The sequence below is a fragment of the Citrobacter sp. Cf118 genome (assembly GCF_030334095.1).
Taxonomy (GTDB): domain Bacteria; phylum Pseudomonadota; class Gammaproteobacteria; order Enterobacterales; family Enterobacteriaceae; genus Citrobacter; species Citrobacter freundii.
The window spans coordinates 519,802-634,509 of record NZ_JAOWES010000087.1 but is presented as its reverse complement, the minus strand read 5'-3'; the positions used below and the strand labels follow the sequence as shown (position 1 = coordinate 634,509).

Below are 114,708 nucleotides of genomic sequence, written 5' to 3'. Positions count from 1 at the left end.
AACCGTATTGCGGGTTCCGTATTGGGTGCGGTTGCGGGTGGCGTTATTGGCCATCAGTTTGGCGGCGGACGTGGTAAAGATATTGCCACCGTGGCCGGGGCTTTAGGCGGCGGCTATGCAGGTAATCAGATTCAGGGTTCGATGCAGGAAAACGATACTTACACCACCACGCAGCAGCGTTGTAAAACGGTGTATGACAAATCTGAAAAGATGCTGGGCTACGACGTGACGTACAAAATTGGCGATCAGCAGGGGAAAATCCGTATGGATAAGGACCCCGGCGCGCAAATTCCGTTGGATAACAACGGACAGTTGGTACTGAATAACAAAGCGTAAAATAGCATTATCCTGAACATTAGCCCCCCATTCGCTCAGGCTGGGGGGCTTTTTTTATCAGAAGGTTAAGGCATAGTTCAGACCAAAGGTGCGGCCCCGGCCCTTGTACTCATACAGTGACGGACTGCCGTAGGTTGGGCTGTACAGCAGTGGCGCACGTTGTCCCCACAGCGTGGTGTACTCTTCATTCAGCAGGTTTTCCACGCTAAAGGTCAGCTTACCCAACGGGAGCTGATAGCTGCCGATAAAGTCCATGGTGTTATAGCCATCCAGCTTATTGCCGCTGGCGTCGGTCAGATCAAATGTTTGCTGGCTCTGTACGCGCAAGGTCCACGGTTCTGGTGCCCAGCCGACCCATGCGGTTGCTTTCGACGGTGAGGCCAGAGTCACATCCCATTTTTGCCATTTACCGTTCTGTTTCACTTCCGATTTAATGACATTGAAGTTGCCGCCCAGGCTCCAGTCCGTATCCGCAATGAAATAATCCACCGCGCCTTCAATGCCATAAATGCGGCGATCGTCGGGTTGAACGTTAATGGTCATATCGCTGCGGTTGATAACGATCGATTTATCCGAAGTCGAGTAGTAAGCGGCCAGTTGCGTGCGCAGACTATCGCCGGTGTAGCGCCATCCCAGTTCGTACGAGTTAACTTTAATCCCTTCCAGACGTGAATCCGCCACGTTGACGCTGCGCTGGAGCTGGTAATGATCGCCAACCAGCGAATAGGTGCCGTTACCGTAATATTTCCCTGGATCCGGAAGCTCCACGCCCTGAGAGAAATTAAACCACGTTTGCTGACGGTCAGTCAGATGGGCGAGGATACCGGCGTTGAACAGGAAATTATCGTAATCGGTTTTGCCGCCCGGAATGGTATCGGCAGAGTTCGCAAGCCCGGTCGCTATTCCCTGCTGTTGAGCATAGCCAACGAAATCATCAACCCTGTTTTCGGTCCATTGATAGCGCACGCCGCCGCTGAGGGTAAAGATGTCGTTAATGTCATAGCTGTTTTGCAGGAAAGGCGCGAAGTTGGTGATGCTGTAACCGGGGTAACGCCCGGTGGTATAAGCGGTGCGGTTATCCATGCCGCCAGAGGGCAGGGACCAGGCCAGATCGAAGAATTTCTGATTGGAATCGAAGGTCTCGTGATCGGCATCGATACCCCACGTCAGCTCCCAGTTATCCATCAACTGGCTGTTGAGGGTAATTTTGGCGCCAAACTGGTCTGTGTCCTGCTGTGATGCGGAGAAACTGGTGACCTTACCTTTGCTGAGCGTCGGGAAAGGATAGAATTTCAGCGATTCGTCGCGGTAATAGATTTGGCTGACCAGGTTCTGGCCGAAAAAATCCGCATCTGAATATTGCAGGCTGATCAGATGACGTTCGGTGCCGGGAATACGATCGGAATTCAGTCCGCTGCTGGTATAAGCTTTACCGCTTCCGGTCACGGCGGACATGTTCTCGCCGAGATCCAGCCCGTAATCATCATCCCCCTGGCTCTTGTAATACTGTGTAACCAGTTGCAACTGACGGTTGTCGTCAAGTTCAATCGTCCCGGTGCCCATCACGTCCAGACGATCGGAGTGCTGTAGCCCGGTTTGGGTGTTATCCAGCAGCAGGGCATCGTGATTACCGTCATACCAGCCGCCAAATCGTTGATACGCGACGGACATACGCCCGGAAGCGCGATCTGTTCCTCCACTCACCGCCGCGGCAACGCGTTCATCATGATCATTACTGTTGTTGAAGCCGCTTTTGCTCCCCAGTTCGAGTTCTACTTCACGCTCCGGCTGGCCTTTTTTGGTGACGATGTTGATTAATCCGCCGGTACTGCCACCGCCATAAAGTGAGGTTGCGCCTGAAATGACTTCAATGTGCGCAATGTTAAACGGGTCAATGGAGTCAAGCTGACGGCTGTCGGTTCGCGAGGAGTTCAGACGGACACCGTCAATGAGCACGACAATGGCGCGACCACGCATGTTCATGCCGTAGTTTGTACGCCCCTGGCTACTGACATCGATTCCTGGGATTAACTGAGCAAGAACATCCTTGAACTCTTTCCCCCCCTGAACCTGTTGTTCAATCTCGCTTCCTTCAATAACCCAGGTCGTTTGCGCCATTTCTGCCACGGTGCGTTGGCTACGGTTGGCGCTGACGATGAGGTTCTCTTCCTCAGCCGCAATGGCCGGGAGGGTTAAAGACAACAGGAGAGGATTGAGCACCCAGAGACGCTTATTCATTTGTATTCCTTTTAAAAAGAGTCGATCTGTTTTTGTTATGGCGGTAGAGAAACCGATGGTTACATTGTGAAACAGGCATTAAAACAAATGCGAATATTGCTGATAACAATTGTCGTTATCAATACCTTTTACAAAAAATGATCGGATAACACGATGAAAACAATGAAAAATGTAGGGACAATGGAACGGGAATCTAACCGGGGGCTTTATCAGCTCCCGGGGGGGTTAGTACAGCGGGGGAATTGCGGGAAAGGGTTAAGCTTTGACGAGTTCGGGCCACAGCCGCAGGGTGGTACGTGCGATCTGCATCAGTTTTTCAAACGTTGCACCTTCACGGGCGCTGATCGACATACCTTGTAAAATACAGTTCAGGTATTCAGCCAGTTTTTGCACGTCACAGTAGGCGGGGATTTCACCTCGTTGCTGACGCTGATGAAGAAACTGAGTAAGCGTCTGTTCCTGCATCGCATGGCGGGATTTCACCGTATGCGCAATATCGCGGGAAGAGGCTGCCAGCGTCGCAGAAGTGTTAATCATGAAACATCCCGCCGGGGTGTCCTTGCTGGTAAAGCAGGTCGCTATGGCGGTGAAATAGTCTTCCAGTGCGGACTCAAGGCTTTTTTCTTCACAAAACAGCTGGGCTTCGTGTTTCGCCGCAAAGCGGGTGATGTAGCGGTCCAGTACGGCACGGAACAACCCTTCTTTATTGGTGAACTCCGCATACAGCGTGGGCGCTTTTGCGCCGGTAGCTTCTACGAGATCGGCGAGCGAGGTCGCTTCATATCCGTGCTGCCAGAAGAGTGTCATGGCCTTATCAAGCGCGGCTTCCCTGTCGAACACTTTTGGTCGGCCACGGCTTTTTTTTGCACAACCTGTCGTTTCAGTTGTCATGGCGCCGATGTACCTTTGTTGGGTTTATTGAACAACCATTATAAAAATATTCGACTGCACACTCCAGCGGATTCACGATAAAAATAAAATATAGCTATTGGTATGAAAAATAAGACCTTTATATTTTATATAACGATCATTATAAAAAAGTATTGACGTGTGACCTGGATCACATCTATGATTTACCTATCGATCGTTAAGTTAATCTTTTCGACACCCATTCATCTGCTAAAGGTCACTATCATGAAAAACGTAAAAACCCTGTTTGTTGCTGCTGTTCTTAGCTCACTGTCATTTGCAAGCTTCGCCGCTGTTGAAGTTCAGTCCACACCTGCGGGTCAAGAGAAAGTCGGTACTATTTCTGCGAATGCGGGGACTAACTTAGGTTCACTGGAAGACCAACTGGCGCAGAAAGCCGATGAGATGGGTGCGAAGTCTTTCCGTATTACTTCCGTTACCGGCCCTAACACCCTTCATGGGACTGCTGTTATCTACAAATAAGATTTAACCCATCGCAATGCCACTGCGAGTTAAATAAAAAACCCCCGCGGAATAAAATCCAGCGGGGGTTTTTTATGTGCAGAGTTTACATCGGCTGTTGAGCAACGTCGTGATGACGGGTCACATCGACCGGCATGCCTGAGCGAATCTCCATCGCATGATCCATGACGGCGGCATCTGTTTGCGCCGCATTTTTAAATGTCTGCATGGACGCGTTCAGCACGATTGGCAACAGTTGCGGGTCGTCATTGATTTTTTCGGACAGCGGCTGATGCACTTCTACTAGCCGCACGCCGTTAGGCTCAACGGATGCTTTGATCGGCGTATTGATAATATTGACCTTAGTTCCGGGCGTTACCTGACGGAACAGGGTTTCGATATCACCGTCGCGCAGACGAATACAGCCGGAACTGACGCGCATGCCGATGCCAAAGTCAGCATTGGTGCCGTGCAGCAGATAAACGCCGCCGTATGCCGCTAAGCGAATTGCATGATGGCCCATCGGGTTATCCGGACCGGCAGGTACAACGGCAGGCAGGTCAATTCCGTTTGCTTTGTATCGCGCGCGGATATTTGCCGTCGGCGTCCAGGTGGGGTTGGCGCGTTTATCAGAAATGGTGGTTACCATCGTAGGCGTCAGCGTGTCACCACCTAACTGACCAATACCAATAGGATAAACGGTCACCGAATTGGTCCCCGGCTGGTAATAATAAAGACGCAGTTCGGCGAGGTTGATAACAATACCTTCGCGCGGGGCGTCAGGTAGCAGAGTTTGTAATGGAATAGTCAGCACGCTGCCCGGACGTGGTACGTAAGGATCAACGCCGGGGTTGGCCTGCAGCAGCGCTAAAAAGCCGACATTATATTTTTTCGCAATCGCCTCCAGAGAACCGCCATTATCTTCAACAACGTGAACGGTATTCTGGCCCACCAGACGGCTTCCCGGCGGTGGCAGCGGCCAGGTGTTTGCCTGAGCCGGAAGTGCTAACGCGAAGGTCGCTGCCAGCGTAAAAAACGCGAGCCAGCGAGAGAGTCGTTTATTGTTTAACATCACCATAAATCCATTGTTTTTACGTGGTTTTTATTATGTAAAAGTAAACGAGAATTATGGCGGTTTGCTGTGTCTGGAAGTGCAGGGAAGTGCAAAGAGTTTGTAAATTCATCAGGCCGGGTGAGTGGTGTGCTCACCCGGCCTGTTCACTATGCTACGGCGTTTTCTTCAAGCTGACGCATAAACTGGCGGACCCAGTCGATCCGCGTTTTACGCTCGCCCAGATCCTGCATAAATTTCAGTCGGGTTGGGCCGTCCAGACGGAAGTGTTGCGGTTGTTTTTGCAGTAAACCAATCAGCCAGACCGGGTTGACGTGGTTTTTCTCGGCAAATTCAATGGTACCGCCTTTGTCATGACCTTCGAGCTTTCTGATCCCCAGTTTCTGCGCCTGCTGGCGTAAACGAGCGATATCCAGCAACGTACGAGCCGGGTCGGGCAGCAGGCCAAAACGATCTATCAGCTCGACCTTAATCTCTTCCAGTTCGTTTTCGACTTTCGCGCTGGCAATGCGCTTGTAGAACGATAGTCGGGTGTTAACATCCGGTATATAGTCATCCGGCAGCAGAGACGGCATACGCAATTCAACTTCGGTTTGCTGGCTGGTGAGATCTTCCAGTGACGGCTCACGCCCTTCTTTGAGCGCATCGACCGCATTTTCCAGCAACTCCATATACAGCGAGAAGCCGATGCTTTCCATGGAACCACTTTGATCTTCACCCAGCAGTTCCCCGGCGCCGCGAATTTCAAGGTCGTGGGTCGCCAGCGCAAATCCTGCACCTAAATCTTCCAGCGAGGCGATGGCTTCCAGACGCTTTTGCGCGTCGGTGGTCATTGCTTTTGGATGCGGCGTCAGCAGCCAGGCGTACGCCTGATGGTGTGAGCGTCCCACACGACCGCGCAGCTGGTGCAATTGCGCTAAACCAAAGTGATCGGCGCGTTCGATGATAATGGTGTTGGCGGTCGGAATGTCGATCCCGGTTTCGATAATGGTGGTACACACCAGCACGTTAAAACGCTGATGGTGGAAATCGTTCATCACGCGTTCCAGCTCGCGCTCGCGCATTTGCCCGTGGCCGATGCCAATACGCGCTTCCGGCACCAGTTCCGCTAATCTGTCAGCGGTTTTCTGGATATTTTCGACGTCGTTAAACAGATAATAAACTTGTCCCCCGCGCAGAACTTCACGCAGGATCGCCTCGCGTACCACCAGGCTGTCGTATTCGCGCACGAAGGTTTTGACCGCCAGACGACGAGCGGGCGGCGTGGCGATGATCGACAGATCGCGCATGCCGCTCATCGCCATATTGAGCGTACGCGGAATAGGCGTTGCCGTCAGGGTCAGAATATCGACATCCGCGCGCATCGCCTTGATGCGTTCTTTGTGGCGAACGCCGAAACGGTGCTCTTCATCGACAATCAGCAGACCCAGATCTTTTAACTTCACATCCGCTTGCAGCAGCTTGTGCGTGCCGATGAGAATATCAATTTTCCCCTCGGCAACCTGTTCCAGAATCTGCGCTTGCTCTTTGGCGCTACGGAAACGGGACAACATCTCAATGCGTACTGGCCAGTTGGCAAAACGATCGCGGAAGTTGTCGAAGTGCTGCTGTGCGAGCAGGGTAGTCGGAACCAGCACGGCAACCTGTTTGTGGTTCTCTACGGCAAGGAAAGCGGCGCGCATCGCGACTTCGGTTTTACCAAAACCGACGTCGCCGCACACCAGGCGGTCCATGGCCAGCGGTTGACACATATCGCTGAGTACAGCGTTGATCGCCTGCGCCTGGTCAGGCGTGGTTTCAAACGGGAAGCTGTCGCAAAACAGCTGATACTGTTCACGGTCATGCTTAAAGGCAAAGCCTTCTTTCGCCGCGCGCTGGGCATAAATATCCAGCAGCTCTGCCGCGACATCGCGCACCTTCTCAGCGGCTTTCTGTCGGGCGCGTGACCAGGCATCGCCGCCCAGTTTATGCAGTGGCGCATTCTCTTCTGCACCGCCCGCATAGCGACTGATCAGATGCAGTGACGACACCGGCACGTACAGTTTGGCGTCGTTGGCATAGGTGAGCATCAGATATTCACCGGTGATACCGCCAGCTTCCAGCGTGGTCATCCCGGCATAGCGACCCACGCCGTGTTCCAGATGCACTACCGGCTGACCGGGATGCAGCTCTGCAAGGTTACGAATTAAGGTATCCGGGTTGATGGTGCGACGCGAATCCTGGCGGCGACGCGCCACGCGTTCCCCAAGCAAATCGCTTTCACAAATGAGTGCCAGATTGCGTTTGCTATCGATGAAGCCGTGCTCAGCTGCGCCAATCATCAGATAACGACCGTTATCTACGGCTTCATCGAGTCGCAATATCCGCTTCGGTGCCACTTTGATACGAGCGAGCAACTCGCCAAGCGCTTCACGTCGGCCTTCACTTTCGACCGAGAAAATCACCGGGCCGGTAAAGCCCTCAAGGAATTTACGTAACGCATCTAACGGTGATTTTTGCTGTGCCTGCACGGCGATGTCCGGCAGCTTCTGGAACCCGAGGTTGGTATTCGCAGCTTTGTTCGCCAGACTCTCGGTTTTCAGTTGAACGCGCGGCCAGCGTTTAAGTTCAGAAAACAGCTCATCAACCCTCAGCCACAGCGATTCCGGCGGCAGAAGCGGGCGCATCGGATCAACACCGCGATTTTCAAAGCGTGACAGGGTATCGGCCTGGAAGCGTTCTGCGCTGGTCTCGATATCACCGGTATTGACCAATAACGTATTGCCGGGGAAGTAGCTGAACAGCGGCGGCAGCGGCTCGCTGAAAAACAGCGGTTGCCAGTATTCAATACCCGCAGGTAACGTGCCTTTGCTGACCTGCTGATAAATATGTTCGGCGTCGCGTTTAACCTCAAAGGTATCGCGCCACTGACTACGGAATAGCTCGATGGCCGTTTTGTCAGTCGGGAATTCGTGCGCGGGGAGCAAATTAATGGCATCGACTTCTTCCAGCGTGCGCTGGGTGTCGGTATCAAACAGACGCAGGCTGTCGATTTCGTCATCAAAGAAATCCAGACGATAAGGCAACTCGCTGCCCATCGGGAACAGATCCAACAACGCGCCGCGCGTGGCGTATTCGCCGTGTTCCATGACCTGATCAACATGGCGATAGCCAGCGCTATCCAACTGTTCGCGCAGGGCGTCGCGCGAAAGCCGCTGACCTTTTTTCATGACCAGCGCATGCCCGTGCAGATAGCTGTGCGGACAGACACGCTGCATCAGGGTATTTACCGGAACGATCAGTACGCCTCGCTGCATGGCAGGCAGTTGATACAGCGTAGAGAGACGCGAAGAGATAATCTCCTGATGGGGAGAAAAACTGTCATAGGGCAGCGTTTCCCAGTCGGCCAGGTTCATCACCATCTGGTCGGTAAACTGACGAATTTCATCATGCAGGCGCAAAGCATTTTGCATGTCCGGCGCGATCAGCACCACTGGACCGGCGTGATGTTCGGCGATTTCGGCGACCAGCGTTGCGCAGGCGGCACCGGTAAGCTCACCCAACTGGCGCTGATCGCCAGCTTTCGCTGGGAGCGTGTAACGATGTTGTTCAGGCATTCGGTTGTCAGGTTCTCGTTTAGATATACATCTGATAAGCAATGTTCTTTATTATCCGTGATCGTTTCTCATAAGCAAATTGATTCGCCCCCTGATGGGGGCAAAAAGCGCGTTGGGGTTAGCGCGAAACGACCGATAAAGAAGGCGGGGAAAAGAGCAGGTCGGCCACTGTTTTTTGTGAAATTTTACGCACCAACAGGCCAAACAAGGTGCACAGCAGCAGGCAGGCGAATGGATACACCAACAGCAGGGCCAGCTCTGCATATGCAGGCCAGGCGGCATGATTAATGTTGGGGATTAGCGTTAAGCTGAACAGCTCAACCAGAATTCGGTGGGTGGTGTAGATGGCGATGGTATTGGCACCAATCACGCTTAACGGGCCGGACTCACGCATACCAAAGCGCAGCTCAAACTGATAAAACAGCTTCATGATCAGCACAATGGAAAGAAGAGAAAGTAATAGTGAGACATTTGCCAGCCACGCGACGATGGCGGCGATTGCGCTAACCAGAACAATGAGCGCATGGCGGCGCAGGGGCACCTCCTTAATCCATACCATCAGCGTTGCGCCAAACCATGCACCGAGGCTGTACCAGGGCAGATTGCGAATCACGCTGTTCATTCCCCACCACGGCGTCGGGACAAAGTTGATCGCCACGCTCAGCGCCACAAATAACGCCAACAGCGGCACCGCCCAACGGCTGAAAATTTTACACAGAACAAAATAGACAATCAGCGCGTACAGATACCACAAGCTGGTACTGGCGGTCAGCATCCCGTGGGTAAAACCTGCGATCGAACCAGCATAAGCGGCGTTGGCAGCATGGCTCAGATCGCGCTGTGGGGCCAGCCAGTTATTGAGCGTCACTAACGCCAGCCATTGCACCACACCCCAGAGTATCAGCACCCAGGCAATACTCCAGATCCGTTTATCCACGCAGGTGGTCCACGGGACGCTATCAATGTAGCGACGGATCAGATATCCCGAAATAAAGAAAAAGACCGGCATGCGAAACGGCGCCAGGTACAAATTGAGGTAAATCCAGCATTTGCTCAGCAGCTCTGAAAGCGGATGCTGAAAAGTAGTGAGGTGCGGGTAAAATGTGATTACCGAGTGGTAAATCACCACCAGGCAGATACATAACCCTTTGATTTTATTAATCCATGGTTCTTTTTTATTCATCGAGACGGCGTATCCATATTGTTGATTATAGCCTGCCATCCTGCGCAACCCGCTGTGCGCTGTAATGCGTAACTGTCTGCATTTTGATTTTTTAAGATAAAGAGCAGGGACCAGGATGGAAGGGAAGACGGACAACTTTAGCGAATTGATTTATTTATACTTTTAGGAATAGTGCTGACGAACACTTACGGTTCAGTCATTTACCCATTCCGCTTTCGCTTATATACTCGTGACTTTGCTAACAGCAACCAGACGGATTTCATGTACCAACCTGTCGCTCTATTCATCGGCCTGCGTTATATGCGTGGGCGTGCAGCAGATCGCTTCGGTCGCTTCGTTTCCTGGCTCTCCACCATTGGCATTACCCTCGGGGTGATGGCGCTGGTCACGGTGTTGTCGGTGATGAACGGTTTTGAGCGCGAGCTGCAAAACAATATTCTTGGCCTGATGCCTCAGGCCGTTCTCTCGTCTGAACAGGGTTCCCTCAACCCGCAACAACTGCCGGAAAAAGCGGTGGTGTTGAACGGCGTCAACCGAGTTGCACCCATAACTACGGGAGATGTGGTGCTGCAAAGCGCGCGTAGCGTGGCGGTCGGCGTGATGCTCGGTATCGATCCGGCGCAAAAAGATCCGTTAACGCCGTATCTGGTCAATGTGAAGCAAACAGATCTGCAGCCGGGTAAGTATAATGTCATCCTCGGCGAGCAGCTTGCCGGGCAGTTGGGCGTGAACCGTGGCGATCAAATTCGCGTGATGGTGCCTTCGGCCAGCCAGTTTACGCCGATGGGACGTTTGCCGAGCCAGCGTCTGTTTACGGTGATTGGCACCTTCGCCGCCAACAGCGAAGTAGACGGCTACCAGATGCTGACCAACATTCAGGATGCTTCCCGCCTGATGCGCTATCCGGTGGGCAATATTACCGGCTGGCGTCTGTGGCTGAACGAACCGTTAAAAGTTGATACGCTGAGCCAGCAAACGCTGCCGCAGGGCACCAAATGGCAGGACTGGCGCGAGCGCAAAGGGGAACTGTTCCAGGCCGTGCGCATGGAGAAGAACATGATGGGGCTACTGCTTAGCCTGATCGTGGCTGTGGCGGCTTTTAATATTATTACCTCGCTGGGTCTGATGGTAATGGAGAAGCAAGGGGAAGTGGCGATTCTACAAACGCAGGGGCTAACGCCGCGTCAGATAATGATGGTGTTTATGGTTCAGGGGGCCAGTGCCGGGATTATCGGCGCGCTGCTTGGCGCGGTGCTGGGCGCATTGCTCGCCAGTCAACTGAACAATTTAATACCAATTATTGGTGTGCTGCTGGATGGCGCGGCGCTGCCGGTCGCTATCGAGCCGCTGCAGGTTATCGTCATTGCGCTGGTGGCGATGGCCATCGCGCTGCTGTCTACGCTTTATCCTTCCTGGCGCGCTGCCGCCACTCAACCCGCTGAGGCTTTACGTTATGAATAAGATCCTGTTGCAATGCGACAACCTGTGCAAACGCTATCAGGAAGGCACTGTGCAGACCGATGTCCTGCACGATGTCAGTTTTAGCGTCGGCGAAGGTGAGATGATGGCGATTGTCGGCAGCTCTGGCTCCGGAAAGAGTACGCTGCTGCATCTGCTGGGCGGATTGGATACGCCGACTTCCGGCGACGTGATTTTTAGCGGTCAGCCGATGAGCAAGCTCTCGTCGGCGGCGAAAGCGGAACTGCGCAATCAGAAGCTGGGCTTTATTTACCAGTTCCACCATTTACTGCCGGACTTTACCGCGCTGGAAAACGTAGCGATGCCGCTGCTGATCGGCAAGAAAAAAACGGCTGAAATAACCGAGCGCGCACGGGATATGCTGAAAGCCGTAGGACTGGATCATCGTGCCAGTCATCGCCCGTCTGAACTGTCTGGCGGCGAACGCCAGCGTGTGGCCATCGCTCGTGCGCTGGTGAATAACCCGCGTCTGGTCCTGGCGGATGAGCCAACGGGTAACCTGGATGCGCGTAACGCGGATAGCATTTTCGAGCTTCTGGGCGAGCTGAACCGCTCTCAGGGCACGGCATTTCTGGTGGTGACGCACGATCTGCAACTGGCGAAGCGGATGAGCCGCCAGCTTGAAATGCGCGATGGTCGCCTGACGGCTGAACTGAGCCTGATGGGAGCTGAGTAATGGCTTCGCCTTTATCGTTATTGATTGGTCTGCGCTTTAGCCGTGGTCGGCGGCGCGGCGGTATGGTTTCGCTGATATCTGTGATTTCCACCGTTGGCATCGCGTTGGGTGTGGCGGTGTTGATCGTTGGTTTAAGTGCCATGAACGGATTTGAGCGTGAGCTGAACAACCGTATTCTGGCCGTAGTCCCACACGGAGAGATTGAAGCCGTAAATCAGCCGTGGAATAACTGGCAGGAAGCGCTCGACAAAGTACAAAAAGTGCCGGGTATTGTCGCCGCGGCGCCTTATATCAACTTTACCGGACTGGTAGAGAGCGGGGCGAACTTACGCGCGGTGCAGGTGAAGGGCGTTGACCCAAAACAGGAACAGCGTTTAAGCGCACTGCCATCCTTCGTGCAAAACCACGCCTGGGATAATTTTAAAGCCGGTGAACAACAAATCATCATTGGTAAGGGTATTGCCGATGCGCTGAAAGTGAAGCAGGGCGACTGGGTGTCGATTATGATCCCTAACGCCAGCGCGGATCATAAATTACAGCAGCCTAAACGCGTGCGTTTACACGTTACTGGGATCCTGCAACTGAGCGGCCAACTCGATCACAGCTTTGCCATGATCCCAATGGAAGATGCGCAGCAATATCTGGATATGGGAACCAGCGTTTCCGGGATTGCGCTGAAGGTTAACGACGTGTTTAACGCCAATAAGCTGGTGCGGGACGCGGGCGAAGTGACCAATAACTATGTTTATATTAAGAGCTGGATCGGTACTTATGGCTATATGTATCGCGATATCCAGATGATTCGCGCCATTATGTATCTGGCGATGGTGCTGGTGATTGGTGTGGCCTGCTTTAATATCGTTTCCACGTTAGTGATGGCGGTAAAAGACAAAAGCGGCGATATTGCGGTATTAAGAACCCTTGGGGCAAAAGATGGGTTGATCCGTGCCATTTTTGTTTGGTACGGCCTGCTGGCGGGTCTGTTTGGTAGCCTGATAGGCGTCGTCATTGGGGTGGTTGTCTCGTTGCAACTGACGCCGATCATCAACGGAATCGAGGCGCTTATCGGTCATCAGTTCCTGTCCGGCGATATCTATTTCATTGACTTCCTGCCATCGGAATTACACTGGCTGGATGTGATTTACGTGCTGGTGACAGCACTCGTGCTGAGTCTTTTGGCAAGTTGGTATCCGGCGCGTCGCGCCAGCAATATTGATCCTGCGAGAGTACTTAGCGGCCAATAACAACAATAATACACGACAGCATTCATGCTGCATCAAGGCGTAGCCAACGCAGAGGCATCTTGAAGGATGACGTGTATCAAGGAGCGGTGATGTATTACGGATTTGACATCGGCGGGACCAAAATTGCGCTGGGCGTGTTTGATAAGCAACGTCGTCTGCAATGGGAAACTCGCGTCCCTACACCTCGCGACAGCTACGACGCTTTCCTTGATGCGGTCTGCAATCTGGTGACGGAAGCTGACCAGCGTTTTGGTATCAAAGGTTCGGTCGGTATCGGGATTCCTGGCATGCCGGAAACGGAAGACGGCACGTTGTACGCGGCCAACGTTCCTGCCGCCAGTGGCAAACCGCTCCGCGCCGATCTTAGCGCTCGCCTTGACCGCGATGTGCGTCTGGATAACGATGCGAACTGTTTTGCTCTCTCCGAAGCCTGGGATGACGAGTTTACCCAATATCCGCTGGTGATGGGGTTGATCCTCGGTACGGGCGTTGGCGGCGGCCTGGTGCTTAACGGGAAATCCATCACCGGACGCAGCTATATCACCGGCGAGTTTGGTCATATTCGTTTGCCGGTTGATGCGCTGACGCTGATGGGCTTTGATTTCCCGCTGCGCCGCTGCGGATGCGGCCAACTGGGATGCATCGAAAGCTATCTTTCCGGCGGTGGATTTGCGTGGTTGTATCAGCATTACTACCATCAACCGCTGGATGCCCGTGAAATTATCGCGTTGTGGGAGCAGGGCGATGAACATGCGCGTGCACACGTTGAACGCTATCTGGATTTGCTGGCGGTGTGTCTTGGGAATATCCTGACTATCGTCGATCCTGATTTGGTGGTGATTGGCGGAGGCTTGTCGAATTTTACCGCTATTACGACGCAACTGACGGACCGACTGCCACGTCATCTGTTGCCAGTTGCCCGGGTACCGCGTATTGAGCAGGCACGGCACGGTGATGCCGGCGGGATGCGCGGGGCTGCTTTCCTACATCTTACCGATTAATACAAAGAGGTTGTTATGCTGTCGCGTCGGGGTCATCGGTTAAGCCGCTTTCGTAAAAATAAACGCCATTTGCGCGATCGCCTGCGTCAACGAATCTTTTTCAGAGACAGAGTGGTGCCTGAATTGATGGAAAAACCAAGAGTGCTGGTACTGACGGGAGCGGGAATCTCCGCTGAGTCAGGAATTCGAACCTTCCGCGCGGCGGATGGTCTCTGGGAAGAACATCGGGTTGAGGACGTTGCGACTCCGGAAGGATTTAGTCGAAACCCGGAACTGGTTCAGTCGTTTTATAACGCCCGTCGCCATCAATTGCAACAGCCAGAAATCCAGCCCAACGCGGCGCATATCGCACTGGCAAAACTCGAAGCCGAACTGGGCGACCGTTTTTTACTGGTGACGCAGAACATTGATAACCTGCATGAGCGTGCGGGCAGCCAGAACGTTATCCATATGCACGGCGAACTGCTCAAGGTTCGCTGCTCGCAAAGCGGGCAGATTCTGGAATGGAAGGACGATGTGACCCCGGAAGATAAATGTCACTGCTGTCAATTTCCGGCACCGCTGCGACCACACGTGGTGTGGTTTGGTGAAATGCCGCTGGGCATGGATGAAATTTACATGGCGCTGGCAATGGCGGATGTATTCATTGCGATTGGCACATCGGGACATGTTTATCCGGCTGCGGGTTTTGTGCATGAGGCGCGGCTGCATGGGGCACATACGGTAGAACTAAATCTCGAACCGAGCCAGGTTGGCAGCGAGTTTGAAGAGAAGTATTACGGTCCGGCAAGCCAGGTGGTGCCAGAGTTTGTTGAGAAGTTATTGAAAGGTCTGTGAGAACGGATGGCGTAGGCCCGATAAGCGTAGCGCCATCGGGCAGTGATGATGCGCCGGATGCGACGCTGACGCGTCTTATCCGGCCTACGAGGAGGGCAATTAGCGTCCTGCTTTCAGCTTCTGATAATACTCTTCATAGATAGCGCTGGCGGAACCGACATCGTTCTGCCATTCCCCTTTGTTGATTGTTTCTGCATCAGGGTACAGGGTTTTATCATTTGCGACTTCAGGGCTTAACAGCTTACGTGCTGCCAGGTTTGGCGTCGGATAACCAATAGTTTCCGCAACTTCTTTCGCTACGTCCGGGCGCAGCAGGAAGTTAATCAGCTTCAGCGCACCTTCTTTGTTTTTCGCGTTAGCCGGAATAGACAGGCTATCCATCCAGAAAATGCCGCCTTCTTTAGGCCATACCACTTCCAGCGGTGTACCTGCCTGACGCGCAACATATGCGGAGCCGTTCCACACCATCCCCAGATTGACTTCACCTTCCATATACGGGTTGGCCGGGTTGTCAGAGTTAAACGCCGCGACGTTAGGCATCAGTTTCTTCAGCTCGTTATAGGCAGCTTCAATCTCTTTCGGGTCGGTGGTATTGCCGGAGTATCCCAGCTTGCGCAGCGCCATCTGGAACACTTCACGCGCATCATCCGTTAACAGCAGACTGCCTTTGTACTCCGGTTTCCATAGATCGGCCCAACTGGTGACGGTTTTCGGATCGATAGCATCGCTGTTTACGCCAATGGCCGTCGCACCCCAGATATACGGGATGGAGTAGTCATTGTTCGGGTCAAACGGCTTGTTGAGCATTTCCGGATCGAGGTTGTGGAAGTTGGTCAACGTCGACTTGTCGATCTTCTGGATCATGCCTTCTTTACGCATTTTATCGACGTAATAGGTGGACGGAACCACCAGATCATATGCGCCGTCTTTATAGGTTTTGAGCTTGGCGTACATGGTTTCGTTCGACTCGTAGGTCGAATAGATAACCTTAATGCCGGTCTCTTTGGTGAACTGTTCCAGCAGCCCTGGCGGGACATACTCGGTCCAGTTATAGAAATAGAGCGTGTTGTTGTCATTCGCGTGAGCGGCGCTCATGCCCAGTGCCAGAGCACCCGCCGCGAGCAGGTGGCGTGACCATTTTTTCATCATTTAACGTCCCCTGAATTAAGGGCCTCAGCGGCCCTTGGTTTTATCACGTGCAATAAGCTGGCTGGCGATCACCATAACCAGCGACAGAACCAACAAAATGGTCGCCAGCGCGTTCACCTCTGGTGATACACCGACTTTGACCATTGAGTAGATTTTTAATGGCAGAATTTCATAACCCGGTCCGGTAACGAAGGACGAAACGACGACATCATCCATCGACAGCGTAAAGCTCAGCAACCAACCTGCAGCCACCGCAGGCATAGCCAGTGGCAGTATAATCTTGCGCAGAATAGTTACTTCGCTGGCACCCAAATCTTTAGCAGCCTCAAGCATGCGTACATCAAAACCTTTCAGGCGTGAGTAAACTGTCACCACCACAAAAGGCAGACAAAAAGTGATATGTGAGAACAACAGCGACCAGAAACCCAGTTGAATGCCGATCAGCATAAACAGCACCAGCAGAGATATTGCCATCACAATATCTGGCGACATCATCACCACGAACAGCATGCCACTGACGAACGGTTTACCGCGAAAACGGTAGCGGTACAGCGCAACCGCAGTGAGTGAGCCGATCAAGGTGGCAAACGTGGCGGATAGCACCGCCATCGTCAGCGAGTGCTGCGCCGCCTGCAACAGGCTGTCGTTATTCATCAGCAGGCCGTACCATTTGGTAGTAAAACCCTGCCAGTTGATGCCGAAGCGCGAGCTGTTAAAGGAGTTCACAATCAGAATGATGATTGGAATATACAGGTACGCGTAGATAGCGGTCATAAAACCGCCGCGGAGCAGTCGACCGATCATTCGAGTTCCACCCTCTTGTTCAGCAAGCGCGAGGCACGCCAGTAGATCAGCAGCATCAGACCCATCACGATGGTCAGCGTAATGCTGGTGGCTGCACCAAATGGCCAGTCACGGATGTTCAGGAACTGAACTTTAATCACGTTGCCAATCAGCAGGTTTTTCGCGCCGCCCATTAAGTCGGAAACGTAAAACAGCCCCATTGCGGGCAGCATGACCAGCAGGCATCCGGCGATAATCCCCGGCATCGTCAACGGAATAATGATGCGGGTGAAGGTCTGAAGTTTACTGGCACCTAAATCGCGTGCGGCTTCCAGCAGCGGTTTATCGAGTTTTTCAATGCTGGAATAGAGCGGCATCACCATAAACGGTAGCAGGATGTATACCAGCCCGATAATCACCGCGCTGGGGGTAAACATGATGCGAATGGGTGTATCGATAACCCCGAGCCATAACAGAAACTCGTTGAGATAGCCTTTGGTACTGAGGAAAATTTTGAGTCCGTAGATGCGAATAAGTGAATTGGTCCAGAACGGAACAATCAGCAGGAACAGCAACAGCGGGCGCACTTTTTCCGGCAGTTTCACCAAAAACCAGGCAAACGGGTAGCCGAGTACCAGACAGGCGAGCGTGGCAATCAGCGCCATATTGAGGGAGTGAACCAGCACCTCAAAATAGAGCGGATCGAGCAGGCGCGTATAGTTCTCCAGCGTAAAGACCATTTTGACGAAATTGGCGTCGTCGCGGGTCAAAAAGCTGGTACCGATGATCATCAGGTTGGGCAGAAAGACAAATAACACAAGCCAACCGACAATGGTGACGATCACCACACTCTGGAATTTACTTGTGTTCTTCATCAGCCAGTACGACCTCCCAGCTTTCTACCCAGTTAATCGCCATTTTCTGGTCGAGAGAGTGGTCAAAGTCAGGATCGTCTTCATTGAAGAATTCGCTGACCATCACCATCTTGCCATTTTCCAGTTCCACAACCGACTCCAGCGTCATGCCTTTGTAGTTGCGTTCGCGCACGTAGCCGATCAGGCCTTCGATATGATTATCATCGTTGATTTCATCTACACGCAAATCTTCAGGACGTAACAGGACGTGCAGCTTTTGTCCGGGAACCACCGCGAAGTTGACATAAATATTGCACTCGCGGCCTTCAACGTTAGCACGAACACGCTGTTCATCCAGACGTTCAATCACCGTGGCGTTAAACATATTGATCTCGCCGATAAACCCGGCGACGAACAGATTCTTGGGCTCTTCGTAGATTTCGCGCGGTGTACCGTCCTGCTCAATCTTACCATCGCGCATCACCACGATGCGGTCAGACATTGTCAGCGCTTCTTCCTGATCGTGTGTGACAAAGACAAAAGTGATACCAAGCTTACGCTGCAGAGCTTTCAGTTCATTCTGCATCTGCTTACGCAGTTTGTAGTCCAGCGCAGAGAGGGATTCATCTAACAAGAGTAAGCGGGGTTTGTTGACCACAGCTCGGGCAATCGCTACGCGCTGCTGCTGGCCGCCGGAAAGTTGATGCGGTTTTCGCTGGGCGAACTCTTCCAGTTGCACCATGCGCAGGGCTTCGGTAACGCGGGGAGAAATGTCGGCTGCGGGCGTTTTTTGCATGCGTAAACCAAAGGCCACATTCTCAAATACGGTCATGTGGGGGAATAACGCATAGCTTTGGAAGACGGTATTCACGTAGCGGTTTTCCGCTGGAACGTGAGTAATGTCCTCGTTGTCCAACATAATATGACCGGAATCAACCGTTTCCAGACCGGCAATCAGGCGAAGAACGGTTGTTTTACCGCAGCCAGAGGGGCCAAGCAGCGTAAGAAACTCGCCATTATTGATGGTCAAATCCAGGCTGGAAATCACCTCTTTGCCATCGAAACTTTTGCGAATTCCCGCTAATTGCACCAGTGGAGAAAGCGAACGCGGTTGTTTATTCAATTTTTTACTCTGTCCCATGTAAACGCAACGGATGGCTGACCGATGCGGGGTTTGTGGTTAACCACCTTGATGACTCTTAATGAGGGCCGTTATTCTACGGCAAACCATTGTAATCGCCAATCCTTGTTGCGAATTACTGACTTAGCCCTATAGTCAGAGGGGATGTCAGGGCGAAATATTCTCACTTGCGGGGATAAAAGTGACCTGACGCAATATTTGTCTTTTGTTGCTTATTGATAATGTTGTCACAAAAAGTGAGGGTGACTGCATGGATAAACTACTTGAGCGTTTTTTACACTACGTGTCGCTGGACACCCAATCAAAATCGGGCGTGCGGCAGGTACCCAGCACCGAAGGACAGTGGAAATTATTACAACTGCTCAAACAACAGCTCGAAGAGATGGGACTGGTTAATATTTCACTGAGCGAAAAAGGCACGCTGATGGCAACGTTACCCGCTAACGTTGCTGGCAATATTCCTGCGATCGGCTTTATTTCCCATGTGGATACCTCACCGGATTTCAGTGGTAAAAATGTCAATCCGCAAATTGTTGAAAACTATCGCGGTGGCGATATTGCGTTAGGCATTGGTGATGAAGTTTTATCGCCAGTGATGTTCCCGGTGCTGCATCAACTTCTGGGTCAGACGCTGATCACTACAGATGGTAAAACGTTGCTGGGCGCGGATGATAAAGCAGGCGTGGCGGAAATCATGACCGCACTGGCTGTGCTTATCCAAAAAGATATTCCGCATGGCGATATCCGCGTGGCCTTTACACCGGACGAAGAGGTGGGTAAAGGGGCGAAGCATTTTGACGTTGCGGCATTCGATGCGCAGTGGGCCTATACCGTTGACGGTGGTGGCGTAGGTGAGTTGGAGTTTGAAAACTTCAACGCTGCGTCGGTTAATATTAAAATTGTTGGCAACAATGTGCATCCCGGCACCGCAAAAGGGGTGATGGTGAATGCGCTGTCGCTGGCGGCGCGTATTCATGCAGAGGTTCCGGCAGATGAAAGCCCGGAAAAGACGGAAGGTTACGAAGGCTTTTATCATCTGGCGAGCATGAAAGGGACGGTCGATCGGGCGGATATGCACTACATTATTCGTGATTTTGACCGTAAGCAGTTTGAAGCGCGTAAACGCAAGATCATGGATATCGCCAAGAAGGTCGGTAAAGGGTTACACCCCGACTGCTATATCGAACTGGTGATTGAAGACAGTTACTACAATATGCGCGAAAAAGTGATTGAGCATCCGCACGTACTGGATATCGCCCAGCAGGCGATGCGCGATTGCGATATTGAGCCGGTGCTGAAACCGATCCGTGGTGGCACTGACGGCGCGCCGCTGTCGTTTATGGGATTACCGTGTCCGAATCTGTTCACCGGTGGCTACAACTATCATGGTAAACATGAGTTTGTAACCCTGGAAGGAATGGAAAAAGCGGTACAGGTGATTGTGCGTATTGCTGAACTGGCCGCGAAACAAAAATAAAGTATGTGTAGTTGCCGGATGGCGCTTCGCTTATCCGGCCTACATTATTACACTCCAGAGTGCCTGATAAGACGCGTAGCGTCGCATCAGGCACTCTTCGCATTACCCTTCGAAGAACCAGTACCCGCTGTTGACCAGCGCGGCAAGCATGGCAAGGAAAGAAGGATCTTCCAGCGCATCCTCAAAGTTCTCAGCCGTCAGCACAATATGACTGGCCAGCGCTTCCAGGGCAGGACGATGCGGCGAATCAATTTTCTCACCGTTAGCGTAGACGTCGTCGCCAATACGCAATACACGCAATCCGCCCAGACGCACTAACGCATCACCTTGCTTCAGGGCATCGTAAATTTCGTCTGGCTGATACGGTGGCTCCGGCGGGGCAATATCCAGTTCATGACGAGACTGAGAAATAAACTCGCCAAACCACTGCTGGAAATGTTCTGGTTGATTAATCAGCCCGAGCATCATTTCGCGCAGCTTATCCATCTCCTGCGGCAGAACGTCGGCCGGATGATCGCGCGGCGGCAGGTCCGGATCGCTGTAATAGGTGCTACCCAGTTCGCGTTGCAAAACGTAATCGGCGAACCCGCTGATCAGCTCGCGAGTGTTTGGCGCACGGAAACCGACCGAATAGTTCATCGCGTTTTCCAGCGCATAACCTTCGTGCGGGAATCCCGGTGGAATGTACAGGATATCGCCGGGCTCCAGCTCTTCATCGATGATAGCTTCAAACGGGTCGACCTGAAGGAGATCCGGGTGAGGGCAGTGCTGTTTCAGCTGCAGTTTTTCACCTACGCGCCAGCGACGACGACCGGTACCCTGAATGATAAATACATCGTACTGATCCAGGTGCGGGCCAACGCCGCCGCCGGGGACAGAGAAAGAAATCATCAGATCGTCGATGCGCCAGTCCGGTATTTCACGGAACGGGCGCATCAGCGCGGCAGTTGGCTCGTGCCAGTGGTTGACCGCCTGCACCAGCAAAGACCAGTTGTTCTCGCCAAGATGGTCGTAGCTTTCGAAGGGACCGTGGCTAACCTGCCATTTTCCGTCCTGGTGGCTGACGAGTCGGCTGTCGACTTCGCTTTCCATTGCCAGTCCAGCCAGTTCGTCAGGAGAGAGAGGATCAATAAAATTGTTAAACCCGCGTTTTAAGACCACCGGGCGTTTCTGCCAGTGGCGTTCAAGAAAATCGGGCCAGTTAAGTGTGAGTTGGTATTCCATAATGAGCATCCCGCAGGCTGGTATCTGCAACCGATTATAACGGATACTTAACCTCAAGCGTGAAGTCAGTACATATTTATTACATGCGACGATTACTCGTCTTTCTGGCCCGGCTGCTGGCGGCCAAAAATAACTTCCATGCGCGCGCCACCCAGCAGGCTATCACCGGCAATAATCTGCCCGTCATACTGTTCGGTGATTTCTCGCGCCACCGCCAGACCGACGCCTTGTCCTGGACGTAGCGTATCTACGCGCTGTCCACGGTCAAACACCACTTCCCGTTTGCTTTGCGGAATACCAGGACCATCATCTTCAACCAGAATATGCAGCTGATCCTCAGACAGTTGCGCTGAAATCTCGACAAACTCCAGACAATATTTACAGGCGTTATCCAGTACGTTGCCCAACACTTCGACAAAATCATTCTGTTCGCCCACAAAGCTGATTTCAGGTGAGATATCGAGATTAATGTTGACGCCTTTACGCTGATACACCTTATTCAGTGCCGAGGTCAGTTTATCCAGCAACGGCGCGATCGGGTGCAGTTCGCGGCTGAGTAGGGCACTGCTGCCACGCATGCTGGCGCGATGCAGGTAATAGCCTATCTGTTGGGAAATACGGCTGATTTGTTCCAGCATGATAGGCTCTGCGTCGCTGACGCTCATCTTTTCATTACGCATTGAGCGCAGAGTACTCTGCAATACCGCCAGTGGTGTTTTCAGACTATGGGTGAGGTCTGTTAACGTGGTGCGGTATTTGTCATAACGCTCACGTTCGCTTTTTAACAGCCGATTGAGATTACGAACCAGGCTGGTCAATTCGCGTGTGGTGGCGGGGTTTAGCATCTCACGATGATGTTCTTCAAGCTCACGGACTTCACGCGCCAGCGATTCAATCGGCCGCAGGCTCCACCACGCGGCCACCCATAACAGCGGAATGACCAGCAACAGATTGGCGACCAGGACATAAATAAACCAGCTCCAGACCATATACGAGCGCTTTAGCTCTATTGGAATGGTATCGACAACCACAATGGTCAGTTGCGGCATTCTGGCAGTAGCAGGGTAGACGTTTACCGCCACGGAGTGGGTCATTTCGGCGTCGTCGTCATCTTCTCTGACTTCTTTTAACTGTTGCTGAGCGGAGTGATCTTCGCCCAGTAAGGTGCTGGTGGCGTCTACATTGGCTTCAATTTCATGAAAACCGTTCGTTTTTAGCCAGTCCGGTTGGATACTTTGCGTCAACCAGGGAACATTGCGCTGCGCCCACAACAACTCACCGCTTTCGTTATAGATCAGCGACATTGTTGGGCTTTGCATATCGAGATTTTCAGGCAACTCGACGTTTATCTTGCCGTTTTCCCACTTTGCCAGGGTATAGAATAGATTACTTTCACCCCGCAGCAAGCGGAACGTGGTCTTATCAAAGCTGACACTGTAACCCACAAGGGCAACCATGCCGTAGGCCAGCGACAGCACCAACACCACGCCTGCAGTTGCCAGTAAAAAGCGTAACCGCAGCGATAACGGGAAAAAATGACGCAATAGTTTATTCATTAGCGCAGTTCAAAAAGATATCCCTGGCCACGCACGGTAGTGATCACCTCATGCGGATATTGCGCCTGAATTTTTTTACGTAGACGCCCCATCAGAACATCAATAGTGTGACTTTCGCGCAGCTCGGCATCCGGATAAAGCTGCAGCATGAGCGAATCTTTACTGACCACTTTGCCATTATTACGGATGAGTGTTTCCATAATGGTATATTCAAACGCTGTGAGCTTGATAACTTCATCATTGACGGATAACTCGCGTCGGGAGAGGTCCACCTGAAAAGGCGGAAGGGAGATAATTTGCGATGCCAGACCGCTGTTTCGACGCATCAGTGCCTGCATGCGTGCAGCCACTTCTTCGATGTGAAACGGTTTGGTGACATAATCATCAGCGCCTGCACTGAGGACTTCCACTTTGTCCTGCCAGCCTTCGCGCGCGGTTAATACCAGAATTGGCAGCGAAACCTCATTACTGCGCCAGCGGCGGATTAGCGACAAACCATCTTCATCGGGGAGCCCTAAATCAACGATCGCGATATCCGGCAGATGCTCATTCAGATAATAGTCCGCTTCCTTCGCATCTTCTGCATCATCCACCTGATGCCCTAAATCCTGTAACTGAACCTTGAGGTGGTGGCGTAATAAAGCATTATCCTCGACAACCAGTACGCGCATCATCGTTTCTCCCTAAAATAATGGTATGAATAGTTTAACGCTGATTATGTGGATTGAAAGCAGCGCTATGAAATTAAATAACTTTTCTCATGCTCCCCTGCCCGTGGGGGCGTCCTGGGGGCAGTGCCGTTGGCATCTGATTGTTCAGCATGTTGACCTGATCCTGGTTCATGTCGCCAATCCACTTGGAGTAAACCTCGTACACCATGCGCGCATCTTCATGTCCCATCTGACTCGCTATGAATGACGGGGTCGCTCCGGCCATCAACGTCCAGCATGCGTAGGTATGCCGTGACTGATAAGGATTCCTTTCGCGGATATTTGCAAGTTTAGTGCCTCGCTTCCAGCCATAGGCAATCGAGTTCTTGGAGAAGTAACTGCCTTTTTTTGACGAATATGCTGTCGGTGAAAAAACGAAGCGAAGAGATTGCTGCTCAGTTTTTCCGATCTCCCGATGGTGAAATCGAATTTCTTGCTTCGGATTAGCGCCGGTGACTTCGTATTGTTCCTTCAGTGCATCCAGAGCAGGTTTAAGCAACGTTATCGTCCTTATTCCGGCATCTGTCTTAGGGGGTACAAATACTCGCTTATTCGTCAAACTTCTGGATACGTGGATTTCACCTTTTACCAAATCAATATCTTCCCATGCCAGGGCGCATATCTCGCCCGGCCTCATCCCCGTATGAACGGCAACAATGATGATTAATGCCTGGCTACGGGGAAGGACGGCTATCAGTGCCTGGTACTCATGAAGTAATAGTGGGTCGGGATCATTTTTAGATAACTTGAGTCGCGACACTCCTTCATAAGGAGCATGCAATATAAACTGGCTTCGGTTTGCGAGCTTAAGCATTTCTGATAAAACTGCCATCTGTTTATTGACTGTTGAGGGCGCGCGGCCCTGCCTGGCCAGATTCGGCATTGCCGGGTTAATAATTGTCCCGGTCAATAACTCCTTTCGGTAATGCAAAATGTCGGCATGCTCAATATCTACCAGACGGGTATTTTCTCCGATTACACGCAGTAACGTATTTACGACCGAAGTCATCGATAGCAGTGTTGCACCAGATACCTCTAAGGCTTTGGTGTCTGTAAAAAAATCACTCAGTTCTTTAAACGTGGTGATTTTTTTGGTTGTGATGAACTTCTTAAGCGCTTTGGATTCCGGGAAACGTTCCGCATAGTCGAACTTACCGAGCTGTATTTCGCTTGTTATGAACGCGCGAAGATTGCCTGAATACACCCTAAAACCATACGGGATGGGTATGGGGGGACTGAAATGCCCTTATGAGCATTACCGAGTAAATCATCACGGAGAGTTCGCCAATTGAGGAAAGGTGACATGGATTTACAGATCAACAACCCCTGGCGTGATAACAACGCAGGGGTTGAATATTTTACTGAATACTTTCCAGGTCTTTTGCTATATCGCGATGGCGTCCCTGGTCGGCAATCTCACACCCCTGGCGAGCCGGTGCTTTAAGAGCCTTTTCCAGATAGCGTTTCCCTTCGCCAGTCTTTTTCTCTTTCAGCAAAAAGTCACCATAAAAATAGTTTGGGTCGATGCCATCAGGATTTATCGCCAGTGCTTTTTTCAGCATTTCTTCGGCTTTGTTTTTATCACCAAACCCAATCGGCCAGCCGGGAACCTGATAATATAGCGCCCCAAGGCTGGTCCAGGCTGATCCTTGTAAAGCATTGGGGTCGATGCTGATCGCTTTTTCCAGATCGCTACGGGCCTGTTTGACCAGACTCAATGCACCCAGCCCTCCTTTAGCCCCCGCCCAGCTACTGTCGATAATCGCCGACCAAATAAGCAATGCTGCGTCAGCATTATTTTTCGCCTGACTCGCACTATGGGCCCGTTGACTCAGTGTGGTAAAGCAGCTCTCTTTTTTTGCTTCAAGGGTCTGATACTGACAAACGGACCAGTCGTGCTGGAGGTTTTCCAGCGTGGTAGTCGCCATGGCAGAGGCGGGAAAAGCTGCTGTCAGGAGCAACGTTTTCATAATTTTCATTTGTCTTCACCTTTGAATGTGCCCTGGGTATAGGACTGGATCACGGGTAATTTTTTACCCAGCGCTTTGTCTACCATACCGGGAAACCAGGCATTGATTTTAACGAACAGACGTTCCATCGCGCCGAAGCGGTAGCGTTTCTGCTCTGTCTCAAGGAGATGTACCAGACGTACGGCGACAAATTGTGGGGAATCACTGCTGTTGCCCAGTTTGCGGTTAAGCGCGTAAACCTCGTCACTGTTGAGCGCCGTTTCGGTAGCACGCGGCGCGGCATACAGTACGCTGATACCATTCCCCTTTAATTCGCGCCCCAGCGCTTCCGATAAACGGTGCGTGGCCGCTTTGGTGGCGCTATACACGCTCCAGGCAGGGTGGCCAATCTCACCAAATATCGAACCAATGTTTAGGATGATGCCCTGAGGATTAAACTTATCCAGCATGGCACGGGTCAACAGAGTGGGGATTTCGATATTGGTTCTAATCTGTTCCCGAATATCGTCAAAAGACTGTTGTTCAAACAGTGCAAAACGACTGGTTCCGGCATTGTTGATCAGGATATCCAGTTTGTTCTCATCTTTGAATCTGCTGGCCAGCGCGACGATTTCGTCATCAGTATAACTGCTCATTAGCACAATATGATGCCGTTCCGGATAGGGAAGCATCTCTTTCAGAAGCGTCATCGCCTGTGCATTTCGTCCAACCAGGCAGAGTCTGGCTCCTTTGTGCGCCAGCCTTTGCGCCAGCTCTTGTCCGATACCACCGCTGGCGCCAGTCAGCAGAACGGTTTTATCATGCAGGTTCATACGTGGTCTGCCCCAGTTGGTTAAGCATCTCTGTGTACAGGTGATAGACGCGACGAGCGGCATAGATAATGGCTGCCTGATCGGCCTCGTCAGCCACGGTATCCATAAGTGAGGCGAAAAATTTAAGATGTCCTTGATCAAGTTCACCGTGTGAACGCAGGTAGGTTGTCGCCTGTTCTGGCAACCCCAGTGTCCGTTCCACCTGGGCTGCAATCGCGGTAGCAATAGACACGCTGGTTCCCTCCAGAACCTGTACCATGCCAAAAATACTCATAGGGTTGACCCGTTCAATGCGGTAGTAGAGCCAGGCCACCATCATTTCTATCGGTATCCCTGGGGTGCCATTGCGAACGCTTTCCGCATCACCGCCGCAAGCCTGAATATCGTTCAGGATCCATTCCTGATGCCCGTACTCTTCGTCAATATATTCAGCAATTGCGCCCCGAATGGCTTCATGTGAGGCTGGCAAACGGCTGCCAGCACTCATCAACAAGGGGACGGTATGGCTGACGTGATAGTAAGCCTGTGTCAGAAAAGCGATATACAGGTCGCGCGAGATGTCACCAGTCTGGCAGCGTGCGATGACAGGCGAGGAGAGTAAACCTCGGCGTTCGGCCTCAGTCTGTTGTTGTAATTTGTTATAAAAGCTCATGATGACTCCTCTTCACTACAGGTGAGAATGTGTTGCCAGAGGGATTGCCGGATGAGTTCCCGGCGTGGGCGGCCATTTGCAGTGAGCATGCCAGGCTCTGATATAGCTGAAGTGAATAACAGGCGATGGAACTGCGCATAATCATGCAGGCGAGCTGAAAGGGCCAGCAACTGCTCGCGGGCCTGCATCTGTTGCCCCTCGAAGACATCGACGAGTGCAACGTTATGCCTTAAGCCTTCTCCAAAAATCACTATCCGGCGTACAGCTGGACAGGTCATGGCCTCTGCCTCAGGCCATTCAGGTGAAAAATTACGACCAAAAGCGTTTATCTGGACATTCTTCAGGCGACCCTGAATACGAACAAACCCGTGTTCATCAACACTGCCAAGATCGCCGGTAGCAACTGTTGGGGAGGCTGGTGCGGATCCCAGATATCCCAAAGCGTTGGCTGGGCTGGTGACACACAATTGTTGCTGGTCATCAACATTGATCTGGATACCTGGCAATGGCCGACCGACGCTGTTCTCTTTTATAGCGTCGGGCAGATTGAGGGCAACGACAGAGCCACATTCGGAGAGACCGTATCCTTCATATACAGGTAAGCCACTCGTTATCGCCATCGTCAGCAATGAAGCCGGAACCTTGCCACCGCCTGCGGCGACAAACCGTAAAGATTGCGTACTGCCCGGTACCTGCTTGTGCAGATGCAGTAACACACGTAGCAATTCTGGTACCAGCACCAGACTTTGTGGGCACCAGGTGGCCAGCGCCTGAAGAAACTGGGCTGGATTAAAGCGGCTGGAACCTTCAAACCCAATCCGGGAGGGTGGGAGAATCACCGTCTCAGCGCCAAGTAGCAGAGGGATGTAAACGCCGCACAGATTCTCCAGCAGAATACTGAGGGGCAGTGTCACCAGGTGTTTTTCCAATTTCAGGGAGTGCAATACGGTCGCTAACGTTTGAGCCATCCATACCATACCATCCAGACTCAGACAGACGCCTTTTGGCTCTCCGGTTGTACCGGAGGTATACGTTATCTTTGCCGTTCCTGCCGGCAGAGTCACGGGGTCCTCTACTGCACGGATTTGCAGTCTTCCGAGCACAAAATCGTGTTCCTGCCAATCCGCCAGGATTTCCCCACCGATTTGTGCATCCACTGAGGCTGATGATCGTACCCAAGTTTTCTGTTGCCCGCTGAAAAAGGAGGGGACAGGGATGATCACCACTCCACTTATCAGACATGCGAGATCGATGATGGCCCATTCAGGGCTGTTATCCATTTCAAGTGCCAGCCGTTTTACCTTGAGGGCAGATAATTGTTCGGCCACTGCCTTAACGGCATCATGGTATTGCTGCCAGCTCCACGAGCGAGAATCGCCCTGCAGGGCGATGGCATTTGGTTGAAGCGCAGCCTGTTTCTCAAGCGTGTTCAGAAGCATAAGATCCTCCGGAAGGGGTTATCCAGGGAGCAGAAGGCGGATCAGCAAACATTCCCAGCAACAGGCTGTTCTGACTTAGTGTGGTTTGCCCACCATGTAACTCCCCCGCCATAATTTGCGGGTCATGTTCGTAATAGCTCCCCCATTCACGCGCAGCTTCGCCAAGCCTTGTCGAGTCAGCAGGCATCAATGTGATTGGTTGCAGATTCAGGCGGAAAAAGGTATTGCGTATTTTTTTAGTTCCGGTAAAGACAATCCACGAATAGCAGTATTGATTGAGAAGCAGGCATAGAGCCGCATACATTATTCGGGCGCTTGCCCCATCGCTCGCGGCAAAATTACCAATTTCAACAATCGAGTCGCGTGAAACGGGATGTGACAATCGTGCAAACAGCACGGCTTCAACCGGGACATCAAGATAGTGTTCGAGATATATCTTACCCATTGAGGCCGGCTGGACGCCACAGGCTGCTTTTAATTCTCCGTTAGCATCGAACATTCCAAGCAACCATGGCATGCAGCGCGGAAGAGAAGCATGATAAAACTGAGAATAACTTTCACGAATAAACTCTGAAATATCATTTTGCTCACGTTCACCTGGAAGCCAGCGCAACGTATAAGGAGATAATATTCGCATAGGAAGACCTCTTTTGGCGTCTTACCAGTATGGCGAGTCAACATTATGTTAACATTAAGTTGAGCATGAGCCTGGTAATTTAAATCCAATGTCGCGGCAAGAATGTGTAGGACTCGAAAAAACGGAATGTCTGATGTGTAAATACATTACGTAAAAAAATTAATAATTTGTGCTCTTAAATCGTTGATCATTTCTGCTTACAGGGGGGGGGGCTGTATAAAAAAACAGTATATGTATCGGAGGTAATTATGAGAGTTGAATTAGCCATTGATCGCACTAAAGAACTACCAAAAGGCGCGATACCAATTCTCCAGGATTACAGCAGGCATTCACTGAGTGCCTGCTGTAATGTTAAATATTAAAATTTGTATTTATTTCTTATCGTTACAGTCAGGGATCATTCTCAAAAGAGTGTTATCTTTCTGGACGTAGTGATGAAATAACGCTGCACCTGCATGCGCTGCAATTAAAAAGTATCCGACGTTTGCCAGTGTTTCGTGAATATCTTTAATAAGTGATTTTGTTTCCCCGTCAGGAGTAACGAAAGGTGCAATGTTAAAACTTAAGAAACTCCAGTCCTTCCCACCGTAAGCCATAATTGCAATACCTAATAATGGCAGAGTCAAAAAAGAAATGTATAGCAGGATATGCATTATTTTAGCAGCCATCATCTGCCAGGTCGGTGGGGGCGGAGTGATGGCTGGGTCATGATACTTATGTTTAATAATTAATCGTATTATCATTAAAAACCAGACAAATACCCCGGCATTGTAATGTGTTTCTTTCATGAGCAGGTAGGTGTTGCTGCCTTTAGGAAACCAGCCGCGTAGCTCCATAGCTGCATAGGTTATCGCTATTAACATCAGAGTCAGCCAGTGTAAGCGAATCTGAAGTTTTGAGAATTTCATCATTATTGTTTCCTCAAAGGGTGTGTTGCATCGACCATAAAGTATGAAGCTTAACAAATCCTTATTTTCGTTGAGAGATTAAGAAATTGTTATTCCAATGACCTTACGTGAATGTTTTGATGCTTATTATCACTTACGGGGCCTTTCCGGCAATCCGGGCTGTTTCTTGTCGCCTTCCTTTTTCCATTCGTACCAGCCATTAGCAAAGAAAATTGCACGGCCATGCTGCCAGAGTGGTTTAAACATTCTGCGGGTGGCTGCAGTTTCAGATCGTGCATAAATTAGTAGCAGCTTAGACCACCATAGATTGTTACTTATTTGGGGGCAAATGTGGTGGGGGGGAAGGGATAATGTAGCGGGCGATAAAAAGCCGGAATCGCTTACGCTTATCCGGCTTCTGTTCAGCATCTGGGGAGTTGCTGATTACTTCAGTTCATCAACCATGGCGATGGCGCGACCAATATAATTGGCAGGCGTCATTGCTTTCAGGCGAGTTTTCTCTTCTTCCGGCAGTGCCAGACCATCGATAAACTGCTTCATACCTTCGGCGTCAACGCGCTTGCCACGGGTCAGTTCTTTCAACTTCTCGTACGGCTTCTCAATACCGTAGCGACGCATCACGGTCTGAATCGGCTCTGCCAGAACTTCCCAGTTATGATCCAGTTCATCCAGCAGATGATCGCGGTTCACTTCCAGTTTGCTCACGCCCTTCAGCGTGGACTGATAGGCGATCAGCGCATAGCCAATACCTACGCCCAGGTTACGCAGAACGGTAGAATCAGTCAGGTCACGCTGCCAGCGGGAGACCGGCAGTTTGCTCGCCAGGTGCTGCAGAACCGCGTTAGACAGGCCCAGGTTACCCTCAGAGTTTTCGAAATCGATAGGGTTCACTTTGTGTGGCATGGTCGAAGAACCGATTTCGCCCGCGACAGTTTTCTGCTTGAAGTGACCCAACGCAATGTAACCCCAGACGTCGCGATCGAAATCGATCAGAATGGTATTAAAGCGGGCGATGCAATCAAACAGCTCAGCGATGTAATCGTGCGGCTCGATTTGTGTGGTGTATGGATTCCACTGGATCCCAAGCGAAGTGACGAACTCTTCGCTAAACTGATGCCAGTCAACTTCCGGGTAAGCGGCGATGTGGGCGTTATAGTTACCCACAGCACCGTTGATTTTTCCGAGGATTTCAACCTGGTTGAGTTGGCGGTACTGACGCTCCATGCGATATGCCACGTTTGCCATTTCTTTGCCCATCGTTGATGGGGTGGCCGGTTGCCCGTGAGTACGGGAGAGCAGGGGAATATCGCGATATTCAACAGAAAGTGCTGTGATGCCATCAATCAGTTGACGCCAGTACGGCAGGACTACTTCGTCGCGTGCGGTTTTCAGCATCAGCGCGTGAGACAGGTTGTTGATGTCTTCTGAGGTGCACGCAAAGTGGATAAATTCGGAAACGGAGTGCAGTTCCGGGATATCCGCTACTTTCTCTTTCAGGAAATACTCAACTGCCTTCACATCATGGTTGGTCGTACGTTCAATGGTTTTGATACGCGCAGCATCTTCTTCATTGAAGTTAGCGACGATCGCATCAAGGAAACCGATTGCGTCGGCAGCAAAAGCAGGAACTTCCTTGATCGCTGCGTGCGCGGCCAGTTTTTGCAGCCAGCGTACTTCAACCTGTACGCGGAATTTCAGCAAACCGTATTCGCTGAAAATCCCGCGCAGCGCGCTGACTTTATCGCCGTAGCGTCCATCGACAGGGGAAACGGCGGTCAGTGAGGATAATTCCATAGATCACAACTCCGGGGTTAAATGAGCAAGAATTTGTTTTGCCTGAGTCGTCAGGCGATTACGAGAAAACATGAGTTGCAGACGGCCTCCACCAACCTGATGCCAGAGCACGGCAGCACGGATGCCAGCCAGCAGCGAAGCGCGTACTTTAGCCTGAACCTGCGGGCTCTGGAGGATGGCCGGGGAACCCGTGACCTGAATACGCGGGCCGAGTGGGCTGATGACGTCAACATAAATGCCAGCCATCGCACTCATCAACGTTTCTGACTGCAAATCAAAATGATCCAGCTGGCGCTGCAAGCCGCTGATACGGTCTCCCAGCGTGTCCATAGCGCCCTTGGCCGCTGACAGCTTACGCTCCAGCACCATCAGGCTTAGCGTGTAACGAGTGAGTTCAGCGTTCAGTCCCTGGCGACTGCTGGCGTTCAGTACGCCGAGCATTGTTTCCAGCCCCAAACGCAGGTTGGCCTCGCTGCCGCCAAACACGCCCAGCGTAGAGCTGGGATTCATGTCGATGACACTGTTCAGTGAAACGTGTAATGCATCGGCATCACAATGCCCCTGGTGCGCCAGTTCCTGCACCAGGCGTGCCGACTGGCAAATGCCTGCCAGGGCGAGGGTGATGTCATAATAATTCTTTGCCACGTTCACTGCTTCCTTGTATCAAATGTGTAAGTAATTATACCGGCAGAGGCAATCGTTGTTCGATAATGCCGCCGCCGAGGCACACTTCGCCATTGTAAAAGACAGCCGACTGACCCGGCGTAACCGCCGCGACTGGCTCGTCGAAAATGACTTCAATACGCTCAGCATCCAGTGCCTTAACGGTGCACGGAATGTCGGTCTGACGATAGCGGGTTTTCACCGTACAGCGCATGGTGCCAGTGAACGGTTCGCGATCGACCCAATGCAGCTGTTGCGCCACCAGGCCAACAGACATCAGACGTGGATGTTCATGACCCTGAGCGACAACCAGAATGTTGTTCTCAACGTCTTTATCCACCACATACCATGGATCTTCTGTCCCTTCTTTCGTTCCGCCAATACCCAGACCTTTACGCTGACCCAGAGTGTGGTACATCAGCCCCTGATGCTGACCAATCTCTTCACCATCAACGGTGATGATTTTGCCTGGCTGAGCCGGCAGGTAGCGACCAAGAAATTCGCGGAACTTACGTTCACCAATGAAGCAGATGCCGGTGGAGTCTTTTTTCTTGGCCGTAATCAGACCAAGGTCTTCGGCAATTTTACGCACCTGCGGTTTTTCCAGTTCACCGACCGGAAACAGGCTTTGCGCGATTTGCTCATGGCCGAGCGTATAGAGGAAATAACTTTGGTCTTTATTACCATCGAGCCCACGCAGCAGGCGACTTTTGCCGTCGACATCTGCGCGACGCACGTAGTGACCGGTGGCGATGTAATCGGCACCTAAATCTTCGGCGGCAAACTCAAGGAAAGCTTTAAACTTAATTTCTTTATTGCACAGAATATCCGGGTTCGGCGTACGACCCGCTTTGTACTCTTCAAGGAACAGTTCAAAGACGTTGTCCCAGTATTCTGCGGCAAAGTTGACGGTATGCAGTTCAATGCCGAGTTTGTCACAGACAGCCTGTGCATCCGCAAGGTCGGCGGCCGCTGTGCAGTATTCCTCGCCATCGTCCTCTTCCCAGTTCTTCATGAACAGGCCTTCTACCTGATAGCCCTGTTGTTGTAACAGCCAGGCAGAAACGGAGGAATCGACACCGCCGGACATGCCGACGATCACTTTTTTTGGGCTTTCAGACATAGGAATACTCACAACATTGAACTTCAAGGCGGCATATTCTAGCACGCAGCCCTTTACTTGACACCCTCTGTAAATGGCCAGTTAAATTCACCGATCATGGACAGCGGGTAGTGCTGGCCGCTCTGATAACAGCGAATACTCTCTGCAACCAACGGCGAACGCAGGTTTGGCGCAGAGAAAATCTCTTCTGCGCTGACCCAACGACAGCAATCAATATCGCTGTCATGGGGCTCAGTAGCGCACATATTGGCAAGCTCGATAGCGAAAAGAAAACGCAAAAAGGGCGTTCTGTCCGGTGCAATCCATTGATGCATACGAACAAAATGCTGTGGCTGTGCTTTAATGCCCGTTTCTTCCCATAGTTCGCGTGCTGCGGCTTGCACCAGCGTTTCGTCGGCTTCCAGGTGCCCTGCGGGTTGATTCCACAAGGCCTTGCCATTGATCGTTTCTTCAACGACTAAGAATTTATCTTCTGCATGCACAATGCAGGCGACCGTGACGTGCGGTTTGAACATGTTTCCCCCTTATTCCTCAGCAAAACCTTCGGCAACATCTGGCCAGCTAATTTCACCGCTGGTCTTGTCGATACTGATATAAGCCACAGGAGGCGACGTTTGTGGGTCGGCCCCTCCGCGACACAATGCAGTTTGATGATCCTCGCGTACGATAATCTCAATGGCCTTTTTAGCATTCCAGCTTTCATAAAAAATACATTGATAGTCGTGACGTAGCCCAAGGGTGGCGACTCTCGTTGCCTTGTCTGTCGACAGCGGGTTGATGTCGTCGCGATAGCGGTCACCGCTGTTTAAAGCCTGTAACTGCGACTTTTTTAACCAGCCGCGTACGATATGGTGATCGGTGGTGTAGTAGACCGCTTCCATAAAATCATCGTTGGATTGTTCTTGTACAGAGACGAGATCGCCGGGCACTAAAAATACGGATGGGCTGCGACACTGTTCGGTTGGCATCACATAGAACCATGCGCGGGCGTCTCCCATTACCTGATAGTGGTTTGCTAAGGAGTAGGGCAAGTACCCACGCTGTGACATCTCTTTATTTGCCCATGCCTGGCAAGACGCGCTTGCTGCAAGCGGACTGGATAACAGTGTTAATCCATCAGCCGAGACCCACCCGGTGGCAAAGGTTCCTTTAGCGTCCCGATAACGTACGTAACGATAAGGCTCATCTTTGGAAAGCATGCCCGTGCTTTTGTAGCGCTGTGAACTCCTGAGCACCTCAACAGTGTCGCCATTGACCATGAACGCGGGGAGTTGACACTCTGTTGCTGGTGCAGAATAGAAATGCAGACGTGAGTCGGTTTTTACTTTGGCAGACTCATAAAGGTAGTTTGCCTCTCCTGCTGCAATTCCGGCAATCGCCTCACAGTCCAGTTTTGCTGAACAAAACGGTGACACGCCGAGCAGGATGAATGCTGCAAAAAGCTGTTTATCCATATTTTTCATTCTTCCCTGTTAACACTCACGTTAAACCGTACGGTTATGATTTCAGTTCCCGCCACTCGCCGTTAGCGAGATTTTCCAGCGTGTAATCCCCCATGGCATAGCGGATGAGGCGCAGCGTAGGAAATCCAACATGCGCGGTCATACGACGTACCTGACGGTTGCGGCCTTCATATAAGGTGACTTTCAACCAACTGGTGGGAATGTTTTTTCGTTCCCGAATCGGCGGATTTCTCGGCCACAGCCATACGGGTTCCTCTACTACCTCAATACCTGCGGGTAGCGTGGGGCCATCATTGAGCGTTACTCCGGTACGCAGGGCGTCCAGCGCTTCTGCCGTCGGCTCGCCTTCAACCTGGACGTAATAAATTTTCCCGGTACGCTTCCCGGGTTGCGTTAACCGCGCTTGCAGTGCGCCGTCATTGGTCAGCACCAAAAGCCCTTCGCTGTCCCGGTCGAGTCGGCCCGCCGCATAAATTCCCGGCAAGGGAATAAAATCTTTTAACGTGCTTCTGCCAGCCTCGTCAGTAAATTGTGGCAAAACATCGTAGGGTTTATTGAACAAAACCACGCGTTTTGGCTGGTTTTCTTTACGCTGCTTAGTGACTTGTCGTGAGCTGAATCGCTCAACCCGGTGATTTCTAAAAGAAGTTTTTTGCATGGTATTTTCAGATTATATCAATTGCCGCATTATAGCCTAAGAACGAGTGTCTTTCATGGCGACGAACATTAGGGTAGTATTGACATGCTCATTACAAAACATTAACAAAAAATTGCTCTAACGCATTCGTGCAGCAGGACGCAAACGCACATGCAGCGCGATGACAGACGAGCAGAACCAGAAGCGCTCGAAGGAGAGGTGAATGGAAAGCAAAGTAGTTGTTCCGGCGGAAGGTAAGAAGATCACCCTGCAAAACGGCAAACTCAACGTTCCTGAAAATCCGATTATCCCGTTCATTGAAGGCGACGGTATCGGCGTTGATGTAACCCCACCGATGATCAAAGTTGTCGATGCTGCTGTCGAGAAAGCCTATAAAGGCGAGCGTAAAATCTCCTGGATGGAAATCTACACCGGCGAGAAATCCACTCAGGTTTATGGCCAGGACGTCTGGCTGCCTGCTGAAACCTTAGATCTGATTCGTGAATATCGTGTTGCCATTAAAGGCCCTCTGACCACCCCTGTTGGCGGCGGTATTCGCTCTCTGAACGTAGCTCTGCGTCAGGAACTTGACCTGTATGTCTGCCTGCGTCCGGTGCGTTATTATCAGGGTACACCAAGCCCGGTTAAACACCCTGAACTGACCGATATGGTCATCTTCCGTGAAAACTCCGAAGATATCTACGCGGGTATCGAGTGGAAAGCTGACTCTGCCGATGCTGAGAAAGTGATTAAATTCCTGCGCGAAGAGATGGGTGTGAAGAAAATACGCTTCCCGGAACATTGCGGTATTGGTATCAAACCGTGTTCAGAAGAAGGGACTAAACGTCTGGTACGTGCAGCGATTGATTACGCCATCGCCAACGATCGTGATTCAGTTACCCTGGTACACAAAGGCAACATCATGAAGTTCACCGAAGGCGCGTTCAAAGACTGGGGTTACCAGTTAGCGCGTGAAGAATTTGGTGGCGAACTGATCGATGGCGGTCCATGGGTGAAAATCAAGAACCCGAAAACCGGTAAAGAGATCGTGGTTAAGGACGTCATTGCCGATGCGTTCCTGCAACAGATCCTGCTGCGCCCGGCTGAGTATGACGTGATTGCCTGTATGAACCTGAACGGTGACTACATCTCCGATGCGTTGGCCGCACAGGTTGGTGGTATTGGTATCGCGCCGGGTGCAAACATCGGTGACGAATGCGCACTGTTCGAAGCAACCCACGGTACTGCACCGAAGTATGCAGGGCAGGATAAAGTGAATCCAGGTTCTATCATTCTGTCTGCAGAAATGATGCTGCGCCACATGGGTTGGGTTGAAGCGGCTGACCTGATCGTTAAAGGTATGGAAGGCGCGATTAACGCCAAGACCGTAACTTACGATTTCGAACGTCTGATGGACGGCGCTAAGCTGCTGAAATGTTCAGAGTTTGGTGACGCGATCATCGAAAACATGTAATCCGCATTCTGGGTTGTATGAGAACGGGAGCCAGGTGGTTCCCGTTTTTTTGTGCCTGATAAATTCTTTCCCTGTCTTTTATCCGCCCAATACCAGGGGGTATCAGGGCTTGTTGTGGTCTATTTATGTTTGGTTTAGCTAAAAAAAGGCAAAACGAGACTAAAGCCTCCGACATAAAGCGCTGACCAGGTCGCCGCAGAGATCAGACTGACTGCATACACTTTCACTGGATGAAGATGCAACATTCCAGCAACTAATGGCACAATGTAACGCAGCACGGCAATAAAGCGCGAAGTAAAAAGTATCGGTACAGAACTGTTTTGCAACCGGCGTCGAACCCGTACTACTGTATCGGCATGACGCGACATGATGCGTGCCAGCCAGGGTAGATGTCCCATCATCATTCCAAGGTGATAATTAACAATTGTCCCGCACCATGCGCCAATCATTACAGCAATTCCTGCTTCCCATGGCGTAATAGTCACCTTGCCGACGGAAATTACAGCAACCAACATAACAGATGCTGGCGGTAATACAGCTGAAATGAGGAACGTAGATTTTGCGAATGCGATTCCAAAAAGCAGGCCCCACAGGCTGAAAGGATGAAGCGCGAAATGGCTCATCAACGCGTTTACCCACTCCATCAATGCTTCTCCAGTTAAGGTTCCTTGGCTATTTAACCGCGGTACGGCTTAATCAGGCCTCAACACAGATGAATTACTGACTGCTGCACTTAATCCCGGCTGTGACAACTATCTGCGTTTAGCAGCAGAATACTGTTGAGCGGGATAGGGTAAAGGAAGATGAATCGAACGCACTTAATCTGAAACCAGCCACATATCAGCCTCTTCAAACATTTCCTGAACAGTACGGCTGATCTGTTCCTTCTCGTGCTTGCTGGCGTCAGTGTTGATCGCCGGCAATGTCATCATCGGTCTAACCCGGACATCAGCGTCGGGGAAAATCCGGTGAACCCTCTTGGTCAATTCGCCCAGAATGATATCTTTTGCACTGGGCAGACCATCAAAATTCCTTTTGTCATAAACGAGTTCCACGAACATTGCTTATCGCTTCATTGCTGGATGGATATACAGTATTTGTGCTGTGTTTTTTATCCGGTATTCAACAGAGGGCATAAACATGGGCTTTCCTTCACCTGCGGCAGATTATGTTGAAACACGAATCTCCCTCGATCAGCAACTAATCAGCCAGCCCGCAGCGACTTATTTCATGCGGGCATCGCGTTCACATTTCAGGGAAGGAATACTTCAGGGGGCGCTGTTTGTTGTGGATGCGTCACTTACTGCCTGTGATGGCTCATTGCTGATATGTGCAATTGTAAGTAGCCCGCATAATCGTGCCGTTCACATTTAGAGATCATCCGGCATAATCAATCTGCCAAAGCGGACATTGTTAAACTCATGCAGTATGGATTCACGAAGAACATACGTTATATTTTGTCCTGATTGACACGGGATGAAAGCTCCTGATGGCTCTCTTTTCGCTCGCTGTAACGATCTGCAAGATAACTGGTTTGTCCCTTAAGCAGCAGCGTGATTTTAAACAGCTCCTCGGCTACATCGACGATGCGGTCATACCATGAAGAAGGTTTCATTCGTCCGTTTTCGTCGAACTCTTGCCATGCCTTGGCTACAGAGGACTGGTTGGGGATCGTAAACATCCGCATCCAGCGACCAAGTATACGCATCTGGTTCACGGCATTGAAAGACTGTGAACCGCCGCAGACCTGCATTACCGCAAGTGTTTTGCCCTGCGAAGGACGAATCGCTCCTTCACTTAAGGGGATCCAGTCAATCTGCGCCTTCATGACTGCGCTCATAGCACCGTGCCGTTCCGGAGAACTCCACACCATCCCATCACACCATCTGACCAGACCGCGCAGCTCGGTGACTTTGGGATGCGTGTCCGGCGCATCATCCGGTAGGGGTAAACCGGAGGGGTTAAACAGTTTCACCTCCGCGCCCATCGCCGTCAGTAGGCGACCGGCTTCCTCCGCGGCAAAGCGGCTGTAGGAGCGCTCTCTCACTGAACCATACAGGATCAGAATCCGTGGTGGCTCCTGCACGTTCAGGCGTTCAGCGATGTGTTGATCAAAGCATTTAGTATTCAGGGCAGGAAATTGTTCCATTTTTCTCCTCCAGAGAGAGCAGATGATTTCAAAGTTGATACATATGATTTACCATATGTGTATTCTAAAGGGAGCGGAGAGAAAAATGCTACAACCTGTTCAGCTTTTCAAAATCCTGTCAGATGAAACACGTCTCGCCATTGTCATGCTTCTGCGGGAGTCCGGAGAACTGTGCGTGTGCGATATCTGTGCAGCTACCGCCGAATCACAGCCCAAAATATCACGCCATATGGCCGTCCTGCGTGAGGCAAAGCTTGTTCTTGATCGTCGGGAAGGGAAATGGATCCACTATCGTCTCTCACCTCATATTCCGGCGTGGGCCGCTGAGACAATCACGACATCCTGGCTGTGCCTTCAGGAGGATGTACGGGAATGGTTGGCAAAGTCGGCCTGTACCTCCTGCTGAGGCAGGAAACACATTTACATAATCATATATAACGGAGTCTGAAATGTTTTTGGCAGGGAGTATATTTTTACTGACGCTGGTACTGGTTATCTGGCAACCCAGAGGCCTGAGTATTGGCTGGAGCGCGAGTATCGGAGCTGCGCTGGCGCTGGGAACCGGAGTCATCCATATCGCTGATATTCCCGTTGTCTGGAATATCGTCTGGAACGCGACAGCGGCATTTATTGCGGTCATTATCATCAGCCTGTTGCTTGATGAGTCCGGCTTCTTTGAATGGGCCGCACTGCACGTCTCCAGCTGGGGTAACGGACGTGGCCGCCTTTTGTTTACCTGGATAGTCTTGCTTGGTGCCGCTGTTGCTGCGTTGTTTGCCAATGACGGCGCTGCGCTGATCCTGACGCCGATTGTAATTGCGATGCTGCTCGCACTGGGATTCAGCCAGGGCACGACATTGGCGTTTGTCATGGCCGCAGGATTTATTGCAGATACGGCCAGCCTGCCGCTAATTGTTTCTAACCTGGTGAATATCGTCTCGGCGGACTTTTTCGGTCTGGGCTTTACGCAGTATGCCTCCGTTATGATCCCCGTAGATGTGGCAGCGATTGCGGCCACTCTGGTCATGCTGCATCTCTTCTTCCGCAGGGACATTCCGGCGACGTATGACGTTTCGCTGCTGAAGACGCCTGCCAGTGTGATAAAGGATCCGGCAACGTTCAGGGCGGGCTGGATTGTCCTGTTATTGCTGCTTGTCGGTTTCTTTGTTCTGGAGCCTCTGGGGATCCCGGTCAGTGCGATAGCGGCTGGTGGCGCAGCAATACTGTTTATAGTGGCGAAAAGAGGTCATGCTATCAACACCGGAAAAGTCCTCCGCGGTGCACCATGGCAGATCGTTATTTTTTCGTTGGGTATGTACCTGGTGGTCTATGGCCTGCGCAATGCAGGGCTTACGGAGTATCTGTCTGACGTGCTGAACCTACTGGCAGAAAAGGGGTTATGGGTAGCAACGTTCGGCACCGGCTTCCTGACCGCGTTCCTGTCGTCGGTGATGAACAATATGCCGACGGTGCTGATTGGCGCACTGGCGATTGACGGGAGCACGGCGACTGGCATCGTCAAAGAGGCAATGATTTATGCCAACGTGATTGGCTGCGATTTAGGTCCGAAAATCACCCCGATTGGCAGTCTGGCAACCCTGCTTTGGCTGCATGTGCTTGCCCAGAAAAATATAACGATTACCTGGGGATATTACTTCCGCACGGGTATTATCATGATTCTGCCCGTGCTGTTTGTCACTCTGGCCGCGCTGGCGTTGCGGCTCTCCATCACTTTGTAATGAGATACAGATATGAGCAACATTACCATCTATCATAACCCTGCCTGCGGCACTTCTCGCAACACGCTGGAGATGATCCGTAACAGCGGCAACGAACCAACGATAATTTATTATCTCGATACGCCACCGACCCGTGATGAGCTGATTCAACTTATTTCAGATATGGGAATTACGGTGCGTGCATTACTGCGTAAGAATGTTGAGCCTTATGAACACCTGGGTCTTGATGAAGATAAATTTAGTGATGAGCAGTTGATTGATTTCATGCTTCAACATCCGATCCTGATTAATCGGCCGGTAGTCGTTACGCCGCTTGGCACTCGTCTTTGCCGCCCTTCAGAAATAGTGTTGGATATCCTACCGGAAGGTCAGAAAGGAGCGTTTACCAAAGAGGATGGCGAGAAGGTCATTGACGAAACGGGTAAGCAGATTAAGTAATCTGCCACTTCAAAATACCGGATGTCTGTTCACGCTATGCGGGCGTCCGGTTTTCGCTCAAATCGGACCTCTGCGGCAGCAACAGCTTTACCATCGAGGCTTGCCATTAGCGGTAGTGTGTTGAATGAGCTGGCGTGAAAAACTTGGATTCTTGGCGAAAACTCTTCCCCAAAACTAAAACCAAAGTTTAGACAATCAATGAGTTTAAAATGGTAGCTACAGGCTGATTTGAAAGTAGAGAGGATGATAATTTCAACTTTATCAAATGGTTGCTATGATTTTAGCAATGTAATGCTGCGCCACATGGGTTGGACCGAAGCGGCTGACTTAATTGTTAAAGGTATGGAAGGCGCGATCATCGAAAACATGTAATCCAGATTCTGGGTTGTATAAGAATTGGAACCGATTGGTTCCCGTTTTTTTACCTGCAAAGTGCTTTCCTGGCACTCAGACTATTAAACTCATTTTAATAGCACTAAAGATTTAATTTTTATCTTTGTCATTACAATTCTATTTATTGATAAAAGATATCCATATCTTTCAATATTTATTTAAACCGATTCGGGTATGAGAACTAAATATAATTGAGTGGAGTTTGTATATTATTAATTATTATATGTAAAACAGTCGTTTTAAAAACAAGAAAATATTGGGAGTATATTAAAGATGGTGCGTTTTAATGTTGTTTTACTCTAATGTTAAATCCATTTTTATCAACACGTTATGATAATTTATTATCCTGAATATTAATAATGTCCAAAAAAGAACATTTTTCTCGATTGATTTTTTATTACCTTTCTGTTTTTATCTTGGCGACATGTTTGAGAAATAAAATTCAAAGCATGACTCCTTGTTATGTATGTAACTTACTATTAGTTGATGATGAAAATGGTTATTAAAATGCTAAGTTTAAAAACAGGTTTAGTGGCTGTTACATTATGCTTTGCTATGACAGTTTATGCAGGAGAAAGCGTAGTCACCGGCGGTTATGTACATACCCGGACAGATGGACAGAACCTTAACGGTCTTAACGCTAAATATGGTTATACCCCAGATGAAAGTGATTTAGGCGTTATAACATCCTTAACTATTTCAGCAAATGACGATAATGATATAGATCGTGGTTATGGTTCTGCATTAGTCGGTGCAAGTTATAAAGTAAATGATGTGATAAAACCTTATGTAATGGTGGGTATTGGGAGAGGTGCGATCAAAGCTAATGGTGAAACTGATACTTCTACAGGTTTTGCCTATGGTGCTGGTATTCAGTTTACCCCCATTGCAGCTTTCACTGTTGATGCAGGCTATGAAGGTTCTAAGGTCTTTGGCGCACAAGCTAATAGTATTGTAGTCGGCGCCGGCTGGAAATTCTAAGGTTATTTATATGAATAAATTAATGATAATACTGGTTGCGTTTTCTACTGTTTCTTTGATGTCTGGTTGCGTATCAGAAGAACAACGCTTAGCAAAGTGCGAAGCGAAGGGAATTAGCCGTGATGTTTGTTATCACGAAGAAAAAGAATATTGGAATAATTACAGTGCTAATATGAGTCGACTGCAGGCTGCTAATACACAAGCAGAAGCTTTTAAAGAGTCTATGAGTGATCGCAAGAAACATAAGCATTATGATGACGATTAATATTTTAGACCACGTACATACTGTCTTTAGTGCTTATTTTCTTAACATTATAATCATTTATTAATTATTCAAATGCTTATGCTCAGGAATCACTCTCAAAAGCCTATTTTCTTTCTGTATATAGTGATGAAATAATGCAGCGCCAGCATGGACTGCAATCAGAAGTAACAGATATTAGCGAGTTGACTCCCCCCAAGGCCAGAGGTATTTATGATAACAATGGCCTTACTTTGGTTTGAGAAAAACGCTTCGCCTGCTGTATGCAATCATTCTTTTGATGAAAATTTGTACGGGAATACGTGCAGGGCATTGGCTGCAATGGGGTAAACACCAAGGCCTTCTGTTCGAGCTTTAATTTCCTCGAATGAGAGTGAAGGGGAAGGTTCTCGTCCTCCCCACAGATTAATACCTTCAGGAACATCGTCCCGACTGTACTCCTCGGCGATCTCAATAGTTCCGCCGCTATTCAATTCGATCACGACGCTTTTTCCGTCAACAGGAATGAGATTCCCTTCATTGTCAGTGATAAAGATTTTCATTTGCTTACCTCTTATTAGTACATTCATATGATAGCAAAATTGGAAGGAGGGATGTCATTATCGTTATGATCTTTCCAGGACTAATTTTATATAAAAATCCATTTCTTATATTGTGGCTTTGGAAGTGTGACTGGACGCATGGCGACTTTTGATTCTATCTACCATGCTCTGTAGAGAGAAATGAGAACACGTCTATGCTCATCGCAACGACTGATCAGTTTTCGCCACAGGACATGAGAATGCGCAAAGTACTTTTACCGGTAACCGCTGCGGTGTGTCTTTTTTTGATCGGTGTTTTTATTCTTAATATGCAGCTTTGGTATTCCTCTTCGACAGAAACCCTTGGAGGAGCCAGATATGCCGCGAAAAATATGGATAACATACTGGATGAAGCTTTCCAGGCAACCCGAACCGCTAAGCACATCGCCGAAAAAAAATGCGATCTGGAGGGTCAATACCAACTTGGAACTGAAGCTGCACTTCGCCCTCATTTGCGAACGCTGATCATTATCCGACAGGGGAAGCTATGGTGTACGTCACTGCCAGGTAATCGGATCTTGCTTAAGCAAATTCCGGTGATTGCTGATACAAATTTGCTGCTTACTCCCGCAAGAAATACGGAAAATGAGATACCCGTTCTGCTGTATCAAACTCATTTTCAAACCAACCACATCATTGTCACCATTAGCGGGGTGCATATCCGTGGAGCATTGAATGTGTCGTTAAAGGGGGTGACATATTCACTACTCGTAGGTGACGAAGTGCTTGGTTTATTGGGCGATGTGAAAACCGTTACAGCAAGCTCACAGATGTCTGGTCAGGTGAATTCCGCAAAGTATCCGTTCAGCATTATTTATAATGAACCGCCATTATTTAGTGCAAAAAGGCTGGTTACACAAGGTTCAGGGATTCTGGTTTTTATCCTGTTAATCTCTTTCGCAGCCGCTTATGCCATTGATAAATATCTAAATAAGAACGATACCCCAGAAGAAACGTTGCGCAGAGCGATAGTAAAAGGAGAGATCGTGCCTTTTTATCAACCTATCGTAAATGGTCGTGAGGGGACATTACGCGGTGTTGAAGTGCTGGCCCGATGGAAACATCCAAAAGCCGGATATATCTCTCCTGCCTCCTTCATTCCCGTCGCCGAAAAATCAGGCCTGATAGTGCCACTAACTCAAAGTCTGATGAGGCAGGTTGCGGCGAATATGAACGCCATTACCAGCAAGCTGCCATCTGGATTCCATGTCGGTATTAACTTCAGCGCATCCCATATCACTTCCCCTACATTTGTGGAGGAGTGTCTGAAATTCAGAGATAGCTTCAGCCGCCATGATCTCAACCTGGTGATTGAAGTTACTGAGCGTGAGCCATTACATGTAGATGAAGAGCTTGTGCAGAGGCTAAATATCCTGCATGAAAATGGCTTTGTGATTGCGCTTGATGATTTTGGTACGGGCTATTCTGGGCTTTCTTATTTGCATGACCTGCACATTGATTACATTAAGATCGATCAGAGCTTTGTGGGAAGGGTTAATGAGCTTCCCGATTCAACCCGAATTTTGGATTGTGTTCTCGATCTGGCGCGCAAGCTGTCTTTAAGCATCGTTGCAGAAGGAGTTGAAACGAAGGCTCAGCTCGATTATCTCAACAAAAACAACATTGTTTTCCTGCAAGGGTACTATTTCTATAAACCAGTGGCCTTCACTGAGTTCGTCATGATTCTGCTGGCAAAGCCTAAAGTGAAGGTTTTTGTCGAATAAATACAGGATAACCTTATTGATGAAAAGGGAGCATGAAATCTGCTTCGGGAGTAAAAATCCGACGATTATCTTTATCGTGAGACAAATCTCAGATTCTGTTATTTAAAATCTATACCCTTATCGATATGGTGGTTATTTGTGTTTTCATATACAGCAACTGGATAATGGCATGGCAGATATAACATTCGCGATGGAGCGTGATTCAAGTCACAAAGCGGCGAAAAAAAAGTTGGATGTGCGAAACAATACGAAGTACACAAACCGCAACCAGCTTGCGATTGCCGCAGTACTGTTTTTAGGTGGTATCGTCGGGGTTATTGTTTTGGCATTGTATCTAATGGTGCAAGAAGGGGTGTTTCTGTATTAATTGTTTAAATATTCTTACCGTTGGTGTATTGCTAGTAGGAGGTGGAACAAGCTACTTCTTCTGTATTGATGAACGGAATAACATCGTAGGGAATAGCTGTTTGTGGAGAAAGATTGTAGATCTTACCGTCATAGTGGCTACTTACATAAGAAAATGACCTTAATATAAAGCTAAGATCAGCGGGTAGAGTCGTGGGTTGAGCGTTAACTTCATTGTAAAACCGTTTACAGCTACCTTTCAAATCTAAACCTGAAAAAATTATTCTTTCAAATTTTAGACTAATGGCTATTTGTAACGCGCTAAATGCGACCGTAGCACTACCAAAATGACCATGTGTCACATCAGTTGAAAATGCAATTGTTTTCACTTTTCTGAATGCAGAGCATTTAATTCGGAGATTCCTGTTAGTCATTGTTTTTATTTTATAGCGAATCTTTCTACCGATACCACCTCTGGATTTGCAAATGTCCTTTAACAGAAAACATGTGTTGAGCAAGTTCCCTGCCTCTGTTGAATCAGCTCTTTTAATAACATCTTCACTAATAAAGGTATGCTGAGCATAGGCGGAATACTTATAAAATAAGTCTTTATTGTTTTCATAAAAAGAACCGTCACAAACAACATAAATAAATACAGGGATATTGTTGTTAATTAAATAGCCTGCGCTACCATTTACGCAAATGCAGCTTTTACTACGCATTATCTCAAGGGGCGTATCTAATGATGAAGGTCCAGACAAGTAAATAATACAATCATCGGAAACTCTTTCACCCATTATTCCATTAAGTATTTCGTATGTGATGAGCATGGCGGTTACCGTGGATGTTATTTTTGAAATAATAACATTGAGTATCCGTTCCAAATCAAAGAAGATGTTTCTTTTTGTTTTTCAAACTTGAAGAATTGATTATGTGAATGTATTTTTATTATTATTTTGATAAATGTTTTTTTGAGAGTAAGGTCTGGTAACTCAGAAAAATATGATGATGTTGGCTTTTGTTTTCCGATTTTTAAAATCTAGGCATTTGTTGTGTGAATAAATCTGATTCTGGTGTTCTTGCCTGGTAAGAATTTAACATGAAAATTAGTTACTTTTAGTTACAGGTGGCTGAGAGTGTTTTAATCATATCCTTATAAAGAGTGCGATTTTATAACATCATCCGCCTGTTATTTGATGTAACATAATTCCTGACGGGCTATCAATTCCAGTCCGTCAGGAAGGGAAAACAACATTAGAACTGATAGTTTAAAGATACCCAGTAGTTACGACCCGGGTTTACGTATCCGGTGGTGGATTGTGCAGTCTGATAATAATCACCTGCGTAGGTGCTATTACGGCCCACCTGGTAAAGTTTAACCTCGCTAAAGTCTTTATCCAGCACGTTATTAACTGCCGTATTAAGTGTCAGATCTTTGGTCAGTTTGTAAGACATTCCCATGTCCAGGACGGTCCAGGCTTTTAAATTAGCACCTTTATCGTCATAGACGGCTTTTTGTACTGCGCTGAGATTGTCGTAATTTTCCGTGAAGCGTGGGGCCTTACCGCGATAACGTGCGTTCAGCCAGGCGTTCATATCTTCCGTTGCCTGCCAGTTCAGACGGGCGTTAGCCATATGCTTTGGTGTATAGCTTAACGGCGCGCCTTTATTGTCACCATCTTTTTGCTTGCTCTGAGTGTAGGTGTAGTTGAGAGATAAGGTCAGCACATCCGACCATAGAGGGAAGGTGCTGGCAAATTCAACGCCATCGGTCCTCGCCTTGCCGCTGTTGGTATAACTGTTGGTATTATCATCGATAGAATACGAGACAATTTTATTTTTGTATTCAGTATAGAAGCCGGTAATGTTGGCGTTAAGCCCGGCGTTGTTCTCGTAATACAGCCCGGTTTCGTAGCTGATGCTTTCCTCAGGTTTGAGGTCCGGGTTCCCGACCGTATTCACCGTTCCCTGCGCGGTTACACCGCTGATCCCGTTATGTAACTGGCTCAGTGATGGTGCTTTATAACCTGTCGTTACGCCGCCTTTGAGCGTCCATTCGTCGGAAACATCCCAGACCATATAGGCTCGTGGGCTGAGGTGACCGCCAAAGACATCGTTATGCTCATAGCGTGTTCCTGCGGTTAAGGCCAGCGAATCGAGAATATGCCATTCATCTTCCGCATAGGCTGCCCACGTTTTTTGGTGGAACGTCTCGCCGGTATTGGCCAGCACCACACCATCTTTCATTCGTGCATCCCAGTATTCCCCGCCGAGGGTTAAGAGGTGCGAATCACCTAGTGGCGTCAGCAGCACGGAGTCCAGAATGACGTTGGTGTTCTTCAGTTCACGCGCGTCACCGGCCCGACCTGCGTTCTCTGGCGTGAGTGCGGAGGAGACCAGTTGTCGGCCTTTGTTCTCGGTCTCATTCCAGCCGAGGGACGATTTCCAGGTGCCAAACGTTAAGGCTGTATCGTGGCCGAGGGTCACTTTGTTACGCTCATAGCGCAGCGTTTTATCATAACCTCCCGTCAGGTTACCCAACTGACCGTCATTGTTGTCATAACGCTGTCTGGCGGAGTCGAGATCCAGCCACAGCGTATTGCTTTCGTTGGCTTTCCAGTCGAATCGCGTGCCAATATTGTAGTTTTCCGACTCGGTTGGATAAGGTACGCGGGTGGAAGAGGTATCGCTCAGCGAAGTGACGCTGGAACCCTGACGCTGGGTTGTGCTCCCCCGAACCTGCATATCCAGTACGCCCGCGATTAACGGGCCGCTTGACCAGAAGTTGGCGACCGTACTGTTACCCCATTTATTACTCTCTTGCAGGTTAACGCCGGTATTGATGGAAGTGCTCCATTTATCGGTGCTTTTTTTGGTGATGATATTCACCACGCCACCGATTGCGTCGGAGCCATAAAGCGTCGACATCGGGCCGCGGATAACCTCAATATGATCGATTGCCGCCAGCGGGGGCATAAAGCTGGTATTCATGGCAGAGAACCCGTTTGGCGTCACGTCGCTGCTGCCGTTTTGACGAATACCGTCAATCAGGAGCAAGGTATAGCTGGCGGGCATGCCACGGATGCTGATCTCCAGACCGCCAGTTTTACCGGTGCTGCTTTCAACATCTACCCCTTCAACAGAACGCAGGGCTTCACCTAAGTCATTATATTTATTGGTTTGTAACTCTTGCTGCGAAATAACAGAGACGCTGGCGGCGGCATTGGTGATTTTCTTTTCGTAACCGGAAGCGGTTACCACCATGACATCTTCAGCAAATACCAGGGGGCTGGAAAATCCTAAACAGGACAGAACGACAGAGGCAACAGGTTTTAAACGCATAGTCAAACTTCCTTTGTTAAAAATCAAAGGCAGTAAGATAAGTGATCGTAATGATAATACAAATAATTATCATTACAAATTTACATAACTTGTCACTTCTGGTGTTTTTTTTGAATAAATATACATAAATTGTCATGAATTTTAGATAAGGGAATAGCGGGGAGGGTAAATAGTCCGCATGGGTAATTATTAGATAGGGATTAATATTCTTTGAATAAATGGCGAGGGATTAATCTATATTCTGAGATTCACATCGTACTCATAACGGAGTATCAGAAAAAAGTATGATAATTTTAGAAAATCGTCATACTTTTCTGCGCCGCATCATTTTTTTCGTCATTTCTGTCCGCCATAATCCCTTCCCCAGGAGACTGCTTAACGACTGTAAATCGTTATGCAGCATAAAAATAACGTAAAACTGGATAACATAATGATCAAAGGCAAGCTGGCACTGCTTACGTGCGCATTGACTCTCGCATTAACCTCACCACTTCTCGCCGCGCAAAATGCGAGCGAAGGGCAGACGTTAAAACTGGCAATTGGACCGGAGCCAACGGAAGGTTTTGACCCGATGCTGGGCTGGAGTCATGGCAGCTATCTGCTTTTGCATGCACCATTATTAAAACAAAATGCAGATATGAGCTGGGGAAACCTGCTGACGGAAAAAGTAGAGACCAGCGCAGACGGCAAAACCTGGACGTTGACGTTAAAACCTGACCTTAAATTCTCTGATGGTTCGCCGCTAACCGCTGAAGATGTGGTGTTCACCTATAACAAAGCAGCAAAAAGCGGCGGCAAAATCGACATGGGAAACTTCACCCATGCCAGTCTGAAAGATAACCGCACGGTAGAAATTACGTTGCGTAGCCCGCAAAGTACCTTTGTGAACGTGCTGGGTTCATTAGGAATTGTTCCGCAAAAACGGTATGACGAAAAAACATTCGCTAAAAATCCGATTGGCGCGGGTCCGTATCGACTGGTGAGTTTTCAGCCGGGGCAGCAGTTGATCGTTGAGGCTAACCCCTGGTATGCCGGTAAGAAAAATGATTTCAGTAAGCTGGTGTTTGTCTTCCTTGATGAAGATAACGCTTATGCCGCAGCGCGTAGCGGCCAATTGGGACTCGTACGTATCGCGCCGTCGATGGCGGTCACTCCTCAGCAGAAAAATTTGAAACTTTGGGTACGCGACAGCGTGGAAAACCGGGGCATTGTGTTCCCGATGGTTCCTGCAGGTAAAAAAGACGCCAATGGCTATCCGATTGGGAACGATATCACTGCCGATGTTGCCATCAGGCGCGCCATCAACTACGCCATCGACCGTAAGCAGCTTGCCGATCAGGTCATGGAAGGTCATGCGATTCCGGCGTATAGCGCGGTTCAGGGTCTGCCATGGCAGGGACAATCAGTTGCGTTCAAAGATGGCGATAGCGAAAAAGCGCGAACGATTCTGGAAGAAGCCGGCTGGAAGGTGGGTAAAGACGGCGTACGTGTGAAGGACGGTAAAGAGGCTCGCTTAACGTTGTGGTACGCCAGCGGTGACAGTACACGCCGGGATTTAGCCGAAGCCGTACGTGCGATGCTGGAGCCAGTGGGTATTCAGATTTCTCTGCAATCCGGGAGCTGGGAAACTGTTGAGCGGCATATGCATGCCAACCCGACGCTGTTTGGCTGGGGAAGTCTGGATCCGATGGAGCTTTTCCATCACTACAGTAATCAGGCTGCGGGCGTGGAATACTACAATCCAGGCTATTACAGCAATCCTGTCGTTGAGCAGCATCTTAAACAGGCTATTGACGCTCCGGACTGGCAAAAAGCGTTGCCGTTCTGGCAACAAGTTGAGTGGGATGGCAAGCAAGGGGCTGGCGTGCAGGGCGATGCGGCCTGGGCATGGCTGCTGAATATTCAGCATACCTACCTGGCAAATCCGTGTATTGACTTAGGTAAAGGCGCACCGGAGATTCACGGTAGCTGGTCACTGCTCAATAATCTGGACGAATGGACCTGGACCTGCCGTTGATGAAGTCTGTTGTGGGCCATTTTCTACGGCTGATGGTGTTATTGGTGCTGGTTGCGGCTGGCACTTTTATGCTGCTCAGCTTTTCTCCGGTCGATCCGATTCGGGCTTATATCGGCAACGATCTCCTGCATGTGCCGCCGGAGCAATATGCGCGTATCGCGGCTCGCTGGGGATTGGACCAACCGCTATGGGAGCGTTTTGGTCACTGGTTTGGCCGTGTATTACAGGGCGATCTCGGCTATTCAATGTTGTTTAACGCACCGGTTGCCAGCGTGATCAAGGAACGCTTTTCTACCTCGTTTGCGCTGCTTGGTGGCGCGTGGCTGCTCTCTGGCATATTGGGAACGGCAATGGGGTTTGTCGCGGGTCGCTATCTGAATCGCTGGCCGGATAAAGCAATCTGTCGCCTCAGTTATCTGCTTTCTTCGCTGCCGACCTTCTGGATTGGCATGCTGTTGCTGGCGTTATTTGCCGTGCGCTGGCCGGTATTTCCGGTCTGCTGCGCGTGGGAGCCGGGCAACAGCGGCGATATGGCGACGCTGACTGAGCGTCTGCGCCATTTGGTGCTTCCCGTTTGCGCGCTCAGTTTGCTGGGATTGGGACAAATTACGCTTCATACACGGGAAAGCATCGCCAGCGTGATGAAAAGCGATTTTGTCCGTTTTGCGCGTTCTCAGGGAGATAAAGGCTGGTCACTGTTACGCCATCAGGTTCTGCGTCATGCAATTACGCCTGCGCTGTGTTTGCAGTTTGCCTCGCTGGGGGAGCTGTTGGGAGGCGCATTATTGGCCGAAAAAGTCTTTGCTTACCCGGGACTGGGGCAGGCCACTATTGATGCTGGATTACGTGGAGATCTGCCGTTACTGATGGGAATTGTATTGTTCAGTACCGTATTGGTGTTTATTGGTAACTCGCTGTCTACCTGGCTTGTCCGTATGTTGAACCGTGCTCTGGAACGACCTGATGCTCTATAACCCGACGCCGACGCTGATTCGTCTTTTGCTCTCATTTAGCTGCCTGTTATTCATTGCAGTGTATGGTGCCGCAATGCTGGATAACCCGTTGAGCGTTAATCTGCTTGCCCGGCATTTACCACCTGATGCGCTGTACTGGTTTGGCACCGACAACCTTGGTCGCGACCTGTGGATCCGTTGTTTTCAGGGTGCACTAACCAGTCTGCAAATTGGTATTGGTGCGGCGTTGTGCAGCGGTTTCATTGCGTTAGTGATGGCGGCGGTTTCGCGCATACATCCGCGTCTGGATGTGCTTATGCGTCTGATTACTGATGCCATGCTGTCGATGCCGCATCTGCTGTTGCTCATTTTGATCTGTTTTACGCTGGGCGGTGGGAAAAACGGCGTGATTATGGCGGTTGCGCTGACCCACTGGCCGCGTCTGGCGCTGATCCTGCGTGCTGAAGCGCAGCGCGTGGCCCACAGTGACTACTTGACGCTGACCTGGCGTCTGGGACACGGACATTTTTACTGCTGGCGACATCACTATCTACCCGCCTTATTACCTCAATGGCTAACGGGAACACTACTGATGTTTCCCCACGCGGTGTTGCACAGTGCGGCGTTAAGCTTCCTCGGTTTTGGGCTGGCACCGCATGAACCGTCACTGGGACTGCTGCTGGCGGATGCGCTGAGATTTATCAGTCATGGCGATTGGTGGTTGGTGCTGTTTCCGGGACTGATGTTGTTCAGTCTGGTGATGTTATTCGATCAGCTCGCAAGGGCGGTACATCGTTTATGGTTACGAGGTGACGCATGTTGAGTTTAAGACAGGTCTCGCTGGAGGTGGCGCGTTATCGCTGGTACGGCGCGAGAAACTGGTCTTCGCTGTTGCAGGATATCTCTTTCGACGTGGCACCGGGTCAAATGGTGGCGTTAGTGGGAGGAAGCGGGGAGGGTAAGAGCCTGCTGCTGCAATGCCTGCTCGATCTCTTACCGGAGAATTTGCGCTTCCAGGGCACTATCACGCTGGAGGGCAAAACGCTGAACAGCGATGATATTCGCCAATGTCGTGGCAATACCTTCAGCTATGTCCCGCAAGGCGTTCAGGCGCTTAACCCGCTGCTCTCGATTGAAAAGCATCTGCGCAGGGCATGCCAGCTTTCTGGCCAACAATGGAATGCCGGAAATATTGAACGATTGCTCCAGCGTAGCCGACTGGAAAGTCGCGTATTAGATGCTTTTCCGCGCCAGCTTTCAGGCGGTATGGCGAAACGTGTCCTGGCCTGTCATGCGTCTCTGAGTCAGGCTCGCTATATTCTGGCGGATGAAATTACCGCCTGGCTTGATGCACCTCTGGCTAATCAACTCCTTGAACAGTTGCGTGAGCAATGTGAGCAAGGGGCTGGCGTTTTATGGGTAACGCATGACCTCACGCTGGCGGCCCGCCATGCGGATCGTATTGTCGCGCTGCATCAGGGAAGGGTGTCGGATAACGTCAGCCGGGAACAGCTGTTACGCGGAGAGATTAGCGAACATCTGCAACGACAATGGCGGGCGCTGCCTGAAAGAAATCAACTTTTTGGAGAGCGCGATGTTGTGCTGTCGTGATGTAACAATCCGTCAGGGAGAAAAGGTTCTGTGGCAAAATCTGACCTTCTCTCTACACCCTGGAGAACGTATTGGGATTTGTGCGCCAAGTGGGACGGGCAAAACGACGCTGGGACGCGTGCTGGCGGGCTGGCAGAAACCAACTTCGGGTGACATTCTGGTTGATGAACAACCGTTACCGATGCACCAGTATTGCCCGGTGCAACTGGTGCCACAGCATCCGGAATTAACTTTTAACCCCCGACGCAGCACCGGTGATGCGGTTCATGATGCCTGGCGACCGGATGCTGAAATGCTTACCCGTCTTCACATCAACCCAGAGTGGTTAACTCGCTGCCCCGGACAACTTTCTGGCGGTGAACTGGCGCGAATTGCTTTACTTCGTGCGCTGGACCCGCGGACACGTTTTCTTATTGCTGATGAAATTACCGCCCAGCTCGATCCTTCCATTCAACGGGATATCTGGGCGCTGCTGCTTGAAGAATGCCAGCGTCGACCGTTGGCTATACTGATTATCAGCCATCAGCAGGCCCTGCTTGATCAGCTTTGTTCCAGCAAACTCATTGTAACGTGAAATGAGATAGAGGCTTGTAGCTGGTCTATTGATTAAATTGATACGTTATATTATAACACTTCACTCGCAAATGATTTGAGGGTGAAATTTTGGCTATTTGTATTAATAAACTGACAATTGCTCTGGGGATGCTTTTAGTCAGTGGTTCAGTTATGGCGCACGGTCATCATTCCCATGGTGCGCCGATGAGCGAAGCAGAACAAAAGGCGTCGGAAGGGGTTTTTGATGATAACCAGGTGCAAAATAGGGCGCTGACCGACTGGGATGGCATGTGGCAATCTGTCTATCCGTATCTGGTCAGCGGCGAGCTTGATCCGGTCTTCAAAAAGAAAGCGGAGAAAGACAAAAGCAAAACGGCAGAACAAATTAAAGATTACTACCGTAAAGGTTATGCAACCAACGTAGACACCATCGGCATCGAAAATGACGTAATGGAATTTCACACCGGTAATCAGGTTGCATCATGTAAATACGACTACGCCGGTTATAAAATTCTGCACTATAAGTCAGGCAAGAAAGGTGTACGTTATCTGTTTGAGTGTAAAGACGCTAACAGCAAAGCACCTAAATACGTGCAATTCAGCGATCATATTATCGCGCCGCGTAAATCGAGCCACTTCCATATCTTTATGGGAAATACCTCGCAGGCAGCTTTGCTTGAAGAGATGGAAAACTGGCCTACCTACTACCCTTACCAGTTGAAGGGAGAAGAGGTTGTGGATGAGATGCTGCACCATTAATCCGGGCTAACCTTATCTGTACACACCCGTCACCAGTGGCGGGTTTTTTAATTCATAACCTTCTCTTTCCATCACCCGATGCATTCGTTAGCATATTGTCTCGCAGCAAGTGCATGTGTTTTTTCAGGAAGAGATTAACGTGTTTGCAGAGTATGGAGTTCTGAATTACTGGACGTATCTGGTGGGAGCTATTTTTATCGTGCTGGTACCGGGGCCAAATACGATATTTGTGTTGAAGAACAGCGTTGGTCGGGGAGTGAAGGGCGGTTATCTCGCCGCAAGCGGTGTGTTTATCGGCGATGCCGTGTTAATGTTTTTGGCCTATGCCGGAGTTGCCGCATTGATCAAAACAACGCCCGTTTTGTTCAACATCGTTCGCTATCTTGGCGCGTTTTATCTGCTGTACCTCGGTGCGAAGATCCTGTATGCAACACTGAAATCGAAAGCAAGCGATGCCGCGCCTGAAGAAGTCCCGTTTGGCGCTATTTTTAAACGTGCGTTAATTCTGAGCCTGACGAATCCTAAAGCTATTTTGTTTTATGTTTCGTTCTTCGTGCAGTTTATTGATGTCAATGCGCCGCACTCAGGGCTGTCATTCTTTATTTTGGCTATTACGCTTGAGATAGTGAGCTTTTTCTACCTGAGCTTTCTTATTTTCTCCGGCGCGTTCGTGACGCAGTATATCCGTACGAAGAAAAAGCTGGCCAAAGTGGGTAATTCCCTTATTGGTCTGATTTTTGTTGGTTTTGCCGCTCGTCTGGCCACGCTTCAGTCGTGACGCCATTGGCCCGTTGGTTACGGCGGGCCTTCAATATTACACCCTGCAATTCATTTATAATTGTATTGTTATAACCAATAAATGGTATTTCAAATGAATATTATGAGGCGTACCCTGTGTACAGCAGCGGTTCAGTAAGAACTCGCTGGTTGTCGACTGGAAAAGGGAAGAAAAATGCTTCAAATTCCACAGAACCATATCCATACACGCTCTACTCCATTCTGGAACAAAGAAACGGCACCTGCCGGAATTTTCGAACGCCACCTTGATAAAGGAACCCGTGCCGGGGTTTATCCTCGACTTTCGGTTATGCAGGGGGCGGTCAAATATCTCGGATACGCAGATGAACATAGCCCGGAGCCCGTAGAGGTGATGGTTATTGAAGCCGGTCAGTTTGGCGTTTTTCCACCGGAAAAATGGCATAACATCGAAGTGATGACCGACGACACTTACTTTAATATCGATTTTTTCGTTGCCCCGGAAGTTCTGATGGAGAGCGCGAATCAACGAAAAGTCGTGCGTACCGGCAAGGAGTAAATCATGGGCAAAGCAACCTATACCGTAACAGTGACCAATAACAGCAATGGCGTGTCAGTCGATTATGAAACTGAAGCGCCGATGACGTTACTGGTGCCGGATGTGGCAGCAGAAGTTGTTAAAGATCTGGTCAATACCGTACGTTCATACGATACCGAGAATGAGCATGAAGTGTGCGGATGGTAGGCGTTAATTACTCCTACTGATTGAATGCGCTGAATTTTAATCTAATAACCGCACTGCGTTTTGACGACGCCGCGCGGTTTTTTTATCCGTGTTAAACCTGGAAATATCCGGAAAAAGATTTCTTAAGAATACCTTAAGAAATCCGCATTGATTGCTAATGTTGGATCATTCACAGGGGTTATGATCGTGAAACAGTCACAATACAGAACCTCGCTTATGAAACTGAATACCCGACTAACATTACCCACTTTCATTCTTGGACTGATCATCGTAGCGATCCCGTTCACTGCGAACTGGAATCTACCTTTGCTCAACGGTACTGTCGTCAGATGGATTGAGAATGGTCAGGCGTTATGGCTGCTGTTTGGAGCGCTTTTTACTCTCAGCTACATCCGGCCTTTATCACGTCCTGAAGGCGAGAAACAATTTTGGCTTTGGGCGGCTGTGTGGTGGTTGGTGTTGCTGGGTCGCAGTACCAGTTGGGGCCGTGATTATTTCCCAGAGCACCCTAAACTTCTGTTCAGAGTTATCTCAGTGGTATTGATTGCAATGATTATTCTGCCTGTCCTGATATCAAAACGCTTACGCCAGGATATTGCCCGTCGCTTACGCAATGAACCGCTGCCGCTATGGCTGTTAGCGATCACCACCTGTGCATTTTTGATCTCCGATACGGTAGAGCATCATCGTCTGCTGGCCCCTATCTTTTTGCACAACGCGCAGTACGGCGATCTCATTGAGGAGCTGTATGAACTCCCGTTTATGGCAGGATTGTTCCTGATGAACCTCGGTTTTATGCAGCGGGATAAGCAGGAACAATCTGCTGCCATTCGCTTTAGTGAACCACAGCTGGCGAAGTAACGGGAAAATACCTGAGTCTGGATGACCAGACTCAGGCGGTTAGCGAGGTGACTTACGCAATGGCCTCGCACAAGCGTAATTTCATGTCGCTATACGTCTGTGCGGCATACTTTTCAGCCCATCCCTGATCGCTAATGTGCTCAATACTTACGGCGCAATATTTGGTTTCCGGCGTTTTCGAAATAGGATCGAGGTTATCCTGGGTTAACTCGTTACACGCACCAATCCACCATTGATAGGTCATATACACTGTTCCGGCATTGATACGCTCGGATACATCCGCGCGGCTGATGACCTTACCACGACGCGAGCTGACCCATACCAGGTCACGATGACGAATACCCAGTTTTTCTGCATCATGAGTATTGATTTGCACATACCCAGGCTCATCTGCCAGGGCTTGCAGCGCTGCACAGTTGCCGGTCATTGAACGACAGGAGTAGTGCCCAACTTCACGCACTGTACACAGGACCAGCGGATACTTTTCATCAGGAACCTCTGCGGGTGCTCGCCATTGTGCGGCAAACAGTTTGCCTTTGCCATTGGCGGTATCAAACTGGCTGTTCGCGTAAAGGTAAGGTGTGCCGGGGTGATCGAGCTCCGGACATGGCCACTGAACATGCCCCATTTCACCCATTTTCTCATAGGTTACGCCGTAGAACAGCGGGCACAGCTCGCGCATCTCATCCCAGATTTGCTGGTTACTTTGATACCGCATGGGATAGCCCATTTCACTGGCCAGCAGGCTGATGATCTCCCAGTCACGCTTGACATCACCTGAGGGTTCAATCGCTTTTTCAAAACGCTGGAATCCACGATCGGCGCAGGTAAAGACGCCGCCGTGTTCGCCCCAGGAGGTGGCCGGCAGGAGGACGTCGGCCATTTCCGCTGTCTTGGTCATGAAGATATCCTGCACGACAATAAAATCGAGCGCGTTAAACCCTTCGCGGACCAGACCTAAATCGGCCTCGGTTTGCAACGGATCTTCCCCCATGATGTAGTAGGCTTTAATTTTGCCTTCGATAGCCAGATGCGGAACTTCGGTGATGCGCGTCCCAATCTTGTCATCCATCTGATTAACGTCAATGCCCCAGGCGTTGGCGAATTTCTCCCTGACGGTGAAATCGGTCACGTCCTGATACCCAGGGAACTGGTTAGGCAGCACCCCCATATCGCACGCGCCCTGCACGTTATTTTGCCCACGCACCGGCCCAACGCCGACGTTAGGGCGTCCCAGATTGCCGGTCAACAACGCCAGGCTCGACAAACCACGAACCACGTCAACGGCCTGACCAAACTGGGTGACGCCCATTCCCCACATGACGGTTGCCGATGGCGCTGCGGCAAATGTACGCATCGCCTGACGAACCTGCTGTGCGGGAACGCCGGTCAAATGTTCAACAGATTCAGGCGCATAGTCCTTCACGGTTTCCCAGTATGTTTCCAGCCCTTCCGCATGCTTTTGTACATACTCGCGATCGTAGAGTTGCTCTTCGATGAGTACATGGCCAAAGGCGTTAACCAGTGCCATATTACAACCGTTTTTCAACTGCAAATGTTGGTCAGCGATACGAGCAGTTTCAATACGACGTGGGTCGCAGACAATGATTTTTGCGCCGTTCTGGCGAGCTTTAATGACCCGGCGAGCCACGATCGGGTGCGAGTCGGCACAGTTGTAACCAAAGATCAGCAGGCATTTTGAGTTTTCAATGTCGCTGATGGAATTGCTCATGGCGCCATTGCCTAATGTTTCCTGTAACCCGGCAACGGAAGGGCCGTGACAGACACGGGCGCAGCAATCGACATTATTGGTATGGAGAACGCCACGTGCGAATTTTTGCATCACGTAGTTGGTTTCATTCCCTGTTCCACGTGAGGACCCGGTGGTCATAATGGCGCGGGGGCCATAGGTATTTTTGATTTCAGATAAGCGTTTTGCGGTGTAACGAATGGCTTCATCCCAGCTAACGGGAGTGAATTTTCCACCTTTTTCATAACGGATCATCGGGCGAGTCAGACGGGGAGTCAGAAGGCGAGTGTCGTTAAGAAAATCCCAACCATAGTAGCCTTTCAGGCATAACTGATTTTGGTTCGTTACACCCTCTGCGGCCTCGGCGCGGATGATTTTGTTATTCTCAACAACAAGCTTGAGCTTGCACCCGGCCCCACAGTATGGGCATACACTGGTGATTTTTTTCATCAATAACAGACCTGTTAAATGCTGAAATAGCGCGAATTGTAAACGGAGCCGCGCGATACGCATCGCGGGCTACGATTTGTCATAGTGACCGGCTGTTTAAGCATAAATCGTGCCAGAAGTGAAAACCTAGTAATTGCAGGGACTGAGGGCGAATGAGTAAAGCAGAATGACTGACGATTCGACATTAATGACGAGCTACGTCAGGGAAAATGTCGCCATCGAATGGTTTAACCTTATGAAAGATCAGAAAAAGATGAAAATATCAGGTGATATCGATCACAAATTTTAATTTTTCAGCGCTATGCTATGCTTTTATACAACGAGCGAATCGTTAACTTAAAAACATAAGTGAGGGATATTATGGGCATTATTTCATGGGTGATTTTCGGTCTTATCGCTGGGATTTTGGCAAAATGGATTATGCCGGGTAAAGATGGCGGCGGATTCTTTATGACCATCATCTTAGGGGTTGTCGGTGCGGTAGTGGGTGGCTGGATCAGTACCTTCTTTGGTTTTGGTAAAGTTGATGGTTTCAACTTTGGCAGTTTTGTCGTAGCGGTTATCGGTGCGATTGTGGTGTTGTTTATCTATAGAAAAGTCAAAAGTTAAGTAAACATGCAGACAATAGAGGCCACTGATAAGTGGCCTTTTTCTTTGGTTACCACCACCCCAGTTCCGTGCCCAGAACCACGATGATAGCCACGCCAATCATAATAAGTGTTGTTTTTTTCATCGTTATGCTCCAGGCGCAGCGTAACCGCCAATAAAAAACCAGGATAAGAAAACGACAGCGGAAATGAAAATAATGACAGGGAAAATAATACCGAGTCGCATACGATTATCTACCAGAGTTATTTAAAGACGAGTCAGCATAGCAGGGGTTAATGTACGACAAAAGCGGTTTTATCCTGACGCTTTTTATCCTTGTACATTGCGCTGTCTGCGAGATGAAGCGCACAGTTTACATCAGTCTCCAGCGGATCAATTTCCACCACGCCCAGACTGGCACCAGGATAAAACAGATGAATATCGCCCAGGTGATAGTCGCCGCAAATTTGCTGCTGCAACTGATGTTTCACCTGCTGCAGACGAACACGTTGCTCTCTGTCATCTTCCGGCGACAGTCGAGCGACTAAAAATTCGTCACCGCCCAGTCGACCGAGAATGTCATTATCACTACATTTACGCAGCAGGCGGTGGCCAATCTGGATCAGGAACTGGTCGCCAACCTCGTGACCAAAGCGGTCATTGATCAATTTGAAATCATCCAAATCGATATAGGCGACAACTATCTTCTGCCTGAGGTGGCGGGCGAGCGAAAAAAGGGTCTCTACATTTTCAAAAATTGCGCGCCGATTCGGTAATCCGGTCAGGGCATCGGTGTAGGAGTGAGCAATCAGCGCAGCGTTCGCTTCACGTAACTGAGCAACCAGCGACTCTTTTTGAATCGACTGGGCGATTAGACCGGCAAACAGATGCAACACCTGTTCACCACGTTCGCTTAACGCATGCTGGCGGCGACTGGTGGCGCAGAGCGTTCCGTAAAACGTTCCGTCCGGAAGATGAACGGGAGTACTCAGAAAAGTGGTGATGTCCAGTGCGCGAGCGGCGGTACATTCCGGCCATCGTGCGGGCACGTTGTCGCTGAACAGACAGTTTTCCTCAATAGCGCGTTTGCACAGCGTTTCATCCCACGGCACGGACAGCCCTTCGGGGATCTGCATTTGGCAGCTATTACGCGCATACAGAATATGCTGCAGACGGGCATCCAGATCGACCTTGGTCAAGTATGTAGATTCCATCTCAGTCACTACCTCCAGCATTTCCAGAAGTTGGCGTACCAGACTCTCAACTGACTGCTCCGTGGCTAGGGATTGTGAGACTCTGGCAAGGATCATGTCCGACATGAGGTGTAAATACTCCTGAGTGATGACAAGGCTGGCGTGGGCGCATGATAGAACATCAGGGAGCAAGATGAAACACGTGTTTCTGGCTGAAATGTAATCATAAAATTGAAATTAGAACGTAAAACATGGAGATAGAAGGGAAGTCGGGGTAACCTGCCGGAACAATGCTTTTAAACAGGAGTAGAGATGAAACTTGCGTCTATTATTTTGCCCGGCTTGCTGGTGATGGCGGGGTGTACCACGCAGCCTGATGCCCCTAAACCACCAAAAATCGGCATGGCGAATCCGGCATCGGTGTATTGCGAACAAAAGGGCGGTACGCTGGTTGCGGTGCAAACTCCGCAAGGCGTAAGGTCAGACTGCAAACTACCCGGTGGGGAAGTGATTGATGAATGGGCGCTCTGGCGTAGAGATCATCCGACAACGGGCAAGTGATACGCGGTCAGCATTGACGTAGCCACTCAGCGAGCACCAGCGCGTGGTTTTGCTGGGTATTTTTCGCCGCATACAGTAGCGTTAAGGTTTGCTGTCGGGCAATCTCCGCGAGGCGCTTTCCTTCTTGCTGCTGTTGAGCCAGTTCAGCGCGATATTGCTCAGAAAAATGCGAGAAATCAATCAACTCTGCGTGGAATGCCTTACGTAAATCAGATGACGGGGTAAGTGCTTTATTCCATTCGTTGAAAATAAGATCGCTCTTTTTCACCCCGCGAGGCCACAACCGGTCGACCAACACGCGGTAACCATCGCTTTTTTCTGCCGGGTCATACACACGTTTGCACTGAATATTCATCTCTTCATCCGCTCCATTAAGCTATCGCTATTACGGTTAAATAAGATCGTAAAACGTGACCATTATAGCATTCCGCCAGCCTTGACTCCCAATTTAAGGGATTGTGATACCAACAAAAAATCGGTAGGCTGAGGCTCCTTATAGTGTCCCTCATTGTCTGGACATAAGGAAAGTTTAATGGAAATTTCCCCGATTAAAGATACGCTTCGCATTGCGCTGGTGGGCGATTACAACCCCGATATTGTGGCGCATCAGGCTATTCCTCTTGCCATTGATGATGCCGCTGCCGTCCTGGAATTAGTGGCTGATTATGACTGGCTAACCACATCTGATATCAGCAGCAGTGAGGACCTGGTAGGTTATGATGCCATTTGGGTCGTTCCAGGCAGTCCTTATCGCCACCTGGAAGGGGCGCTGATCGCGATACGCTATGCGCGTGAAAACAGCATCCCATTCCTGGGTACCTGTGGCGGCTTTCAACATGCCATTCTGGAGTATGCCCGCAACGTGCTGGGCTGGATCGACGCTGCCCACGCGGAGACGGACACCACGGGTCGGATGGTGATAGCACCGTTGACCTGCTCGCTGGTAGAAAAAACGGATGATATTGAGCTTCGGGCCAATACGCTGATTGCCAAAGCCTACGGGCGGGATGTTATCTCGGAGGGATATCACTGCAACTACGGCGTATCGGAAGATTTTGCCGCTGAGCTGGAGCGCGGCGATCTCCGTGTGACCGGTTGGGATGAGGCTGGTGATATTCGTGCCATTGAGCTGGTGACACATCCATTTTATGTCGGCACGCTCTTTCAGCATGAACGCGGAGCGCTGGCGGGAAAACCCGTACCTCTGGTTCAGGCGATGCTGCGCGCCGCGCGCGGATAAATATTGGGCAGGTTGTCCGCGAACCTGCCCTCTGCATTATGCGCTCGCGATCTCCCGATTGCGCCCCGCGCACAAACCAAACACCGCCATCAGCATCGCTAACACGGCGACACTCGTTAATGGAATCAGCCAACTACCGTTGAGGTCGTGAATTTTCCCCATCGGCGGTGGCCCGCAGGCGGCCAGTAAATATCCGACAGACTGTGCCATGCCGGAGAGAGCGGCAGCCTGATGCGCTGAGCTTGCGCGCAGGCCAATAAAGGTTAAGCCAAGGATCATCGTCGCGCCTGAACCAAAGCCAAACAGGATGGTCCATAGCAATGCCTGGTCGGGCATTATGGCGAATCCCGCCGCGCCGACAGCGCACATTAACGAAACCAGAGCGGCGATAGCGCGCTGATCCTTAAATCTGTTCAGGACGAGAGGGATCAATATTCCCGGCGCGGCAGTCGCCAGCTGCAGTAAACCATGCAACGAACCGGCCTGAGATTCACTGTAGCCATGACTAATTAAAATGGCGGGTAGCCAGCCGATGATGACGTAATAGACAAGGGAGTTGATCCCCAGAAACAGCGTTACTTGCCAGGCGAGGCCAGAGCGCCAGATCGCGCGGGAATGCAAGGCGCGGGAGTTACTCAGGCTGGCATGAGCGGTCTGGCGGCATTGGGGCAACCAGATAATCAGCGCCAGCAGCGGGAAGGCTATCAGCACCATCAACGCACCGCTCCAGCCAAATCCATTTAGTGCCAATGGAACCACAATAGCCGAGCCCAGTGCCGCCGCCGCGCCCATGGTCAGCGAGTATGCGCCAGTGAGTTTCGCCACATGCCGGGAAAAATCACGCTTAATCAATCCGGGTAACAGCACATTTCCCAACGCGATTCCGCAACCAATGATGGCGGTACCGCTAAACAGGAACCCTGACGAAGGCAGCGAACGAATCGCAATACCTACGCAAATCAACAGCATCGCGGCAAACAGGCTACGTTCGATGCCCCAGCGGCGCGCAACAGCGGCAGCCAGGGGGGATACCAGCGCGAAGGCCAGCAGCGGCAGGGTAGTCAGAAGCCCAGTCTGGGCGGTACTCAAGCCGTAGTCGGCGCGAATGGCATCCAGCAACGGGGCTGCGCCGGTAAAGGTGACGCGCAGTGTGGTGGCAATCATCAGGATCCCCGCGATCAGCAACGCTGCGTTTTTGCCACGGGAGGAAGGTGTAGTAATCATTTTTTTCTCATATCGTCAGGCGAGGCGATACTTTAGCGTTTTTACACTATGGATGAATCAAGCTAAAATGACAGATTATCGCTGAAATAGGACATTCTTATGTTGGGGCTGAGACTGGATGGATATGAGCCCGATTTGCACCACGATGCGGCGGTCGCATTTTGTATTCAGGCTCGGGAAGATGAACTTTTCAGTCCGCTGCATCAGCACCGTAAGGGGCAGTTGATCCTGGCGCTGCATGGCGCGATCACCTGTGAAGTTGAAAACGCTATGTGGATGGTGCCTCCGCAATATGCGGTGTGGATCCCTGGCGAAATTCCACACAGCAACCACGTTACCGTGGGCGCGCAATTGTGTTTTCTATTTATTGAGCCGCAGGCTGTCGTGATGCCTGAACGTTGCTGCACGCTGAAAATCGCCCCGTTATGTCGGGAACTCATTCTGGCGCTGGCGTCCAAATCGGATGCTCAGCGACTGGAGCCGGCAACTCAGCGGCTGACGCAAGTGTTGTTTGATGAACTCCCGCAGCAACCCCAGGAGCAGATGCAGTTACCGGTTTCCGATCACCCGAAAATTCGCAGAATGGTCGCAACGATGGCGAAAGAGCCTGCACAATGGCAGACGTTGGGACAATGGGCCAGCGTATTTGCGATGAGTGAACGTAACCTTGCTCGTCTGGTCGTCAAAGAAACGGGGTTGAGTTTTCGCCGCTGGCGTCACCAGCTCCAGCTGATTCTGGCGCTGCAGGCGTTGATCGATGGCCGCAATGTACAACAGGTCGCGCAAATGCTCGGGTACGATTCGACCACGGCATTTATCACTATGTTCAAAAAAGGCCTGGGGCAGACGCCAGGCCGTTATCTGAACGGGCTGGCTACTGCTTCCCAACAATCAACGAGACCAGGCCTGCCGCAATAAGCGGCCCCACCGGCACACCGCGAAACAGCGCCACGCCCAGTACCGTGCCCACCAGTAATCCGGCAACAAGCTGGGGCTGACTGCCCATGAGCGTAACGCCGCGTCCGCCGAGCCATGAGACAAATACCCCGACGGCAATAGCGACCAGTGATTTCCAGTTTACAAAGGAGTGGATGAGCGTGGAGGGCGGTAGCGTTCCGCTGGCGATCGGTGCCATGACGCCAATGGTCAGAATGATAATCCCGACGGTCAGGCCCTGTTTTTCAATCCAGGGGAAGAAAGTATTCAGAGGGGTAACACGGACAATGATCAGCACCAGAATTGAAACAGCGACAGTGGTGTTGTGGCTGACAAAGCCCAGAGCTGCCAGTCCGAGGAGGATCAGCAGAGTGACATCAAACATCGTAGTTTCCTTGCCAAAAGAAAAAATAAGCCTGCTTACTGTACGCGTAAATGCGTGACGGAACAGGCTTTTTTTAATGATTATGATTTTTTTTGGGCTAACGCACGATGCGACGTTTTTTACTGCTAACGCAGACCATTATTGTTCGCGGCGGAAAGGGATTAATTCAGGTTGCGCGATACGCAGGTAATCTGCGGTATCCATGATCACGGATTTTTCCAGCAACCCGGCATTAAACGCAATTTCATGAAAACGCTCAAACAATAGCGGGTCAGCGACCAGCTTGAGATTAGGATGAAAACTGAACGGTGGGATAGCGCCAAATACGCAGCCAGTCAGTTCATCTACCTCCGCCGGGCTGGCAAGAGACGCTCTCAACCCGCCAATATGGCTGGCTAACCGGCTCAGGTCGGCCTGCTGATCGGCAGAGAGGATCGCCAGAACATGCTGATTGACGCCGTTGCCTTTTACTTTGCAGACCAGCGCTTTTGCTCCCTGGCCCAGTGCGGTACCACGAATTTCAGAAACTGCCTCACATTTGCCGACGGCTTCATGGCTTACCACGCGGTACGTTGCGCCTTGCTCTGACAACAGCGAAATTAAACGCTGATGCGTTGCGTTACCTTTGTTCACTTCCGTCATGACTTACTCCTGGTACAACAATGAAAATCCTGCAGAAAAATAATCACGCACCGGCGTGTTTTTTCTGTTTGTTCAGATAGAGCTGTGCATCAGATGCTTTGTAAGCATCATCAATAGTGTCGTTCGGCTGCATATTATAAACCCCGGCGGAGAAGCTGATGGATATATCATGCGCAATAATTTGTAAGTTATAGCGAATTCTCTCCAGCAGGCGGGGCGTTAAATCACTGGGGTGGTCGATGAGGATAATACAAAACTCATCGCCGCCGAGGCGGATGGCGTAGTCGCTTTTGCGAATAGAGCTTTGAATGGCTTTGGCCAGATGAGTGATAATCCGATCGCCTTCTTTATGCCCTAACGTGTCATTGATGACTTTCAGTTTATCGCAGTCGATGGCGATAAAGGTGACGAGCGTTCCCGTGTTCACCAACTGTTGCAAACGCTGCTCAAGCGCCTGCGTTAAAATTTTACGGTTGTAGAGCCCGGTCATCGCATCACTGACATTTTCCCGCGTGACGTTGTGATACAGCCGAAAATGCGTTCTGACCATATTCAGCAGTAATATCGTTGCCAGTAAATAGAATGCGAATATCTTCCAGGACGAGACAATAAAATACATAACATCGAGTGAGAGTGTGATGCGTATACCACCGGGTATGTCCTTCTCATAGTGAACATAGCGGAACAGATCGGTTTCACTTTTATGAACGAGAATCTCTTTACCGGAGCTGGTATCCGAGACCGTTACATTAAGATAGCGCCAGACGAGAGGGCGGTCGCTGGTATAGAAAATATTCTGTAAATTCTCTTTATTAATATCTACCATCACCACACCTTTTAACTTACCGGTGTAGTAGACCGGTGTTAAAAAGCTCATCACTTTTTTCTCGGTCAGGTTATCTTCATAAATACTGGAAATCACCGTGCGGCCGGTGAAAATACCATCAATATCATTTTGGTCGATTCCCAGCGTACCTTTTTGCAAAAACGACCAGTTGTGTATCGCAAATTTCCGCGAGTCGATCAAATCATAGAAATAGACATAGTTATTTTTGAGATCGACGTAATATCGAAATTTATACTCTAACGTCCCTAATCCCTGACCGTAATCTTTCTGCTGACGATTAACATTGACCGCCCGGTCAAAAGAAGGCAGCAGAAAAATGTCATCAAGCTGTTCACCACATTTTGTTGAGGTGGTCTGCAACGTACCGTGCAATGGCAGATAGTTGTGCTTAGTAAGGTTGAGCCCATGAGCGCCGTTAACGCTGTCGAAAGCGGTGCAAAGTGCTTTTTGCTGTTCGAGAGAGGCTGGCTCCTGGGGGGACGAAAATGTGCGCATCAGATGGGCTGCGATGCTTTGATTTGTGTACTTATCATAGAGAAACGATGAGTCGGCTTTCTCATTGATATAGCGCATGTACGCATTCGTTGCTTTATCGCTGGCAATGAGCTCATAAACCAAAAAAGAAGACGTCAAAACAATTACGCTGACGGAGATAAAGAGCCTGAGCGCTTTATGATGCAATTTCATAATGATTTACAGCCCTGTAAGTCTGATAATTCAGTCTATCACACGGCATACATCCGCTCTAACGCTACGGGCAAGGACATTTTGTAATAAAAATCATTCGCGCGCTTCACCTTTAACTCTTAATGTTGTATTTATAATGCAACTTATAAAAAGGAGACAGGCCAATGAGCGCGACTGAAAAAGCGGGTCATACATTTTTAGCCAGCCTGGGCAAAACCCGTCTGCGTCCGGGCGGCGTTGAAGCAACAGAATGGTTGTTTAGCCAGTCACAGCTGACGCCCGGCAGCCAGGTGCTTGAAGTGGCGTGCAACATGGCCACGACGGCGATAGAGTTAGTTCAACGCTATGGCTGTAAGGTATACGCCATTGATATGGATAAAACCGCACTGTCAAACGCAAGGAATAACGTGGCGGAAAATGGTCTGGAAAATCACATTCATGTGATGGCGGCAAACGCCAACACTCTTCCTTTTGCGGATAACAGTTTCGATGTTGTGATTAACGAAGCCATGCTGACAATGTATGCCGATAAAGCGAAGGCGAAGTTAATTGCCGAATATTATCGCGTGTTGAAGCCCGGTGGGCGCCTGCTCACCCACGATATTATGTTCACCACCCAAAAACTGGGCGCGGGCGATCAGGGCCTGCTTGTCGATGTGGTGAAATCAAACGTTAGCCCAATGACCAGACAAGGCTGGCGTGATTTGTTTCTTAACTGCGGGTTCGAACAGGTTTTGCAGAAGAATGGCAACATGTCGCTGATGTCACCGCGCGGATTAATTCGTGATGAAGGGCTTACAGGGGCAGTTAAAATTGTGTTTAACGGCTTACGCACGAGCGAAAATCGTCGTCGGTTCCTGAAAATGTTTCGCTTCTTCCGTTCGCAACGTCATCAGCTAAACTACATTGCCTGCTGCTCTGTTAAGGGAAAATAAAAACAGGATGGGGCACTATTTATAAAATCAGTCAGCACATCTACGCGCTGACTGATTTGTTTAGGTTAATTGTTACTGGTCGTACTTTGCTTATGAAACAGTTCGCGAAATACCGGGTAAATATCATCCTGGTCGCGGATATGCTGCATCGCAAAGTTATCAAAGGTTGATTGCAGATGTTCGTATTCACGCCATAAGGTTTGGTGGGCGCGGCGAGTGATTTCGATATAGCTGTAATAGCGTACCACTGGCAGCAGCTTTTTCGCCAAAATCTCATGACACAGCGGTGAATCATCTGCCCAGTTATCACCGTCCGATGCCTGTGCAGCATAGATGTTCCACTGGGCAGGGTTGTAGCGATCTTTCACCACTTCATCCATTAACTTCAGTGCACTGGAGACAATGGTCCCCCCGGTTTCCTGAGAGTAGAAGAACTCATGTTCATCCACTTCTTTCGCCTGGGTATGGTGGCGAATATAAACCACCTCCACGTTCTTATAGGTCCGGCTTAAGAACAGATACAGCAGGATATAAAAACGTTTAGCCATATCTTTGGTCGACTGATCCATCGAACCAGAGACGTCCATCAGGCAGAACATCACCGCCTGGCTGGAAGGGTCGGGGCGTTTTTCATAATTTTTGTAGCGTAAATCAAAGGTGTCGATAAATGGCACGCGTTCGATTTTTGCCCGCAGTTCGGCAATCTCTTTGCGTAACCGTTCCTCTTCCAGCAACTGCGCTGGTTCGCTTTTCGCGATGGTTTCCAGATCCGCTTCGAGAGCATGCAGTTCGCGACGCTTACCCGCTGTCATCGCCGTACGGCGCGCCAGTGAGTTTTGCAGGGATCGCACCACGCTAATGTTGGCAGGCACACCGTTAGAGGTAAAACCTGCCCGGTGTGTTTTATACTCCGTTAACTGACGCTGCTGATTCTGCTTCAGGTTAGGAAGTGCTAAATCTTCGAACAACAGATCAAGATATTCATCTTTAGAGATCTGAAAGACGAACTCATCCTGACCCTCACCATCCTGGCTGGCCTGGCCTTGTCCACTTCCTGAACCGCCACCGCCGCCCTGTGGGCGTTCAATGCGGTCATTCTGCACAAAATGGTCGTTACCCGGATGTACGCGATGGCGCAGACCACCACGTCCCTGATGAAACATTGGTTCGCTAATATCATCAGTCGGAATAGAGACAGATTCGCCGCTATCCACATCAGTCACCGAACGCTTGTTAATGGCCTCGGAGATCGACTGTTTAATTTGCGATTTATAACGGCGTAAGAAGCGCTGGCGGTTTACCGTGCTCTTGTTTTTGCCGTTAAGACGCCGGTCAATAAACCAGGTCATAAGCCCCCCGTACTGCCAACTGTTCGCCATGTCTGTAAGTGCCGGATGGCGCTGACGCTATCCGGCCTACTGAACATTGTTTTGCAAGCCCGGTAAGCGCATGCGCCACCGGGCACTTATGTTAAGACGATTTACGTACGCGCAAATACCATTCGCACAGTAAACGCACTTGTTTACGCGTGTAGCCTTTTTCCATCATACGGTCGACAAAATCGTCGTGTTTTTTCTGCTCGTCAGTCGAGGTTTTAGCATTGAACGAAATGACCGGCAGCAGCTCCTCGGTATTGGAGAACATTTTCTTCTCAATAACCGTGCGTAGTTTTTCGTAACTGGTCCAGTTTGGATTGCGACCGCTGTTATTCGCTCTGGCACGCAGAACAAAGTTGACGATCTCGTTACGGAAATCTTTCGGGTTACTGATACCCGCCGGCTTCTCAATTTTCTCCAGTTCTGAGTTCAGTGACTCGCGATCAAACAGCTGACCGGTATCTGGATCGCGATACTCCTGATCCTGAATCCAGAAATCCGCATAAGTGACATAACGGTCGAAAATGTTCTGTCCGTATTCGGAATAGGATTCGAGATAAGCTGTCTGGATCTCCTTGCCGATGAATTCAGCATATTTCGGGATCAGATAGCCTTTCAGGAACTCGAGATAACGCTCAGCTTGCTCCTGCGGGAACTGTTCACGCTCGATTTGCTGCTCCAGTACGTAGAACAGATGAACCGGGTTAGCTGCCACTTCAGCATGGTCAAAGTTAAAGACGCGAGATAGGATCTTAAACGCGAAACGCGTGGACAGACCGTTCATTCCCTCATCAACCCCGGCGTAATCCCTGTACTCCTGATAGGATTTCGCTTTTGGATCGGTATCTTTCAGGCTTTCGCCATCGTAAACGCGCATCTTCGAGTAAATGCTCGAGTTCTCAGGTTCTTTCAGGCGAGAAAGAATGGTAAAGCGAGAGAGCGTTTCCAACGTGCCCGGTGCGCAAGGCGCATGGGTCAGCTCACTGTGGTTAAGCAGTTTTTCGTAAATTTTGATCTCTTCAGAGATCCGCAGGCAATAAGGCACTTTGACGATGTAAACACGGTCAAGGAACGCCTCATTGTTTTTGTTATTACGGAACGTTACCCATTCAGACTCGTTCGAGTGGGCAAGAATAATCCCGTTAAACGGCAGGGCGGAGATACCTTCTGTCCCGTTGTAGTTTCCTTCCTGGGTGGCGGTCAGCAGAGGATGCAGCACTTTAATCGGTGCTTTAAACATCTCAACGAACTCCATAATCCCCTGGTTTGAGCGGCACAGTGCGCCCGAATAACCGTAGGCATCAGGATCGTTCTGGGCGTGGTGTTCGAGTTTACGAATATCCACTTTCCCGACCAGCGCAGAAATATCCTGGTTGTTTTCATCACCAGGCTCCGTTTTAGCGATAGCGATCTGCTCCAGAATAGACGGCCAGACTTTGACGACGCGGAATTTTGTAATGTCCCCGCCAAAATCATGCAGACGTTTAGCAGCCCACGGCGACATGATCGTACCGAGATAACGACGCGGGATCCCATACTCTTTTTCCAGGATCTGCGCGTCTTCCTGCGGATTAAACAGGCATAACGGATGATCGTTGACCGGGCTACGTTCGCCATTGGCGCTCAGGACATAAATCGGTACTCGTTGCATCAGCGACTTCAGCCGCTCAGCAAGAGATGATTTCCCCCCTCCCACAGGCCCCAGCAGATACAGAATCTGCTTCTTCTCTTCCAGACCTTGAGCCGCATGCTTCAAATAAGAAACAATCTGCTCAATGGCGTCTTCCATGCCGTAAAACTCTTCAAAAGCGGGATAGCATGCAATTACCCGATTCGAAAAGAGTCGAGAAAGTCGAGGTTCATGGGCAGTGTCAACCATGACAGGCTCACCAATAGCCATTAATAGCCGCTCTGCCGCGTTGGCATAAGCACTGCGATCTTGCCGACAAGTGGTAAGAAACTCCTGCAGCGTGAACTCTTCGTCCTTGGCAGCTTCATAACGCTGGCGATAGTGATCGAATATATTCATGGTATGCCGTCCTTTCGTTTTTTAGCACATGTTAAGAGCCGTTCATATGAATAGTAGAGGCCCCTGAAGAGGTAAACTGAACGACGTCGCTGCTGAAGAAATAAGCAACTCTCATGCCATTTTAGTGGTCAGGAGATCAACGTATTCGGTGATACACCTTCTAAAATTAAGCGTAGATGGCATTTGCAAAACTTGCCTGTGTGCGCAAATGAATTTCAATGGCATATCAATAACTCATCAGCAAAAAAAGCACATCTTATGTAAAGAATTGGAGCGGGATTCATGTGGTGTTCACCGTGCTGCAAGCAAAATGTCATCACTCGCTGAGAAATTAGGGGGTTACATTCTGGGGCGAATACGTAAAATAGTTGGGCTGAAGCGTATTGGCGGTTACACTTTGACCGCTACACATTTGAATAAGGAATTATGGATTGTGACCAAACTCAAACTTCTGGCACTTGGCGTCCTTGCCGCAACCGCAGTTAGCACCGCACAGGCGGAAAGTCAGTGGACTGTTGGCGCGGGTGTCGGTGTGATTAACAGCCCGTACAAACAGTATGACCGCGATGTTTACCCTGTTCCGGTTGTCACCTATGAAGGCGATAATGTGTGGTTCCACGGCTTGGGTGGCGGTTACTATTTGTGGAATGATACGGCAGATAAGCTTTCCATCATGGCGTACTATGATCCGACGCATTTCAAGCCGGGTGATAGCGATAGCCATGCTTTACGCCAACTCGACAAGCGTAAAAGCAGCTTGATGGCTGGCCTATCATATGTACATAACACCCAGTATGGTTTCCTGCGTACCGCACTGGCGGGTGATACCCTGGATAACAGCAACGGCTTTATCTGGGATCTGGCCTGGCTCTACCGTTACACCAATGGTGGTCTGACCCTGACGCCGGGTATCGGTGTGCAGTACAGCAGCGAAAACTACAACGACTACTATTATGGTGTGTCCAATCACGAGTCTCGCCGCAGTGGTCTGAATAGCTACAACGCTGACGATGGATGGGATCCGTACCTGGAGTTGACCGCGAGCTATAACTTCCTTGGCAACTGGAACGTGTACGGCACTGGCCGTTATGTGCGTTTGAGTGATGAAGTGAAAGACAGCCCGATGGTCGATAAGTCCTGGTCTGGCATCTTCTCGGTAGGTGTGACCTACAAGTTCTGATACTACTCGGTGTCAAACTCAAGCCCGCGCGATATGCGGGCTTTTTTACGTCATTAAAATTAAGACAACCCCCAGATCATGATGGTGCAATTTGTGCACCCTAACAGGACACATGCACGTTGTTTTGCTTTACTGTGGTGCATTAACACAGGAGGGTGCGATGACAGCGAAACAGGTGACGTTTACAGACCAGGTATCGCTTCCTGCTATTGGGCAGGGAACATGGTACATTGGCGAGGATCCAAGCCGACGCCGGGATGAAGTGTCTGCGCTGCAGGCCGGACTGGATCTCGGTCTGCGATTGATTGATACCGCAGAAATGTACGCTGATGGTGCAGCGGAAGAGGTGGTGGGTGAAGCATTAATGGGACGGCGTGATAGCGCTTTTTTAGTCTCGAAAGTTTACCCATGGAATGCCGGTGGACAGAAAGCCATTGCCGCCTGCGAAGCCAGCCTGCGTCGACTGAAAACTGATTATCTGGATCTCTATTTGCTGCACTGGATGGGCGATTTTTCATTTGCAGAGACCGTCGATGCCATGGAAACACTGATTGCGCAGGGGAAAATCCGCCGTTGGGGCGTCTCAAATCTCGATTATGATGATATGCAGGCGTTATGGCAGGTACCCGGTGGACGGGAGTGTGCAACTAACCAGGTGCTTTATCATTTAGCCTCGCGCGGTATTGAATATGATTTACTGCCGTGGTGCCAGCAGCAGCAGATGCCGGTCATGGCATACAGTCCGCTGGCCCAGGCGGGACGGCTGCGTGGCGATTTGCTTTCTAATTCCGTGGTGAATGACATTGCGCGCGTGCACAATGTTAGTGCTGCACAGATTTTGCTGGCGTGGGTGATTCGTCAGTCGGGTGTAATAGCAATTCCGAAAGCCGCAAGCGTAGCGCATGTCGAACAAAATGCCGCCGCGCTGGAGATAACGCTCTCTGTGGATGAGCTGAAGCAGTTAGATAAGGTGTATCCGGCGCCAAAAGGTAAAACAGCGCTGGATATGGCCTGATTTGCCAAATGACGATGCTCACGCAGCTTATCAGGCCAACGGCTGTGTGTGGTTTGTAGGCCGGATAAGGCGTTAGCCGCATCCGGCATGATGCGCAGAGTTGTCTTAGCGTTTAGCAACACGAATAGTCTGCGCGAGGCGAGATGGTTTTTCTTCGGTGGTTTTCTGCGGAGCGGTCGCGTAAGCCGTTTCTACACAAACAAACGTTTTGTAGCCATCATCCGGCATGTCGCCCATACTGACGGACAGCGCCGGGCCAGGGTTCCAGCCCACGACATTCAGGTGGTGGTGGTGGACAACGTCGATATTGCGATTCAACGCATCATCATGAATCACGCTGCACGCTTCCGGATTCAGATAGACACGATCGGTGCGGTCCGGAAAGGTCTGGATACCATCAGCCAGCACATCTTCTTTAGCATCATTCACTTTATCGATCAGGCGATCGCCGAGACCACTAACTTTCACTGCCGCAATGTCACCAACGTTGAAATAGGTATGCAGTGCCGAGGTGGTTTCAAACTCACCGTGAGCTTCCAGCTCCATCTCACAGGTGGCTCCCACTTTGAAACGGGCCAGCAGGCAAAACTCGTGCGGCCAAAGCTGACGCGTTTCGGCATTGCTCTGCAGTTCAAACGTCAACACCACGCCATTGTCGTCTTCGTTGTGCGCTTTCAGCGTCCATGGCAAGTTACGGGCAAAACCATGCGAAGGCAGGCCCTGCTGAGCAGCCGGACCAAACCACGGCCAGCAAATTGGTACGCCGCCACGCAGCGCTACGCCGGTTTTAAACGGGGTATTGTTGCTTAACCACAGGACTTCCTCTTCGCCGTTTGGTTTCCAGGAAAGAAGATGTGCGCCCTGTAGCGCGAAAGACGCTTTAACCTGGGGGTGATCGACAACAAGAACCTCAAGCTCATCAAGCTGACGGCGGGAGAGGACAGGGGTAAGCTGTTCAATGACCGGGAGAGCGAAAATTTTGTTAATCATGATGCAATCCTTGGTATGTGAATATTTTGGTCATAAAAAAAGGCGACCGAAGTCGCCTTTTTGGATCAGATACTCATCTCAACTTATTTGGAGATGTGAGCAATCAGGTCCAGAACTTTGTTAGAGTAGCCGGTTTCGTTGTCGTACCAGGATACCAGTTTCACGAAGTTGTCGTTCAGTGCGATACCAGCTTTAGCATCGAACACGGAAGTGCAAACTTCACCGTTGAAATCGGTAGATACTACGTCGTCTTCGGTGTAACCCAGAACGCCTTTCATCGGGCCTTCGGAAGCAGCTTTGATTGCTTTCTTAATTTCTTCGTAAGAAGCAGCTTTTTCCAGACGAACGGTCAGGTCAACAACGGATACGTTCGGGGTAGGAACGCGGAACGCCATACCAGTCAGTTTGCCGTTCAGTTCTGGCAGTACTTTACCTACAGCTTTAGCAGCACCGGTAGAGGACGGGATGATGTTCTGGGATGCGCCGCGGCCGCCGCGCCAGTCTTTGTGAGACGGGCCATCAACGGTTTTCTGAGTAGCGGTGGTCGCGTGAACAGTAGTCATCAGACCTTCGATGATGCCGAAGTTGTCGTTGATAACTTTAGCCAGCGGAGCCAGGCAGTTAGTGGTGCAGGATGCGTTAGAAACGATGTCCTGACCTTCGTATTTGTCAAAGTTAGCGCCTTTAACAAACATCGGAGTGTTATCTTTGGACGGACCAGTCAGAACCACTTTTTTCGCGCCAGCAGTGATGTGCTTACGAGCGGTTTCATCTGTCAGGAACAGGCCAGTAGCTTCAGCTACTACGTCAACACCAACTTCGTCCCATTTCAGGTTAGCCGGATCACGTTCAGCGGTAACACGGATTTTTTTACCGTTTACGATCAGATGACCGTCTTTCACTTCAACGGTACCGTTGAAACGGCCGTGAGTGGAGTCATATTTCAGCATGTAAGCCATGTAGTCAGCGTCTAACAGGTCGTTGATTGCAACGATCTCGATGTCAGAGCGTTCTTGAGCAGCACGGAAAACAATGCGACCGATACGGCCAAAACCGTTGATACCTACTTTGATAGTCATATATTCCACCAGCTATTTGTTAGTGAATAAAAGGTTGCCTGTAAAATTACAAAAACCTTACGCAGCGTCAAGCGGAATCGTGTCAATCATTGCGACAAATCAATCTGCTGCCTAAGCTTTGTGCAACTGACTCGCCTCACTCTTCCTTTGGGCTTGAAACCACATGGGGTCGGCGGCCCGAATTTTAAAGGGCAATCAAGATAAAAAAGTGATTCTGATCACGAATTGCAGGCTGCCATTTCGCAAGGATCAAGTTTAGAACAAAAGTTCGCACTCCGGTGTTAATGTTTTGTTAGAATCTGTCTCGCGATGTGAGTTTAGATAAAGCGAGATGTGAGCAAATGGCTAATCAACCTTCTCCAGAAGAACTGAAAAAAAATTTAACCGAAATGCAGTTCTACGTGACGCAGAATCACGGGACAGAACCGCCATTTACCGGGCGTTTGCTGCATAACAAGCGTGACGGCATCTACCACTGTCTGATCTGCGATAAACCGCTATTTCGTTCCGAGACAAAATATGACTCTGGCTGCGGCTGGCCCAGCTTTTACGAGCCTGTCAGCGATGAGGCTATCCATTACATAAAAGATACGTCACACGGCATGCAGCGCATAGAAATCCGCTGCGGAAACTGTGATGCGCACCTGGGACACGTCTTCCCGGATGGTCCGAAACCTACCGGTGAACGGTACTGCGTTAACTCAGCGTCTTTGAACTTCACCGATAGTGAAAACGGTGAGCAAACCAAGGGTTGAAGAAACGATTCAGCAAATTATTCTACGGAGAGTGGATTTAACATGAATCTTGATGAGATGATCAACAGTATGACGCCGGAAGTTTATCAGCGCTTATCGACTGCCGTTGAACTCGGAAAATGGCCGGATGGCGTAGCGCTAACGGCAGAACAAAAAGAGAACAGCTTACAGCTGGTAATGTTATGGCAGGCGCGAAACAATATTGACGCACAGCATATGACGATTGATACCAACGGTGAGATGGTGATGAAGAGCAAGCAGCAGTTGAAGGTTGAGTTTGGTATTACGCCCGAACCGATTGCGACGTTTAAATCCTGATTAACCTGGCCCGGCAAACATCGGTGTCGGGCCCGCAGTTGCTGTTATTTCTTGTTCATCATCGCCTTCAGGTCGGCAAACGGATTGTATTTCGCCTCGCCGACGTCTTTCTGCGCATCTTCCCCTGCCACTACGGTAGAACCATACTGATCCACCTCAGTGTATTTCGAATGCTCATGATCGTGACAGTACAGGCATAACATCTCCCAGTTGCTACCGTCTTCCGGGTTATTGGAGTGATCGTGATCGATGTGATGTACTGTCAGCTCGCGCAAATTTGAATACACGAACTCACGGGAACAACGTCCACAAACCCAAGGGAAGAGCTTTAGCGCCTTTTCCCGATATCCGACTTCCAGACGGGCGTAATTTTTAGGGATAAAAGCCATAAAAGCGCATGCCTCCAGTAGAAAATGAAGAGCTGCGCCAAAGGTTGACGCAGCAGAATGGGCTAATCATAACCTATTGTGCCAGGCGTTGGGATCAGTGTTTGATGCCTAACGAATCGGCTAACTGCTTCGCCAACTGGTTTTGGTCATCTGCACCGTATTCCCAGAACATGGCGCCTCCCAATCCTTTACTTTTGATGTAGTCGGCTTTGATCGCCACCGAACGCGGATTTTCATAGGAGAGGGCAAAAAGTGCTTTTCCATCTGCAGACTGCACCGACAGCCACGGCACTTTCGCTTCATCATCCCAATGTTGGCTAAAGCGTTTTTGCGGATCGTTGATCAACTTCGCCACGATATCGTTGTACTTCACGTAGGTATCTTTGCTCAGGTCGACGCCCAGTGATTTGAACAACTCAATTTGCGCAGGCTCGAAATAGGGCTGGGTAACAGGATTTTTCTGCGCGTCAGGTTTGCTCCAGTCAATGCCTGGTTCAACGGCGCGTTTTGGTACGCGTCCATAAAAGCCAATGCCCAGATTCATTTGGCTCGGTTTCAGACCGGCAGCAAGATAGTTACTGACCACAAAATCGGCGCTGTACTTATCCGCCGCGGCGACCGTCGGCCATTGCGTCGAATCATACAGGTTCGAGTTAAAATACTGGGTGCCGTAAGCCATGTCATAGGTCATCAGGTTGATGTAGTCGAGCGATGGTGCAATGGCTTTTACATCCACCCAGCTTTTCGGACTTTCTGCATTTGCGCCCACGGCGATGGTCAGCAGTTTTTTATGCCCCAATGCGGCCCGCAGTTCTGCAAGCAGCGCGGTAAAGTTAGCGCGGTCAGCCGGTTGGCTTTCGACCAGTCCCCAGGCTCCGTTAACCGGATATTCCCAGTCGAGGTCGATGCCATCCAGACCATATTTCGCAATTATCTCTTGCGCAGACTGAATAAACACTGCGCGCGTATCCTTCGTTGCCGCCGCACCAGAGAATCCACGCGCTCCCCAGCCGCCGACGGAAAGTAACACTTTCAGGTTTGGATTTTGTTTACGCAGCTGTGGAATTTTCAGCAAATCATCCTGCACTTTCTGTGAAAGCCAAATTTGATGCAGTTTGCTGGCGTCTTTTAAGGCGTCATTGGTCTCGTCTTTTTCGTTGTTGTAGACAAGGCCAAACGAATAGTTGAGATGGGTTATCTGGCGAACATCCAGTTTATTGATGTCGCCGCCAGGACCGGCAGTGACGTCGCCACCGCCATTAAAGTAGCCAACTGACATCAGTGTATTGGCGGAAACAACGCTGGCGCAGAGCAGGGGTAATGCTGCCAACAAAGGCAATAGTTTCATCGGTGTTCCTCTTTGACATTTAAACAAGTAAACACGCCACGGAAATGGCGTGGCGAAAAAAACAGCATCCGCAGGTTAACAGTTTCATAACAGGAAAAATGCGAAGGGGTTCACGCCATTTTAGCGAAGCGGCTGCCAGGTTCACTTGGTTTTCAATTCATCTTTGCATTTATTTGTGATCTTGGTTGTGAAATGCAGATAATAATCTGTGTTTTAAAGATTTGATGTTGACCTCAAAAATTATATGGATAAGTATGATTGTCACTGATGCAAAACTGAACACAAAGGAAAATTCAATGAAAGCACTGGCAAGATTTGGCAAGGCCTTTGGCGGCTATAAGATGATTGATGTACCGGAACCGGTTTGTGGCCCGGATGACATCGTGATTGAAATCAAAGCGGCGGCTATCTGCGGCGCGGACATGAAACACTACAATGTTGATAGCGGTTCTGATCAATTTAACTCCATCCGCGGCCATGAGTTCGCCGGTAAAATTGTCCGCGTTGGCGACAAAGTTAAGGACTGGAAAGTCGGTCAGCGGGTGGTTTCTGACAATAGTGGACATGTCTGCGGTGTTTGCCCGGCCTGCGAACAAGGCGATTTTCTGTGTTGTACAGAAAAAGTGAACTTAGGTCTCGACAATAACACATGGGGCGGAGGGTTCTCTAAATATTGCCTGGTGCCGGGGGAAATCCTCAAAATTCACCGCCATGCGCTGTGGGAAATCCCACAAGGCGTTGATTATGAAGAAGCGGCGGTGCTGGATCCTATCTGTAACGCCTACAAATCTATTGCTCAGCAATCCAAATTCCTTCCCGGCCAGGACGTCGTGGTTTTCGGCACCGGCCCATTAGGGCTCTTTTCCGTGCAAATGGCGCGCATCATGGGGGCCGTAAATATCGTAATGGTCGGGCTGGAAGAGGACGTTGCCGTACGCTTCCCGATCGCCAAAGAGCTGGGGGCGACAGCTGTCGTTAACGGTTCGACCGAAGATGTGGTTGCACGCTGCCAGGAAATCTGCGGTAAAGACAATCTGGGGCTAGTCATTGAATGCTCTGGTGCCAATATCGCTCTGAAACAATCGATCGAAATGCTGCGCCCGAATGGTGAAGTCGTTCGCGTCGGCATGGGCTTTAAACCTCTCGATTTCTCCATCAACGACATCACCGCGTGGAACAAAAGCATCATTGGTCATATGGCCTACGATTCTACATCTTGGCGCAACGCCATACGCCTGCTGGCCAGCGGAGCGATCAAGGTCAAACCGATGATCACTCACCGTATCGGCCTGTCGCAATGGCGCGAAGGATTTGACGCCATGGTCAATAAAACCGCGATTAAAGTCATCATGACTTACGACTTTGATGAATAACATGTTTATTAAAAGGACGTTATCGCATGGAACAAATAGCAAAACCGCACTGCGGCGCCAGACTGGACAGGCTACCTGACTGTCGCTGGCATACGTCAATGTTTGCGATGGTTGCCTTCGGATTACTGGTTTGCTGGAGTAATGCCGTCGGCGGATTAATTCTCGCGCAGTTAAAAGAACTTGGCTGGACTGATAATTCCACCACCGCCACGTTCTCTGCCATTACGACGGCTGGAATGTTTCTCGGCGCGCTCGGTGGGGGAATTATTGGCGATAAAATCGGGCGTAAAAACGCATTTATTCTATATGAAGCGATTCATATTATTTCTATGATCGTGGGTGCGTTTTCACCCAATATGACCTTTCTGATCGCCTGCCGTTTTGTAATGGGAGTTGGATTAGGCGCGCTGTTAGTGACCTTATTTGCCGGGTTTACCGAATATATGCCTGGCAGAAATCGTGGTACATGGTCGAGTCGGGTCTCGTTTATCGGCAACTGGTCTTATCCACTCTGTTCGCTGATTGCGATGGGGCTGACGCCACTTATCAGCGCGGAATGGAACTGGCGTGTACAGTTGTTGATTCCTGCGGTGCTGTCGCTCATAGCAACGGTTATTGCCTGGCGCAGTTTCCCTGAGTCGCCTCACTGGCTGGAGTCTCGCGGGCGCTACCAGGAAGCCGAAAAGGTGATGCGGGCAATTGAGGAAGGTGTCATTCGACAGACCGGTAAGCCGCTGCCACCAGTCGTAATAGATGATGATGGCAAACAACCGTGTTCTGTTCCGTACTCCGCATTATTAACAGGGGTGTTACTGAAGCGGGTTATTTTGGGTTCCTTTGTTCTGATTGCCATGAACGTCGTCCAGTACACCTTAATTAATTGGCTACCGACAATATTTATGACGCAGGGCATTAATCTGAAAGACTCCATTGTCTTAAATACCATGAGTATGTTCGGCGCGCCGTTTGGGATTTTTATCGCCATGCTGGTAATGGATAAAATTCCGAGAAAGACCATGGGTGTAGGGTTATTAGTGCTAATTGCCGTGCTGGGATATATCTATTCACTGCAAACCAGCATGCTGCTGATTACGCTAATTGGTTTCTTCCTGATTACTTTTGTCTATATGTACGTTTGCTATGCCTCGGCAGTCTATGTTCCGGAAATATGGCCAACCGAAGCGAAACTCCGCGGTTCTGGTCTGGCGAATGCGGTAGGGCGTATCAGTGGTATCGCTGCGCCTTATGCGGTCGCGGTATTGCTTAACGGTTATGGAGTGACGGGTGTATTTGTACTGCTGGGTGCGGTCTCCATTATTGTCGCTGTCGCCATTGCTACCATCGGAATTGAAACCAAAGGCGTCTCTGTCGAAAGTCTCGGTATTGATGCAGTTACCAGCAAATAATATTGATGGGAAATAAAATGAAAAATTCAAAAGCGATATTAAAAACGCCGGGCACGATGAAAATTATTGCCGCCGATATCCCGGTGCCAAAAGAGCATGAAGTGCTGATTAAAGTGGAATACGTTGGAATTTGTGGGTCAGATGTTCATGGTTTTGAATCGGGTCCTTTTATTCCGCCGAAAGATCCCAATCAGGAAATTGGTCTGGGGCATGAATGCGCCGGTACGGTGGTGGCAGTAGGGAACCGTGTGACTAAATTTAAACCCGGCGACCGGGTGAATATCGAACCGGGCGTGCCGTGCGGTCACTGCCGCTACTGCCTGGAAGGGAAATACAACATCTGCCCTGATGTTGACTTTATGGCCACGCAGCCTAATTATCGCGGCGCGCTAACCCACTATCTGTGCCATCCGGAGAGCTTCACTTACAAGTTGCCCGATAATATGGACACCATGGAAGGCGCGCTGGTAGAGCCCGCGGCGGTAGGGATGCATGCCGCAATGCTGGCGGACGTTAAACCGGGCAAGAAAATCGTCATTCTGGGGGCGGGCTGTATTGGTTTAATGACCCTGCAAGCCTGTAAATGTTTGGGTGCTACCGACATTGCGGTGGTTGATGTCCTGGAAAAGCGTCTGACCATGGCCGAGCAACTTGGCGCGACGACCGTGATCAACGGGGCGAAAGAGGACACCGTTGTCCGCTGCCAGCAGTTCTCCGGAGATATGGGGGCCGATATTGTTTTTGAAACCGCAGGTTCAGCGATCACTGTTAAGCAGGCTCCATATCTGGTAATGCGCGGCGGAAAAATCATGATCGTAGGTACTGTACCTGGTGATTCAGCGATTAATTTCCTCAAAATTAACCGTGAAGTGTCTATTCAGACCGTTTTCCGTTATGCCAACCGCTACCCGGTCACGATTGAAGCCATCTCCTCAGGGCGTTTTGATGTGAAGTCGATGGTGACGCATATTTACGATTATGAAGATGTTCAGCGCGCGTTTGATGAATCCGTTAATAACAAATGTGAAATTATCAAAGGCGTTATTAAAGTAAATTATTAATCTATTGAAAAGGGAGAAATAACCATGCTGGCAGATATTAAATATTGGGAAAATGATGCTCAAAATAAACATTATGCAATTGCCCACTTTAACGTGTGGAATGCGGAAATGTTAATGGGAGTGATTGATGCGGCGGAAGAATCTAAATCGCCGGTAATTATCTCCTTCGGTACCGGCTTTGTGGGTAATACCTCGTTTGAAGATTTTTCGCATATGATGGTTTCTATGGCGAAAAAAGCCTCGGTGCCGGTTATTACCCACTGGGATCACGGACGCAGCATGGAGATAATCCATAACGCATGGGCCCACGGCATGAATTCACTGATGCGTGATGCTTCCGCTTTTGATTTCGAGGAGAATATTCGCCTGACCAAAGAGGCGGTCGATTTCTTCCACCCGCTGGGTATTCCCATCGAAGCAGAGCTGGGCCATGTGGGTAATGAAACGGTCTACGAAGAGGCGCTGGCGGGTTATCACTACACTGACCCAAGCCAGGCGGCTGAGTTTGTCGAGCGTACCGGCTGTGACTCGCTGGCGGTAGCGATTGGTAACCAGCACGGCGTCTACACCTCCGAACCGAAACTGAACTTTGACGTGGTTAAACGAGTGCGTCAGGCGGTATCCGTTCCGCTGGTGCTGCACGGCGCGTCCGGCATTAGCGACGCGGATATCAAAAAAGCCATTTCATTAGGCATTTCGAAAATCAATATTCACACCGAACTGTGCCAGGCCGCAATGGTGGCGGTGCAGGAGAACCAGGACCAGCCGTTCCTGCACGTTGAACGTGAAGTACGTAAAGCCGTAAAAGAGCGCGCGCTGGAGAAAATCAAATTGTTTGGTTCAGACGGTAAAGCGGAATGACAATATGGATAATATCGAGGTTATTTGTATAGGGGCGGCAATTGTTGATATTCCCTTGCAACCAGTGAGTAAAAATATCTTTGATGTTGAATCTTATCCATTAGAACGAATAGCTATGACCACGGGAGGTGACGCTATTAATGAGGCGACGATTATTTCTCGCCTCGGCCATCGCACGGCGTTAATTGGCCGGGTAGGTGACGATGCTGCGGGGCATTTTATTGTCGACCACTGCCGTCAGGAGAATATTGATATTAAAAGCCTGAAGCAGGATGCTGATATTGATACTTCCATTAACGTGGGTTTAGTCACCGCTGATGGTGAACGCACCTTTGTGACTAACCGTAACGGCAGCTTATGGAAACTGAATATAAACGATGTTGATTTTGACCGTTTCTCTCAAGCAAAGCTGCTGTCGCTGGCGAGTATTTTTAATAGCCCGTTGTTGGATGGCGATGCACTGACGGCAATTTTCACGCAGGCGAAAGCGCATAAGCTCATTATCTGCGCGGATATGATTAAACCGCGACTGAATGAAACGCTGGACGATATCCGTGAAGCGCTGAGCTACGTGGATTATCTGTTTCCCAATTTTGAAGAGGCAAAACTGCTCACTGGGAAAGAGACGCTGGATGAGATTGCCGACAGTTTTCTGAACTGTGGCGTGAAAACCGTCGTGATTAAGACCGGCAAGAGAGGCTGTTTTATCAAGCGTGTTGACATGAAAATGGAGGTCCCGGCGGTGTCAGGAATTACCGCCATCGACACCATCGGCGCGGGGGATAACTTTGCTTCAGGATTTATCTCCGCGCTGCTAGAAGGCAAACCGCTTCGTGACTGCGCGCTGTTTGCTAATGCAACGGCGGCAATATCGGTACTGAGCGTGGGTGCCACGACGGGTGTGAAGAACAGAAAGCTGGTTGAACAACTTCTTGACGAATACGAAGGGTAATAGCGGCAGATGAAAATGATTCCTTTAGGAAGTACGGATATTACGCTTTCCCGCATGGGATTAGGCACATGGGCTATTGGCGGTGGTCCGGCATGGAATGGCGATCTCGATCTGCAGATTTGTATCGATACCATTGTTGAGGCGTATCGCTGCGGTATCAATCTGATTGATACCGCGCCAGGCTACAACTTTGGCAACAGTGAAGTGATTGTCGGTCAGGCGCTGAAAAAGCTGCCGCGCAGCGAGGTAGTGGTTGAAACCAAATGCGGCATCGTCTGGGAGCGAACAGGCAGCCTGTTTAACAAAGTGGGCGATCGCCAGCTGTATAAAAACCTTACGCCTGAGTCTATTCGCGAAGAGGTTGATGCCAGCCTGCAAAGATTGGGTATCGACAGTATTGATATCTATATGACCCACTGGCAGTCGGTCGAACCCTGTTTTACGCCGATTGCGGAAACCGTAGACACGCTGAACGCACTGAAAAAAGAGGGGAAAATCCGTTCGATTGGTGCGGCGAACGTCAATGCCGGGCATATCAGGGAGTATCTCAAACACGGTGAGCTGGATATTATCCAGGCTAAGTACAGCATTCTTGACCGGGCGCTGGAAGCTGAACTGCTGCCGCTATGCCAGCAGAATGGCATCATCGTGCAGGTCTATTCACCGCTTGAGCAGGGGTTGTTGACCGGTACTATCGCCCGAGATTATGTTCCTGGCGGCGCGCGGGCTAACAAGGTCTGGTTTCAGCGGGAAAATATGCTGCGGGTGATTGATATGCTAGGGCAGTGGCAGCCGCTGTGTGAAAAATACCGCTGCACAATCCCCGCACTAGCTCTGGCGTGGATTTTAAAGCAAAGCGATTTGATCACCTTACTGAGTGGCGCAACCGCACCTGAACAGGTTCGCGAGAATGTCGAGGCGTTAACCATTCCCCTGACAGATGATGATTCATTATTGATGAGGCGAATGGCGGAAGCGTTGGATATAAATTAATTCAGATAGGATTGACCTCTGTTTCTGTGTAAAAGAGTATTAAAATCTGTGATTCAGACATGTTCTTTTGAAAATAAATATAGCCTGTGAGATACTAGGGTCTTATTATTACTTTGCAGGAAACAGAGGTATCATCGTGGCGGCAAAAGACAGGATTCAGGCCATTAAGCAAATGGTGGCTAACGATAAGAAAGTGGTGGTATCTAATTTAAGTTCAATCTTTCAGGTGACTGAGGAAACGATTCGCCGCGATCTTGAAAAACTGGAAGATGAAGGTTTTTTGACCCGAACATATGGTGGTGCAGTGCTCAATACCACCGCGTTGTCCGACAATATTCATTTTTATAAGCGTGCAAAATCTTTCTTCGAAGAAAAGCAGATCATTGCACGTAATGCATTACCGTTTATTAAAAATAAGACCACAATGGCTGCCGACTCCAGCAGTACCGCGATGGAATTATTAAAGCTGTTGAAGGAAAGAAACGATCTGACGTTGCTTACCAATTCGGCTGAAGCATTTCATGAGCTGGCGCAGTCAGAAATTAACGTGGTTTCTACTGGCGGTGAGCTGAATAAGAATACGCTGTCGCTGCAGGGAAGAATCACCAAGGAGATTATCAGCCGCTATCATGTTGATATCATGGTGATGAGCTGCAAAGGTTTGGATATGCAGAGTGGGGCGCTTGATTCTAATGAAGCAGAAGCGGAAATCAAAAAAACCATGATCCGCCAGGCGACTGAGGTGGCCCTGTTAGTTGATCACTCAAAGTTTGATCGTAAAGCTTTCGTTCAGCTCGTGGACTTTAGCCATATTAATTACCTAATAACCAATAAGGCACCGGGTGCAGAGTGGATTGCATTTTGCAAAGAGAATAATATTCAACTCGTTTATTAACTATAGCGAGGGTTGTGTCGATATTATTTTAGTTTGCACCAGGGAAATGCCATAAGAATCTAATGATGATGGATGGCGCGGCAAAATTGCTTCTGCCGCGATCGCCATACTTTCTATTTAGCTGAATTTGAGGCATCCAGATGGAACAATGTGACCCTATCGGCGCAAGATTAGATCGCTTACCTTTATCTCGATTTCATTTTCGTATTTTCGGTATTATTAGTTTTAGTTTGTTAATAACCGGTTTTCTCAGCTATTCCGGGAATGTGGTATTAGCAAAATTAGTCAACACTGGCTGGTCAAACAATTATCTAAATGCCGCGTTTACCTCAGCGCTGATGTTCGGCTACTTTATCGGTTCACTAGCTGGTGGCTTTATTGGTGATTATCTCGGTCGACGCAAAGCGTTCCGCATTAATTTGTTAATCGTCGGGGCCTCAGCCTGCGCTGCAACGTTTGTGCCCAACATGTACTGGCTTATCTTCTTCCGCTGTCTGATGGGGATTGGAATGGGGGCGCTAATTATGGTGGGCTATGCCTCATTTACAGAATTCATTCCACCCGCGGTACGTGGGAAATGGTCTGCCCGTCTGTCATTTGTCGGCAACTGGGCACCAATGCTATCTGCGGCAATTGGCGTCGTGATCATTGCACTTTTAAGCTGGCGGGTGATGTTTCTGCTCGGTGGCATGGCAATGCTGTTGGCCTGGTATCTGTCGGGAAAATACTATATTGAATCCCCACGTTGGCTGGCTGGTAAAGGGAAGAGAAGCGAAGCTGAAAAACATCTTATGCAGGTTGAATCGCAAATTGAGCTAGAAAAAAACATCACTTTACCATCCTGCCGGAACGAATGCCCGTCGGCGGATTTAAGCACGGCAAGTGGTTCATTTTGGCTATTGTTTAAGGGGCCAATGTTGCGCTGTACACTGGTGGCGATCACGGTGCTTATCGCAATGAATATTTCGCTCTACACCATTACGGTATGGATCCCGACTATATTTGTTAATTCGGGAATCGATGTAACGAAATCCATATTTATGACCGCGATAATTATGATTGGCGCGCCAGTTGGGATATTTATTGCCGCGTTAATTATCGATCGCTTTCCACGGCGATTGTTTGGCTCATTCTTGTTGATTATTATCGCATTGCTCGGGTATTTCTATTCACTTCAAACTGAAGAGTGGGCCATTCTGAGCTACGGGCTGGTGATGATTTTTTTTCTGTATATGTATGTCTGCTTTGCCTCTGCAGTTTATGTCCCAGAACTATGGCCCACGCACCTTAGATTGAGAGGATCAGGTTTTGTGAATGCGGTGGGAAGGATTGTCGCTGTGTTTACGCCCTATGGCGTCGCTATTTTGTTGACCCGCTATGGATCCATTACGGTCTTTATCGTGTTAGGAGTAATGTTGGTTCTATGCGCGCTGATTCTTTTTTGTTTTGGCATCGAAACACGCAAAGTATCGCTGGAAGAGATTTCAGCGCTGGCCTGAGATAACGCGCCGACAGGAGTGACCCTGTCGGCATCGCTTACGGTTGGGTTTCCAGCCAGTCATCCAACGTATACAGCGTTGCGCCCGCCGCCGACATTTCTATAAAGGCGTTTGCACTGTCCTGGGGTTGAATATTAACCCCACGGCAGCCGTCGGTAATAACGCTGACGGTGTAGCCTAGATCGAGCGCATCCAGTACGGTGAATTTAACGCAATAGTCGGTTGCCAGACCCATGATGATGAGCTCGGCAATGCGGCGCTCGAGTAGCCAAGCATTGAGCGCGGTAGCCTGACGACGACCGTTATCAAAAAACGCACTATAGCTGTCGACCAGCGGGTTCTCACCTTTAGTGAACGTTTGAGTTATCGCACGCTGGTTCAGCAGCGGATGCAGGGCTGCACCTGCGCTGTTTTGTACGCAATGATCGGGCCAGAACGTCTGCGCCAGGCCATCGAGTTGTCCCTGGCTGTAGGGCTCGACCTGATGCTGGCTGGCAAAACTACCGTGATTAGCCGGGTGCCAGTCCAGACTGGCAACGACCATGTCGCCGCGTAAGGCACACCAGTCAATCAGACGGTTGGCAATATCGATTGTGCTGTCACCTTGTGGGACCGCGAGGGCACCACCGGCACAAAAGTCATTTTGTAAATCGACCAACAGTAAGGCTCGGGCCATGGGCATAGACTCCTTTAATCGTCAGGCGTGAGCTCACCACGCAGATTTTGCGTCATCGCTTCACGGATCGTCTGCGTATCCAGTCCCTGACTCAGCAAATAGTGCAGTTTGGTGAGTGTGGCTTCGACGGTCATATCCGCGCCGCCAATCACGCCAGCATGCGCCAGCGCATTGCCTGTCGCGTAGCCCCCCATGTTCACCTTGCCGGACATACACTGCGTAAGGTTCACCACCACAATGCCACGCGAACTCGCATCTTCAAGTTCTTTCAGGAACTCTTTATTCTGCGGCGCATTCCCCACGCCGTAGGAGCGCAAAATTAATGCTTTTACAGGTTGGCGCAGGAAGTTGCGTACTACATCAGCGGAGATCCCTGGATAAATGGTGACCACGCCAATCGGTTGCGGAGTGATAGGATGCACAATCAACTCACCTGTACCGTGAGGTGCGGGCGGAGTTCCCAGCCGACGAATGTGGATCCCGGCTTCCAGCAGTGGTGCAAGGTTGGGTGAGGCAAACGCGTCAAAACCATCAGCATGCGCTTTAGTGGTCCGATTGCCGCGAAACAATCGATTGTTGAAAAACAGGGTAACTTCATTGATCGGGTAATTTGCTGCAACGTACAGCGCATTCAGCAAATTGATTTGTCCGTCAGAACGTAGCTCTGCCAATGGGATTTGTGACCCTGTCACAATGACCGGCTTGCCCAGATTCTCCAGCATAAAAGAGAGCGCCGAAGCCGTAAACGCCATGGTGTCAGTGCCGTGCAGAATGACAAAACCATCGTAATCGTCGTAGTGCGCTTTAATGTCTTCCGCAATATGCTGCCAGTCTTCCGGCGTCATATCGGAGGAATCCATCAGCGGGGCGTATTCGTGGATGGTGAAGTCTGGCATCTCCGGACGGTGGAATTCAGGCATCAATGCCAGCTGGCGCTGCAGATGACCGGAAACGGGAATATAACCCTGTTCTGAGCGCTGCATACCAATGGTACCGCCGGTATAGGCAACGTAAATTGATTTTTTCTGCATGACTTTTCTTCTGTCTCAAAGAAAACCCCTCTTCATCCCGAAGAGGGGTCAATAGTTAGCGAACGTTGGCGCAGGTCAGGCAAAACGCATAGCGGTTTTGCGGATCGTTGAATGCGGCCAGCTTATCGCTTTCGGCTTTTACTGCACTGGCCGCAGAGGCCAGCGGTGGTGGGAGCATAGCCTGAATGACGTCAGGCAGCATGGCACGAACGGAGCCTGACATGCTGTCCATCACCATATCAACGAATGTCGGTTCGTCCTGATAATACTCAATGTGCCATTGTTTCAGTTTGGCCAGCTCAGCCGCTTTCGCCACGGCGTCATCAAAATCACCCAGACTGTCTACCAGACCGTTGGCTTTCGCATCCTGGCCGGTCCAGACGTGGCCCTGCGCGATTTTGTCAATCTGCTCAGGCGTTGTCTTACGCGCATCTGCGACCAGTGTGATAAAGCGCTTATAGCCGTTCTCGATGCTCAGTTGCATCATTTGCTGCACTTCTGGTGGTAACGCTTTGGTGATGGAGATATCCGCCAGTGGGGATGTCGCCACGCCGTCGGTGTGTACGCCAATGGAATCCAGACTGTTTTCCACGGTGTTGATCACGCCAAAGATGCCGATTGAACCGGTCAGCGTGCAGGGGTTCGCCACAATGTAGCTTGCTGGGGTGGAGATCCAGTACCCACCGGATGCCGCCATGCCGCCCATGGACACCACAACCGGTTTACCCGCCGTTTTTGCCGCAGCCAGCTCAGCACGAATGACTTCGGAGGCACTGACGCTGCCGCCAGGGCTGTTCACGCGCAGAACAATTGCTTTCACTTTCGGATCAAGACGGGCTTCGCGGATCTGCGCGGCAGTCGTGTCACCGCCCACATTCCCAGGGGTTTCTTCACCGTCCATAATCGCGCCATTGGCGAAGATAACGCCAATGCTGTCTCCAGTATCCGCTGGCGTTTTCAGTGAGTAATCGTAATAGCTGACAGCGCGATAATTTTTATCCGCTTTGCTCCAGCCAAACTGTTTGGTCAGCATTTTTTCGACTTCGGCGCTGGAGGCCAGTGCATCCACCAGTTTGTTGTCGAGCGCATATTTCGCGGTATCACCATCGACTTTTGTCAAACCGTCCAGCATGGCCTGTGCGCCCGGGAACACCTGCTGAGCAGGGATCTGGCGATTGGCAGCAACCGTATCGAGATAGTTCTGCCACAGCTCGCCGATCCAGCGGCTGTCGGCTTCACGCGCGGCAGGAGACATATCATCACGGATAAACGGTTCTACGGCAGACTTATAAGTCCCGACACGGAACACGTGCGTGGAAACTTTCAGCTTGTCGAGCAGGGACTTGTAGTACAAACCGTTGGTGGCAAAGCCGTGCAGATCAACGGAACCCTGTGGAGAAAGATAAATTTTATTGGCGAAACTGGCGAGGTAGTACTGCCCCTGGCTGAAGTTATCGCCTACGGCAAAGACCGGTTTGCCGCTGTCGCGGAATTCCCGCAGCGCTTTACCGATATACTGCATGGAAGGCTGGTCGGCCCCGGCAAAATTTTTCAGATCCATCACAATGCCGGTGATGTTGCGATCATCTTTTGCCTGGCGAATAGTATTCACGATATCGAACAGGGAGTTTTCCTGCAGGCGATCGGAACTGGCACCAAACAGCTGACGACCAATAACGCTTAAGCGACTGGTGCTCGACGGCTTATCGACAATCACCCCCGAGATATCCAGCAGCAGTGCGCCTCGCTCAGCGTGTTCACTGGTATTGCTGCTGCTGACCTGCATCCATATACCCACGCCCACCAGCACCAAGAAGATGAAGAACAGGTTAAGCACAAATTCACGGACGAAATTAAGTAATCGCCACGTCCATTTAAAAAATCCGGCAATAAATCGCCACAGGGTTCGCATGTATTCTCCCTACCGATTAACAACACGCCATCCCGAAATCCCGGAGAAAGGCGATAAGATGAGGCTATCGTAATGACCAGACAGGCACTTGTCAGCAGGAATCACCGCCTGTGCTGTAACAAAATCCGCTCACGTGTTAATTTTGTGAACAAATCTCATTGTTGGAGTTAAGCAAATGGATGCACTCGAATTACTTATCACCCGTCGTAGCGCTTCTCGTCTTGTCGACCCGGCCCCGGCTGGAGAGCAACTGCAAAACATTCTGCGGGCGGGAATGCGCGCACCGGACCACAAAACGCTGCAACCGTGGCAATTCTATGTCATTGAGGGTGAAGGGCGTGAACGCTTTAGCACCGTACTTGAGAAAGGCGCGATTGCCGCAGGTAGCGATGAGAAAGCTCAGGAAAAAGCGCGCAACGCACCGTTTCGCGCGCCGCTGATTATTACCGTGGTGGCGAAATGTGAAGAACACGACAAGGTTCCTCTGTGGGAACAAGAAATGTCTGCCGGTTGTGCGGTGATGGCTATGCAGATGGCCGCAATTGCCCAGGGCTTTGGCGGTATCTGGCGCAGTGGTGCATTAACCGAAAGTGCGGTCGTTCGTGAAGCATTCGACTGTCGCCCGCAAGATAAAATCGTCGGTTTCCTCTATCTGGGTACACCGCAGCTAAAAGCATCCACGACGATCAACCTTGCCGATCCGAGCGCATTCGTCCGTTATTTCTGATATCAACGGCAAAACTGTCTGGATTCTGAGCAAAGACACTCGAATTCAGACAGTCACTCTTACCACATCATGGAATGAGCGCTACCATATCCGGATTGCAATGACAGGAGATGTCCATGAGCGAGCAAGCTATTCGTTTAACGCAATACAGCCACGGAGCCGGTTGCGGTTGTAAAATTTCCCCAAAAGTGCTGGAAACCATCCTGCACAGCGAGCAGGCGAAGTTTGTTGATCCGAACTTACTGGTGGGTAATGAAACTCGCGACGACGCGGCCGTATACGATTTGGGAAACGGCACCAGTGTTATCAGCACCACCGATTTCTTTATGCCGATTGTCGATAATCCGTTTGATTTTGGCCGCATCGCCGCCACTAACGCCATCAGCGATATTTTCGCCATGGGCGGCAAACCGATTATGGCAATTGCTATTCTGGGCTGGCCGCTGGATAAGCTGGCACCGGAAATCGCCCGCGAAGTCACCGAAGGCGGACGTTTTGCCTGCCGTCAGGCGGGTATTGCGCTGGCGGGCGGCCACTCTATCGATGCCCCAGAGCCTATCTTTGGCCTTGCGGTAACTGGCGTTGTGCCGACCGAACGCGTGAAGAAAAACAGCACCGCAGAGGCAGGGTGTAAGTTATTCCTGACCAAGCCTCTGGGGATTGGCGTTCTGACGACAGCAGAGAAAAAATCACTACTGAAGGAAGAACACAAAGGACTGGCGACAGAAGTGATGTGTCGGATGAACATTGCCGGTGCGGCATTCGCCGATATCGACGGCGTGAAAGCCATGACCGACGTTACCGGTTTTGGTCTGCTGGGGCATCTGAGTGAAATGTGTCAGGGCGCAGGCGTTCAGGCGCAAATTATCTACCAGGATATTCCTAAGCTGCCTGGCGTTGAAGAATACATCGCGCAGGGGGCGGTACCCGGCGGTACCCAACGTAACTTTGCCAGCTACGGACACCTGATGGGTGAAATGCCGCAATCGGTACGCGATCTGTTGTGTGATCCGCAAACTTCCGGTGGCCTACTGCTGGCGGTAACGCCGGAAGCTGAAGCCGAAGTGAAAACGGCAGCGGCGCAGTTCGGTATCGATCTCACCGCCATTGGTGAGTTAGTGGAAGCTCGTGGCGGTCGCGCCATGGTTGAGATTCGTTAACTCGATGCGGTTGTTTATTGCCGAAAAACCAAGTCTGGCGCGTGCTATCGCCGATGTGCTGCCAAAGCCGCATCGCAAAGGCGATGGTTTTATCGAATGCGGAAATGGACAAGTGGTGACCTGGTGTATTGGTCACCTGCTTGAACAGGCGCAGCCGGATGCCTACGACAGTCGTTATGCTCGCTGGAGTCTGGTCGATCTGCCGATTGTCCCGGAAAAGTGGCAACTGCAACCGCGCCCCTCGGTGACCAAACAGCTCAACGTCATTAAGCGCTTTTTGCATGAGGCCAGCGAAGTTATTCACGCCGGTGACCCCGATCGTGAAGGGCAACTGCTGGTGGATGAAGTGCTGGATTACCTGCAACTGGCGCCTGAAAAGCGCCAGAAGGTGCAGCGTTGCCTGATTAACGACCTCAACCCGCAGGCCGTTGAGCGGGCTATTGAGCGGCTGCGCGCCAACAGTGAGTTTATTCCGCTGTGCGTGTCGGCACTGGCGCGAGCGCGTGCGGACTGGTTGTACGGTATCAATATGACGCGCGCTTACACCATTCTCGGACGTAACGCGGGCTATCAGGGCGTACTTTCGGTCGGGCGCGTACAAACGCCGGTGCTCGGGCTGGTTGTGCGTCGTGATGAAGAGATTGAGAACTTCGTCGCCAAAGACTTCTTCGAAGTGAAAGCGCATATCGTAACGCCCGCCGATGAGCGGTTTACCGCTATCTGGCAGCCGAGCGAAGCGTGTGAGCCGTATCAGGATGAAGAAGGGCGCTTGCTGAATCGCACGCTGGCTGAACACGTGGTGAACCGAATTAACGGTCAACCGGCGATAGTCACCAGCTATAACGATAAACGGGAATCAGAATCCGCGCCGTTACCGTTCTCGCTGTCGGCGTTGCAGATTGAAGCGGCGAAGCGCTTCGGTTTAAGTGCGCAAAACGTTCTGGATATCTGCCAGAAGTTGTATGAAACCCATAAGTTGATTACCTATCCGCGTTCGGATAGCCGTTATCTGCCGGAAGAGCATTTTGCCGGACGTCATGCGGTACTGAACGCGATTAGCGTCCATGCACCGGATCTGCTCCCGCAACCGGCGGTCAATCCCGATACGCGAAATCGCTGTTGGGACGACAAAAAAGTGGATGCGCACCACGCCATCATTCCTACCGCGCGCAGTTCGTCCATCAATCTGAATGACAACGAAGCGAAAATTTACAACCTGATTGCCCGTCAGTATCTGATGCAATTTTGCGCAGATGCGGTATTCAGGAAGTGCGTTATTGAGCTGGATATTGCCAAAGGCAAGTTTGTCGCTAAAGCGCGTTTTCTGGCGGAAGCCGGATGGCGCACGCTGCTTGGCAATAAAGAGCGCGACGAAGATAATGACGGGACGCCGCTGCCGGTGGTGGCAAAAGATGACGAACTGCTGTGCGAAAAAGGCGAAGTGGTTGAACGTCAGACTCAACCACCACGTCACTTTACCGATGCCACGCTGCTGTCAGCGATGACCGGGATTGCGCGATTCGTGCAGGATAAAGATCTGAAAAAGATCCTGCGCGCAACGGATGGTTTAGGTACGGAAGCGACGCGCGCCGGTATTATCGAACTGCTGTTTAAGCGCGGGTTCCTGGTGAAAAAAGGGCGGTATATTCATTCGACCGACGCAGGAAAAGCGCTGTTCCACTCGTTGCCAGAAATGGCGACGCGCCCGGACATGACCGCGCACTGGGAATCTATACTGACCCAAATCAGCGAAAAGCAATGTCGCTATCAGGATTTCATGCAGCCGCTGGTGGGGACGCTGTATCAGCTTATCGATCAGGCGCGCAGCACACCGGTACGACGCTTTCGTGGAATTGCTGCACCTGGCGGCAGTGGTGGCGATAAGAAAAAGGGTGCGCCGCGTAAACGTCCGGCGAAAAAAAGCCCGCCATCTGAAGAGGCGGGTCTGTAAGTTTGTAGGCCTGATAAGCATAGCGCATCAGGCATAGCCGGATGCGGCACCCGTGCCTTATCCGGCCTACGGGCCTGCAGAGACAATATTAAATCACACCCTGACCCAACATCGCGTCGGCAACCTTTACGAAGCCTGCGATGTTGGCGCCACGTACGTAGTTGGTCTGCTTGCTTTCGCCGCCGTATTCAACGCAGGCATGGTGAATATCCAGCATGATGTGGTGCAGGCGCGCATCCACTTTCTCCGCTTTCCAGCCCAGACGAGCTGCGTTTTGCGCCATTTCCAGACCGGATGTCGCTACACCACCGGCGTTGGCGGCTTTACCCGGTGCGAACAGTACACCTGCCTCGAGGAACAGATCGGTGGCCTCGATAGTGGTCGGCATGTTTGCCCCTTCGGCGACAGCTTTCACGCCGTTGGCGATCAATACGCGTGCTGCATCGACATCCAGCTCGTTCTGCGTGGCACACGGCAGGGCGATATCGACCGGAACCGACCACGGCTGTTTGCCTTCCAGATAGGTCAGGCCAAATTCACGGGCGTAATCTGCTACACGACCGTCGCGGCTGTCTTTGATTGCGCACAGGCGCGCCAGTTTTTCTTTGGTAAATCCGCTTTCGTCGACTACGGTACCGCTGGAATCGGAGGCGGTAACCACCCGCGCGCCAAACTCCATGGCTTTCTCAATGGCGAATTGCGCCACGTTACCGGAGCCAGAAACCGCTACGCGCATGCCTTCAAAGCCCAGACCATGGCGTTTGAGCATCGCTTCGGTGAAATACACCAGACCGTAGCCGGTGGCTTCCGGGCGGATCAGACTGCCGCCGAAAGAGAGACCTTTACCGGTAAAGACGCAGGCGCTGTTGTTGGAGAGTTTTTTCATCATCCCGGCCATAAAGCCGACTTCACGGCCACCCACACCGATATCGCCCGCCGGAACGTCGGTATCGGGACCTAAATGGCGGAACAGTTCGGTCATCAGCGCCTGGCAGAAACGCATGATTTCGCCTTCGCTTTTCCCTTTCGGATCGAAATCGCTCCCGCCTTTACCCCCGCCCATTGGCAGGGTGGTGAGGGCATTTTTAAACGTCTGTTCGAAGCCAAGGAATTTCAGGATCGACAGGTTCACGGAAGGGTGGAAACGCATACCGCCTTTGTATGGGCCAATGGCAGAGCTAAACTGCACGCGCCATGCGCGGTTGACCTGCACCTGATTGCGATCGTCCAGCCAGACTACGCGGAACTGGATCACGCGCTCCGGTTCAACCAGACGTTCCAGCAATGACATCTGGCGATAACGCGGGTTTTGCTCAAGGAAAGGCCACAGCGTGGTCATTACCTCACGAACGGCTTGCGCGAACTCGGTTTGATTCGGGTCGCGCTTTTGCACATGGTTAAGGAATGACTCCAGAGAACATGTCTGATCCATAGATATAAGAACCTCTTATGTATTGATATGGTTATATTTTTGATTTTTGTGTTAAGTGTTGTGCAGTTTTTGACTATACCATCAGCACTGTGACGCGACGCAAGAAAAAATTAACCCCGCTAAGTAAATTAATATTGCGCCGTGGGTCATAACCAAAAACGATAATGGAAGGGGCTAAAGTTTCTGCCGATTTATACCGTTATACTGAGCATAACTGTCAGTCAAAAAGGAAAGAATATGCGCCGTTTAATCGTGGCAGGCGTGTTGGCCCTGATGTCCAGCGCGACGCTGGCAAATCAGCTTTATCGCCCGGACGTGCAGGTGAATGTGCCGCCGGAAGTGTTCAGTTCCAGCGGTCAGCGGGCGCAGCCCTGTAGCCAGTGCTGTATTTATCAGGATCAAAACTACTCAGAAGGGGCGGTGATTAAAGCTGACGGCGTCTTGCTTCAGTGCCAACGCGATGAGAAAACGATCAGCACAAATCCGCTTGTCTGGCGTCGCGTAAAAGAATAAACGCTTCCAGTAGTGGGATATCGGCAGGCGCCAGCGGATAACGCAGCGCCTCTTCGGGTGAACACCAGACGATATCCTGATGTTCATACGCCTTCAGTTCCCCCTGATATGACGGTACATGCCAGGCATGTAAGTGAATCAGTCGGCCCGAAACCTCGCGTTGATGGCTGGCAATGAAGCGCCCCACGACTGCCTCAATGCCCAACTCTTCACGCAGTTCACGGAACAGCGCCTCGGGCTGACTTTCGCCCGATTCAACCTTACCGCCGGCAAACTCCCACATGCCTGACTGATCCGCATGTAGCGGACGCTGAGCCAGTAAAATTTTGCCATCACGTTCAATGATAGCGGCGACCACGTCGAGGGTTTTCATTATATTCATCAAGATCTAACAGCAGAAAATGACATACTATCGTTATCTTTGTTTTATCTAAAGTATTCAGGAGCCACCGTTGAACGAACCTCAGTCGTGGGTAAAGCCGTTAACGCGTATCCCTTCCAGTCTAAAACCGCTCGTTGCTACGCAGAAAAAACATTATGGTGATGTGCTGCATCCCACGCGCTGGTGGGGGCGGACGCCGTTTCTGTTCTGGCTGGTGGCGCTGTTTGTCGGGTTTCTGGAGCGTAAAAAGGCGCGTTTTACGCCGGTGATGCGCGCGCTGTTGATGACCCGCGTTTCTCAGGTATGCCACTGCGCTTTCTGCGTTGATGCCAACAGTTTACGGTTGGCTGAACGCTGTGGCGCGCTGGATAAAGTCTTACAGGTTGCCAACTGGCAAGAATCGGCGCTATTTAGCGCAGAAGAGCGAGTCGCTCTGGCCTATGCCGATGCGGTGACCGCAACGCCTCCACAGGTTGATGATGCGCTGAAAGCGCAGATGAAGCAGCATTTTACCGATGATGTCATTACGGAAATGACCGCGCTGATTGCGTTTCAAAATCTCTCTGCGCGTTTTAATGCTGCTCTCGATATTCCTTCCCAGGGGCTGTGCGACAGCTTTAAAGGACGCCCACATGCTTGATCGTCATATTCATCCGCGATTAAAACCGCTTTTGCATCGCTGTGTAAGCATTATTGATAAACCGGCGATTACCCCGGACGGGCTTACGCTGGTCGGTTTTGCCATTGGCGTGTTGGCCTTGCCATTTCTGGCGTTAGGCTGGTATCTGGCAGCGCTGGCGGTCATTGTGCTCAATCGGCTTTTTGATGGGCTGGATGGGGCTCTGGCGCGGCGCAGAGGGCTAACCGACGCAGGCGGATTTCTTGATATCACGCTCGATTTTCTGTTTTACGCCTTAGTGCCATTCGGTTTTATGCTCGCCGATCCGGCGGCTAACTCGCTGGCTGGCGGCTGGCTGCTGTTCGCCTTTATGGGAACCGGCAGCAGCTTTCTGGCCTTTGCCGCGCTGGCGGCGAAACATCAAATTGATAACCCGGGCTACGCGCATAAATCGTTTTATTATCTGGGGGGACTGACCGAAGGTACTGAGACGATTTTGCTATTTGTGTTGGGTTGTCTGTTCCCGGAATATTTTGCCGTGATGGCGTGGGTCTTTGGCGCGCTGTGCTGGATGACGACATTTACCCGGATCTGGAGCGGATACCTGACACTGAAAGCGGTTCAGCGTCAGGCGTAGCGTATTGCGTTGCCGGATACGCTTATCCGGCAATAATGACAATCTTACTTACTGGCGTCCGGGCCCCGTTCACCGCTGGCAACCGGATTTTTTGGATTGCTGCTCCACTCATACCAGCCGCCGTCGTAGACGGAGACGTTTTTCCAGCCCATCGCGCGGGCATACATAAACGTTTCTGAAGCGCGCCAGCCGGTACCGCAATAGAAAGAGACCTGTTGATTCGGCAGGATATTCCATTGCTTCCACATGGCGGCGATGTCATCCGCGCTGCGCATGGTGCCATCCGGGTTATGAAAATCTTCCATATGCGTGGAGTCGCTGCCTGCGTGGCCCCAACGTGCACCTGCAATCTCACCTTTTGGCTTAATGTAGCTATAGCCACTGGTGGTACCGACAAATTCTGGCCATGAACGAATGCTCACCAAAGACGCATCCTGGCGATGCAGCAGACCGCGAGCCTGTTCCATATCGAGCATCAACTGCGGCTGGGCAGGGATTTTCACGCCGAAATCAGGTTCTGGTTTCACCGTTGGCGGAGTGCCGCGTTCGACCGGTAAACCTGAGTCGGACCAGGTTTGCCAACCGCCGTCGAGAAGACGAACATCTTTCACGCCTGCATACAGCATAATTTGCGCCACGCGAGCGGCGGCATAGACATCGCGACCGTATAAAATCACCGTGGTGTCGTGGCGGATACCGTGTTTCGCCAGCATCGCTTTGAGCTGCGCGTCGGAAACTTTATTCCACAGCGGTTCGCTTTCAACTTCGTTGGTATCAATGTAGCCCGCACCAGGGATGTGGCTGAGCAGATACAACTTCGGCGCGCCCCAGGCGGCCTCAATCACTTTCCAGTCACCCGCCGGTTTAGCGGTTACGTTTTTACCCTGCTGCAGGTCGTGCAGCCACTGCGGGTACACCAGCTGTTCGAAGTGCGGCAGACGTTGCAGGCGGGCTGGGTCCGTAAGCGCATCGCTGAGGGTGGAGATATGGTTAACGCCAACTTTTTGCAGGCGGGCTTTGACAGCCTGTATGTCGTTATCGCTACCATACAGCGCTACTGGCGCATCAGTTTTCAACTGATGTGACTGAACCCAGGCGCTGAGTTGTTCATCATTCATCTTGTCGAGCCAGGCGGCAGACAGGTTCAGTGCGGAAGGTTCGTGTCCTGAAGGACCATTAAGCGACTGCGGCCAGCCGTTGTAAAAAGCGCTCTGACGGGTATCGATCGCCGCGCCTTGCTTTTGCTGTAACTGGTCGAGGGTGAGCGTCTGTGCTGTTTCAGTAGCCCAGGAAGAAGCGCAAGCGAGCCCTAAAGCCAGTGCCAGCGCGGTCATTTGAGAAACACGTTTCATCGAATAGCCCGACGTTGAAAAAAAGAGGACGACATTCTGTGCCGCCGATTAAGTAAAAACCTTGCGTTAACGCAGCATATCGCCACATTCACGCCCAGTTTTCCATCTGAAGTACGCGGCCTGCTGGCGGAACGTCCTGCGCATCATGGGTCACCTGTACCACCGGGATCCCCAACTTACGCACCTCGGTGAAGACCCATTGGCGAAAGGTATCGCGTAGCGACGCATCCAGCCGACTAAAGGGTTCATCAAGTAACAGTGCCTGGGGCTGAGCCAGTAGCGCGCGGAGCAGGGCGACACGCGAGCGTTGTCCGCCGGAGAGCGACGCCGGATCGCGAGAATAAAAACCGGCCAGGTCAGCGCGTGCGAGAGCACTTTCCACCGCATGTCGTCTGGCGGAACCCTGCAGGCTGGCAGGTAGGGCCAGCAGTAAATTCTGCCCAACGCTGAAATGGTCAAACAACAACGCATCCTGGAACAGAATGCCAATCTGGCGCTGCGCCGTAGGTAGCGCGTCAACGCGTCGTTCGTTGAGCCACAGCTCGCCTGATGCCTGAAACTGAGGCGACAACGCCCCGACCATCCACGAAAACAACGAAGACTTTCCGCTGCCGGAAGAACCCATAATCGTGACAATGTCACTTTTATCAATCTGAAAGGTAACGTTCTTCAGCAGCGCAGTCGCCCCCTGGTACAACGAAACGTTTTGCACAATGAGCATTAGCGGAGTCCTTGTCGAAAGCGGCCAATCCACGCGGCGAGAAAGGCTGCGAGTGCGAAAACGAGCAGTGGTAGAAGAAGCTGCCACAACGCTTGTGTTGCCAGAATCTCGCTGCTACCGCCGCTGCTTAATGCCACCGCTTCGGTGGTCAGCGTGGAATAGCGTCCGGCACCTAGCCACAGCGTCGGCATATACTGGGCGATACTGACCGAGAAGCCAACCGCGAAGGCAATCAATGCCGGGCGCACCAGCTGCGGGCATTTCACCAGCCAGAATATCCGCCCCTGCGACCAGCCCAGCGTTTGTGCAATCAAAATTAATCGCGAGTCAATGCGCTGCCAGGCCGGTTTAAGCACAAATAGCATCCAGGGCATCACCCACAGCAGGTGGCCCCAGATAATGGTCGTCATCAGTCCATCCTGTCCGGCATATAACGCCAGCAGATATTGTCCGGTTACCAGTGGTAGCGTAGGCAAAATGAGCGGTAGCCAGACCCAGCGGTGCCCGGTTTGTGGACCCCATTCCAGCCAGACAAAAAGTATCAGTAGCGCTAACACGCTGGAAAGGAGCCCTAGCTGCAGGCTATTGCTGAGCGCCTCGTGGTTTAGTGAGGAATAGCTGGCGATAAGCGCCAGTACAAGCGCGCATACCACACCGCTGACGGGCAAGATCTGTACCAGCGGGCGTGCGATTGTTATAGGTGAAAAATGCAGGCGTTCACCATTTACTGCCGGGATAGTACGTCGCCAGGCGCGCCACAACAGATAACTCACCAGCGCGATAATGAGGAGTAACAGCACCAGCAACAGGCTGGCGAGTGCGCCTTTCGCCTGCTGTTCGACATCGCCCTGACTGAGCCATTGCCAGCTCAATACGGCCAGTGTTGGCGGATTTCCGGGGCCGAGGACGATTGCCACATCCACAACGGAGAGTGACCAGGCAACAATCGCCAGCATAGCTTTACCTAATGCCGGGCCGATAGCGGGCAGTACCAGCCAGTTCAGGCATTGCAGTCGGCTGTAACCCAGCGAATCCAGCACGATAACCTGCTGCGAAAGTTGTTTTTCACTCAGTAGAGCCGAGAGGATCCATAACAAAAAAGCGCTCTCTTTCACCGCCAGCGTCACGCCAAGCCCGATGCCGTAACGGTCTGGTTGTGGGCTGAGGAACGGTAGCCATTGCCAGATTTTACCGCCTTCGGCAAAAACCAACAGCACGCTGGTGGCGAAGGCAACATGCGGGATCGCCAGCAGCCACGGAAGACGGGTGCTTAGTCGCGCCCAGCCTGCACCGGGCCATAAAGCGAGGATCGCCAGCAGCGCGATGATTAGCGCGCCGCCGGCAGCCAGTCCTGTGGAAACAAGTGTCGCCAGTAACGCCTGCGGAAGTTGAGGGTCGGCAAAGAGAGCCAGCCAATGGGGTAGGCTAAGGGCTGGCACTATCAGAGAGAAAGCCGCTGGCACCAACGGCAGATAAACTGCCGCCATGATGGCCCAGAGTAGCAAAATTAATGCGTACCGTAGCGGCGTAGCCATTCTTGTTCCAGAGCGTTTACCCAGGCAGCATGCGGTTCCGGCAGAACGGCAGGTAGTCCTTGTGGGATCCGTGCCAGCAGCGCATCACGCTGTTCGACAGGTAATTTTTGTGGATCAAGCACCGAAGGATCTCCCCAGACAGTTGAGTCGGCTTTACGCAGTTGTGCTTCGGGCGAAAGCAGGAAGTTTGCCACGACTTTTGCTCCGGCGCTGGCGCGGGCATTCGCCGGAATGGCAACAAAGTGCACGTTGCCGAGCATGCCCTGTGAGAAACCAAAACTGTAGCTGCTTTTAGGCAATTCGCCGCTGGCTACTTTTTGCTGCTCGTGGGCAGGGTTAAAGGTCAATGACAAATGCAGGGTGCCGCTATTGAGCAGTACATCCATTCGTGCTGGCGTGGGCGGAAAATCTTTGCCTTCACGCCAAAGTACAGGGTGCAAGGTATCAAGATAATGCCACAATGGCGCGGTAACGTCGGCGAATGTCGCTGCATCTGGAGCAACTTTCAATGCTTGTGGTTTGGTGGTGAGCGATATTAACAACTGCTCCAGAAACGCCGTGCCGGTAAAGTCTGGCGGGCGCGGATAGGTCACCGTGCCAGGGTGTGCCTGCGCAAATTCAAGCAGTGCTTGCGGAGATTGCGGCGGCTGCGCGGTGAGATCGCGCCGGGCAATAAAGGTGAGTTGGGCACCGCCCCACGGTGATTCAGCTCCCTCCGTTGGAACGGAGAAATCTTCGGTCACCGGTTTCTGGGTATCAACATAGCGCCAGTTAGGTAGCGTTTGCGCCCACTGAGTTTGCAGAAGCCCGGCTTCTTTCAGGGTGCGGAAGTTTTCGCCGTTAACCCACAATAAATCGACAGAACCCCCGGTTTTTCGCCCGGATGCTGCTTCTGTCTGGATACGTTTTACCGCGTCGGCGGCATCTGCGAGACGTACGATTTTCAGGTTAATGGCATAGTGCGTTTTCATCTCGCCGCTAACCCAATCGAGATACTGGTTAACTGCATTGTCGCCACCCCAGGCGTTGAACCACACCGTCTGACCGCGGGCATCATTTTTGATTTGTTGCCAGCCGTCGTCCTGGGCAAACGTCGCCAGCGGACAGAGCATTAAACTCAGGCACAATAAGCAGTAACGCATAGTATCTCCATGGCTAAAAATGGGGGAAGTCTCAGGTTTTTTTTCGCTGATGTTCAAGATAAAGGCTTCTCGCCACTGAAATTATTACGCTCAGAGCGAACAGGATGAACAGGCCGGTTACAAACCAAAATGTACCGCCGGTTAACAGGCTACCCGCCCATGAATAGACGATAGTGGCGGGTAACTGACCGATACCGGTGGCGATGAAAAAATGGCGAAACCGAATCGAGGTCAGGCCTGCTGCGTAGCTTACCGGATCGAACGGTACAAAAGGTAACAGTCGACAGACCAGAATGGTGTGCTTGCCATAACGCTCGAAAAAAGCGTCCATGTTGTTCAACACCGTTTTTCCGGTCAGTTTCTCCACCGCGCCACGGCCTAAAACACGGGCAATAAAAAAGCACAGCGCCGCGCCGGCCATTGCGCTGCACCAGGACAATATGCCGCCCCAAAATGCACCAAACAGCGAGGCGTTGGCAAAGGTGATCACAAAAGCGGGAAGCGGGGCGACGATGGCCTGCAAGATCATCAGGAAGAATGAAACGACCGCCGCCTGAGTTCCGTAAGAACGAATAAAATTCTCAATTGCATGCTGATCGAGCGTGGCAAATGCCGCCAGGCTGGCGTGGAGAAAATCGCTCACGCCAGGTATCCACGCCCACGCCATCAGCGCGAGCAGCAGGATTATCACTCCTGCGCGGTAGTAATGGATGCGTCGTTTTATCATTTATCTGCGCACTCGTGAGGAGCTGACGGATCGATATGCTTATACCGGGCCCAGGCTTTGGCTGCCTGAACGAGGGCGAATAACGCCAGCCCCGCCACGCTGAGCTTACCGATAAATGCCCAACTAATTCCTTCGCTGGCCAGTTCGTGCGACATCAGCGTATAAATAAAAATGCCTGGTAAAGTGGTTGCCGCAGATATCACGGTAAATGACCAGAACGGAATAGCCGTCAGCCCATAGGCGTAATTTTGAATGTTATAAGGGAACAGCGGCACGAGCCGGGTGAGGATCAGAAAGTCAACTCCGCTATGGGCAATACCTTTTTCGATAGCCTGAAACATTGTCGTATGCCCAACGTATTTCAGGAGCAGATCCCGTCCAAGCCAGCGAGCCAGCAAAAACGACAGCGCCGAGGCCACGGTTGCTGCCACTAACGAGATAAGCGTCCCTGCCACGGGGCCAAACAGCACACCGCCGACGATCACCAGGATGCTACCGGGGATCAGACACAGCGCCGCAACAATAAACAGCAGGATATAAAGCGTATAGCCGAACATACCGCTTTGGCGGATGACGTCTTGCAAATGATGGAAATTGGTTATCAGGTCGGTCAGACCATAATGATGGAAAACTCCCGCCAGAACGCAGAACAGGACCGCGACAATCAGCAGCCGGTATTCTGCTTTATGCGAACTTCTTTTTCATGGGGGTTCTCCTGTAAAACCGAGTGCAATGGAGCATTTTCATCAGCGAAAAGTGCGCGCGAAGATATAGTAAAATTCCGACTACAACAATGAATTACCGTTGCTTTATTGATTTTGCACCAAATAAACACACTCTCCAGGCCTGGCCCGGAGAGTGCAAAAACGCAAAAGATTAGACGCGGAATTTAGCCCATACCGGCGCATGGTCGGACGGTTTTTCCATGCTGCGAATTTCATAGTCGATGCCGGTTTCTTCGCAGCGTTCCGCCAATGGGTTGCTCGCCAGCAGCAGATCGATACGCAGGCCACGGTTATCGTCAAAGCCTTTTGAGCGGTAATCAAACCACGAGAACTGGTCATTCTTTTCAGGATTTGCGTGACGGTAGGTATCCACCAGACCCCAGCCCAGCAGGCGTTCCATCCACTCACGCTCCTCCGGCAGGAAGGAACATTTTCCGGTACGCAGCCAGCGCTTACGGTTCTCTTCGCCAATGCCGATATCGAGATCGGTTGGGCTAATATTCATATCGCCCATGATCAATACCGGATTGTCGCGCTTCAGCTCTGTCTCAAGATAGTTTTGCAGGTTCTGATAAAACGCGGCTTTGGCCGGGAATTTAGTTTCATGGTCACGACTTTCGCCCTGCGGGAAATAGCCGTTGATCACAGTGATGCTGCCCAGAGGGGACGGAATTTCTGCCATGATGATACGACGCTGCGCTTCTTCGTCATCGCCCGGGAAGCCACGACGTACCGCAATTGGCGTTTCTTTCGTTAACAACGCGACGCCGTAATGGCCTTTCTGGCCGTGATAAAAGACGTTGTAACCGAGCTTTGCTACCTCTTCGAGAGGGAACATATCGTCGTGGACTTTTGTCTCCTGTAAGCCAATAACATCCGGTTGGTGTTTTTCGACAATGGCTGCCAGTTGATGGGGACGGGCACGCAGGCCGTTGATATTAAAAGAGACAAATTTCATAGTCACTGCCACTTTGCAAGATGAATAGTGCAAGGATGGTAGCAGAATTTCTGCAGACTGACTGCTTCTTGTCACCTGATTCCAACAATGATTGCTAATGGTGTTAACGATGGAGCAAAAACTGCACCGTTTTGGCGCGAAGCGCGTCGGAATGGAGCAATAATTTCCGAAAAATTTCGTATACGATCACAATTCCAGAATTATATTTGGCGACTGAATAAAACTGCGTTTTTTCCTCTGTTTAGTCACCTGATGCGCAAACATATTCACTTTATATGCACGTATAGTGAATATCGTCACGTTGTAACCTGTTGATATTCCGTTCTCGCCCTCCGTTTATGCACTTTTTTTGCTGGCTGGCACGAACCCTGCAATCTACATTTACACCGCAAACACTATATTTATTAACATATAAATAACCTTTTATTTACCGTTGAGGTCGCTATGTCTCTGTCAATTACGCGTGAAAATTTTGATGAATGGATGATGCCCGTATACGCTCCGGCCCCTTTTATTCCGGTGCGGGGTGAAGGTTCACGTCTGTGGGATCAGCAGGGTAAAGAGTATATCGATTTCGCGGGAGGCATTGCGGTTAACGCGCTGGGTCACGCCCATCCGGCATTGCGCGAGGCATTAAACGACCAGGCGAGCAAATTCTGGCATACCGGAAATGGCTACACCAACGAGCCGGTATTGCGTCTGGCGAAAAAGCTGATTGACGCCACCTTCGCCGAGCGCATTTTCTTCTGTAACTCCGGCGCAGAAGCCAACGAAGCGGCACTAAAACTGGCGCGTAAATATGCCCACGATCGTTTTGGCAGCCAGAAGAGCGGGATTGTGGCGTTTAAAAATGCCTTCCATGGCCGCACGCTGTTTACCGTCAGCGCCGGTGGTCAGCCCGCCTATTCACAGGATTTCGCGCCGCTGCCGCCGGATATCCGCCATGCCGTGTATAACGATCTCGATTCTGCCAGTCAACTGATTGATGACACGACCTGTGCGGTCATCGTCGAACCTGTCCAGGGCGAAGGCGGCGTGGTGCCTGCAACAAACGCGTTTTTGCAGGGGTTGCGTGAATTATGCGATCGCCATAATGCGCTGCTGATTTTTGATGAGGTTCAGACCGGGGTTGGCCGTACTGGCGAGCTGTATGCCTATATGCATTATGGTGTTACGCCGGACCTGCTGACTACCGCAAAGGCGCTGGGCGGCGGTTTCCCTATTGGCGCACTGCTGGCGACAGAGCATTGCGCCAGTGTGATGACGGTGGGTACGCACGGTACAACGTACGGCGGCAACCCGCTGGCGACGGCTGTGGCGGGTAAACTGCTGGAAATTGTTAACACGCCGGAAGTGCTCAACGGAGTAAAACAGCGCCACGACTGGTTTGTGGAGCGTATTAACGCCATTAACGAACGTTTTGGACTGTTTAGTGAAATTCGTGGACTCGGGCTGCTTATCGGCTGCGTGCTGAACGCGGAATTTGCCGGGAAAGCGAAACTCATCTCGCAAGAAGCGGCTGTTGCCGGGGTGATGGTACTGATTGCTGGCGCTAACGTGGTGCGTTTTGCGCCAGCGCTCAATGTCAGCGAAGAAGAAGTCGCCACCGGACTTGATCGCTTTGCGCTGGCCTGCGAACGCATTAAAGCAGGAGGTTCATCATGATGGTGATTCGTCCCATTGAACGTGCTGATATCACCGCGTTGATGCAGCTTGCCGGTAAGACCGGCGGTGGGTTGACCTCGCTACCGGCGAATGAAGCGACGCTGATGGCGCGTATCGAACGTTCGCTACAAACCTGGCGCGGTGAGTTGCCCAAAAGTGAGCAGGGATATGTATTTGTGCTGGAAGACAGCGCCAGCGGAACCGTGGCCGGGATTTGCGCCATCGAGGTGGCAGTCGGGCTTAACGATCCCTGGTACAACTATCGGGTCGGCACACTGGTCCACGCCTCGAAAGAGCTGAACGTGTATAACGCGCTGCCGACGCTGTTTCTGAGTAACGATCACACGGGTAGCAGCGAGCTTTGTACGCTGTTTCTCGATCCGGACTGGCGAAAAGAAGGCAACGGCTATTTGTTGTCAAAATCGCGCTTTATGTTTATGGCCGCGTTTCGTGACAAGTTTAATGAGAAGGTCGTGGCTGAGATGCGCGGCGTGATCGATGAGCACGGTTACTCGCCGTTTTGGCAAAGCCTCGGCAAACGCTTTTTTTCAATGGAGTTCAGCCGGGCGGATTTTCTCTGCGGAACAGGGCAAAAAGCGTTTATTGCTGAATTAATGCCCAAGCATCCTATTTACACCGATTTCCTGTCTGATGAAGCACAAAGCGTGATTGGTCAGGTTCATCCGCAAACGGCGCCCGCGCGGGCGGTGCTGGAGAAAGAGGGCTTTCGCTATCGCAACTATGTCGATATTTTCGACGGCGGGCCGACGCTGGAATGCGATATTGACCGGGTGCGGGCGATTCGTAAAAGCAGGCTGGTGGAAGTGGCTGAAGGTCAGCCAGCAACCGGCGATTATCCGGCCTGTCTGGTTGCCAATGAAAACTATCAAAACTTCCGCGTCATGCTGGTTCGCGCAGACCCGGATACCCAACGTCTGGTACTGACGGCGGCACAACTGGATGCCCTGAAATGCCACGCGGGCGACCATGTACGTTTTGTGCGTCTTTGTGCAGAGGAGAAAACAGCATGACACTATGGATAAACGGTGACTGGGTGACGGGACTGGGCGAGCGCCGGGTGAAAACCAACCCAGTAGGTGGTGATGTGCTGTGGCACGGCAATGATGCCGATGCCACGCAGGTGACGCAAGCGTGCCAGGCTGCGCGTGCAGCTTTTGCCGGTTGGGCTAAACAGCCCTTCAGTGAACGCCAGGCGATTGTTGAAAAGTTTGCTTCATTGCTGGAAAGCAATAAGTCCGAGCTAACCCAGATTATCGCCAGGGAAACCGGCAAACCACGCTGGGAAGCCGCGACTGAACTGACGGCGATGATCAATAAAATCGCCATCTCCGTCAAAGCTTACCATGCCCGTACCGGAGAGCAGCACAGTGAACTACCGGATGGCGCGGCAACGTTGCGCCATCGCCCACACGGCGTACTGGCAGTTTTTGGTCCGTATAACTTCCCTGGTCATTTACCCAATGGCCATATTGTTCCGGCATTGCTGGCAGGCAATACGTTGATTTTCAAACCCAGCGAGTTGACGCCGTGGACCGGTGAAGCAGTAACAAAGCTGTGGGAACAGGCGGGATTGCCGCCGGGCGTGCTGAACCTGGTGCAGGGCGGACGTGAAACAGGGCAGGCGCTGAGTGCGCTGGAAGACCTCGATGGTCTGCTGTTTACCGGCAGTGCCAATACCGGTTATCAGTTGCATCGGCAGTTATCCGGTCAACCGGAAAAAATTCTCGCCCTCGAGATGGGGGGGAATAACCCGCTGATTATTGAGAATCCGGAGGATATTGATGCCGCGGTACATCTGACCATTCAGTCCGCATTTGTCACCGCCGGACAACGCTGTACCTGTGCCCGCCGCCTGCTGGTAAAAAAAGGCGCGCAGGGTGATGCGTTCCTGACGCGTCTGGTGGAGGTTAGTCAGCGTTTAATGCCCGGCAACTGGGATGCGGAACCGCAGCCGTTTATGGGCGGACTGATTTCCGAACAGGCCGCGCAGCATGTCTATGATGCCTGGCAGCGTCTGGCGTCGTTGGGGGGACGTACGCTGTTGGCGCCACGTCTGGTGAAAGCCGGAACGTCACTGCTGACCCCTGGAATCATTGAACTGACCGGGGCGGCGAACGTACCTGATGAAGAGGTTTTTGGGCCGCTGCTTGGCGTATGGCGTTATGACAGTTTTGATGAGGCGATTCGTGTGGCGAACAACACCCGCTTTGGACTGTCGTGTGGGTTAGTTTCGCCCGATCGCGGCCAGTTTGAACAGCTACTGCTGGAGGCACGAGCAGGGATCGTCAACTGGAATAAGCCGTTAACCGGCGCTGCGAGTACCGCACCGTTTGGCGGCGTTGGCGCTTCCGGGAACCATCGCGCCAGCGCGTGGTATGCCGCAGATTATTGCGCCTGGCCGATGGCAAGTCTGGAATCACCGGTCTTAACGCTGCCAACGGCGCTTAGCCCCGGGCTGGATTTTTCTCGCGAGGATAATCTATGAAAGCCCGTGAGGTAAATTTTGATGGCCTGGTGGGACTGACTCACCACTATGCTGGATTGTCATTTGGTAATGAGGCCTCAACCAAACATCGATTTCAGGTGTCGAACCCGCGTCTGGCGGCGAAGCAAGGTCTGCTAAAGATGAAAGCGTTGGCGGATGCGGGTTTTCCTCAGGCGGTGATCCCCCCCCACGAGCGGCCTTTTATTCCGGTTCTGCGTCAGTTGGGTTTTAGCGGCAGTGACGAACAGGTGCTGGAGAAAGTGGCGCGTCAGGCACCTCACTGGCTCTCCAGTGCCAGCTCCGCATCGCCTATGTGGGTAGCGAATGCGGCAACGGTTTGCCCTTCAGCAGATTCGCTGGACGGGAAAGTGCATCTGACGGTGGCGAATCTGAATAATAAGTTCCACCGTTCGCTGGAAGCGCCTACTACCGAAGCGTTGCTACGGGCGATTTTCCGTGATGAGAATAGTTTTGCTGTCCACGGTGCGTTACCCCAGGTTGCGCTTTTCGGTGATGAAGGGGCGGCAAACCATAACCGCCTCGGTGGAGATTACGGCGATCCCGGTGTACAGCTATTTGTTTACGGTCGTGAAGAAGGCAATGCATCCCAGCCGAAGCGCTATCCGGCAAGGCAATCCCGTGAGGCCAGTGAGGCGGTCGCACGACTGAATCAGGTTAACCCGCATCAGTGTATTTTTGCTCAGCAAAATCCGGATGTTATCGATCTTGGTGTGTTTCATAACGATGTGATTGCAGTGTCGAATCGCCAGGTGTTGTTTTGTCATCAGCAGGCGTTTGTCAGACAGCAGGCGTTATTAGAGCAGTTGCGTAGTCAGGTGGCAGGTTTTACCCCGCTGGAAGTCCCGACTGCGGAAGTTTCGGTGCAGGATGCGGTGACTACCTATCTGTTTAACAGTCAGTTGCTGAGTCGTGATGACGGTTCGATGATGCTGGCCCTGCCGCAGGAGTGCCGGGAGCATGCTGGCGTGTGGCGGTATCTGAACCGTCTTCTCGAGGAAGACAATCCGATCGATGACCTGCGGGTATTCGATCTGCGTGAAAGTATGTCCAACGGCGGCGGTCCGGCATGCTTGCGCCTGAGAGTGGTGCTCACCTTGCAGGAACAGCAGGCGGTGAATCCGGCGGTTATCATGAACGATATGCTGTTTAACACGTTGAATAACTGGGTTGACCGTTACTATCGCGATCGTCTTACCGCTGCCGACCTTGCCGACCCACAGCTGTTGCGCGAGGGGCGTGAAGCGCTGGATACGCTGACGCAATTACTTAACCTCGGCTCTGTGTATCCTTTCCAGCAGGAGGGGATGCGCCATGGATAACTTTCTGGCTATCACGCTCGCAGGCGCCACTCCAGAGAAAACGCAAGGAACCATTCATGGTTTTGACTGGCAGTGGATCGGTCACGGAATTCTGGAACTGACGCCGCTTGCACCCGTTGAACATTCTCTGGTGCTGTCTGCGGGGATCCATGGCAATGAAACCGCGCCGGTAGAGATACTCGACTCATTGTTGTCCAGGTTATTTAGCGGCGAGCTGGCACTAACATGGCGGCTACTGGTGATTCTGGGAAACCCGCAGGCGCTTGCTGCGGGAAAACGGTATTGTCATAGCGACCTGAATCGTATGTTTGGCGGCCGGTGGCAGATTTTTACCGCGAGTGAAGAAACGCACCGAGCCCATGAGCTTGAGCTGTGTCTGGAAGATTTTTATTCGCGGGCGAAAGAGCCAGCACGCTGGCATCTGGATCTACACACCGCGATTCGCGGTTCACAGCATCTGCGCTTTGGCGTGTTGCCACAACGCAACGTTGCCTGGGATGAGGGTTTTCTTGAATGGCTGGGATATGCGGGACTGGAGGCGCTGGTCTTTCATCAGACGCCTGGCGGCACGTTCACCCATTTTAGCGGGGAACATTTTGGCGCACTGGCCTGTACGCTGGAACTCGGTAAAGCGCTGCCGTTTGGACAAAACGATCTGTCCCAGTTTGCGCAAACGGCAGACGCACTGGCGCAGTTGCTGCGAGGCGAGCGAGTATCGACGGGAGAAACATCTCCGCTGCGCTACCGCGTAGTGTCGCAAATCACGCGACGTAGCGATGATTTTATTCTCCATATGGATAACCAGACGCTCAACTTTACCCCTTTTAAAGAGGGAACCTTGCTGGCGCAGGACGGTGATGAACGTTTTATTGTCACCCATGATGTTGAATACGTTCTCTTTCCGAATCCCAACGTGGCCTGTGGTTTACGTGCCGGGCTGATGCTCCAAAAAATGTGATAAATATATATGCCTTGCAGGTTTATCCTTCAGGGCTTATTTTTGCGTGCTGTTTTTATTTATTACGGATTATTCCTGGTGAATTGCTTTCTTAATAAGCAGGGTTCAGGTATAGTTCTTCATAATCCTTTCAAAATCATCCTGTTGTAATTTTTTATTGCAACTCTGCGCAATTTATTCTTTTTTTCTTCATAATTGATGAAAATTTGTTTTTTATACTTTCACTGTTTTACCGTGGCTCTGATTAATTGACGCTTAAGCCGGTAAAGTTAATCTCGTCAACACGACATCACATTGCATAAGAGTCGCATGAGTGTCGTAAAAATAACTGAAAGAAAGGATAGAAATTATGCGTAAACTGACTGCTCTGTTTGTTGCCTCTACTCTGGCCCTGGGTGCTGCCAACCTGGCTCATGCCGCTGACACGACAACAGCTGCGCCAGCTGATGCCAAACCGATGATGCACCACAACGGTAAATTCGCCCCGCATCACGACATGATGTTCAAAGACCTGAACCTGACCGATGCTCAGAAACAGCAGATTCGCGAGATCATGAAAGGTCAACGCGACCAGATGAAACGTCCGCCGCTGGAAGAGCGTCGCGCGATGCACGACATTATTGCCAGCGATAGTTTCGATAAAGCGGAAGCCGAAGCGCAGATTGCGAAGATGGAAGAACAGCGCAAAGCCAACATGCTGGCGCATATGGAAACTCAGAACAAGATTTACAACATTCTGACCCCGGAACAGAAAAAGCAGTTTAATGCCAATTTTGAGAAGCGTCTGACAGAACGTGCAGCGCAGAAAGGTAAAATGCCACAAGCTGCCGAGTAATCGATCAGCGTCTACACTAAATCATTCATGCTGTGTTGCACTGATTGCCGCACAGCGTGAAACCAAACTCAAGACCGCCGCTCTTGTCCACAACACGTTTAACGATGTGGGCAGGATCGGCGGTTTTTTCATTCCTGCCTATTGCACCGGACACACGACACGCTATTCTCCTGAAGCCCGTGAAAATTCTACCTGGATCAGCGCGTTATTCTTTTTTGCAAAACACCGGGTTCATCGCTAAGGCAAATCAACTCTGCTGCCGATAACAATAATCTGCAGGGTGAACATACCAATGATGATTTATGGCTGCCTGTTTACGGCGGGTTGCCGTGCTGCGTCTTTCTGGAGGGATGATGGAATACTTTGATATCCGCAAAATGCCGGTCAATCTGTGGCGAAATGGTGCGGGAGAAACCCGTGAGATTTGCTGTTTTCCGCCAGCAACACGAGATTTTCACTGGCGGGCGAGTATCGCCTCCATTGCAGCCAACGGAGAGTTTTCTCTCTTTCCCGGCGTAGAACGCGTGATTACTCTAC

Annotated in this window: 113 protein-coding genes and 5 pseudogenes (2 of these 118 cut by a window edge); 58 read left to right on the top strand and 60 right to left on the bottom strand. The window is 50.8% G+C overall.

All coding sequences use genetic code 11. The annotated features are described in order from the left end of the window. Positions 1–336 carry the 3' portion of a glycine zipper 2TM domain-containing protein gene (locus tag OGX67_RS18360; RefSeq protein ID WP_003030814.1) on the top strand. Its footprint begins 204 nt before the window's first position, so the window shows 336 of its 540 coding nt (coding positions 205–540); its start codon lies beyond the left edge, outside the window; the stop codon is at positions 334–336. A 57-nt stretch (positions 337–393) separates the two neighbouring features. On the opposite strand, the gene OGX67_RS18355 is transcribed toward OGX67_RS18360, so the two are convergent. Continuing rightward, entirely contained in the window at positions 394–2,574 is a 2,181-nt protein-coding gene (locus OGX67_RS18355) for a TonB-dependent siderophore receptor (protein ID WP_204583716.1), read from the bottom strand. A gap of 255 nt (positions 2,575–2,829) precedes the next feature. Beyond that, complete coding sequence (comR, locus tag OGX67_RS18350) at positions 2,830–3,465, bottom strand: TetR family copper-responsive transcriptional repressor ComR (RefSeq protein WP_003030812.1); 636 nt, start codon at positions 3,463–3,465, stop codon at positions 2,830–2,832. A gap of 243 nt (positions 3,466–3,708) precedes the next feature. On the opposite strand from comR, the gene bhsA reads away from it, so the two are divergent. After that, positions 3,709–3,966, top strand: coding sequence for a multiple stress resistance protein BhsA (gene bhsA, locus OGX67_RS18345; RefSeq protein ID WP_003030810.1), 258 nt, complete (start codon positions 3,709–3,711; stop codon positions 3,964–3,966). A gap of 85 nt (positions 3,967–4,051) precedes the next feature. On the opposite strand, the gene ldtC is transcribed toward bhsA, so the two are convergent. The 3 genes from ldtC to OGX67_RS18330 all read right to left on the bottom strand — a co-directional run bounded on the left by ldtC (position 4,052) and on the right by OGX67_RS18330 (position 9,796). After that, positions 4,052–5,017 carry a L,D-transpeptidase LdtC gene (ldtC, locus tag OGX67_RS18340; protein ID WP_016149995.1) on the bottom strand — a complete coding sequence of 322 codons (966 nt, stop codon included), beginning with the start codon at positions 5,015–5,017 and terminating at the stop codon, positions 4,052–4,054. A gap of 149 nt (positions 5,018–5,166) precedes the next feature. After that, the gene (mfd, locus tag OGX67_RS18335) at positions 5,167–8,613 is read right to left on the bottom strand and encodes a transcription-repair coupling factor (RefSeq protein WP_071696752.1); all 3,447 of its coding nucleotides are present in this window, start codon (positions 8,611–8,613) and stop codon (positions 5,167–5,169) included. 118 nt (positions 8,614–8,731) lie between these two features. Further along, positions 8,732–9,796 carry an acyltransferase family protein gene (locus tag OGX67_RS18330; protein WP_257651397.1) on the bottom strand — a complete coding sequence of 355 codons (1,065 nt, stop codon included), beginning with the start codon at positions 9,794–9,796 and terminating at the stop codon, positions 8,732–8,734. A gap of 261 nt (positions 9,797–10,057) precedes the next feature. Between OGX67_RS18330 and lolC the strand changes: the two genes are divergently transcribed. From lolC to cobB, 5 genes are all read left to right on the top strand, one after another. Then, positions 10,058–11,257: a lipoprotein-releasing ABC transporter permease subunit LolC gene (gene lolC, locus OGX67_RS18325; RefSeq protein ID WP_257651488.1), complete on the top strand. Its 1,200-nt coding sequence runs from the start codon at positions 10,058–10,060 to the stop codon at positions 11,255–11,257. Next, positions 11,250–11,951 carry a lipoprotein-releasing ABC transporter ATP-binding protein LolD gene (gene lolD / locus OGX67_RS18320; RefSeq protein WP_032949062.1) on the top strand — a complete coding sequence of 234 codons (702 nt, stop codon included), beginning with the start codon at positions 11,250–11,252 and terminating at the stop codon, positions 11,949–11,951. Before lolC ends, lolD begins: the two co-directional genes overlap by 8 nt. Next, positions 11,951–13,195: a lipoprotein-releasing ABC transporter permease subunit LolE gene (lolE, locus tag OGX67_RS18315; RefSeq protein WP_003030804.1), complete on the top strand. Its 1,245-nt coding sequence runs from the start codon at positions 11,951–11,953 to the stop codon at positions 13,193–13,195. The genes lolD and lolE overlap by 1 nt, the downstream gene beginning before the upstream one ends. Before the next feature lie 89 nt (positions 13,196–13,284). Further along, positions 13,285–14,196 carry an N-acetylglucosamine kinase gene (gene nagK, locus OGX67_RS18310; protein WP_003030802.1) on the top strand — a complete coding sequence of 304 codons (912 nt, stop codon included), beginning with the start codon at positions 13,285–13,287 and terminating at the stop codon, positions 14,194–14,196. Positions 14,197–14,211: 15 nt separating this feature from the next. Next, a complete protein-coding gene (gene cobB, locus OGX67_RS18305) occupies positions 14,212–15,033 on the top strand; it encodes a Sir2 family NAD+-dependent deacetylase (protein WP_003030799.1) in 822 nt (273 codons plus the stop codon). 99 nt (positions 15,034–15,132) lie between these two features. On the opposite strand, the gene potD is transcribed toward cobB, so the two are convergent. From potD to potA, 4 genes are read right to left on the bottom strand one after another with little or no spacing between them, the layout of a single operon-like run. Then, entirely contained in the window at positions 15,133–16,179 is a 1,047-nt protein-coding gene (potD, locus tag OGX67_RS18300; RefSeq protein WP_003030797.1) for a spermidine/putrescine ABC transporter substrate-binding protein PotD, read from the bottom strand. A 27-nt stretch (positions 16,180–16,206) separates the two neighbouring features. Then, the gene (gene potC, locus OGX67_RS18295; RefSeq protein WP_003030794.1) at positions 16,207–16,986 is read right to left on the bottom strand and encodes a spermidine/putrescine ABC transporter permease PotC; all 780 of its coding nucleotides are present in this window, start codon (positions 16,984–16,986) and stop codon (positions 16,207–16,209) included. After that, the gene (potB, locus tag OGX67_RS18290) at positions 16,983–17,840 is read right to left on the bottom strand and encodes a spermidine/putrescine ABC transporter permease PotB (RefSeq protein ID WP_046670510.1); all 858 of its coding nucleotides are present in this window, start codon (positions 17,838–17,840) and stop codon (positions 16,983–16,985) included. The genes potC and potB overlap by 4 nt, the downstream gene beginning before the upstream one ends. Continuing rightward, the gene (gene potA, locus OGX67_RS18285; protein WP_003030791.1) at positions 17,824–18,960 is read right to left on the bottom strand and encodes a spermidine/putrescine ABC transporter ATP-binding protein PotA; all 1,137 of its coding nucleotides are present in this window, start codon (positions 18,958–18,960) and stop codon (positions 17,824–17,826) included. Before potA ends, potB begins: the two co-directional genes overlap by 17 nt. Positions 18,961–19,210: 250 nt before the next feature. On the opposite strand from potA, the gene pepT reads away from it, so the two are divergent. Further along, positions 19,211–20,437, top strand: a complete 1,227-nt coding sequence (gene pepT / locus OGX67_RS18280) for a peptidase T (RefSeq protein WP_257651398.1) — start codon at positions 19,211–19,213, stop codon at positions 20,435–20,437. Positions 20,438–20,539: 102 nt separating this feature from the next. On the opposite strand, the gene roxA is transcribed toward pepT, so the two are convergent. From roxA to rluE, 17 genes and pseudogenes are all read right to left on the bottom strand, one after another. Beyond that, positions 20,540–21,661, bottom strand: coding sequence for a [50S ribosomal protein L16]-arginine 3-hydroxylase (gene roxA / locus OGX67_RS18275; protein ID WP_257651399.1), 1,122 nt, complete (start codon positions 21,659–21,661; stop codon positions 20,540–20,542). A gap of 92 nt (positions 21,662–21,753) precedes the next feature. Beyond that, positions 21,754–23,217, bottom strand: coding sequence for a two-component system sensor histidine kinase PhoQ (gene phoQ / locus OGX67_RS18270; RefSeq protein WP_003030784.1), 1,464 nt, complete (start codon positions 23,215–23,217; stop codon positions 21,754–21,756). Next, positions 23,217–23,888: a two-component system response regulator PhoP gene (gene phoP, locus OGX67_RS18265; protein ID WP_003030783.1), complete on the bottom strand. Its 672-nt coding sequence runs from the start codon at positions 23,886–23,888 to the stop codon at positions 23,217–23,219. Before phoP ends, phoQ begins: the two co-directional genes overlap by 1 nt. A gap of 73 nt (positions 23,889–23,961) precedes the next feature. After that, positions 23,962–25,131: a tyrosine-type recombinase/integrase gene (locus OGX67_RS18260; RefSeq protein WP_071696755.1), complete on the bottom strand. Its 1,170-nt coding sequence runs from the start codon at positions 25,129–25,131 to the stop codon at positions 23,962–23,964. Positions 25,132–25,285: 154 nt separating this feature from the next. Then, on the bottom strand, positions 25,286–25,906 hold the full coding sequence (locus tag OGX67_RS18255; protein WP_286526948.1) for a hypothetical protein: 621 nt from the start codon (positions 25,904–25,906) through the stop codon (positions 25,286–25,288). Continuing rightward, entirely contained in the window at positions 25,903–26,709 is an 807-nt protein-coding gene (locus tag OGX67_RS18250) for an SDR family oxidoreductase (protein WP_071696756.1), read from the bottom strand. Before OGX67_RS18250 ends, OGX67_RS18255 begins: the two co-directional genes overlap by 4 nt. After that, positions 26,696–27,361 carry an iron-containing redox enzyme family protein gene (locus tag OGX67_RS18245; protein ID WP_204583710.1) on the bottom strand — a complete coding sequence of 222 codons (666 nt, stop codon included), beginning with the start codon at positions 27,359–27,361 and terminating at the stop codon, positions 26,696–26,698. Before OGX67_RS18245 ends, OGX67_RS18250 begins: the two co-directional genes overlap by 14 nt. Then, on the bottom strand, positions 27,358–28,800 hold the full coding sequence (locus OGX67_RS18240) for an AMP-dependent synthetase/ligase (protein WP_257651400.1): 1,443 nt from the start codon (positions 28,798–28,800) through the stop codon (positions 27,358–27,360). Before OGX67_RS18240 ends, OGX67_RS18245 begins: the two co-directional genes overlap by 4 nt. Further along, positions 28,781–29,437 (bottom strand): thermostable hemolysin, encoded by a 657-nt coding sequence (locus OGX67_RS18235; protein WP_071696759.1) that lies wholly within the window; start codon positions 29,435–29,437, stop codon positions 28,781–28,783. Before OGX67_RS18235 ends, OGX67_RS18240 begins: the two co-directional genes overlap by 20 nt. Before the next feature lie 371 nt (positions 29,438–29,808). Then, positions 29,809–30,348, bottom strand: a complete 540-nt coding sequence (locus OGX67_RS18230) for a cytochrome b (RefSeq protein ID WP_071696760.1) — start codon at positions 30,346–30,348, stop codon at positions 29,809–29,811. Between the two features lie 153 nt (positions 30,349–30,501). Beyond that, positions 30,502–30,753, bottom strand: a pseudogene (locus tag OGX67_RS26865) (SOS response-associated peptidase family protein); the annotation flags it as partial. A gap of 15 nt (positions 30,754–30,768) precedes the next feature. Beyond that, positions 30,769–32,139 carry an adenylosuccinate lyase gene (gene purB, locus OGX67_RS18220; protein ID WP_257651401.1) on the bottom strand — a complete coding sequence of 457 codons (1,371 nt, stop codon included), beginning with the start codon at positions 32,137–32,139 and terminating at the stop codon, positions 30,769–30,771. Positions 32,140–32,142: 3 nt separating this feature from the next. Beyond that, complete coding sequence (gene hflD / locus OGX67_RS18215) at positions 32,143–32,784, bottom strand: high frequency lysogenization protein HflD (protein WP_003841885.1); 642 nt, start codon at positions 32,782–32,784, stop codon at positions 32,143–32,145. Positions 32,785–32,818: 34 nt separating this feature from the next. Next, positions 32,819–33,925 (bottom strand): tRNA 2-thiouridine(34) synthase MnmA, encoded by a 1,107-nt coding sequence (gene mnmA / locus OGX67_RS18210; protein WP_003832402.1) that lies wholly within the window; start codon positions 33,923–33,925, stop codon positions 32,819–32,821. 53 nt (positions 33,926–33,978) lie between these two features. Continuing rightward, positions 33,979–34,440 (bottom strand): NUDIX hydrolase, encoded by a 462-nt coding sequence (locus OGX67_RS18205; RefSeq protein ID WP_061547879.1) that lies wholly within the window; start codon positions 34,438–34,440, stop codon positions 33,979–33,981. 9 nt (positions 34,441–34,449) lie between these two features. Further along, positions 34,450–35,388: a hypothetical protein gene (locus tag OGX67_RS18200; protein WP_257651402.1), complete on the bottom strand. Its 939-nt coding sequence runs from the start codon at positions 35,386–35,388 to the stop codon at positions 34,450–34,452. A gap of 34 nt (positions 35,389–35,422) precedes the next feature. Further along, positions 35,423–36,046: a 23S rRNA pseudouridine(2457) synthase RluE gene (gene rluE / locus OGX67_RS18195; RefSeq protein WP_003030770.1), complete on the bottom strand. Its 624-nt coding sequence runs from the start codon at positions 36,044–36,046 to the stop codon at positions 35,423–35,425. Positions 36,047–36,248: 202 nt separating this feature from the next. On the opposite strand from rluE, the gene icd reads away from it, so the two are divergent. Continuing rightward, entirely contained in the window at positions 36,249–37,499 is a 1,251-nt protein-coding gene (gene icd / locus OGX67_RS18190) for an NADP-dependent isocitrate dehydrogenase (RefSeq protein ID WP_268043904.1), read from the top strand. 134 nt (positions 37,500–37,633) lie between these two features. Here the strand turns inward: icd and OGX67_RS18185 are convergent, their stop codons facing one another. Next, positions 37,634–38,143 (bottom strand): DedA family protein, encoded by a 510-nt coding sequence (locus OGX67_RS18185; RefSeq protein WP_032949077.1) that lies wholly within the window; start codon positions 38,141–38,143, stop codon positions 37,634–37,636. Positions 38,144–38,317: 174 nt separating this feature from the next. Next, complete coding sequence (locus OGX67_RS18180; RefSeq protein ID WP_257651404.1) at positions 38,318–38,560, bottom strand: DinI family protein; 243 nt, start codon at positions 38,558–38,560, stop codon at positions 38,318–38,320. A gap of 79 nt (positions 38,561–38,639) precedes the next feature. Here OGX67_RS18180 and OGX67_RS18175 point away from each other — a divergent pair. Beyond that, positions 38,640–38,837, top strand: a pseudogene (locus OGX67_RS18175) (S24/S26 family peptidase); the annotation flags it as partial. A gap of 112 nt (positions 38,838–38,949) precedes the next feature. On the opposite strand, the gene arsH reads toward OGX67_RS18175, so the two are convergent. Next, a complete protein-coding gene (gene arsH, locus OGX67_RS18170) occupies positions 38,950–39,648 on the bottom strand; it encodes an arsenical resistance protein ArsH (RefSeq protein WP_016150087.1) in 699 nt (232 codons plus the stop codon). An 85-nt stretch (positions 39,649–39,733) separates the two neighbouring features. On the opposite strand from arsH, the gene OGX67_RS18165 reads away from it, so the two are divergent. The 6 genes and pseudogenes from OGX67_RS18165 to OGX67_RS18140 all read left to right on the top strand — a co-directional run bounded on the left by OGX67_RS18165 (position 39,734) and on the right by OGX67_RS18140 (position 43,464). Further along, entirely contained in the window at positions 39,734–40,054 is a 321-nt protein-coding gene (locus OGX67_RS18165) for a transcriptional regulator (protein WP_071696963.1), read from the top strand. Between the two features lie 43 nt (positions 40,055–40,097). After that, positions 40,098–41,387, top strand: coding sequence for an arsenic transporter (locus tag OGX67_RS18160; RefSeq protein WP_257651405.1), 1,290 nt, complete (start codon positions 40,098–40,100; stop codon positions 41,385–41,387). 12 nt (positions 41,388–41,399) lie between these two features. Further along, positions 41,400–41,825, top strand: a complete 426-nt coding sequence (gene arsC / locus OGX67_RS18155; RefSeq protein ID WP_071696958.1) for a glutaredoxin-dependent arsenate reductase — start codon at positions 41,400–41,402, stop codon at positions 41,823–41,825. 282 nt (positions 41,826–42,107) lie between these two features. After that, positions 42,108–42,182, top strand: a pseudogene (locus OGX67_RS27010) (hypothetical protein); the annotation flags it as partial. A 543-nt stretch (positions 42,183–42,725) separates the two neighbouring features. Continuing rightward, positions 42,726–43,199, top strand: coding sequence for an Ail/Lom family outer membrane beta-barrel protein (locus tag OGX67_RS18145; protein ID WP_224773599.1), 474 nt, complete (start codon positions 42,726–42,728; stop codon positions 43,197–43,199). A gap of 10 nt (positions 43,200–43,209) precedes the next feature. Next, positions 43,210–43,464: a hypothetical protein gene (locus OGX67_RS18140; RefSeq protein ID WP_071696957.1), complete on the top strand. Its 255-nt coding sequence runs from the start codon at positions 43,210–43,212 to the stop codon at positions 43,462–43,464. Between the two features lie 60 nt (positions 43,465–43,524). Here the strand turns inward: OGX67_RS18140 and OGX67_RS18135 are convergent. Together OGX67_RS18135 and OGX67_RS18130 are read right to left on the bottom strand one after the other, a co-directional pair. Then, positions 43,525–43,626: pseudogene (locus tag OGX67_RS18135) on the bottom strand (cytochrome b); the annotation flags it as partial. A 104-nt stretch (positions 43,627–43,730) separates the two neighbouring features. Further along, the gene (locus OGX67_RS18130; RefSeq protein ID WP_032949082.1) at positions 43,731–44,003 is read right to left on the bottom strand and encodes a hypothetical protein; all 273 of its coding nucleotides are present in this window, start codon (positions 44,001–44,003) and stop codon (positions 43,731–43,733) included. A 239-nt stretch (positions 44,004–44,242) separates the two neighbouring features. On the opposite strand from OGX67_RS18130, the gene pdeG reads away from it, so the two are divergent. Both pdeG and OGX67_RS18120 read left to right on the top strand, forming a co-directional pair. Next, a complete protein-coding gene (pdeG, locus tag OGX67_RS18125; RefSeq protein ID WP_204583698.1) occupies positions 44,243–45,766 on the top strand; it encodes a cyclic di-3',5'-guanosine monophosphate phosphodiesterase PdeG in 1,524 nt (507 codons plus the stop codon). A gap of 169 nt (positions 45,767–45,935) precedes the next feature. Further along, the gene (locus OGX67_RS18120) at positions 45,936–46,133 is read left to right on the top strand and encodes a hypothetical protein (RefSeq protein WP_257651406.1); all 198 of its coding nucleotides are present in this window, start codon (positions 45,936–45,938) and stop codon (positions 46,131–46,133) included. Positions 46,134–46,164: 31 nt separating this feature from the next. Here OGX67_RS18120 and waaZ read toward each other — a convergent pair whose 3' ends face one another. Next, positions 46,165–46,941: a 3-deoxy-D-manno-oct-2-ulosonate III transferase WaaZ gene (waaZ, locus tag OGX67_RS18115; RefSeq protein WP_257651407.1), complete on the bottom strand. Its 777-nt coding sequence runs from the start codon at positions 46,939–46,941 to the stop codon at positions 46,165–46,167. 424 nt (positions 46,942–47,365) lie between these two features. After that, complete coding sequence (locus OGX67_RS18110; protein ID WP_257651408.1) at positions 47,366–49,453, bottom strand: TonB-dependent receptor; 2,088 nt, start codon at positions 49,451–49,453, stop codon at positions 47,366–47,368. 394 nt (positions 49,454–49,847) lie between these two features. Here OGX67_RS18110 and OGX67_RS18105 point away from each other — a divergent pair, with 394 nt between their 5' ends. From OGX67_RS18105 to OGX67_RS18060, 10 genes are all read left to right on the top strand, one after another. Further along, positions 49,848–51,470, top strand: coding sequence for an ABC transporter substrate-binding protein (locus OGX67_RS18105; protein ID WP_257651409.1), 1,623 nt, complete (start codon positions 49,848–49,850; stop codon positions 51,468–51,470). Beyond that, the gene (locus OGX67_RS18100; RefSeq protein WP_032950851.1) at positions 51,470–52,444 is read left to right on the top strand and encodes an ABC transporter permease; all 975 of its coding nucleotides are present in this window, start codon (positions 51,470–51,472) and stop codon (positions 52,442–52,444) included. Before OGX67_RS18105 ends, OGX67_RS18100 begins: the two co-directional genes overlap by 1 nt. After that, entirely contained in the window at positions 52,434–53,246 is an 813-nt protein-coding gene (locus OGX67_RS18095) for an ABC transporter permease (protein WP_003030742.1), read from the top strand. Before OGX67_RS18100 ends, OGX67_RS18095 begins: the two co-directional genes overlap by 11 nt. Then, a complete protein-coding gene (locus OGX67_RS18090) occupies positions 53,240–54,034 on the top strand; it encodes an ATP-binding cassette domain-containing protein (protein ID WP_044712067.1) in 795 nt (264 codons plus the stop codon). Before OGX67_RS18095 ends, OGX67_RS18090 begins: the two co-directional genes overlap by 7 nt. Beyond that, on the top strand, positions 54,018–54,608 hold the full coding sequence (locus OGX67_RS18085; RefSeq protein WP_257651410.1) for an ATP-binding cassette domain-containing protein: 591 nt from the start codon (positions 54,018–54,020) through the stop codon (positions 54,606–54,608). The genes OGX67_RS18090 and OGX67_RS18085 overlap by 17 nt, the downstream gene beginning before the upstream one ends. Positions 54,609–54,697: 89 nt before the next feature. Next, positions 54,698–55,348, top strand: coding sequence for a metal-binding protein ZinT (zinT, locus tag OGX67_RS18080; RefSeq protein ID WP_048219059.1), 651 nt, complete (start codon positions 54,698–54,700; stop codon positions 55,346–55,348). 139 nt (positions 55,349–55,487) lie between these two features. Beyond that, a complete protein-coding gene (gene leuE / locus OGX67_RS18075; protein ID WP_016152793.1) occupies positions 55,488–56,126 on the top strand; it encodes a leucine efflux protein LeuE in 639 nt (212 codons plus the stop codon). Between the two features lie 174 nt (positions 56,127–56,300). Then, positions 56,301–56,663, top strand: a complete 363-nt coding sequence (gene yeaR, locus OGX67_RS18070; protein WP_003030735.1) for a DUF1971 domain-containing protein YeaR — start codon at positions 56,301–56,303, stop codon at positions 56,661–56,663. Positions 56,664–56,666: 3 nt separating this feature from the next. Beyond that, entirely contained in the window at positions 56,667–56,849 is a 183-nt protein-coding gene (locus OGX67_RS18065; protein ID WP_003832433.1) for a DUF1869 domain-containing protein, read from the top strand. A 216-nt stretch (positions 56,850–57,065) separates the two neighbouring features. Further along, complete coding sequence (locus OGX67_RS18060) at positions 57,066–57,710, top strand: hypothetical protein (RefSeq protein WP_071696961.1); 645 nt, start codon at positions 57,066–57,068, stop codon at positions 57,708–57,710. A gap of 52 nt (positions 57,711–57,762) precedes the next feature. On the opposite strand, the gene fdhF is transcribed toward OGX67_RS18060, so the two are convergent. After that, a complete protein-coding gene (gene fdhF, locus OGX67_RS18055) occupies positions 57,763–59,910 on the bottom strand; it encodes a formate dehydrogenase subunit alpha (protein ID WP_071696960.1) in 2,148 nt (715 codons plus the stop codon). A gap of 360 nt (positions 59,911–60,270) precedes the next feature. Between fdhF and OGX67_RS18050 the strand changes: the two genes are divergently transcribed. Then, a complete protein-coding gene (locus OGX67_RS18050) occupies positions 60,271–60,519 on the top strand; it encodes a GlsB/YeaQ/YmgE family stress response membrane protein (RefSeq protein ID WP_003030729.1) in 249 nt (82 codons plus the stop codon). A gap of 49 nt (positions 60,520–60,568) precedes the next feature. On the opposite strand, the gene yoaJ is transcribed toward OGX67_RS18050, so the two are convergent. Genes yoaJ through OGX67_RS18035 form a run of 3 tightly spaced genes read right to left on the bottom strand, consistent with a single transcriptional unit; the run spans position 60,569 to position 61,817 of the window. Then, on the bottom strand, positions 60,569–60,643 hold the full coding sequence (yoaJ, locus tag OGX67_RS18045) for a protein YoaJ (protein ID WP_099530266.1): 75 nt from the start codon (positions 60,641–60,643) through the stop codon (positions 60,569–60,571). 2 nt (positions 60,644–60,645) lie between these two features. After that, the gene (locus tag OGX67_RS18040; RefSeq protein ID WP_032941789.1) at positions 60,646–60,744 is read right to left on the bottom strand and encodes a YoaK family small membrane protein; all 99 of its coding nucleotides are present in this window, start codon (positions 60,742–60,744) and stop codon (positions 60,646–60,648) included. A gap of 47 nt (positions 60,745–60,791) precedes the next feature. Next, the gene (locus tag OGX67_RS18035; protein ID WP_257651411.1) at positions 60,792–61,817 is read right to left on the bottom strand and encodes a sensor domain-containing diguanylate cyclase; all 1,026 of its coding nucleotides are present in this window, start codon (positions 61,815–61,817) and stop codon (positions 60,792–60,794) included. Positions 61,818–62,003: 186 nt separating this feature from the next. Between OGX67_RS18035 and OGX67_RS18030 the strand changes: the two genes are divergently transcribed. Next, positions 62,004–62,252, top strand: a complete 249-nt coding sequence (locus tag OGX67_RS18030) for a putative hemolysin (protein WP_057064623.1) — start codon at positions 62,004–62,006, stop codon at positions 62,250–62,252. 7 nt (positions 62,253–62,259) lie between these two features. Here OGX67_RS18030 and OGX67_RS18025 read toward each other — a convergent pair whose 3' ends face one another. Beyond that, positions 62,260–62,607: a DUF488 domain-containing protein gene (locus tag OGX67_RS18025; protein WP_003030722.1), complete on the bottom strand. Its 348-nt coding sequence runs from the start codon at positions 62,605–62,607 to the stop codon at positions 62,260–62,262. 177 nt (positions 62,608–62,784) lie between these two features. On the opposite strand from OGX67_RS18025, the gene OGX67_RS18020 reads away from it, so the two are divergent. After that, a complete protein-coding gene (locus OGX67_RS18020; protein ID WP_003846671.1) occupies positions 62,785–63,492 on the top strand; it encodes a CTP synthase C-terminal region-related (seleno)protein in 708 nt (235 codons plus the stop codon). 36 nt (positions 63,493–63,528) lie between these two features. Here the strand turns inward: OGX67_RS18020 and OGX67_RS18015 are convergent, their stop codons facing one another. Then, positions 63,529–64,716, bottom strand: coding sequence for a CynX/NimT family MFS transporter (locus tag OGX67_RS18015; protein WP_257651412.1), 1,188 nt, complete (start codon positions 64,714–64,716; stop codon positions 63,529–63,531). 99 nt (positions 64,717–64,815) lie between these two features. On the opposite strand from OGX67_RS18015, the pseudogene OGX67_RS18010 reads away from it, so the two are divergent. Next, positions 64,816–65,608 (top strand): annotated as a pseudogene (locus OGX67_RS18010) (AraC family transcriptional regulator); the annotation flags it as partial. On the opposite strand, the gene OGX67_RS18005 reads toward OGX67_RS18010, so the two are convergent. The 3 genes from OGX67_RS18005 to dgcJ all read right to left on the bottom strand — a co-directional run bounded on the left by OGX67_RS18005 (position 65,591) and on the right by dgcJ (position 68,213). After that, positions 65,591–66,037 carry a DUF441 domain-containing protein gene (locus OGX67_RS18005; RefSeq protein ID WP_003832453.1) on the bottom strand — a complete coding sequence of 149 codons (447 nt, stop codon included), beginning with the start codon at positions 66,035–66,037 and terminating at the stop codon, positions 65,591–65,593. The pseudogene OGX67_RS18010 and the gene OGX67_RS18005 overlap by 18 nt on opposite strands. 138 nt (positions 66,038–66,175) lie before the next feature. Continuing rightward, on the bottom strand, positions 66,176–66,679 hold the full coding sequence (locus OGX67_RS18000; RefSeq protein ID WP_003030712.1) for a YbaK/prolyl-tRNA synthetase associated domain-containing protein: 504 nt from the start codon (positions 66,677–66,679) through the stop codon (positions 66,176–66,178). A gap of 43 nt (positions 66,680–66,722) precedes the next feature. After that, the gene (gene dgcJ / locus OGX67_RS17995; protein ID WP_286526930.1) at positions 66,723–68,213 is read right to left on the bottom strand and encodes a diguanylate cyclase DgcJ; all 1,491 of its coding nucleotides are present in this window, start codon (positions 68,211–68,213) and stop codon (positions 66,723–66,725) included. Positions 68,214–68,377: 164 nt separating this feature from the next. On the opposite strand from dgcJ, the gene OGX67_RS17990 reads away from it, so the two are divergent. After that, the gene (locus tag OGX67_RS17990) at positions 68,378–69,148 is read left to right on the top strand and encodes a class I SAM-dependent methyltransferase (protein ID WP_257651414.1); all 771 of its coding nucleotides are present in this window, start codon (positions 68,378–68,380) and stop codon (positions 69,146–69,148) included. A gap of 65 nt (positions 69,149–69,213) precedes the next feature. On the opposite strand, the gene OGX67_RS17985 is transcribed toward OGX67_RS17990, so the two are convergent. Beyond that, entirely contained in the window at positions 69,214–70,497 is a 1,284-nt protein-coding gene (locus tag OGX67_RS17985; RefSeq protein WP_003030708.1) for a YeaH/YhbH family protein, read from the bottom strand. 121 nt (positions 70,498–70,618) lie between these two features. Continuing rightward, a complete protein-coding gene (yeaG, locus tag OGX67_RS17980; RefSeq protein WP_286526928.1) occupies positions 70,619–72,553 on the bottom strand; it encodes a protein kinase YeaG in 1,935 nt (644 codons plus the stop codon). Positions 72,554–72,986: 433 nt separating this feature from the next. Between yeaG and OGX67_RS17975 the strand changes: the two genes are divergently transcribed. Together OGX67_RS17975 and OGX67_RS17970 are read left to right on the top strand one after the other, a co-directional pair. Beyond that, entirely contained in the window at positions 72,987–73,733 is a 747-nt protein-coding gene (locus OGX67_RS17975; RefSeq protein WP_058842622.1) for a MipA/OmpV family protein, read from the top strand. A gap of 160 nt (positions 73,734–73,893) precedes the next feature. Further along, positions 73,894–74,748, top strand: a complete 855-nt coding sequence (locus OGX67_RS17970) for an aldo/keto reductase (protein WP_286526926.1) — start codon at positions 73,894–73,896, stop codon at positions 74,746–74,748. A 105-nt stretch (positions 74,749–74,853) separates the two neighbouring features. Here OGX67_RS17970 and OGX67_RS17965 read toward each other — a convergent pair whose 3' ends face one another. Next, positions 74,854–75,738, bottom strand: coding sequence for a D-hexose-6-phosphate mutarotase (locus tag OGX67_RS17965; RefSeq protein WP_003846660.1), 885 nt, complete (start codon positions 75,736–75,738; stop codon positions 74,854–74,856). 83 nt (positions 75,739–75,821) lie between these two features. After that, a complete protein-coding gene (gene gapA / locus OGX67_RS17960; RefSeq protein ID WP_003030697.1) occupies positions 75,822–76,817 on the bottom strand; it encodes a glyceraldehyde-3-phosphate dehydrogenase in 996 nt (331 codons plus the stop codon). A gap of 341 nt (positions 76,818–77,158) precedes the next feature. Here gapA and msrB point away from each other — a divergent pair, with 341 nt between their 5' ends. Together msrB and OGX67_RS17950 are read left to right on the top strand one after the other, a co-directional pair. Next, positions 77,159–77,572: a peptide-methionine (R)-S-oxide reductase MsrB gene (gene msrB / locus OGX67_RS17955; RefSeq protein WP_003030695.1), complete on the top strand. Its 414-nt coding sequence runs from the start codon at positions 77,159–77,161 to the stop codon at positions 77,570–77,572. Between the two features lie 42 nt (positions 77,573–77,614). Beyond that, positions 77,615–77,890 carry a YeaC family protein gene (locus tag OGX67_RS17950; RefSeq protein ID WP_003030693.1) on the top strand — a complete coding sequence of 92 codons (276 nt, stop codon included), beginning with the start codon at positions 77,615–77,617 and terminating at the stop codon, positions 77,888–77,890. Positions 77,891–77,934: 44 nt separating this feature from the next. Here OGX67_RS17950 and yajD read toward each other — a convergent pair whose 3' ends face one another. Further along, a complete protein-coding gene (yajD, locus tag OGX67_RS17945) occupies positions 77,935–78,279 on the bottom strand; it encodes an HNH nuclease YajD (RefSeq protein ID WP_003030690.1) in 345 nt (114 codons plus the stop codon). Between the two features lie 94 nt (positions 78,280–78,373). Beyond that, on the bottom strand, positions 78,374–79,627 hold the full coding sequence (gene chiD, locus OGX67_RS17940) for a chitinase ChiD (RefSeq protein WP_257651415.1): 1,254 nt from the start codon (positions 79,625–79,627) through the stop codon (positions 78,374–78,376). A gap of 296 nt (positions 79,628–79,923) precedes the next feature. Between chiD and OGX67_RS17935 the strand changes: the two genes are divergently transcribed. The 8 genes from OGX67_RS17935 (at position 79,924) to OGX67_RS17900 (ending at position 88,667) form a co-directional block, all read left to right on the top strand. Continuing rightward, positions 79,924–81,000 carry a zinc-binding dehydrogenase gene (locus tag OGX67_RS17935; protein WP_003030686.1) on the top strand — a complete coding sequence of 359 codons (1,077 nt, stop codon included), beginning with the start codon at positions 79,924–79,926 and terminating at the stop codon, positions 80,998–81,000. Between the two features lie 26 nt (positions 81,001–81,026). Next, positions 81,027–82,406, top strand: a complete 1,380-nt coding sequence (locus tag OGX67_RS17930) for an MFS transporter (RefSeq protein WP_257651417.1) — start codon at positions 81,027–81,029, stop codon at positions 82,404–82,406. A 17-nt stretch (positions 82,407–82,423) separates the two neighbouring features. Beyond that, a complete protein-coding gene (locus tag OGX67_RS17925; protein ID WP_003030683.1) occupies positions 82,424–83,467 on the top strand; it encodes an NAD(P)-dependent alcohol dehydrogenase in 1,044 nt (347 codons plus the stop codon). Positions 83,468–83,491: 24 nt separating this feature from the next. Then, on the top strand, positions 83,492–84,328 hold the full coding sequence (locus OGX67_RS17920; RefSeq protein ID WP_048219048.1) for a ketose-bisphosphate aldolase: 837 nt from the start codon (positions 83,492–83,494) through the stop codon (positions 84,326–84,328). A gap of 4 nt (positions 84,329–84,332) precedes the next feature. Next, entirely contained in the window at positions 84,333–85,280 is a 948-nt protein-coding gene (locus tag OGX67_RS17915) for a carbohydrate kinase family protein (protein ID WP_003030681.1), read from the top strand. Between the two features lie 9 nt (positions 85,281–85,289). Beyond that, a complete protein-coding gene (ydjG, locus tag OGX67_RS17910; RefSeq protein WP_008320453.1) occupies positions 85,290–86,273 on the top strand; it encodes an NADH-dependent methylglyoxal reductase in 984 nt (327 codons plus the stop codon). Between the two features lie 136 nt (positions 86,274–86,409). Then, positions 86,410–87,168, top strand: coding sequence for a DeoR/GlpR family DNA-binding transcription regulator (locus tag OGX67_RS17905; RefSeq protein WP_003030679.1), 759 nt, complete (start codon positions 86,410–86,412; stop codon positions 87,166–87,168). Between the two features lie 140 nt (positions 87,169–87,308). Next, a complete protein-coding gene (locus tag OGX67_RS17900; RefSeq protein WP_032949100.1) occupies positions 87,309–88,667 on the top strand; it encodes an MFS transporter in 1,359 nt (452 codons plus the stop codon). A gap of 37 nt (positions 88,668–88,704) precedes the next feature. Here OGX67_RS17900 and pncA read toward each other — a convergent pair whose 3' ends face one another. Genes pncA through sppA form a run of 3 tightly spaced genes read right to left on the bottom strand, consistent with a single transcriptional unit; the run spans position 88,705 to position 92,286 of the window. Continuing rightward, positions 88,705–89,343, bottom strand: coding sequence for a bifunctional nicotinamidase/pyrazinamidase (gene pncA / locus OGX67_RS17895; RefSeq protein ID WP_032949101.1), 639 nt, complete (start codon positions 89,341–89,343; stop codon positions 88,705–88,707). Between the two features lie 14 nt (positions 89,344–89,357). After that, positions 89,358–90,374, bottom strand: coding sequence for an asparaginase (ansA, locus tag OGX67_RS17890; RefSeq protein WP_003030673.1), 1,017 nt, complete (start codon positions 90,372–90,374; stop codon positions 89,358–89,360). Positions 90,375–90,429: 55 nt separating this feature from the next. Next, complete coding sequence (gene sppA / locus OGX67_RS17885) at positions 90,430–92,286, bottom strand: signal peptide peptidase SppA (RefSeq protein WP_257651418.1); 1,857 nt, start codon at positions 92,284–92,286, stop codon at positions 90,430–90,432. A 175-nt stretch (positions 92,287–92,461) separates the two neighbouring features. Here sppA and OGX67_RS17880 point away from each other — a divergent pair, with 175 nt between their 5' ends. The 3 genes from OGX67_RS17880 to OGX67_RS17870 all read left to right on the top strand — a co-directional run bounded on the left by OGX67_RS17880 (position 92,462) and on the right by OGX67_RS17870 (position 96,124). Further along, on the top strand, positions 92,462–93,013 hold the full coding sequence (locus tag OGX67_RS17880) for an NAD(P)H nitroreductase (RefSeq protein WP_257651419.1): 552 nt from the start codon (positions 92,462–92,464) through the stop codon (positions 93,011–93,013). A gap of 116 nt (positions 93,014–93,129) precedes the next feature. Further along, positions 93,130–94,173, top strand: a complete 1,044-nt coding sequence (selD, locus tag OGX67_RS17875; protein ID WP_003030669.1) for a selenide, water dikinase SelD — start codon at positions 93,130–93,132, stop codon at positions 94,171–94,173. A gap of 4 nt (positions 94,174–94,177) precedes the next feature. Further along, a complete protein-coding gene (locus OGX67_RS17870; RefSeq protein ID WP_032949103.1) occupies positions 94,178–96,124 on the top strand; it encodes a DNA topoisomerase III in 1,947 nt (648 codons plus the stop codon). Between the two features lie 88 nt (positions 96,125–96,212). On the opposite strand, the gene gdhA is transcribed toward OGX67_RS17870, so the two are convergent. Next, the gene (gene gdhA / locus OGX67_RS17865) at positions 96,213–97,556 is read right to left on the bottom strand and encodes an NADP-specific glutamate dehydrogenase (RefSeq protein ID WP_003832501.1); all 1,344 of its coding nucleotides are present in this window, start codon (positions 97,554–97,556) and stop codon (positions 96,213–96,215) included. Between the two features lie 237 nt (positions 97,557–97,793). On the opposite strand from gdhA, the gene OGX67_RS17860 reads away from it, so the two are divergent. Beyond that, entirely contained in the window at positions 97,794–98,069 is a 276-nt protein-coding gene (locus OGX67_RS17860) for a YnjH family protein (RefSeq protein WP_192465813.1), read from the top strand. On the opposite strand, the gene OGX67_RS17855 is transcribed toward OGX67_RS17860, so the two are convergent. Beyond that, the gene (locus OGX67_RS17855; RefSeq protein WP_257651420.1) at positions 98,029–98,442 is read right to left on the bottom strand and encodes a pyrimidine (deoxy)nucleoside triphosphate diphosphatase; all 414 of its coding nucleotides are present in this window, start codon (positions 98,440–98,442) and stop codon (positions 98,029–98,031) included. The genes OGX67_RS17860 and OGX67_RS17855 overlap by 41 nt on opposite strands. A 79-nt stretch (positions 98,443–98,521) precedes the next feature. On the opposite strand from OGX67_RS17855, the gene OGX67_RS17850 reads away from it, so the two are divergent. Beyond that, positions 98,522–99,091 (top strand): carboxymuconolactone decarboxylase family protein, encoded by a 570-nt coding sequence (locus OGX67_RS17850; protein ID WP_257651421.1) that lies wholly within the window; start codon positions 98,522–98,524, stop codon positions 99,089–99,091. Continuing rightward, positions 99,084–99,707, top strand: a complete 624-nt coding sequence (locus OGX67_RS17845) for a CDP-alcohol phosphatidyltransferase family protein (RefSeq protein WP_003846635.1) — start codon at positions 99,084–99,086, stop codon at positions 99,705–99,707. Before OGX67_RS17850 ends, OGX67_RS17845 begins: the two co-directional genes overlap by 8 nt. A gap of 44 nt (positions 99,708–99,751) precedes the next feature. Here the strand turns inward: OGX67_RS17845 and OGX67_RS17840 are convergent, their stop codons facing one another. The 7 genes from OGX67_RS17840 to xthA form a co-directional block, all read right to left on the bottom strand. Continuing rightward, complete coding sequence (locus OGX67_RS17840) at positions 99,752–101,059, bottom strand: sulfurtransferase (protein ID WP_003840887.1); 1,308 nt, start codon at positions 101,057–101,059, stop codon at positions 99,752–99,754. An 88-nt stretch (positions 101,060–101,147) separates the two neighbouring features. Beyond that, on the bottom strand, positions 101,148–101,780 hold the full coding sequence (locus OGX67_RS17835) for an ATP-binding cassette domain-containing protein (RefSeq protein ID WP_071697236.1): 633 nt from the start codon (positions 101,778–101,780) through the stop codon (positions 101,148–101,150). Beyond that, a complete protein-coding gene (locus tag OGX67_RS17830; protein WP_286526921.1) occupies positions 101,780–103,315 on the bottom strand; it encodes an ABC transporter permease family protein in 1,536 nt (511 codons plus the stop codon). The genes OGX67_RS17835 and OGX67_RS17830 overlap by 1 nt, the downstream gene beginning before the upstream one ends. After that, the gene (locus OGX67_RS17825; RefSeq protein WP_257651423.1) at positions 103,288–104,457 is read right to left on the bottom strand and encodes an ABC transporter substrate-binding protein; all 1,170 of its coding nucleotides are present in this window, start codon (positions 104,455–104,457) and stop codon (positions 103,288–103,290) included. The genes OGX67_RS17830 and OGX67_RS17825 overlap by 28 nt, the downstream gene beginning before the upstream one ends. A gap of 31 nt (positions 104,458–104,488) precedes the next feature. Further along, a complete protein-coding gene (locus tag OGX67_RS17820) occupies positions 104,489–105,184 on the bottom strand; it encodes a TVP38/TMEM64 family protein (RefSeq protein WP_257651424.1) in 696 nt (231 codons plus the stop codon). After that, positions 105,181–105,837 carry a TVP38/TMEM64 family protein gene (locus OGX67_RS17815; RefSeq protein WP_171847546.1) on the bottom strand — a complete coding sequence of 219 codons (657 nt, stop codon included), beginning with the start codon at positions 105,835–105,837 and terminating at the stop codon, positions 105,181–105,183. Before OGX67_RS17815 ends, OGX67_RS17820 begins: the two co-directional genes overlap by 4 nt. A 223-nt stretch (positions 105,838–106,060) precedes the next feature. Further along, positions 106,061–106,867, bottom strand: a complete 807-nt coding sequence (gene xthA, locus OGX67_RS17810; protein WP_003030642.1) for an exodeoxyribonuclease III — start codon at positions 106,865–106,867, stop codon at positions 106,061–106,063. 444 nt (positions 106,868–107,311) lie between these two features. Here xthA and astC point away from each other — a divergent pair, with 444 nt between their 5' ends. From astC to ves, 7 genes are all read left to right on the top strand, one after another. Beyond that, positions 107,312–108,532 (top strand): succinylornithine/acetylornithine transaminase, encoded by a 1,221-nt coding sequence (astC, locus tag OGX67_RS17805; RefSeq protein WP_003840894.1) that lies wholly within the window; start codon positions 107,312–107,314, stop codon positions 108,530–108,532. Next, positions 108,529–109,563, top strand: coding sequence for an arginine N-succinyltransferase (astA, locus tag OGX67_RS17800; protein WP_003030637.1), 1,035 nt, complete (start codon positions 108,529–108,531; stop codon positions 109,561–109,563). Before astC ends, astA begins: the two co-directional genes overlap by 4 nt. Next, positions 109,560–111,038 carry a succinylglutamate-semialdehyde dehydrogenase gene (astD, locus tag OGX67_RS17795; RefSeq protein ID WP_032936103.1) on the top strand — a complete coding sequence of 493 codons (1,479 nt, stop codon included), beginning with the start codon at positions 109,560–109,562 and terminating at the stop codon, positions 111,036–111,038. Before astA ends, astD begins: the two co-directional genes overlap by 4 nt. Further along, complete coding sequence (gene astB / locus OGX67_RS17790) at positions 111,035–112,378, top strand: N-succinylarginine dihydrolase (RefSeq protein WP_032949118.1); 1,344 nt, start codon at positions 111,035–111,037, stop codon at positions 112,376–112,378. The genes astD and astB overlap by 4 nt, the downstream gene beginning before the upstream one ends. Then, positions 112,371–113,336, top strand: coding sequence for a succinylglutamate desuccinylase (gene astE, locus OGX67_RS17785; protein ID WP_230122026.1), 966 nt, complete (start codon positions 112,371–112,373; stop codon positions 113,334–113,336). The genes astB and astE overlap by 8 nt, the downstream gene beginning before the upstream one ends. Positions 113,337–113,685: 349 nt before the next feature. Beyond that, positions 113,686–114,171, top strand: a complete 486-nt coding sequence (gene spy / locus OGX67_RS17780; protein WP_257651425.1) for an ATP-independent periplasmic protein-refolding chaperone Spy — start codon at positions 113,686–113,688, stop codon at positions 114,169–114,171. Between the two features lie 353 nt (positions 114,172–114,524). After that, positions 114,525–114,708: the 5' end (the start) of an environmental stress-induced protein Ves gene (ves, locus tag OGX67_RS17775; protein ID WP_003030626.1), read on the top strand. The gene runs 392 nt beyond the window's last position; only the first 184 of its 576 coding nucleotides appear in the window; it begins with the start codon at positions 114,525–114,527; its stop codon lies off the right edge, out of view.

Bases quoted from the DNA above. Each gene is read 5' to 3' on its own strand.
- OGX67_RS18355 (WP_204583716.1), bottom strand. From the start codon at position 2,574: ATGAATAAGCGTCTCTGGGTGCTCAATCCTCTCCTGTTGTCTTTAACC.
- comR (WP_003030812.1), bottom strand. From the start codon at position 3,465: ATGACAACTGAAACGACAGGTTGTGCAAAAAAAAGCCGTGGCCGACCA.
- bhsA (WP_003030810.1), top strand. From the start codon at position 3,709: ATGAAAAACGTAAAAACCCTGTTTGTTGCTGCTGTTCTTAGCTCACTG.
- ldtC (WP_016149995.1), bottom strand. From the start codon at position 5,017: ATGTTAAACAATAAACGACTCTCTCGCTGGCTCGCGTTTTTTACGCTG.
- mfd (WP_071696752.1), bottom strand. From the start codon at position 8,613: ATGCCTGAACAACATCGTTACACGCTCCCAGCGAAAGCTGGCGATCAG.
- OGX67_RS18330 (WP_257651397.1), bottom strand. From the start codon at position 9,796: ATGAATAAAAAAGAACCATGGATTAATAAAATCAAAGGGTTATGTATC.
- lolC (WP_257651488.1), top strand. From the start codon at position 10,058: ATGTACCAACCTGTCGCTCTATTCATCGGCCTGCGTTATATGCGTGGG.
- lolD (WP_032949062.1), top strand. From the start codon at position 11,250: ATGAATAAGATCCTGTTGCAATGCGACAACCTGTGCAAACGCTATCAG.
- lolE (WP_003030804.1), top strand. From the start codon at position 11,951: ATGGCTTCGCCTTTATCGTTATTGATTGGTCTGCGCTTTAGCCGTGGT.
- nagK (WP_003030802.1), top strand. From the start codon at position 13,285: ATGTATTACGGATTTGACATCGGCGGGACCAAAATTGCGCTGGGCGTG.
- cobB (WP_003030799.1), top strand. From the start codon at position 14,212: ATGCTGTCGCGTCGGGGTCATCGGTTAAGCCGCTTTCGTAAAAATAAA.
- potD (WP_003030797.1), bottom strand. From the start codon at position 16,179: ATGAAAAAATGGTCACGCCACCTGCTCGCGGCGGGTGCTCTGGCACTG.
- potC (WP_003030794.1), bottom strand. From the start codon at position 16,986: ATGATCGGTCGACTGCTCCGCGGCGGTTTTATGACCGCTATCTACGCG.
- potB (WP_046670510.1), bottom strand. From the start codon at position 17,840: ATGAAGAACACAAGTAAATTCCAGAGTGTGGTGATCGTCACCATTGTC.
- potA (WP_003030791.1), bottom strand. From the start codon at position 18,960: ATGGGACAGAGTAAAAAATTGAATAAACAACCGCGTTCGCTTTCTCCA.
- pepT (WP_257651398.1), top strand. From the start codon at position 19,211: ATGGATAAACTACTTGAGCGTTTTTTACACTACGTGTCGCTGGACACC.
- roxA (WP_257651399.1), bottom strand. From the start codon at position 21,661: ATGGAATACCAACTCACACTTAACTGGCCCGATTTTCTTGAACGCCAC.
- phoQ (WP_003030784.1), bottom strand. From the start codon at position 23,217: ATGAATAAACTATTGCGTCATTTTTTCCCGTTATCGCTGCGGTTACGC.
- phoP (WP_003030783.1), bottom strand. From the start codon at position 23,888: ATGCGCGTACTGGTTGTCGAGGATAATGCTTTATTACGCCACCACCTC.
- OGX67_RS18255 (WP_286526948.1), bottom strand. From the start codon at position 25,906: ATGAAAATTATGAAAACGTTGCTCCTGACAGCAGCTTTTCCCGCCTCT.
- OGX67_RS18250 (WP_071696756.1), bottom strand. From the start codon at position 26,709: ATGAACCTGCATGATAAAACCGTTCTGCTGACTGGCGCCAGCGGTGGT.
- OGX67_RS18245 (WP_204583710.1), bottom strand. From the start codon at position 27,361: ATGAGCTTTTATAACAAATTACAACAACAGACTGAGGCCGAACGCCGA.
- OGX67_RS18240 (WP_257651400.1), bottom strand. From the start codon at position 28,800: ATGCTTCTGAACACGCTTGAGAAACAGGCTGCGCTTCAACCAAATGCC.
- OGX67_RS18235 (WP_071696759.1), bottom strand. From the start codon at position 29,437: ATGCGAATATTATCTCCTTATACGTTGCGCTGGCTTCCAGGTGAACGT.
- OGX67_RS18230 (WP_071696760.1), bottom strand. From the start codon at position 30,348: ATGATGAAATTCTCAAAACTTCAGATTCGCTTACACTGGCTGACTCTG.
- purB (WP_257651401.1), bottom strand. From the start codon at position 32,139: ATGGAATTATCCTCACTGACCGCCGTTTCCCCTGTCGATGGACGCTAC.
- mnmA (WP_003832402.1), bottom strand. From the start codon at position 33,925: ATGTCTGAAAGCCCAAAAAAAGTGATCGTCGGCATGTCCGGCGGTGTC.
- OGX67_RS18205 (WP_061547879.1), bottom strand. From the start codon at position 34,440: ATGTTCAAACCGCACGTCACGGTCGCCTGCATTGTGCATGCAGAAGAT.
- OGX67_RS18200 (WP_257651402.1), bottom strand. From the start codon at position 35,388: ATGAAAAATATGGATAAACAGCTTTTTGCAGCATTCATCCTGCTCGGC.
- rluE (WP_003030770.1), bottom strand. From the start codon at position 36,046: ATGCAAAAAACTTCTTTTAGAAATCACCGGGTTGAGCGATTCAGCTCA.
- icd (WP_268043904.1), top strand. From the start codon at position 36,249: ATGGAAAGCAAAGTAGTTGTTCCGGCGGAAGGTAAGAAGATCACCCTG.
- OGX67_RS18185 (WP_032949077.1), bottom strand. From the start codon at position 38,143: ATGGAGTGGGTAAACGCGTTGATGAGCCATTTCGCGCTTCATCCTTTC.
- OGX67_RS18180 (WP_257651404.1), bottom strand. From the start codon at position 38,560: ATGTTCGTGGAACTCGTTTATGACAAAAGGAATTTTGATGGTCTGCCC.
- arsH (WP_016150087.1), bottom strand. From the start codon at position 39,648: ATGGAACAATTTCCTGCCCTGAATACTAAATGCTTTGATCAACACATC.
- OGX67_RS18165 (WP_071696963.1), top strand. From the start codon at position 39,734: ATGCTACAACCTGTTCAGCTTTTCAAAATCCTGTCAGATGAAACACGT.
- OGX67_RS18160 (WP_257651405.1), top strand. From the start codon at position 40,098: ATGTTTTTGGCAGGGAGTATATTTTTACTGACGCTGGTACTGGTTATC.
- arsC (WP_071696958.1), top strand. From the start codon at position 41,400: ATGAGCAACATTACCATCTATCATAACCCTGCCTGCGGCACTTCTCGC.
- OGX67_RS18145 (WP_224773599.1), top strand. From the start codon at position 42,726: ATGCTAAGTTTAAAAACAGGTTTAGTGGCTGTTACATTATGCTTTGCT.
- OGX67_RS18140 (WP_071696957.1), top strand. From the start codon at position 43,210: ATGAATAAATTAATGATAATACTGGTTGCGTTTTCTACTGTTTCTTTG.
- OGX67_RS18130 (WP_032949082.1), bottom strand. From the start codon at position 44,003: ATGAAAATCTTTATCACTGACAATGAAGGGAATCTCATTCCTGTTGAC.
- pdeG (WP_204583698.1), top strand. From the start codon at position 44,243: ATGCGCAAAGTACTTTTACCGGTAACCGCTGCGGTGTGTCTTTTTTTG.
- OGX67_RS18120 (WP_257651406.1), top strand. From the start codon at position 45,936: ATGGCAGATATAACATTCGCGATGGAGCGTGATTCAAGTCACAAAGCG.
- waaZ (WP_257651407.1), bottom strand. From the start codon at position 46,941: ATGCTCATCACATACGAAATACTTAATGGAATAATGGGTGAAAGAGTT.
- OGX67_RS18110 (WP_257651408.1), bottom strand. From the start codon at position 49,453: ATGCGTTTAAAACCTGTTGCCTCTGTCGTTCTGTCCTGTTTAGGATTT.
- OGX67_RS18105 (WP_257651409.1), top strand. From the start codon at position 49,848: ATGCAGCATAAAAATAACGTAAAACTGGATAACATAATGATCAAAGGC.
- OGX67_RS18100 (WP_032950851.1), top strand. From the start codon at position 51,470: ATGAAGTCTGTTGTGGGCCATTTTCTACGGCTGATGGTGTTATTGGTG.
- OGX67_RS18095 (WP_003030742.1), top strand. From the start codon at position 52,434: ATGCTCTATAACCCGACGCCGACGCTGATTCGTCTTTTGCTCTCATTT.
- OGX67_RS18090 (WP_044712067.1), top strand. From the start codon at position 53,240: ATGTTGAGTTTAAGACAGGTCTCGCTGGAGGTGGCGCGTTATCGCTGG.
- OGX67_RS18085 (WP_257651410.1), top strand. From the start codon at position 54,018: ATGTTGTGCTGTCGTGATGTAACAATCCGTCAGGGAGAAAAGGTTCTG.
- yeaR (WP_003030735.1), top strand. From the start codon at position 56,301: ATGCTTCAAATTCCACAGAACCATATCCATACACGCTCTACTCCATTC.
- OGX67_RS18065 (WP_003832433.1), top strand. From the start codon at position 56,667: ATGGGCAAAGCAACCTATACCGTAACAGTGACCAATAACAGCAATGGC.
- OGX67_RS18060 (WP_071696961.1), top strand. From the start codon at position 57,066: ATGAAACTGAATACCCGACTAACATTACCCACTTTCATTCTTGGACTG.
- fdhF (WP_071696960.1), bottom strand. From the start codon at position 59,910: ATGAAAAAAATCACCAGTGTATGCCCATACTGTGGGGCCGGGTGCAAG.
- OGX67_RS18050 (WP_003030729.1), top strand. From the start codon at position 60,271: ATGGGCATTATTTCATGGGTGATTTTCGGTCTTATCGCTGGGATTTTG.
- OGX67_RS18040 (WP_032941789.1), bottom strand. From the start codon at position 60,744: ATGCGACTCGGTATTATTTTCCCTGTCATTATTTTCATTTCCGCTGTC.
- OGX67_RS18035 (WP_257651411.1), bottom strand. From the start codon at position 61,817: ATGTCGGACATGATCCTTGCCAGAGTCTCACAATCCCTAGCCACGGAG.
- OGX67_RS18030 (WP_057064623.1), top strand. From the start codon at position 62,004: ATGAAACTTGCGTCTATTATTTTGCCCGGCTTGCTGGTGATGGCGGGG.
- OGX67_RS18025 (WP_003030722.1), bottom strand. From the start codon at position 62,607: ATGAATATTCAGTGCAAACGTGTGTATGACCCGGCAGAAAAAAGCGAT.
- OGX67_RS18020 (WP_003846671.1), top strand. From the start codon at position 62,785: ATGGAAATTTCCCCGATTAAAGATACGCTTCGCATTGCGCTGGTGGGC.
- OGX67_RS18015 (WP_257651412.1), bottom strand. From the start codon at position 64,716: ATGATTACTACACCTTCCTCCCGTGGCAAAAACGCAGCGTTGCTGATC.
- OGX67_RS18005 (WP_003832453.1), bottom strand. From the start codon at position 66,037: ATGTTTGATGTCACTCTGCTGATCCTCCTCGGACTGGCAGCTCTGGGC.
- OGX67_RS18000 (WP_003030712.1), bottom strand. From the start codon at position 66,679: ATGACGGAAGTGAACAAAGGTAACGCAACGCATCAGCGTTTAATTTCG.
- dgcJ (WP_286526930.1), bottom strand. From the start codon at position 68,213: ATGAAATTGCATCATAAAGCGCTCAGGCTCTTTATCTCCGTCAGCGTA.
- OGX67_RS17990 (WP_257651414.1), top strand. From the start codon at position 68,378: ATGAGCGCGACTGAAAAAGCGGGTCATACATTTTTAGCCAGCCTGGGC.
- OGX67_RS17985 (WP_003030708.1), bottom strand. From the start codon at position 70,497: ATGACCTGGTTTATTGACCGGCGTCTTAACGGCAAAAACAAGAGCACG.
- yeaG (WP_286526928.1), bottom strand. From the start codon at position 72,553: ATGAATATATTCGATCACTATCGCCAGCGTTATGAAGCTGCCAAGGAC.
- OGX67_RS17970 (WP_286526926.1), top strand. From the start codon at position 73,894: ATGACAGCGAAACAGGTGACGTTTACAGACCAGGTATCGCTTCCTGCT.
- OGX67_RS17965 (WP_003846660.1), bottom strand. From the start codon at position 75,738: ATGATTAACAAAATTTTCGCTCTCCCGGTCATTGAACAGCTTACCCCT.
- gapA (WP_003030697.1), bottom strand. From the start codon at position 76,817: ATGACTATCAAAGTAGGTATCAACGGTTTTGGCCGTATCGGTCGCATT.
- msrB (WP_003030695.1), top strand. From the start codon at position 77,159: ATGGCTAATCAACCTTCTCCAGAAGAACTGAAAAAAAATTTAACCGAA.
- OGX67_RS17950 (WP_003030693.1), top strand. From the start codon at position 77,615: ATGAATCTTGATGAGATGATCAACAGTATGACGCCGGAAGTTTATCAG.
- yajD (WP_003030690.1), bottom strand. From the start codon at position 78,279: ATGGCTTTTATCCCTAAAAATTACGCCCGTCTGGAAGTCGGATATCGG.
- chiD (WP_257651415.1), bottom strand. From the start codon at position 79,627: ATGAAACTATTGCCTTTGTTGGCAGCATTACCCCTGCTCTGCGCCAGC.
- OGX67_RS17935 (WP_003030686.1), top strand. From the start codon at position 79,924: ATGAAAGCACTGGCAAGATTTGGCAAGGCCTTTGGCGGCTATAAGATG.
- OGX67_RS17930 (WP_257651417.1), top strand. From the start codon at position 81,027: ATGGAACAAATAGCAAAACCGCACTGCGGCGCCAGACTGGACAGGCTA.
- OGX67_RS17925 (WP_003030683.1), top strand. From the start codon at position 82,424: ATGAAAAATTCAAAAGCGATATTAAAAACGCCGGGCACGATGAAAATT.
- OGX67_RS17920 (WP_048219048.1), top strand. From the start codon at position 83,492: ATGCTGGCAGATATTAAATATTGGGAAAATGATGCTCAAAATAAACAT.
- OGX67_RS17915 (WP_003030681.1), top strand. From the start codon at position 84,333: ATGGATAATATCGAGGTTATTTGTATAGGGGCGGCAATTGTTGATATT.
- ydjG (WP_008320453.1), top strand. From the start codon at position 85,290: ATGAAAATGATTCCTTTAGGAAGTACGGATATTACGCTTTCCCGCATG.
- OGX67_RS17900 (WP_032949100.1), top strand. From the start codon at position 87,309: ATGGAACAATGTGACCCTATCGGCGCAAGATTAGATCGCTTACCTTTA.
- pncA (WP_032949101.1), bottom strand. From the start codon at position 89,343: ATGGCCCGAGCCTTACTGTTGGTCGATTTACAAAATGACTTTTGTGCC.
- ansA (WP_003030673.1), bottom strand. From the start codon at position 90,374: ATGCAGAAAAAATCAATTTACGTTGCCTATACCGGCGGTACCATTGGT.
- sppA (WP_257651418.1), bottom strand. From the start codon at position 92,286: ATGCGAACCCTGTGGCGATTTATTGCCGGATTTTTTAAATGGACGTGG.
- OGX67_RS17880 (WP_257651419.1), top strand. From the start codon at position 92,462: ATGGATGCACTCGAATTACTTATCACCCGTCGTAGCGCTTCTCGTCTT.
- selD (WP_003030669.1), top strand. From the start codon at position 93,130: ATGAGCGAGCAAGCTATTCGTTTAACGCAATACAGCCACGGAGCCGGT.
- OGX67_RS17870 (WP_032949103.1), top strand. From the start codon at position 94,178: ATGCGGTTGTTTATTGCCGAAAAACCAAGTCTGGCGCGTGCTATCGCC.
- gdhA (WP_003832501.1), bottom strand. From the start codon at position 97,556: ATGGATCAGACATGTTCTCTGGAGTCATTCCTTAACCATGTGCAAAAG.
- OGX67_RS17860 (WP_192465813.1), top strand. From the start codon at position 97,794: ATGCGCCGTTTAATCGTGGCAGGCGTGTTGGCCCTGATGTCCAGCGCG.
- OGX67_RS17855 (WP_257651420.1), bottom strand. From the start codon at position 98,442: ATGAAAACCCTCGACGTGGTCGCCGCTATCATTGAACGTGATGGCAAA.
- OGX67_RS17845 (WP_003846635.1), top strand. From the start codon at position 99,084: ATGCTTGATCGTCATATTCATCCGCGATTAAAACCGCTTTTGCATCGC.
- OGX67_RS17840 (WP_003840887.1), bottom strand. From the start codon at position 101,059: ATGAAACGTGTTTCTCAAATGACCGCGCTGGCACTGGCTTTAGGGCTC.
- OGX67_RS17835 (WP_071697236.1), bottom strand. From the start codon at position 101,780: ATGCTCATTGTGCAAAACGTTTCGTTGTACCAGGGGGCGACTGCGCTG.
- OGX67_RS17830 (WP_286526921.1), bottom strand. From the start codon at position 103,315: ATGGCTACGCCGCTACGGTACGCATTAATTTTGCTACTCTGGGCCATC.
- OGX67_RS17825 (WP_257651423.1), bottom strand. From the start codon at position 104,457: ATGCGTTACTGCTTATTGTGCCTGAGTTTAATGCTCTGTCCGCTGGCG.
- OGX67_RS17820 (WP_257651424.1), bottom strand. From the start codon at position 105,184: ATGATAAAACGACGCATCCATTACTACCGCGCAGGAGTGATAATCCTG.
- xthA (WP_003030642.1), bottom strand. From the start codon at position 106,867: ATGAAATTTGTCTCTTTTAATATCAACGGCCTGCGTGCCCGTCCCCAT.
- astC (WP_003840894.1), top strand. From the start codon at position 107,312: ATGTCTCTGTCAATTACGCGTGAAAATTTTGATGAATGGATGATGCCC.
- astA (WP_003030637.1), top strand. From the start codon at position 108,529: ATGATGGTGATTCGTCCCATTGAACGTGCTGATATCACCGCGTTGATG.
- astD (WP_032936103.1), top strand. From the start codon at position 109,560: ATGACACTATGGATAAACGGTGACTGGGTGACGGGACTGGGCGAGCGC.
- astB (WP_032949118.1), top strand. From the start codon at position 111,035: ATGAAAGCCCGTGAGGTAAATTTTGATGGCCTGGTGGGACTGACTCAC.
- astE (WP_230122026.1), top strand. From the start codon at position 112,371: ATGGATAACTTTCTGGCTATCACGCTCGCAGGCGCCACTCCAGAGAAA.
- spy (WP_257651425.1), top strand. From the start codon at position 113,686: ATGCGTAAACTGACTGCTCTGTTTGTTGCCTCTACTCTGGCCCTGGGT.